The organism is Lentzea sp. NPDC055074 (genome assembly GCF_053608005.1).
On record NZ_JBSGUQ010000031.1, the window covers coordinates 1 to 83,913 of the forward strand.

Below are 83,913 nucleotides of genomic sequence, written 5' to 3' on the forward strand. Positions count from 1 at the left end.
CACCAAGAGCGGGCCACATGCAGGTAGGGGTGTCAACTCGACGAAAAGCGTGTCGAGTTGACACCCCTACCTGCATGCAGCAAGAGCTGTGGCGCGACTCGTGATGGGACCCCACCGCCCAGCTCTTATGGAAAGACTGCTCGCCTTCGGCATCGCGTGCGAGAGGGTGGCTCACCTTCGGCATCGCTTGGACTGACGGCTCGCCTTCGGCATTGCGTGTGGGCGACTCGCCCTTGGCGTTACGTGCGGGCGGCTCGGCTTCGGCGTCGCTGGACTGTCAGACCCGCTCTGTACGTTGGGTCGCGGGGGAGCTTCCGCTCGAGGGGACCCCTGCGCGAGCTTGCCTTCTCCTCCTCGCAGGGAGGAGCCCCCGGCGGGGGGACCGGGGGCTCCTGGTGGTGCGGCTTTTCGTCGTGGGTGGTGGCTAGATGTCGAGGGTCCACGAGTCGATGTGGCCCGTGTCCTGGCGGTAGAGGTCGCGGACCCGCAGCTGCCAGGTGCCGTTGGCGTCTTCCGAGGCCACGTTCAGCGCGTAGGTGGCGTTGAGGTCGTCAGCGCTGTCTGAGCCGTTGCTGACCTTCAGGACCTTCACGATGCCCGAGGGGGAGATCAGGGCCAGCTCCAGGTCGCCTCGGTAGGTGTGCTTGATGGCCACCTTCACGGAGGCGGTGGCGCTGGCCTTGCCGTTGCAGTCGGCGACGACGATTTCGGACTTGACCTCGCTGGCGTCCGGGATCGCCGTGTCGGTGTCGTTGGTGACTGCCGGGCACTGGCCCGGGGGGTTGCCGGGGGCGGTGCCGGTGATGTGGAGGAGCTTGTTCGGGGAGCCGGTTCCGGGGGTGGTGACAACGTCTGAGGTGGCGTTGTCGACGAGGGCGTCTCGGACCTGCTGCGGGGTTGCCGTCGGGCTGGAGCCCAGGTAGACCGCTGCCGCGCCTACCACGTGCGGGGTGGCCATCGAGGTGCCGCTGATGGTGTTGGTGGCCTCGTCGTTCGTCAGCCAGGCGCTGGTGATGTCCCGGCCCGGCGCGAAGATGTCCAGGCAGGTGCCCAGGTTCGAGAACGAGCTGCGGCTGTCGGTGCGGTCCGTGGAGCCCACGGTGATGGCTTCCGGGGTGCGGGCCGGCGAGGTGTTGCAGGCGTTGCCGCCGTTGTCGTTGCCCGCGGCCAGGCCGTAGGTGACGCCCGCGGCGATGGAGCGTGCGACTGCGTCGTCGACGGTCTGGTTGGCGCCGCCGCCCAGGGACATGTTGGCGACCGCCGGCTTGCGGGCCGGGTTGGCCTGCACGTCCGCGGTCACCCAGTCGATGCCCGCGATGACGCCCGCGAAGGTGCCCGAGCCCGAGCAGTTCAGGACTCGGACGGCGACCAGTTTGACGTCCTTCGCGACGCCGTACTTCGTGCCGCCCACGGTGCCCGCGACGTGGGTGCCGTGGCCGTTGCAGTCGTTGGCGTCGGCATCGTTGTCAACGGTGTCGGTGCCCGACACGGCGCGGCCGCCGAAGTCGGTGTGGGTGATGCGGATGCCGGTGTCGATGATGTACGCGGTGACGCCGGTGCCCTTGTTCGGGTAGGTGTAGCTGTTGTCCAGCGGGAGTGCTCGCTGGTCGATCCGGTCGAGGCCCCAGGACGGGGTCGGGGCCTGGGTGTCGGAGATGCGGACCTCGGCGTCCTGTTCGACGTAGGCGACTGCCGGGTCTGCTGCCAGGCGCTTCGCCTGGGATTCGGACATCTGTGCGGAGAAGCCGCGCAAAGCGGACTTGTAGGAGTGCTTCACCTTCGCGCCGTACTTAGCGCTGAGGTTGTCCACACTCGACGTGCTCATGTCCTTCAGCACGACGATGTAGTTGTCCTTGACCGCGTTGGACGCACCGAGGTTGCGAATCTCCCCCTCGGGCGCAGCGGTGGCGGAGACGGACGACAGGGCGAGCGCAGTGCCCGCCACCAGTCCGATTCCGGCCGCTCGTCTGGCCCACGATTCTCCCATAGCAGCAAGCTCCCTCGTCGCAGGGTTGTGCAGTGAGAATTTTCTTAGTGGTGCGGACTGAATGCGCACAAGACGGTCCACGACATTGCCATCGAATGCCGAATCAACAGATTTGCTGCGGCCTGTGAATTAGTTGGTTCCGCTGATCTCTTTACAAAACAATTGCGCCCCGAACGGTTGTCCGTTCGGGGCGCATGTTTCGCCTATTTCGTCCAGCGTCTCAATCGCCTCGGCGGACGGCTCCGAGGATCTGCTGTTCGGCGGGTGTGGTGTAGAGGCGCAGGTGCGCCCACATGTCCTGGCCCATGGCGATGACCTGGTCGTCCTTGAGTTGCGTCAGCTGCTGGAACATCTGCGGGCGCAGGCGCCACATCTGCCCTGCCAGCTGCGCCTGGCCCATCGGGAGGCGCTGCAGCAGCACCAGGTCCGCGTTGTTCGCCGTGGACGACGCCTGCGGGTGCAGGTACGGCAGCACGTACATCGTCGTCTGCCACGGAGCGCGCGGCGGGAACAGCTCCTGCGGGACGTGGCCGCCGTCGTGGATCACCAGCAGTGGCATGTCCTCGGTCGGCCTCGGGAGGTCGGCCGGGGACAGGCGGCGCAGCTGCACCAGTTGAGACGGACGGCCGTCCGGGCCCTGGCCCGCGGCGCGCACGACCGGCTGCCACGCCTGCGGGCGGCCCGTCGCGATGATGATCCACGCTCCGGTCGCCATGGCGCGCAACGCGATCTGCCGGGCCAGGTACAGGCCGCCGACGACGACCATGCGGGTCGGCGTCGGGCGCAGCACGGACACGGCGAGCGGCTCGCCCTTCGTGCCCTGGCCGAGCATCATGCCGCCGCGGTCACCGCTCGGGCTGACCAGGTCGAGCATGTTCGGCGACACCAGGAACTCCGGTGCCACCGCGCCACGGCCGCGCGAGTCGACCAGACGGGACGACGAGCTCATGCCACACCTCCCAGCGGCAGCGTCGCGGCGAGACCCGCGAGCTGCATGCCCCGCAACGGGGTCAGCGTGATGTCGAGCTTGTCACCCAGCTTCGAGAGCTGGTCCTCGGCCCTGTCGAGCTCGCTCGGCGTGCGGGCGCTCACCCGCACCAGGCCGCGCAGCGAGACCTGACCGTCCTCACGGGACGGCGAGATGGACATCGCGAGCGTGGACGAGAGAGCGCGCACACCGGTCAGCGAGTTCAGGTTGCCCTTGAGGCCCTTGGACGGCCAGCCGGTGATCGCGTAGCTCGCGTGGCCGACACCGCCCGCCGTGACGCCGGCCCACTTCTCCCGCAGCGACACGGGGCTCGTGTTGCCGACGGCGGAGGTGAGCTCGGCCGACGAGATGGCCGCGCGCAGCAGTTCGTCCGAGTCGAGCGGGCGGATCGTGACGCCGGCGGACTCCAGTGCGTTGCGGACGCGGGACAACGCTCCGATCAACGCCCGGTGCGCGCCGACGACGCCGCCGCCGCGCTCCCGGATCGCCTCGCCGCAGCGGCGCGGGTCCAGGCGGACCGTGATCCACGTGGTGCGGCGGGCCGCCGCGGGCAGCGGGCCGAGCACCTCCATGTACGAGCTGACGGCCGGCGAGTTCGGCGGAAGTGCCGCGCTGCCGGGGTAGCAGTGCCAGATCACGGTGATCGCGTCGAGCACCACGCCCCGGTCCTCGAGGCACGGTGTGAGCGCTCCCAGGGGCAGCGACGGGGCCGAGCCGACCGCGGAGATCAGCGGCGGCGTCGGGTCGACGAGCAGCACCGCGGTCCACACGCCGTCGTGCCACGACAGCGCGAGCGGACGGCGTTCGTGGTCGACGCCCTTCGCGATCACCAGGTCCGGGATCGCGAGGCGCAGCAACGCGACGCGCGGGTCCTCCGGGCCGAGCACCTGCAGCTCGTCGTCACCGGGCTTGGACTCGGTCGGCTCCTGGCGCTTCGCCGTGCGGCTGTGCGACCGGAAGTTGTAGCGCAGGCGGACGCCGATCCACTGGGTGAGCCAGCGGCCACGCGATCGGGTGAAGGCCAGGATCAGTGCGACGAGGAGCACACCACCGGCGATCGAGACGGAGACGACGTTCAGCGCGTCGCCCTGCTTGACGCCCATGATCGCCAGCACGAGGAGGGCGATGGCGAGACCGACCTCGATCGTGACTACGTTCGACACGGGCAAAGAGCCGAGGCTCACGCCCGCGGCTCTGCGACGGACACGCCCGACCGGACGCGGAGGCGCGGGTGCCTGCTGGCCAGGGCCCGCGGGTCCCTGCGGCGGCCGTGCCATCCCTGGGTTGGGCCGGGGCGGATGTGGAGTGGTCACGGACATCCGTTGTGGTCTCTTTCCCCTCGATGGTCGGTGGGCTTGGCGAACCGGCCCACGGAGCAACCTGCGTCCGGCTATCCTGCCGAACCGTACCGCGACTGGGAGAGCAGCGAGCCGAGAATGGCATCAACACCCACCACCAAGTCACAGGTCCAGGCCTACCAATTCGTCCTGCGGCGGATGCAGTCCGCTCTGGTCCGCAGAGACTCCGTGATGTTGCACGACCCCATGCGCAACCACTCGCGTGCGACAGCGGTGGGTGTCGTCCTGGGCGTTGTCGGTCTCATCGGCTTCCTCGTGGTCGGTCTTTTCAGCCCGGCGCCGAAGCTCGACGACCAGACCCAGATCGCCATCAGCAAGGAGACCGGCCAGGTCTACGTCGTCGACAACTCGCCCCGGCGGTTGATCCCGATGACGAACCTGGCGTCGGCCCGGCTGCTCTGGCTCTCGCGCAACAGCCCCGACGCGCAGCAGGGCCAGGGCGGTGGCGACGCACCAGCCGGTACGGCGGGCGCCCCGCAGGAGGCGGCCGGCGGCACCCCGAAGCTCGTGAGCGAGAAGGCCCTGGCGAACCTGCCGCGCGGCAGGCTCACCGGTCTGCCGGACGCCCCGGACGTGCTGCCGAAGGCGGATCTCCGCATCGACGCGCAGTGGTCGGTCTGCGACACCCTCCAGCTCGACAAGTTCCGCGAGGACCAGGCGGCGGAGAACCAGATCAAGACCTCCGTGATCGCGGGCGTCAGCGGTGGCAACGCGGAGCTGGGCGGCGAGGCGGTGCTGGTCCAGCAGCGCACCGGCGCCAAGAAGGCGTACCTGATCTACAAGACGCCGCAGAACCTGCGCGACATCTCGTCGTCGACGGTCCGCGCCGAGGTGGACCTGAAGAACGACAAGGTCGTCAACGCCCTCAAGCTGACGGGCAAGAAGCCCCGCGCGATCAGCACGGCGCTGCTCAACGCGATCCCCGAGGTCGCCCCGCTGGTCGCGCCGGTCATGCCGAACCAGGGCAAGCAGGCCACGTACGTCACCGAGACCAAGGTCAACATCGGTGAGGTCGTCCAGGTCGAGCGCCAGAACGGCTTCGAGTCCATGGTCGCGCTGGAGGACGGCTTCCAGACCGTCGACGAGACGGTCGGCGACCTGCTGCGCTACGCCTACTCGAACAACCGGGCCGCGATCAGGCTCTCGCCGAGCGCGATCTCGAACCACCGGGACCCGAAGAAGCCGCTCGAGCTCACCTCGTACCCGGAGAAGATCCCGACGACGCTGGAGCCCAACGCCAACAACGTCGTGCTGTGCCTGGGCTGGAAGGCGGAGAACTTCACCGCCGACAACAGGGCCGAGCACACGACGGTGACGATCGGTTCCTCGCTGCCGGGCCCGAAGGACATGACCCCGGCCGAGCTCGGTTCGGCGGGTGCGGGTGGCGAGATCATCGACCAGTTCCTGATGCTGCCGGGCAAGGCCGCCGTCGTGCGGGCGAGCCAGGGCAAGAACGACTTCGGGACCGGGCCGGTGCAGATCGTCACGGGCCGCGGTGTCCGCTACGGCGTCCCGGACGCCGCCACGGCGGGGGCGCTCGGTCTCGACGGGACGTTCCCGCCGGCGCCGAACCAGATCCTGAGCCTGCTGCCGATGGGTCCGCAGCTCAACAAGAACGAGGCGAACCGCAGCTACGACTCGATCCCGATCCCCGGCAAGGGCGCCATCAAGGATCCGCAGGCGGTTCAGCAGAAGTAGCGGAACCACTCCGGGTGCACCACCGTCGAAACCGGACGAAGCGCGGCGGGCACCATCCGCCGCGCGCAGCACCCGGAGTGTTCTAGGGGGACAGAGTCGTGGCCGGTCGTATCAGCGTCGATGCCGAGTGGTTGGAGAAGTGCGCCGACCGCATCGACGGGACGACGGATGACCTGAGGCGGGTGCGGGACGCCATGAAGGTGTCCCCGCTGCGCCCCCAGTCGTTCGGCGAGATCGGCAGGACCGTCGGCACCGCCCAGGGGTACGCGCGGGCCGCCGAGCTCCTCAACTCGCAGCTCGCCCGCGCCTGTGACGCGCTCGACGCGGCTTCGAAGGGCCTGCACGCCGTCGCCCTGCAGTACGGGCGGGACGACGACGAGAGCTTGCAGGCCATCAGGAAAGTCGAACGGCGGTAGGGGCTGTGGTGACCAAGGACGGCAAGCAGATCGCGGCCGAGGTCGGTCCCGAGCTCGACTACCTCTCGCGGGTCAGCCGCAAGCTCGGCGTCGTGGACCTGGTGCACGACTTCTTCGACCCGCTCGTGGGCGACTGGAACGACCTGCGCGAGGAAGCCGAACGCTGGCGCAAGGCCGCGAAGGTGACCGAAGCGGTCAACAAGCACGTCACCACGCCGCTGGGCGGGGTCGACGAGCGGTGGCAGGGCAAGGACGCCGAGGCGTTCCTCGACCACATGCGCAAGGTCGGTCTCGCGGGTGGCGACATGGCCGACGCGATGAACGCGATGGCGGACGCGCTGGAGGAGACCGCGGACGGCGTTCGCGTCATCGTGCAGGACATGGCGCACGTGCTCGCCGACGCCGCGGACTCGGTGTCCGGAACGGCCTCGCTGCCGCTCGACGGCGACCAGCGCGCGATCAGGCACATCGAGGAGCTCAAGGACCCGGTCCGCGAGCTGCACGAGTCCGCGCGGCAGGTGATGGAGGCGTTCCTGCGGCTGTGCGACGGGGTGTCCGGCGAGGCCGGCGGCTTCGAGGCCGTGCGGATGGAGCACAGGTACCCCGAGCAGAACTGGACCTACACCGCGCCCGCCAAGCCCGAGGCGACCACGCCCGAACCGGCCAGGGCTTCTGCCACGGCCGCGGCGGCCGCAGGTGCCTCGTCCGGCGGTGGCGGTGCGGTCGGCGGTGGGGGTGGCGGAGTCGGTGGTGGCGGCTCGGTCGGCGCTCCTGCCGCGGCGGCCGCGCAGCCGATGCAGTTCGGAGGCGCCACAGGCGTCGCTGAGCAGGTTCCGGTGGCGGAGCAGGGTGCTGGGGCCGGTCAGGCCGCCGCGGCCGCTGGTGGCCGTTCTGGGGCCCCTTCCGGTGGCGGCATGATGGGCGGCATGGGCATGGCGCCGATGATGGGCGCCATGGGCGGGCAGCAGGGCGGCGACAAGGAGCACAAGCCGCGGCAACGGCTCACCGGCTCGATCGACGACCTGCTCGGCAAACCCAAGAAGGCCGCGCCGAAGACGATCGGTGACGACGACTGACACCTTCCCGGACAACGGGAAAGGCCCCCACCGGTGAGATCCGGTGGGGGCCTTCTTCGTTCTGCGCCTGATGGTCCTTCTGCGACGCGGCGGAAACCGGCGTCGCGGTGAGCAGACCGCTAGGCGGGCTGCTTTCGCTTGCGGTTGAGCGAGTTGCGGACGAACAACGTCAGCGCCAGCAGCAGGCCACCGACACCGATCCCGCTCAGCGCCACGATGATCGGCGGCCAGTCGAGTCCCGGCGGCGGGCTGACGGACGTGGTCATCTCCCGCGGGTCCGCGGCCTTGAACCCGGCGGACTCGGCCGGCAGCACCGCGGTCAGCGCGGCGACCGGGTTGACCATGCCGAAGCCGGTCTTGTGGTCCTTGCCGGTCACGTTGCCGGGGTGCAGGGCCGTGGCCTTGAGGCGCTCCATCACCTGGCGCGCCTTGAGGTTCGGGAACCGCTCGCGCACCAGCGCCGTGATGCCCGCCACGTACGGGGACGCGAAGCTCGTGCCCTTGATGTCCAGCACGCCCTGCGCGGTGACGTTCGCGTTCGTCAGGCCGGTGCCCTTGGGGTCGACGGAGATGATCTCCTCACCCGGTGCGGCGATGCTGACCCACGGGCCCCAGACGCTGAACGACGAGACCTCGCCCGAGCGCGCGATCGAGCCCACCGACAGCACGTCGTCGGCGAACCACGCCGGCGACGAGACCGAGTTCACGTTGTTGGGGTCGAGGTTGCTGTTCTGGGCCGCGCAGCCGGTGCCCTGCTCGCTGAGGTTGCCGGCCGCCGTGACGATCACGGAGTCCTGGACGTCCACGGCGTACCTGATGGCGGCCTGCAGCTTCAGGTCGTCCGCGCTGAAACCCTTGGGGGCGCTGCAGTTCGTCAACGAGATGTTGATGACCTTGGCACCCTTGTTGGCCGCGCGGACGATGGCCTGCGCCAGCGTGCCGACCTTGCCGGCCGAGGCGCGCTTCTCCGGGTTCGCCGCGTTGCCCTTGAACTCGAAGCGGTCGCTGGTCTGGCGGATCGCCAGGATCGACGCCTCCGGTGCGGCGCCGATGAAGTCGCCCTCGGTCCTGGCCGCCGCGGCGACGCCGGCGACCTCGGTGCCGTGGCCGTCGCAGTCGTCGATGCCGTTCTGGTTGGAGACGTAGTCACCGCCACCCTCGACCCGGCCGCCGAAGCGCGGGTTGCGCGGGTCGACGCCGGTGTCGATGATCGCGATCTTGACGCCCTTGCCGGTGGCGAACTGGTGCGCCTGCTCCAGGTTCAGGTAGACCTGGGCGTAGGGCATCTGCTTGATCAGTTCGCTCTTGGTGTCGGACTCCACGCACCCCTTGGAGGTGCGCTCGTACGGCACGTCCGGCTTGCCCTCGTCCGCCGGCGGCTGGGTGCCCGGCGGGAGCGGCGGCGGGACCGAGTTCGGCCTCGCCGCCGCCGGCGTCGAGGACGGCTGAGCGGAGGCCTGTGGCAGCGTCCCCGTCAGCAGAAGCAGTCCGGCGGTCGCGGCCGCCGTGGTGCGCCTGATGCCGGTCCTCATAGCGTGATCAGACCTCGGAAGACCTGGTACATGTCCATGACCGCGAGAGCCAGCGGCAGCACGGAGGCGATCAGGATCGCCTCGATGATGTCGACGGTGCGGCGCAACGGCGGCGAGAACTTCTGGCCGGGGAAGACCACGCCGAGCACCAGCGCGAGCGCGCCCAGCACCAGCAGCGTGCCGAAGACGAACGCGATGCGGTCGAACGAGGTCGACGCGATCAGCCAGCCCAGCAGGATGCCCGCGCTGGCGAGCATGCCGGTCGACAGCAGCGCGATGGCCTGTGCCCCGTTCGCGTACGCCCGGCCGCGCATCATCAGCACGATCGCGACGATCACGCCGTAGATCGGGCCCCAGATGGTGTCGGCGGACGCGGCGACGATGGCGGCCAGGGCCGCGACGATGCCGGTGCCGATGATCATCCCCGTCAGGTACTCGTGTGCGACGGCCGTGCGGCGCTCGATGACCGCGTACTCCGGGAAGCCGCTGTCCTCCTTGAGGTCCTCGGCGTTCGTCGGCACGACGGGCGGCGGGATCTTGGCCAGCCGCAGCGTCAGGCTCGGCAGCATCGACAGCGCGGCGAGCGCCACGGCACCGGTCGCGGCGGCCACGCCGTACAGCGGGTGCTCGACGAACGTCGCGACGAGGAACGCCAGCGCCACGAGCGTGCCGCCGGTCGCCGCGGCGATGAACACCGTGATGCCCTGGCCGATCAGCAGGATGCCGCCCCACGCGAAGATCATCAACAGTGCTGAGGCGAGCAGCATCTTCGGGTTGAACCCGACGCCCGGCACGGCGTGGAAGCCCGCGACGAACGCCAGCGGCAGCGAGCCGCACGCGGCGATCAGCACACCCGTGGAGGACGCGCTGTACGCCCGCGAGATGGTCGCGCCGGCCGCCAGCATGGCGATCGCGCCGACACCACCGGCGATGGCGGCCGCGAGACCGCTGCCGGAACCACCCTGAGTGATCGGGCCGGACAGGAACAACGCCACCGCGGCCGCGATCAGCGCGATCGAGCCGGCCAGGTGACCGAACCGCTGCGCGGTCTCCTTGGTCCACGGCCGGAAGGAGTCCGGATCGGACTCCGCGATCGCGTCGACGACGTCGTCGTACAGCGGCGGCGGCGGATTCTCGTTGCGGCGTCGCAACTGCAGCAGCTCGCCGTCGACGACGCCGAGCGAGGCCAGCGTGCGCGCCGGGTCGAGCGGGTTGTCGCCGAGCTTGGCGAGGCACCACCCACCGTGTCGCACGCCACCGTCCGGAGTGGCCTCTCTCGCCATGTCCAGCAGCATGGGGAGGAGATCGGCCACCGCCACGTCGGCAGGCAGCGCGACGTCGATACGCGTTCGAGGTGCCACCACCGTGACACGGCTGAACACCGTCGTACCGGTCGCCACCAGGGCCCCCTAAGTCAGATCAGTGCTAACAAATCAACGGCTCGACCCTATTGGTCCACCTGGACGGTTGCCGAGCGGCCCTAGTATGGCGCCACCGACGTCTCTTGCACGTGTCGTTTGCAGAACACGTTCGACTGGGTTTTTTTCCGACCCACCTTCGTGACGCGCGCGGATGCGCAATAGTGTCGGTTGCTACTGGTGGCGTAACGAGTCGAAGAGGTGCCTGTCAGTTGAGCACGCTGCAGTTCAAGCGAACGGCACGCCTTGCTGCTCCCCGGCCTCCGGGCGGTGAGGTCCACCTCGAACCGCCACCCGAGGTCCCCCGGATCATCCCCGGCAACATCATGATGAAGGCGATGCCCGTCGTCATGATCGTGGCGTCCATGGGCATGATGGGCATGATGCTCGTCTTCATGCCGCGGCAGCCCGCGGCGATGATCATGCCGGGCATGATGATGATCTCGACCATCGGCATGATGGCGAGCGGCATGGGCTCGGGCAAGGGCCAGAAGAAAGCCGAGATGAACGAGGACCGCAAGGACTACCTGCGGTACCTCGGCCAGATGCGCGACCGCGCCCGCGAGGCCGCCGACGAACAGCGCGCCGAACGCGAGTGGGTGCACCCGGACCCGCAGATGCTGTGGTCGCTCGCCACCACCCGGCGCATGTGGGAACGTCGTCAGAACGACCCGGACTTCTGCCACCTGCGCGCGGGACGGGGCTCGCAGCGCCTCGCGACTCGTTTGGTGCCACCGCAGACAGGTCCCGTCGAGGAGCTCGAGCCGATCGCGACGCTGGCGCTGCGCCGTTTCGTGCGCGCCCACTCGCTCGTGCCGGACCTCCCGATCTCCATCGCACTGCGCGGTTTCGCCGCGGTCGGCCTGCTCGGTGAGATCGAGGACCGCCGCGACCTCGCGCGCGCCCTGCTCGCCCAGCTCGTCACGTTCCACGCCCCGGACGACCTGTTGATCGCGGTCGTCAGCGCGGGCCGCACCAAGCAGCTGTGGGAGTGGGCGAAGTGGCTGCCGCACGCGCAGCACCCCACCGACATCGACGGCATCGGCCAGCGCCGCATGATGGCGAACTCGCTCGCCGAGATCGAGGCGATGCTGGACGAGAACCTGCGCGACCGGCAGCGGTTCACCCGCAACGCCCCGCCGCCGCCCGACCAGCCGCACATCGTGATCGTCATCGACGACGGCGACATCAGCCGCGAGGAGATGATCATCCTCGAAGAGGGTCTGGTCGGCGTCACGCTGCTCGACCTGAGCGAGTGCCTGGGCAACCTGACGGCGCGGCGCGGCCTGCGCCTCGTCGTCGAGAACAACCAGCTGGGCGCCCGTTCCGCGAGCGGTGTCGAGTGGTTCGGCGCGCCGGACCGGCTCTCCGTCGTGGAGGCCGAGGCCCTCGCCCGCCGTCTCTCGCCCTACCGCATGGGCGCCGCCGGCGACGCCGGCGGCGACTCGGGTGAAGACCCGTTGGCGATGAGCAACAACCCGCCGCTGCTCGAGTTCATGGGCATCCCCGGCGACCCGATCACGTTCGACGTGCAGCAGGCGTGGCGGCCCCGGCCCAAGCGCGACCGCTACCGCATCCCGTTCGGCATCGGCGAGCACGGCCAGCAGGTCGAGCTCGACATCAAGGAAGCGGCGGAAGACGGCATGGGCCCGCACGGCCTGTGCATCGGCGCGACCGGTTCCGGCAAGTCGGAGTTCCTCCGCACCCTGGTGCTGGGCCTGCTCGCCTCGCACTCGTCGACGGCGCTCAACATGATCCTCGTCGACTTCAAGGGTGGTGCGACGTTCCTCGGCCTGGACAAGGCCCCGCACGTCGCCGCGACGATCACCAACCTCGCTGGCGACCTCAGCCTCGTCGACCGCATGAAGGACGCCATCGAGGGCGAGGTGTCCCGGCGTCAGGAGGTCCTGGCGAAGGGCAACTACAAGAACGTCTGGGACTACGAGAAGGCCCGTGAGAACGGCGCCCAGCTCGACCCGCTGCCCGCGCTCTTCATCTGCATCGACGAGTTCTCCGAGATGCTGACGGCGAAGCCGGACTTCATCGACATCTTCCTCCAGATCGGTCGTGTCGGCCGGTCGCTGCAGATGCACATGCTCCTCGCGTCGCAGCGACTGGAGGAGGGCAAGCTGCGCGGTCTGGACACGTTCCTCTCGTACCGGATCGGTCTGAAGACCTTCAACGCGGCGGAGTCCCGCGCGGCGATCGGTGTGCCGGACGCCTACGAGCTGCCGCCGATCCCGGGCTCGGGTTACCTGAGCGTGCAGGGCATGCCGCTGACCAGGTTCAAGGCGCTCTACGTCTCGGGCACCTACCGCCCGGCGGGCATGCAGTCCGTCGGTGAGTCGGTGGCCGTGCGCAGCGACAAGCGCCCGCGGTTCTTCGTGCCGGACTTCATCGAGATCCCGAAGGAGCCGGAGCGCCCCGTCGAGCCCGTCAAGGTGGCGGAGCCGGTCAAGGAGGACGCGAACGAGCCGACCCAGCTCGAGCTCGTCGTCAACCGGCTCGTCGGCCAGGGCCCGCCCGCGCACGAGGTGTGGCTGCCGCCGCTCAACGAGCCGGCGACGATGGACACGATGCTGCCGCCGCTCGACGTGACGCCGGACCGCGGTCTCACCTCGCCGGGCTACCCGGCGAACAGCACGCTGCAGATCCCGGTCGGCATCGTCGACAAGCCGTTCGAACAGCGTCGCGACCTGCTGTGGGCGGACTTCTCCGGTGCGGCGGGCCACGGCGCGATCGTCGGCGGTCCGCAGTCCGGCAAGTCGATGATGCTCAGGACGATCATCGCGTCGATGGCGCTCACCCACACGCCGGAGGAGGCGCAGTTCTACTGCATCGACCTCGGTGGTGGTTCGCTCGCCGCGATGGAGGACCTGCCGCACGTCGGTGGGTTCGCCGGCCGTCTCGACGTCGACAAGGTCCGCCGCATGGTGGCCGAGCTGCAGACGCTGATCTCGGAGCGCGAGCTCCGCTGGCGCGACCAGCGCATCGAGCTCCAGGAGTTCCGCAACCGCAAGCGGCGCGGTGAGATCAAGGACGACGCCTTCGGCGACGCGTTCCTGATCATCGACGGCTGGATGAACTTCCGCCAGGAGTTCGAGATGGTCGAGCCGCAGATCCAGGCGCTCGCCGCACAGGGTCTGTCGTACGGCGTGCACGTGATCATCGGCGCGAGCCGGTGGGCGGAGATCCGCCCCGCGATGAAGGACCTCCTCGGCACGCGCTTCGAGCTCCGCCTCGGTGACCCGAGCGAGTCCGAGGTCGACCGCAAGGTCGCCGTCAACGTGCCTCCGGGCCGTCCCGGTCGCGGCATCACGCTGGACGGTTCCACCGGGCGCAGGCTGCACTACCTCGTCGGTCTGCCGCGCATCGACACCTCGCAGGACGCGAGCACGGTCACCGCGGGTGTCGCGGACCTCGCCGCCAAGCTCACGCAGTCGTGGCAGGGCCCGCACGCCCCTCAGGTCCGGATGCTGCCCGACCTGCTCGACCACGCGCAGTTCATGCAGCACGTCCAGCAGACGTTCCCGAACCGCGGCCACCTGGTCCCGATCGGCGTCAACGAGGACGAGCTCGCTCCGGTCTACCTGGACTTCGACGCGGACCCGCACTTCATGGCGCTGGCCGACGGCGAGGCGGGCAAGACGAACATCCTGCGCACGATCGTCCGCGGCATCATGCAGAGCTACACCTCGTCCGAGGCGTTGATCCTGCTCGCGGACTACCGCCGCACGATGCTCGGGTTCATCGACACCGACCACCTGCTCAGCTACGCGGTGTCGGGCCCGCAGTTCACGCAGAACGTCCAGGAGGTGCGCGGGTCACTCGCCAACCGCATGCCCGGCCCGGACGTCACGCAGGAGCAGCTCAAGAACCGCTCCTGGTGGAAGGGCCCCGAGGTCTTCGTCATCGTCGACGACTACGACCTCGTCGCTCCGCAGGGTGCGCAGAACCCGGTCCAGCCGCTGGCGGAGTTCATCCCGCAGGCGAAGGACGTCGGTCTGCACGTCGTCGTGGTCCGCCGCATGGGTGGTGCGTCCCGCGCGATGTACGACCCGATCATGGGCAAGCTGAAGGAGATCTCGGCGCCGATCTTCGTCGGGTCCGGTTCGAAGGAGGAGGGCAACATCGTCGGCAACCTCAAGCCGTCGCCGCTGCCCCCCGGCCGGGGCACGCTGGTGACCCGCAAGCACGGTCAGCAGCGCATGCAGTTCGCCTGGATCCCGCCGGACTAGACAAGCGCTCGGAACGTCCCTCGTGGGTGGTCTCGCCGTGGTGGCGGGGCCACCCACGAGCCGTTTCGAGGGGCGTGAACGGCGAAAGGCCCGCGACCGAGGTCGCGGGCCTTGCTCGGGTAGCAGGGGTACTACCCGCCCCCCATCAGCCCGACCCGGAACCGGCGCGGTCAAGAGGGAGGCGACCGCTCCGGTTCCGGGTCCAGTTCTCCGAGCCATCCCCCAGGCTGACTCCTCCGAACCGGCTGAGGAGGACTCTGCCGCACGCCGCTCACATGTCGCTCACGCCTCGATGACACCTGCTGTCGCGCAGACGGAACAAGGCCCGCAGCCGAAGCTGCGGGCCTTCGCCGGACAGCAGGGGACTGTCCGGTTCCCCCCACGACCGGATCTCCACCCGGACCGCACCACTGGGGAGCGGCGGCCAGGAGGAGGACGGCGGGTGTGACACCCCCCAGAAATCAATGTCACTCTCGTCGTTCCGGCTGAGGACGACTCTGCCTGGTCGCGCTCACACATCGGTCACACCGAGTTCGAGCCCCGTGCCGGGACCTGCCGCGCCCCGGAAACTGATGAGCGGTGCTGGTGGCCCCCCAGGACTTCGCCACCAGCACCGCTGAGGAGAACTCTGCCCGAGGCCGCTCACACTTCGCTCACACTGCGGCCACAGCGCGTTTAGACTGTCGGTGAGCTGGGGGGATGTGTGCGAGCCGAATACCGCGTGCTGGGGCCGTTGGAGGTACTGCTCGACGGCGAACCGGTGGTGGTCCCCTCTGGACGGTGTCACCTGTTGCTGGCCGCGTTGTTGTTGCGGCCCAACCAGTTGGTGCCGGTGCACGAGCTGGTCGACCGGCTGTGGGACGGCTCGCCGCCGAACGTCGACCGCGCGCACAAGACGCTGCACATGGTCGTGCGACGGCTGCGGGTCGCGCTGGGTGAGGCGGACTGCGTGCAGACCCGGACCGGTGGTTACACCGCCGTGGTCGAACCCGACCAGGTGGACCTGCTGCGGTTCCGCGCCCTCGCGGGGTCGGGTGACTTCGGTGCGGCCGCGGCGTTGTGGCGAGGGCCGGTGCTCGGCAACGTCGTGTCGGACGTCCTGCACCGCGAGGACGTGCCGCGGCTGGTCGACGAGCGGCTCACGGTGCTCGAACGGCGCATCGACGCGGATCTGGACAGGGGCTTGTCCGGTGAGCTGGTGGCGGAACTGAGGTCGCTGGTCGCCGACCACCCGTTGCGCGAGCAGTTCTGGTCGCACCTGATGCTCGCGCTGTACCGGTCGGGCAACCAGGCCGAGGCGTTGAACGCGTACCAGGACCTGCGGGGCAGGCTCGCCGACGAGCTGGGCGTCGACCCCGGTCCCGCGCTGCAGGAGTTGCACCAGCGGATCCTGCGAGCCGAGGTGACACCCGGCAAGCGCGTCCGGGTGCCGCGTCAGCTCCCGCACGGTGTGCGGAAGTTCGTGGGCCGCGAGGACGAGCTCGGGGAGCTCGCCACGACGGCGGGCGTCACCGTCGTGCACGGCGTCGGTGGCGTCGGCAAGACCGCGCTGGCGTTGCAGTGGGCTCGCGACGTGCGTGAGAGCTACCCGGACGGCGACCTCTACGTGAACCTGCGCGGGTTCGATCCCGAGGTGCAGCCGGTCGATCCCGCCGCCGCGGCGGAGATGTTGCTGACCGGGCTCGGCGTGGACGAGGTCCCGGCCGGCGCGGACGCCCGGTTCGCGTTGCTGCGCACCACCCTGGTCGACCGGAGGTTGCTGCTCCTGCTCGACAACGCCGCGTCGGCGCGCCAGGTCCTCCCCCTCCTGCCCGCCGCCGCGGGGGTGCGGGTGCTGATCACCAGTCGCAACCAGCTCCGCGCGCTCGTCTCCCAGCACGACGCGACCGCGATCGGGCTGCAGGAGCTGGGGTTCGACGCGGCACGGTCGTTGCTCGCGGTCGTGCTCGGTGAACGGCGGCTCGACGCCGAACCGGAGGCCGCGCGCGAGATCGTCGAACGCTGTGCCGGACTGCCGTTGGCGCTGCGCGTGTTCGCCGAACGGGTGGCGCGCTTCCCCGAAGTGCCCCTGCGGGAGTTCGTGGCCGAGCTGCGCGACGAGCGGCTCGACGCGTTCAGCGACTTCTACGACGTGGACGTCCGTGCGGTGTTCTCGTGGTCGTACCGGGCGCTGGACGACGAGTCGGCACGTATGTTCCGGCTGTTGTCGGTGCACCCCGGTCAGAACTTCGACGTGAGCGCTGCCGCCGCGCTGGCCGGGGTGTCGGTGACGCAGGCCAGGCGTCTGCTGGAGCGACTGGTCGCCGATGCCCTCGTGCAGACGCCTTCCCCTGGGCGCTACAGCCTGCACGACCTGCTGCGCGCCTATGCGGCCGAGCTGTGCGGTGACGACGAGGCAGCCGCGCTGAGGATCACCGAGTGGTACGTCCACACGCTCGAGAACGCCGCTCTGGTGGAGAAACCGATCGCGCTGGTGCGGGCCGGTGAGATCACGTCGGGCGTGGTGCCGCGGGGGTTCGCCTCGCGGTTCGACGCGCTGGCGTGGGTGCGGGAGGACTGGGACAACCTCCACGTGGTCCTGCGCGAGGCCGTGGCACGCGGGTGGGAACGGCTCGCGCTGCTGATCCCGACGCACCTGGAGAGGTTCCTGGTCTACAACCAGCCGCGCTGGTCGGAGGCGACCGAGATGTTCGAGGCGGTCCAGACCTTCGGGACTGCCCGCGAGCAGGGGTTCCTGCTGCTGAAGCTGGCCAGTCACTACTCGAACCTCGGACGCCTGGACGACGCGCTGACCTGCTTCGAGGAGGGACTGCGGTTCGTCCGCGAGTCGGGGGAACGGACCGCGGAGGCGGCCGGCCTGATCAACTTGTCCGCGCACCAGGAGAAGGTCGGTCAGGTGGAGAAAGCCCTCGCGACCTCACGCCTGGCGGCCGAGGTGAGCGCCGAGATCGGGAACGGGTACCTGGAGAGCGCCGCGCTTTCCAACATCGCCTTCATGCTGAACCTGCTCGGCCGCTACGACGAGGCTCTCGTCGCGAACGACCGTGCCGTCGTCATCGCGACCGAGATCGACGCCGAGGACCAGCACGTGCTCGCGCGGCTGCACGCTGTGCGGGGCAAGGCGCTCACCGGACTCGGACGGCACGTCGAAGCCGTGGCCGTGCTCGAACCCGCTGCCAAGGTCCTGGCCGAGCTCGCCGACTCCGAGCACGAATCCGTGGCGCTGCGAGACCTGGGAGCCGCCCTGCTCGAGCTCGGCGAGCGTGCGAAGGCCGTCGTGGCCTGGGGACGTGCCGTGGATCTTCTGCGTCAGCTGGACGACGACCAGGCCGAGGCGCTCGCCGCCAGGCTGGCCGCACTGGAGTAGGCGGAACGACCCCTGGGGCGGACGTGGGTGGCGCGATGCGCTGAACTCGTCGGGGCGACCTTCGTCATCCGTGTCGTCCTGCCCAGTCGCATCGGGTAAGCATGTGCGCGGAAGAGGGGAAGGTGCATGAGCCTGCACGTCGCGGTCGACTTCGGCACGTCGAGCACCTGCGTGGCGATCTCCGCGCACGGGCGGGAGCCGCAGGTCGTCGTGTTCGACGGCCAGCCGCTGGTGCCGTCCGCCGTGTTCGCCGCCGCCGACGGCACGTTGTTCGTCGGTCAGGAGGCCGAACGCCAGGCAGCGGTCGACCCGGCGCGCTACGAGCCGCATCCGAAGCGTCGTGTCGACGAGGGGGAGTTGCTGCTCGGCAGCACTGTGCTGCCCGTTGTGGACGTTGTGCGCGCGGTGCTGGCACGAGCCGTGGGAGAAGCGCGGCGCGTTGGTGGCGGAGCGCCGGTCGACCTTCTCGTCCTCACCCACCCCGCTGACTGGGGCACGGTGCGCACGCGGGTTCTGCTGCAGGCGGCCCGTGGTCTCGGCCGCGAAGTGGTCCTGGTGCCCGAACCCGTCGCCGCCGCCGTCTTCCACTCCGCGAGCCACTCCGTTCCGGACGGTGCCGCGCTCGCCGTGCTCGACCTCGGCGGCGGCACGGTCGACGCGAGCGTGGTCGCGCGGGCCGGCAAGAGCTTCCGGGTGCTGTCGGCCAAGGGCGACCCGACCTTCGGCGGCGCGGACATCGACCAGGCGTTGCTCGAGCACGTCGGAGGGCTGGTCGGGGCCAAGGACCCCGAGGCGTGGCGGCAGCTCGTCGAGGGCCGGGAGATGAACGACCGGCGCAAGCGGCGGGTGCTGCGCCAGGACGTGCGCGGCGCCAAGGAGACGTTGTCCCGGCACGCCTACACCGACGTGCCGATGCCGCCGCCGTTCCCCGACGCCCACGTGACGCGGTCGGACCTGGAGCTGTTGATCGCCGCCCCGATCGGCAGGGCCGTCGCGCTCGCCGCCGGTGCCGTGCGTGACGCAGGTCTTGCTCCCCAGCAGCTCGCCGGGGTGTTCCTGGTCGGCGGGTCCAGCCGCATCCCGCTGGTCGCCCGCCTGGTGCACGAGCAGATCAGGGTGGTGCCGACGAGCATCGACCAGCCGGAGACGGTGGTGGCCCGCGGTGCGCTGCGGGCGGTCAGCCTCGACCCCGAGCGGACCGGTGGCGTGGCGAGGCAGGCGCAGCCGGTCGCCCCCTCGGGTGAGGTCACCCACAACCTGAGGGTCGGCGACGAGACCACCCGCAAGATCACCCGCCGGATCACGCCTCCGCAGCCGGGGCGGTTCCCGGCCTCGTTCCCCGCGACCCCGCCGGTGCCGCCCACCAAGAAGAGCAAGGCGCCGCTGTTCATCGCGATCGGCGTCGTGGTCGTGCTCGCGGCGGCCGGCGTGGGCGGCTGGTTCTGGCTGAAGAAGCCCGACGATCCGCGGCAACCCGCCCCGTCCGGCAGCCAGATCGCCGTCTACGACTACAGCTTCGCGCTGCCGGACGGCTGGGAGCAGACCGGCGGGGCCGCAAAAGACCGGCAGGTGCTTTTGCAACCGATAGCGCGTGCGAATTCCGATAGCAAACAACCGGAAGCGCGCATTGCTGTGCAGGAGCAAACTCTCGAGTACAACAGCGAGAGGGATCGCACTCGCGCGCTGAGTGAGTTGAAGAGCACATATGAGCAACGCAAGGAGAAAGGCGATCAGGTCGCCGAGTTCTCCGAAGACACCGCATTCGCGGGGAAGTCTGTTGTTCACTATCGCGAAGTGGTCGGGACGACCGGCGTCGAGTGGTACATCCAGTTCGCCGGGGAGCACCAGGTGAGCGTGGGATGCCAGTCGACGGAGGCCACGAACGCCCAGGTCCGCACCGCCTGCGAGCAGGTCGTCCGGTCGCTCGTCATCAAGTCCTAGCCGCAACGACAGGAGTCGCCGATGTCCGCCACCGAGGTCCTCGCCCGGTTCCGCGCCGAGGTCGGGGCAGCGGTCACCCGCGCCCGTCGCGCGTCGGGTGAGATCGGTGAACGCAATGCCAAGCTGCGGGAACGCACGCGTGACCTGGCGGAGCGCGCGCGGGAGCGCCGGCCGGAACCCGGCGGTCAGGCCACCCCCGCGGACGTCCGGGACGCCGCCACGGGGTTCCGCACCGAGCGCGGACTGCCTGTCGAGCAGGTGCCGGAACCGGTCGTCGCCGCTCCAGTTGAGACGAAGCCGGTCGCTCTCGGTTCCACGGCCGTCGCCGGTCCGAGTGGCCAGCTTCCCCGTGTGAGTGACGATGACGAGGACTTTTCGCAGTCGCGAATCCTCTATTGAAGCCTTCTCGCATCTGAGGCCCGTTTACTAGAGCAACTACTTGGAACCATCTCGGGACAGGATGGAACCGACATGGCAGGGTGCTCGTCGGAAGAGGCGTACAGAACAAGCGGTACGACCTGACGATCCAAACTAAGGGGAACTGCAATGGCTGGTGGCTTTGAGGCAACCACGGCAGAGATCGCGACTCTTGCCAAGGACGTGAACAACGCCAAGGCGGAGTTCGACGGCATCCTCCGTGGCGTCCAGTCGACGTGCGACACGCTGCGCGGCTCGTGGGAGGGCCCGGCGGCCGTGGCGTTCAACAGGCTGATGGAGCGCTTCCAGGAGAGCCAGTCCAAGCTGCAGCAGGCTCTCTCGGTCATCGGCGAGGGCCTCGCCGGCACCGCGCAGGACATGGACGCGCGTGAAGAGGAGCAGGGCTCGGGCCTGGGCAGCATCTCCAGCCGCCTCTGATCTTCCGGTTCTCTCCGGGTAATCACCTCTCCATCCGCAGACTTCTTCAGCACCTAAGGGGACCATAGAAATGATCAAGGTCAGTTTTCCCGAGCTCATGAACGCCTCGTCGCAGATCAGCAGTGCCGAGCGCAAGATCACCGGCGAGCTGGAGGCCCTCGAGGGTCGCGTCCGGTCCGTGCTCGCCGGCTACACGGGCGCCAGCTCCGAGGCGTACAACGCCGCCCAGGACGCCTGGGACAAGGCCGCCACCGACCTGGCGCAGGTGCTCTCCTCCATCGGTGTCGCCGTCCAGCAGGCCGCCGAGGCCTACCAGGCGGGCGAGCAGAAGAACGCCAACCGCTGGGGCTGAGCCCGGCAGTCAGTCGCAACACCTTCGCGAGCCCCGGAACCACGTGGTCCGGGGCTCGCGTATGTCCCAGGGCAGGCGCTTGGGGTGACCCGTTTTGGTCCCCGCGCCACCCATCCGGTATCTTCTGACGTTGTTGTGCGGTAGCTGGCGCCCGTGTGTGCCGCGTCTGTCTCGGAACCATCGCTTGGCAAGTCCAAGATCGGTCTGGGGCAACCGCCGCAGTGACCCCAGACGCAAGTGACGACGAGGTAGATCCGTGCGCACGTACAGCCCGAAGCCCGGTGAGGTGACCCGCACCTGGCACGTTATCGACGCCCAGGACGTGGTGCTCGGCCGGCTCGCCACCCAGGCCGCGACGCTGCTGCGCGGCAAGCACAAGCCGACGTATGCGCCTCACGTTGACACTGGTGACTTCGTGGTCATCATCAACGCGGACAAGGTCGCTCTGACCGGCGCGAAGCGCGACCAGGCGTTCCAGTACCGCCACTCCGGCTTCCCCGGTGGTCTGCGCAAGCAGTCCTTCGGCGAGGTCCTGGACACGCGTCCGGACCGCCTGGTGGAGAAGGCGATCAAGGGCATGCTGCCCAAGAACCGCCTTGGCCGTCAGATCGCGAACAAGCTCAAGGTCTACGCAGGCCCGAGCCACCCGCACGAGGCGCAGCAGCCGCAGGCCTTCGAGATCAAGAAGATCGCCCAGTGAGCGACGAGTACACCGAGGAAGTTCCTGTGACCACCCCTGAGAACGAGACCCCTGAGGTCGAGACCCCCGAGGTCGAGGCTGAGGTTGTCGAGGCCGAGGTCGTCGAGGCTCCCGAGGCCGAGGCCGACGAGGCCGAGGTCGTCGAGGAGACCTCCGCGCCGGTGGTCGCGCCCTCGCTGAACGGCGCCGCGCACCTCGCGCAGACTGTCGGCCGTCGCAAGGAGGCCGTCGTTCGCGTCCGCCTCGTGCCCGGCACCGGCAAGTTCACGCTGAACGGCAAGACCCTCGAGGCCTACTTCCCGAACAAGGTGCACCAGCAGCTCATCCGTGAGCCGCTCGTCACCACGGAGAAGCCCGAGACCTTCGACGTCATCGCGAACCTGCGTGGCGGCGGCATCACCGGCCAGGCCGGTGCGCTCCGTCTCGCCATCGCGCGTGCGCTGATCGCCGTCGACTCCGAGGACCGCCCGGTCCTGAAGAAGGCCGGCTTCCTCACCCGTGACCCGCGGGTCAAGGAGCGCAAGAAGTACGGTCTGAAGAAGGCCCGCAAGGCGCCTCAGTACTCCAAGCGTTGATGCTCCGCCGCGGGGCGAGCCGTGTCTGCGTTCGTCAGACGACTGCTCCTCCGCGGTGACTGCGGGACTTCCCGCGGCCCGAGTGTCATCCAGCTGTACCTGCGGGAGCAGCAGTTCATTCCGAACTGCTGCTCCCGCAGTGTTTTCCGGGTCTTTTCCCGCCGCCTTGCAGTGTCCACATCGGAGGTTCCATGGCTCGCCTGTTCGGCACCGACGGAGTCCGCGGTCTCGCCAACGCCGATCTCACGCCCGAGCTCGCGATGTCCGTCGCCGCCGCGGCGGCACGGGTGCTCGCCGAGCACGACCGTTCCCACCGGCCCGTCGCCGTCGTGGGCCGCGATCCCAGGGCGAGCAGCGAGATGCTCGACGCCGCCGTCACCGCCGGCCTCACCTCGGCCGGGGCGGACGTGCTGCGCGTCGGCGCCCTGCCCACGCCCGCCGTCGCGTACCTGGTCGCCGCGCTCGGCGCCGACATCGGCGTGATGATCTCCGCGTCGCACAACGCTATGCCGGACAACGGGATCAAGCTCTTCGCCGCCGGCGGCCACAAGCTGCCCGACTCGGTCGAGGACGAGATCGAACAGCACATGGGCGCCGGTTTCGACCGGCCGACCGGTGCCGCCATCGGTCGCGTGCGCGACATCGCCGACGCCGAGACCCAGTACGTCGAGCACCTGCTCAAGGTCACACCGCACCGCCTCGACGGCCTCAAGGTCGTGGTGGACTGCGCGAACGGTGCCGCGTCGGTGGCCGCACCGGACGCGTACCGCCGCGCCGGGGCCGAGGTGATCGCGATCAACGCGACCCCGGACGGCCTCAACATCAACGACGGCTGTGGTTCCACCCACATCGACGTCGTGGCCGCCGCGGTCCGCGAGCACGGTGCCGACCTCGGCATCGCGCACGACGGTGACGCCGACCGCTGCCTCGCGGTGGACGCGAACGGCGACCTGATCGACGGCGACCAGATCCTCGCGGTCCTCGCGATCGCGATGCGCGACGCGGGCGAGCTGTTCGAGGACACGCTCGTCGCCACCGTCATGAGCAACCTGGGCCTGCACATCGCCATGCGCGAGTCCAGGATCGAGCTGCGCACCACCGCCGTCGGCGACCGCTACGTGCTGCAGGACCTCAAGGCCGGCGGGTACTCCCTCGGCGGCGAGCAGTCGGGCCACGTCGTGCTGCCCGCGCACGCGACGACCGGCGACGGCCTGCTCACCGCGTTGCGCCTGATGGCCCGCATGGCCGAGACCGGCAAGTCGCTCGCCGACCTCGCCTCGGTGATGCGCCGCCTGCCGCAGGTCCTGATCAACGTGAAGGTCACCGACAAGGCGGCCGTGGCCAAGGCCTCGTCGGTCAGCGAGGCCGTCGCCGCCGTCGAGGCCGAGCTCGGCGACACCGGCCGCGTGCTGCTGCGCCCGTCCGGCACCGAGCAGCTCGTGCGGGTGATGGTCGAGGCCACGAGTCACGAACAGGCCGAGTCCGCCGCGCAGCGCCTGGCCGGTGTGGTTTCCTCGGTGCACTGAGGACCGATGGGGGCTGGGGAATGACCGTGCTGATGCTGCTCGTACTCCTGGTGTTGCTGGGAGGAGGGACAGCGGTCGTCATCGCCGTTGTCGTGACGTCGAAGCGCAGGCCCGTCGCCCAGCCCCCGTTCCCGCCCGGTCACGGCCATCCGCAGCAGCCGTACGGGCAGCAGTTCCCGCAGGGCCTTCCCCAGCAGCAGTACCCGCAGCAGGCCCCGCCCCCGCAGCAGCCGTACCCGTCCCAGGGGTACCCGCAGCAGCCTCCGCCCGGCTCGCCCCCGCCGTCGTCCGGCGGCTGGTGACCTGGGGCCACCCGATCCAGTGGTGATCATCGGCGTCTTGCGCCGAATGGCTGTTTACTAAGGCAACCGACATCGTCGAGCGCCGGTCACCGTGTGATCCGAGCTGGCACTGTATGGCGGAACCCGATGAGACCGAACTGCGTCAGATCGGGGACAAGGGGAGGCGAGCGGATGTCCGGGTACGGCGTTCAGATCGGCGATTTGACCAAGGCCGCGGGGACGTACGAGGCAGAGGGATCAGCCCTGATCCAGATGAAGGCCGCGGCCGTGCCGGGTGTGGGAGCCGGGCAGGTCGGCCGCAAGTTCCAGGGCGTCGCCGCCGAGTACAAGGCCTGCTTCGACCTCTTCGGCCAGGACTTGGAGAAGTTCGGCAAAGAGGCGTCCGGCATCGCCACCCGTCTGAAGGACGTCGCCAAGACGTACGAGTCGAACGAGGCGCAGACCTCGGGCCAGTTCAAGGGGTAACGAGTCGTGGCGGATCAGAACGAGATCAAGAAGCTCCTCGACGACCCGAACGTCACTCCGGAGACCAAGAAGCAACTCGTCCCCGCGCTCGCCGGTGCCGGCGCCTCGGAGGAGGACGTCGAGCGGTACGCGAAGGCCAACGGGGTCGACGTTCCGAGCGATCCCGGCGTCGGCAGCTACCTGCTCGGCGCGGCAGCCGCGGTTCCCACGGGCGGCCTGAGCCTGGGCTACGTCGCCGGCAAGGAAGCCAGCCGCTCCCAGTGGGAGAAGAAGGGCGGCGAAGCCGACAAGGTCCTCGAACAGGCCAAGGTGGAGCGCGAGCTCGGCTCCACCCAGAAGGTGCTGAACGAGCAGGGTGACGTTCCGAACAGCAACGTGCTGCTCGACGCCGGCGCCCCCGGGCTGCGGTTCTTCGCGACGTTCATCCCGCTCTACCCCAAGGCCGCGGCCGCGTGCGGGCACGGTGGTGCCGCGCCGAACCTCGAAGGCGACATCTACCGCAGGTACGACGAGGTCCGCGACATCGACTTCGCGAAGTTCCGCGAAGACGCCCACAAGCTCACCGAGAACGTGAAGAAGGCGGACGCGAGCGATAACGCGCTCGGTGCCGCCTGGAACGGGCTCGGTTCCTGGGAAGGCCCCGCCGCGAAGGCCGCGGGCGAGTACCGGACCAAGTTCGCCGGCGCCTCGAAGACGTTCGTGCAGCAGGCGGGCACGGCTCCCGGCGCGATCACGGCCGGCGTGACGAACATCCAGAAGCAGGTCAAGGAGTTCGCGCAGCAGATCCACGACCAGTACGCCGACAAGTGCGGCGGTATGACGGTCGAGGAGACGGAGCGGGCGATCCGCCAGGCGAACGGCGACATCTTCGAGAACGACGCGGGCATCCTCGACGGTCTCTCCGGCCTGCCGGGCTGGGTCGTCGGCGGTGTCGTGGGCGCTCTCACCGGCGGCATCCTGTCGGGTGTTCTCGCGGGCCTCGGCTGGGACTCGTGGGTCAGCAACCGGCGCGAAAGCATCATCAACGAGGCCAAGCAGAAGCTGAAGGCGTTCTGCGAGGAGTTCGACGGCAAGAAGAAGGCGTTCGACGGCTACTGCCAGGCCGTGCAGGCCGGTGTCGAGGCCGACTACAAGACGATGTTCGAGGCCATGAAGAACGCGTTCAAGGACACGTTCGGCCCGATCGGCGACCCGCCGGCGTTCTCCGACCAGGGCGGCGGCCGCCAGAACGTCGACAACGGTGGCGGTGGCGGCGGCAACAACGGCGGCGGCGGTGGCGGCAGCCCGAGCGGCGGCGGTGGCCCGAGCGGTGGCGGCGGTGGTGCGCCGGAGATCCCCAAGCCGGAGAACCCGCTCGACAAGGACGGCGACGGCAAGCCCGACGTTCCCGGTGACACCGACGGCGACGGCAAGCCCGACGACCTCGACGGTGACGGCAAACCCGACGAGCCGAAGCCCGAGGAGAAGCTCGAGACCGTCACGGTCACGGCCGGCGACAACACGATCAAGGTCACGGAGCCCGACTCGAACGGGCACGTGAAGATGACGATCGACACGCCCAAGGGCGAGCCGAAGACCTACGACCTGGACTTCAGCAAGAACCCCGAGGCCGCGAAGGCCCTGATGGGCCAGAACGGCACGCAGGCCATCACCAACATGGCCAACCAGCTCACGGCGTCGAGCCCGACGGCGAGCGCGGGTGCGCAGACGCCTGCCGCCGGTGGCTCCCCGGCACCCGGTGGCGGCGCGGCTCCGGCGGCCGGCCCGCTGGGGTCGGAGTCGAACCCGATCCCCGTCGAGGTCGGCGAGGACGGCAAGATCCACATCGAGCAGGACGGCGTCAACTTCACCGCCGAGGTCAACGCCGACACCGGTGAGATCAACCTGACCGCGGACAACGGCGACGGCACGCCGGACAAGATCGGCGTGAGCTTCGGCGAGGACGAGAACCCCGCCGCGCAGGGCCCGGGCTCCGAGTCCGGTTCCGGTGCGGGTGGCGGTTCCGACGGCGCCAGGCTGGAGGACGGCCTGCGCACGCCCGAGGCCGACTTCCCGCAGCCGGTCGAGGGCGGCGTCACGACGCTGCCGGCCGAGGCGGACTTCCAGCCGATGCCCGCCCCCGCGGGCGAGCAGGCCTGGAGTGCGCCGGGTGAGTCCGCGCCGAACGTGGCCGAGCGCTTCCAGGACTCGACGGCCCGCAGCTACATCGAGGACAACGGCATCATGCCGAGCGTCGGCGAGCCCCGGATCCCCGCGGAGAGCCCTCAGTTCGCGCAGGCCACGGACAGCACGACGACGTCCGGTGTCTCGTTCACCGGCGGCGCGGGCGGCGGCAGCGAGTCCGTGCTCGGCTCGAGCGCAGACAGCGCGTGGACCAGCCCGAACTCCGGTGACAGCAACGGCGGCGCGTTCAACACGAACGCCTCCGAGGCGGGCCAGCCGGGCTCGGCCAACCTGCCGACCATGCAGGACCCCACCGGCCAGTCGCCGAGCGGTGCGGCCTCCGGCGGCATGATGGGCGGCGGCGGCATGATGGGTGGCGGCGCTCCCGGAGCCGGTGGCCAGCAGGGCGGCGACTCCGAGCGCGGTGCCAGCCAGTGGCGCACCACGGGCACGTTGTTCGACGAGGACAACAACAACCCGTTGAGCGCCATGCAGACCACGCTGGGTGAAGACCGAGGAGAGGCCGCCAACCCATGGCGATGATCGGGGAAGTGGACCCGCGCGTGCAGGCGTTGTTCGACGAGAACATCGCCAGGACCCGCCGTGCCACCGCCGAGGTCTCGGCGGAGCTCAAGGCGAGCCAGGACAAGGTGGCCGCCGACATCGCGGCACGCGAGGAGAAGCACAAGCAGGACGTCGCGGCCGCGCAGCAGAGCGCGGAGAACCTCGTCAAGCAGGGCGAGAAGGCGCAGCAGCAACGCAAGCCGCAGTGGGACCGTCCCGAGCGCGGTGCGGGCGAGCTGGCGTTCGGCCCGGAGGAGGACGACGGCGGGTACGCACCCCAGCAGCAGGCGCCCGCGCCCGCTCCGGTGCCGCCGCCCCCGCCGCCACCACCGGTCGCGCCGCCTCCGCCGGTCCACCGGCGCCGTCCGGCACCCGTGGACGACGATGACGACCTGAGCGGCCAGACCTGGCTGTCCTGACTCGAAGACGAAGGCCCGCGTCCGTTGTGGACGCGGGCCTTTCGCTCGTCAGTGGAGCGATCAGCGCTTCAGCAGCGCTTCCCGCTGGAACACCAGGTTCGCGTTCTTCAGATCGGTGTCGAGCAGCTCGTCGTACGTCCGGTCGCCCGTCAGCACGCGCAGCATGAACGCCGTCACGAACGCGCGCCCGAGCTTCTGCGACGCCCGCTCGCCGCTGCCGTCGAGCATGAGCTCGCTCCAGTGCCGGCCCTCGGTGAACCCGAGGTGCGAGGCCTTGGGCAGCAGCCGCAGCTGCACGGGGCCGCCCCACGCCTGGGCGATCGCCTCGGCGTGGCCGACCGGCGGGGCGATGCGGTCCTCGCCCGCCGCGAGGTGCAGGCCGGGCGCGCGCACCTCCCGTGCCGCGTCCAGTGCGGACGGGCGCGTCTCCGTTGCGGCCAAAGTCACAACGGCCCGGACGCGGTCCGAGCCCGCTACCGCGAGCACCGCCGCGCCGCCGCCCATCGAGTGCCCGGCCAGCGCGAGCCGGGAGGGGTCGACGCTGATCTCACCGGTGCCGAGCCGCACGCCGGTGCTGATGTCCAAAGTGGTCTGGAGGTTCGCCGCGAGCACCCGTGCCGACAGCAGCGGGCCGCGCTCGACGGCCGGTGCCGCGGCGACCACGCCCCACGACGCCAGGTGCCGCAAAAGGCCGTGGTAGCGCCGTACGGGCTGCATCCAGCCGTGTCCGAACGCGACGGCGGGCAGACCCAGGCCGGACTGGGGCGTGAAGATCACGCCCGGCAGGCCGACGAGCGCGAGGTCACCGCGCAGCACGGGGTGCGGTCCGGGCCTGCTGAGCTGCTCGAGGGCCTGTTTCGCGGTCAGCGTGATCACGCGGCGAGCCATGGGTGAACCGTAGTCGATCCTGTCGCGCACACCACACCCGAGATTGGTCTACACCACTCGTGTCCCTGACCTGCGGTGACGTACCTCGCTCACTCATTAGGGTTAGGGGCGTGGTCTAGCTAGTCTGTTTCCCGTGTGCGGAATCGTGGGATACGTGGGTCACCAGTCGGCGCTCGACGTCGTGCTGGACGGGCTGAGGCGCCTCGAGTACCGGGGTTACGACTCGGCGGGCGTCGCGGTCGTGACAGGCGACGACCTCGCCGTCGAACGCAAGGCCGGACGGCTGCAGAACCTGGAGACGAGGCTCGACGAGGTGGGCCGCGACAACTTCGTGGGCACCGTCGGAATGGGCCACACCCGGTGGGCGACGCACGGCGCGCCGATCGACAAGAACTCGCACCCGCACCGCGACACGACGAACCGTGTCGCCGTGGTGCACAACGGCATCATCGAGAACTTCCTCGCGCTGCGCGCCGAGCTCGAGGGCCTCGGCGTCGAGATGGCGTCCGACACGGACACCGAGACGGTCGCGCACCTCGTGGCGTTCGCCTACGCCGAGGGCGACACGAAGGGTGACCTGCCTGCCAGCGTGCGCAAGGTCGCCCGCCGGCTCGAGGGCGCGTTCACGCTCGTGATCACGCACGCCGACGAGCCCGACCAGGTCGTCGCCGCGCGCCGCAACTCGCCGCTGGTCGTCGGTGTCGGCGAGAACGAGTACTTCGTCGCGAGCGACGTGGCCGCGTTCATCGCGCACACCAAGGAAGCCGTCGAGCTGGGGCAGGACCAGATGGTCGTGCTGAACCGCTCCGGCTACGAGGTCACCGACTTCGACGGCGAGCCCGCCGAGGCCAAGCCGTTCACGGTGAACTGGGACCTCAGCGCCGCCGAGAAGGGCGGCCACGAGTACTTCATGCTCAAGGAGATCGAGGAGCAGCCGGAGGCGCTGGCGAACACGCTGCGCGGCCACTTCACGAACGGCCGGATCGTCCTCGACGAGCAGCGCCTCTCCGACCAGGACCTGCGGGACGTCGACAAGGTCTTCGTCATCGCCTGCGGTTCGGCCTACCACTCCGGTCTCGTCGCGAAGTACGCGATCGAGCACTGGACCCGCCTGCCCGTCGAGGTCGAGCTGGCCTCCGAGTTCCGCTACCGCGACCCGGTGCTCGACCGCGACACGCTCGTCGTCGCCGTCTCGCAGTCCGGCGAGACCGCGGACACGCTGGAGGCCGTGCGCCACGCCCGTGCGCAGAAGGCCCGCGTCCTGGCGGTCTGCAACACCAACGGCGCGCAGATCCCGCGCGAGTCCGACGCCGTGCTCTACACGCACGCCGGTCCGGAGATCGGTGTCGCGTCGACGAAGGCGTTCCTCGCCCAGATCGCCGCGAACTACCTGGTGGGCCTGGCCCTCGCGCAGGCCCGCGGCACCAAGTACCCGGACGAGGTCGCCCGCGAGTTCCACGAGCTGGAGGCCATGCCCGAGGCCGTGCGGCGCGTGCTCGGCACCATCGACCAGGTCAAGGCGCTGGGCCGTGAGCTCGCGGACTCGAAGGCGGTGCTGTTCCTCGGCCGCCACGTCGGCTACCCCGTGGCCCTCGAAGGCGCGCTGAAGCTCAAGGAGCTCGCGTACATGCACGCCGAGGGCTTCGCGGCCGGCGAGCTGAAGCACGGCCCGATCGCGCTGATCGAGGAGGGCCTGCCGGTCGTCGTCGTCATGCCGTCGCCGAAGGGCCGTGCCGTCCTGCACTCGAAGCTGGTGTCGAACATCAGCGAGATCCAGGCCCGTGGCGCCCGCACGATCGTGATCGCGGAGGAGGGCGACGAGACGGTCCGTCCGTTCGCCGACCACCTGATCGAGATCCCGGCCGTCCCAACGCTGCTGCAGCCGCTCATCTCGACGATCCCGCTGCAGGTGCTCGCGGCCGAGATCGCGACCGCCCGCGGCTACGACGTCGACAAGCCTCGCAACCTGGCGAAGTCCGTTACCGTCGAGTGAGTGAGAGGCGTCTGGCACACCGAACGCGTCAAGTCCGCTGAAGAGGAGCTCATGGCGGTCGTCCCGCCGGGCTCGTTGATGCGCAAGGCCGCGTTCGGTGTGGCCACCCACGCCCTTCGTCTGCTGGCCGGACGTCGCCGCGTGACGTTGCTCGTGGGTGCGGGCAACAACGGCGGTGACGCCCTGTGGGCCGGCTACTTCCTGCGCCGCCGGGGGATCGCGGTGTCCGCGGTCCTGCTGGTGCCGGAGAAGGCGCACGCCGAAGGCCTCGCCGCGTTCCGCCGGGCGGGCGGCCGGATCGTCTCGTCGGTCGGCTCCCCGGACCTGGTGATCGACGGCATCGTCGGCCTCTCCGCACGCGGCCCGCTGCGTCCTGCCGCGGCGGAGCTGGTGGCTTCGGTGCGCGCGCCGATCCTCGCGGTGGACCTGCCGTCCGGCATCGACCCGGACACCGGCGAGACCTCCGGGCCGTTCGTGAAGGCCCACACCACCGTCACGTTCGGCTGCCTGAAGCCCGTGCACGCACTGGCCGACTGCGGCGACGTGCACCTGGTCGACATCGGCCTGCGTCCGTCCGAACCCGACTTCGTGCTGCTCGACCGCGCGGACGTCGAGTGGCCGGTGCCGGGCCCGTCCGACGACAAGTACACCCAGGGCGTCACGGGCGTGGCCGCCGGCAGCTCCACCTATCCCGGTGCCGCCGTGCTCTCCACGGGTGCCGCCGTCCTCGCGACCTCGGGCATGGTCCGCTACGCAGGCCCCGCCGCCGACGCCATCCGCGCCCGCTGGCCCGAGACCATCTGCACCGGTTCCATCACCGACGCGGGCCGCGTCCAGGCCTGGGTCGTCGGCCCCGGCATGGGCACGGGCCCGTCGTCCGCCGAGGTGCTGCGGTTCGTGCTGGACGCCGGCGTGCCCGTGATCGCCGACGCGGACGCCATCACGCTGCTCGCCTCCCAGTCGTCGCTGTGGGACTCCCGCGACCCCGACGCCGCCCTGGTGCTCACGCCGCACGACCGCGAGTTCGAACGCCTGGCGGGCCCGGTGGGCTCCGATCGCGTCGCGGCGGCCCGCAAGGCTGCCCGGCGCTTCAACGCCGTGGTGCTGCTGAAGGGGCACCGGACCGTGGTCGCGGCCCCGGACGGGCGGGCGCTGGTGAACTCGGCGACCTCGTCGTGGCCCGCGACGGCCGGGTCCGGGGACGTGTTGTCCGGCATCATCGGCGCGCTGCTGGCGAGCGGTCTGGACCCGTTCCTGGCAGCCGGGTACGCGGCGTACGCGCACGTGCTGGCGGCGGAGCTCGGGGCGTCCGGAGCGCCGTTGCCCGCTTCGGGCCTGATGGCGGCGATCCCGGACGCGATCCGCGCCATCCGGGGCCTCTAGACCGCGGAGAAGCCCGCGGCCAGCTCCCGCCTGCCCGTCAACGCCAGCAGCACGGCCTGCCCGCGTCCCGTGACCGCCGCGATGCGTGCGGCCAGCGCGGCCGCGTCGGCGACCGCGTCGACCGGAGGGGCGAACGGCACTCCCGCCGCGCCCGCGACGTCCAGGCCGTGCACGACCAGCTCGAACGTCCTGGTCGGCAGCCACCGGCGCAGCCGCATGCCCCCGGCCGCCGTGGTGATCAGCGCGTCCGGATCCGCCGCGGCCACGGCGTCGACGGCACGGGAGGCGAGCTCCCGCACCAGTCCGGGCTCCGCGCTCAGCCGTGCACCCCACTCTCGTGCGTCCACGGTCGACTGAGCGGACACGGCCTCGTAGAAGGCCGGGTCCACGGTCGTCGCCAGGGCGTAGTAGCCCTCCGCCGTCGGGACGGCCTCGGTCGCGGCGGGCTGGGCGAGGGCCTGGACGACGCCCGCCAGCCCGGCGGACACCGCGTGCCCGACCAGGTCGCCCAGCGTCCAGTCGCCGAGGCCCGCACCGGACAGGCCGGGCAGCGAGTCGACCAGGTCGGCGAACGCGTGCGCGGTGGTGATGAAGGTCTGCTCTGGTGCCATGCCCACAGCCTGGCGACGCGGGCTCCCCGGCGGTTCGCGCTTCTCGCTCGGCGAACAGCGGCTGCGAGTTGCGCCATAGTCCCCGCGGGCGGCTGACATGGCACGATGAACGGGTTATGGCCCGTTCAGAAGTTGTCGTCGACCTCGGCGCGCTGCGGCACAACGTCGCCCTGCTCGCCGGCCTCGCGCCGTCCTCCGAGACGATGGCCGTCGTCAAGGCGGACGGTTACGGTCACGGCGCGGTCCAGGTCGCCCGCGCCGCCCTCGAAGCCGGAGCGACCTGGCTCGGCTCGTGCAGCACGCAGGAAGCCCTCGCACTGCGCGCGGCGGGCATCCAGGCCCCGATCCTCGCCTGGCTCGACGCCCCGGACGAGGATCTGGCGGCCGGTCTCGCGGCCGACGTGGACATGTCCGTGGCCTCGCTCTCGGACCTGCGCCGCGTCGAGCAGGCGGCGGACGAGGCCGACGCGCGGCCGCGGCTCCACCTGAAGATCGACACCGGCCTGAGCCGCAACGGTTGCCAGCCGCACGACTGGCCCGCGCTCGTGGACGCCGCGAAGAAGCACGAGGTCGTGGCCGTCTGGTCGCACCTCGCGTCCGCCGACGAGATCGGCGACCCCTCGATCGACCTGCAGGCCAAGCGGTTCGACGACGCGTACGAGGTGGCGCGGGCGGCGGGTCTCGACCCGAAACGGCACATCGCGAACTCCGCGGCCCTGCTGACCAGGCCCGACCTGCACTTCGACCTCGTCAGGCCCGGCATCGCGATGTACGGGCTGAACCCGGTGCCGACGGACCACGACCTGAGGCCGGTCATGAGCTACCGGTCGCACGTGGCGCTCACGAAACGTATCCCCGCAGGTGAGTCCGTCTCCTACGGGATGACATGGACCGCGCAGAAGGACACGACGCTGGCACTGGTGCCTGCCGGATATGCGGACGGCGTTCCGAGAGCACTCTCCGGGCGGATGGAGGTGCTCCTGGAAGGGAAGCGCCGCCCGGTGGCCGGCCGTGTCTGCATGGACCAGATCGTCGTGGACTGCGGGGACGACGAGATCGCGGAGGGTGCCGAGGTCGTCCTGTTCGGCGACGGGAGCCGGGGGGAGCCGACGGCGACGGAGTGGGCGGAGCTGACCGGGACGATCGACTACGAGATCGTCTGCGGGATGTACCGGCCGCGAGTGCGGAGGATCTACACGTGAAGCCGGTGTGGAAGGTCGTCGGGTGGGTCGGTGGCGCGGTCGGCGCCGTCGTCGCCGGTGCGGCCGTGGCACAGACCGCGAAGGTCTCGCACGAGCGCAAGACCACGTCCGACAGCCTCGCCGACGAGCCGCTGGGCCGGCTCAGGCCCGACCGCGAGTCGACGGTGGCTGCGGAGGACGGCGTGCCGATCTCCGTCGAGGAGGTCGACCCCGCGGACGGCGGCGAACCGGACATCGCCGTGGTACTCGTGCACGGGTTCGCGCTGGACCGCCGCTGCTTCCACTTCCAGCGCCGCGACCTGGCCGAGCTGATCGACCCGCGCGTGCACCAGGTGCTCTACGACCAGCGCAGCCACGGCCGTTCCGGCCGGTCGACGCCCGAGCACAGCACGATCGACCAGCTCGCGCTCGACCTCGACTCGGTGATCCGCTCGGTCGTGCCCGAGGGCCCGCTGGTGCTCGTCGGTCACTCCATGGGCGGCATGACGATCATGGCGCTGGCCGAGAAGCACCCGGAGCTCTTCGAGGAACGGGTGCGCGGCGTCGCGTTGATCGGCACCGCGGCCGGAGCCGTCGGCGGTGCGGGACTGCCGAAGTCCGTGCTGTCGCGCTACAACCCGGTGACGCTCGGCGTCGGCCGGCTCGCCAGCGTGCAGCCGGGGCTGGTCGAGTGGGTGCGCAAGAGCGCGAAAAGCCTTACCTGGAGCGGCATCCGCATGGGGGCGTTCGGTGACCGCAAGGTCGCTCCGTCCCTCGTGGACCTGATGGAGCAGATGATCAACGGGACGACGGTGAAGGTGCTCACCGAGTTCCTGGAGACCCTCGGCACGCACGACCGCTACAAGGCGCTCGCCGGGCTGCGGCACTGCGAGGTGCTGATCCTGAGCGGGGACGCGGACAAGCTCACGCCGTTCTCGCACGCCGAGCGGATGGCCGAGGAGATGCCGCACGCCACCCTCGTGCGGGCCCCCGGTGCCGGGCACATGGTGATGATGGAGCAGGCTGATCTGGTCAACGACCACCTGGTCGCGCTCGTCGAACGCTGCGCGGCCGATCGCGGAGAGAGTCGGAAGAAGTGGTGGCGCCGAGCGTGAAGACCGTCGAACTGCCCCTGGTGGAGGACACCGAGGAGTTCGGCCGCAAGCTGGGTGAACTCGTGCGTGCGGGTGACCTGTTGCTGCTCGCCGGGCCTCTGGGCGCCGGCAAGACGGCGTTCGTGCGCGGACTGGCGCGCGGTATGGGCGTGCAGGGCCGCGTGTCCTCGCCGACGTTCGTCGTGGCCCGCGTGCACGAGCCGGCCGAGGGGCGGGACGTGCGGCTGGTGCACGTCGACGCGTACCGGCTCGGGGGTCACCTGGACGAGTTGGACGATCTCGACCTGGACACGGACTTGGTCGACGCCGTGGTCGCGGTCGAGTGGGGCGAGGGCGTCGCGGAACGCCTGAACGACGATCATCTGCTGATCCGCCTCGAACGCGGAATCGATGACGTTCGCACAGCTCAGCTGGTCCCGCACGGCAACTGGAGCTCGCGTCCCCTTCCTGTGTGACGTTTTCTGACGCATGGGGTGACGTCCATTAAGGACAGAGCGTGACAGGCCGATGAACGTCGCATGATCAAGAAGACGCTCTTCGCAACCGCAGTCATCGGTGGTGCCCTCCTGGCTGCCGCTGCCCCGGCGTCCGCCGGCGAGCACGACCGCTCCGGCGGCATCAGCGTTGCCGACAACCTCTGCGCCGCGCCGTGGCAGTGGAACGGCCCGGCCTCGCTGCTGCACGAGGGCCACGCCCCCGGCTACGCCGCGTGCAACGACAACCACGCCGCCGGTGGTCACGGCATCAGCGTGCTGAACAACGCCTGTGTCGCGCCGTGGCAGTGGAACGGCCCGCTCGAGATCTTCACGGTCGACCACTCGCCGTCGTACGTCGCCTGCAACGGCAACACGTCCGGCCGCTAGTTGTCCGGAACGTCGTGGGGGATGGCCGAACGAGCCCGTCGGCCATCCCCCACGACAGTCCTCTCGGGACAGATCGTGTGTGAGGGCCTTGCCCATCTCGTTGCGCGGCAAGGCTTGTAAGTAAGGCATCACCCGTGGCCGCTCGTGCGGCACTGTCGCGACGTGATCGCTCAGGGTTGATGGTTCCGGCGCTTCGCCCGCTGGAACCACCCCGGGCCACGATCCGTTCGCCCGCCGCTCTGGCAGAGCCCCGCGGTCACCCGGTTCAGCGAACCTGGACCGAGGTCGCACGAGTGCCACGAGGACGTGTCGGAACTGCGGGTTCCGACAGGTACTACCCTGGTCAACCGTGCTAGTGCTCGCCGTCGACACGGCCACCCCCGCAGTCACCGCCGGTGTGGTCGAACTCGCGCCCGACTCCCCGCCGCGCCTTCTCGCGAAGCGGGTGACGCTCAACGCCAAGGCGCACGGCGAGCTGCTCACCCCGCACATCAGCGACGCGCTGGCCGAAGCCGGCAAGACCTTCGCCGACCTCGACGCGATCGTCGTCGGTGCCGGTCCCGGGCCGTTCACCGGCCTGCGGGTGGGTCTCGCCACCGCCGCCGCGCTCGGCCAGGCGCTCAACCGCCCGGTCTACCCGGTCGCCACCACCGACGCCATCGCCAAGGACGCCGCCAGCGGCCACCCGCTGCTCGTCGCGACGGACGCGCGGCGCAAGGAGGTCTACTGGGCCGCCTACGACGCCGCCGGCCGCCGCACGGACGGCCCGCACGTCGAGCGTCCTCAGGACCTCGCCGAGAAGCTGCCGTCGATGGGCGTGCGCCAGGCGACCGGTGAGGGTGCCGAGATCTACGCCGACGTGCTCGGCCTCGAGACCCTCGGCGCCAAGCACCCGAGCCCGGAGGGCCTGGTCGCCGCCGCGGCCGCCGAGGTGCTCGCGAAGGCCCGCCCGGCCGCCCTCACCCCGCTCTACCTGCGCCGCCCCGACGCCGTCGAGCCCACCGGGCGCAAGAGGGTGACCAGGGCATGACCACCGGCACCGTCACGCTCGCGCCCCTGCAGCACGCCGACGTGCCCAGGTGCCACGAGATCGAGCTGGCGTTGTTCCCCGGTGACGACCCGTGGAGCGAGAACGCGTTCCACAGCGAGCTCGACAACGGCAACTACTACGTCGGCGCGTACGCGGACGGGGAGCTGATCGGCTACGCCGGGCTCGCCGCCAGTCCGTACGAGGCCAGCGTGCACACCATCGCCGTCATCGGGCACTGGCAGGGCAGGGGCGTCGGCAAGACGCTGCTGAAGGACCTGCTGGCCCGCGTCGACGAGATCGGCGTGCCGGTGTTCCTCGAGGTCCGCACGGACAACGAGCCCGCGATCGCGATGTACAAGGCGTACGGCTTCGAGCAACTCGGCCTGCGCCGCCGCTACTACCAGCCGTCGGGTGCCGACGCGTACACGATGGGAAGGCCAGCTCACAGTGTCTGATCGCTTGATTCTGGGCATCGAGAGCTCGTGCGACGAGACGGGCTTCGGCATCGTCCGCCTCGGTCCGGACGGCTCGCTCGAACTGCTCGCCGACGAGGTCGCCTCCAGCGTCGAGGAGCACGCCCGCTTCGGCGGCGTCGTGCCCGAGGTCGCCTCGCGCGCCCACCTCGAGGCGCTGGTCCCGACCATGCGCCGCGCGCTCGACACCGCGAAGGTCGAGCTCTCCCAGATCCACTCCATCGCCGTCACCGCCGGCCCCGGTCTGGCCGGCGCGCTGCTGGTCGGCGTGTCCGCCGCGAAGGCGTACGCGGCCGCGCTCGGCAAGCCGCTCTACGGCGTGAACCACCTCGCGGGCCACGTCGCCGCGGACACGCTGCAGCACGGCCCGTTGCCGCAGCGCTGCCTCGCGCTGCTGGTCTCCGGCGGCCACTCGCAGCTGCTGCTGATCGAGGGCGGCCTCGCGAACTCGATCACCGAGATCGGCTCCACCGTGGACGACGCCGCAGGTGAGGCGTACGACAAGGTCGCGCGGCTGCTCGACCTGCCGTACCCCGGCGGCCCGCCCATCGACAAGCTCGCCAAGCAGGGCAACGGGTGCGCCATCGCGTTCCCGCGCGGTCTCACGGGCCCGCGCGACGCGAAGTACGACTTCTCGTTCTCCGGCCTGAAGACCTCGGTCGCCCGCTGGGTCGAACGCGCCGAGCGCGCCGGCGAGGAGATCCCGCTGGCCGACGTCGCCGCGTCGTTCCAGGAGGCCGTCGCGGACGTGCTGACCGCCAAGGCCATCCGCGCCGCGAAGGACCTGGACGTCGGCACGCTGGTCATCTCCGGCGGCGTCGCGGCGAACTCGCGGCTGAGCGGCCTCGCGGCCGAGCGGTGTGCCGAGGCGGGCATAGAGCTGCGCGTGCCGCGGCCGAGGCTGTGCACGGACAACGGCGCCATGATCGCTGCTCTGGGCGCTCACCTGGTCGCGGCGGGCGCCAAGCCGTCCCCGATGGACCTCTCGACGACGCCCGGTCTGCCCGTCGGCACGGTGCAGATACTCTGACCGCCATCCTGGGCGGACCTGAATCTTGGAGTAAGCGGTGAGCGCTGAACCCATGCGCACGATCACGTACCTGTTCCCGATCTACAACGAGAGCGGGAACATCGATCTGCTGCACAAGACGGTCTCCGAGGTCGTGAAGCCGCTCGAGGACCGGTACCGCGTCAACTTCATCTACGTCAACGACGGCAGCCGCGACAACTCGCTGGACCTGCTCAACGCCGTCGCCGACGCGGACGACCGGGTCACCGTCATCGACCTGGCGCGCAACTTCGGTCACCAGCTCGCCGTCACCGCCGGGCTCGACCTCGCGGACGCCGACGCCGTGATCATCATGGACAGCGACATGCAGGACCCGCCCTCGGTCAGCCTCGAGCTGATCGAGAAGTGGGAGCAGGGCTTCGAGGTCGTCTACGCCCAGCGCCGCTCGCGCCAGGACACGGCGTTCAAGAAGGCGACCGCGCGGGCGTTCTACTGGTTCCTGCGCAAGGTCGCGGACATCGACATCCCGGAGAACACCGGCGACTTCCGCCTCATCGACCGCAAGGTCGTCGAGGAGCTGCGCAAGTTCCGCGAGCACAACAGGTTCCTGCGCGGTCTGGTGAGCTTCATCGGCTTCAAGCAGACCGCCGTGCAGTTCGACCGAGACAAGCGCCACGCGGGCGTCACCGGCTACCCGCTGCGCAAGATGCTGCGGTTCGCCGCGGACGGCATCGTCGGGTTCTCCGTCGCGCCGCTGAAGCTGATCTCGAAGGTCGGCTACTTCATCTCGTTCCTCGCGTTCCTCGGCATCTGCTACGTCGTCGGCGTGAAGCTGTTCCTGCCCGACACCGCCGTGCCCGGTTGGGCGTTCATCACCAGCGCCGTGTTCTTCCTCGGCGGCATCCAGCTCGTGATGCTCGGCGTGCTCGGCAGCTACATCGGCCGCATCTACACCGAGGTGCAGAACCGCCCGCTCTACAGCGTGGCGTCCGTGCGCACCGGCACGACGGTGCCGAACGACGCCAGGGCCCTCGCGCCGTGAAGAGGCTGCTGAGCGCCCAGCAACTGCGCTTCGCACTGGTCGGCATCGGCAACACCCTCGTCGACCTGGTCGGCTACACGGTGCTGTTCGCGCTCGGCACTCCGTTGGTGATCGCGAACCTGATCTCGACCACGACGGGCATGGCGCTCAGCTTCACGCTCAACCGCAGCTTCACGTTCCGTGCGGCCGGCGGGGGAGCGGTCCGCCAGATCGTGCTGTTCGTGCTGGTCACGGGCATCGGCCTGTGGGCGATCCAACCTCTGGTGATCATGCTGACCCGCGACGCGTTCGCCGGTCTGCCCGAGACCCTCGCCATCGCGGCGCCCAAGCTCGCGGGCATCTGCGTCGCACTCGTCTGGAACTACGTGCTCTACAGCAAGCTCGTGTTCCGCCCGGTAGACCCGGTTGAAGAGCCTGCAAAGGAACCCGTTCATGACTGACACCGCGATCCGCGAGCCGGAGGTCGTCGCCGAGGAGTCCCCGCGGCCCGTGCCCCGCTGGAAGACCGCGCTGACGGGCGACTTCGCGAAGGTCTTCCTGCTCGTCTTCGCCTGGCAGGTCTTCATGACCGTGCTCGGGCGGGTGCTCGAACCGCTGCTGCCGATCTTCGAGGGCACGCCGGTCTCGTCGCGCGCGGTCGACACGCTGCTGTCGCACACGCACCGCTGGGACGCCGAGAACTTCACCGGCATCGCCGAGGGCACCGCGTACCAGAACGTTCCGACCTCGCAGGCGTTCTACCCGGTCTTCCCGCTGTTCGTGTGGCTCGTGAAGATGCTGTTCCTGGGCAAGATCGGGACGCTGGTCGCCGGCATCATCGTGAACACGGTCGCCACGTGGCTCGGCGCGGTGGCGCTGCTCAAGGTCGCCAGGACCTTCCTGACCGGTGAGCGCGCGCCGTGGCTCGTCGTGATGCTGATGCTGACCTGGCCGTCGGCGTACTTCCTGCACGCGTTCTACAGCGAGGCCGTGTTCATCGCGCTCGGTTTCTGGGCGTACCTCTTCGCGCTGCGCAGGCAGTGGGTCTTCATGGGCCTGTGCCTGATGCCGCTGACGGGCGTGCGGATCACCGCCGTGCTGTTCGTGGGCCTGTGCTTCCTGGAGTTCTGGCGCAGCAAGGAGTGGAAGTTCCGCGGGCTGCTGTCGTGGCACCTGCTGTGGTTCCCGGCGAGCGCCGTGGGCTTCCTCGGTTTCGCGCTGTACCTGAAGATCCTGGTCGGTGACCCGCTCGGCATGACGTCGGCGTACGAGAAGGCCCCGGCCTGGTCGTACCACCAGTTCACGCCGAACATCTTCGGCACGCTCTGGAACGAGCTGCTGATGTCGGTCAACACCCTGACCAAGCCCGCCGACCTCGGCACGTGGAACCTCACGAACCACGTCGTGCCGCTCGCCGGCATGGTCCTGCTGATCGCGGGCTCGATCTACCTGCTGGCGCTCCGCCGGGGCGAGCTGGTGCCGGTGGCGCTGTTCGGTCTCGCGTCGACGGTGATGCTCACGCTGAACGGCAACCTGGTGTCCGTGCACCGCTACCTGCTGCCGTGCTTCGGCATCTACATCGCGCTGGTGCTGCTCGGGCAGCGCGTGGCCGCGTTGAAGCCCGCCGCGTACGTGGTGATGTACACGGGCCTGGTCGTCCAGACCCTGATGTACCTGATGTTCGTGTCGGGCAACTGGTCCGGCTGATCACAGCTTGTTGAGGCCCGGTTTTCCGTCCTCCACGACGAACGACGCTTTCGTGGAGACCGGGGAACCGGGCCTCGTCACGTAGTCGACGCCCCGGAAGTCCGTGCGCAGCTCATCGGGCGTGAACCTGGAGAGCGTGTAACCGCGGCGGTTGTTGAAGTACTTCACGTGCGGGTTCTCGCGCAGCCACAGCGGTGTCTCGGCGTACTCCTCCGACCCGTCGCCACCGGCCGTGATCGAGGTCGTGACGAGCTCGGTCGCGAGGGTCTTCGACGACGGGTCGTCCCAGCGCTCCTTCACCTCCGCACCCCACGCCGCGTGCACGTCCCCGGTCAGCACGATCGGGTTCCGCACGTCCGCGAACCCCGCCACGACCCGGTCGCGGTCCGCGACGTAGCCGTCCCACGCGTCCAGCAGGAACTTGTCGACCTCGCCGGGGATGTAGTCGTACTGCGAGAAGAACACCTGCTGCCCGAGCACGTCCCAGCGGGCCTGCGAGCCCCGGAAGCCGTCGAACAGCCACTCCTCCTGCGCGGCGCCGAGCATGGTGCGCTCGGGCTCGAGCCGTTCGGGACAGAGCTGCAGCCCGTCCCCGCAGGCCTGGTCCGTCCGGTACTGCCGGGTGTCGAGCATGTGGAACGTGGCGAGCCCTCCCCACCGGATCCGCCGGTACAGCCTTGATGACCTGCGCAAAGGCATGTTCTCGTAGTACGCCTGGATGGCCGCGGCCCGGCGCGCGAGGAAGTTCGGCTGCGGTGTGTCCGGCAGCAGCCCCGCCCAGTTGTTGTCGATCTCGTGGTCGTCCCAGATCACCGACCACGGCGCCACGGCGTGGGCCGCCTGCAGGTCGGGGTCGGTCTTGTACTGCGCCTGCCGCCGCCGGTAGCCCGCGAGCGTCACGGTGGTCGGGCCCTCGACGTGCCGGACGTTGCCGCTCGGGGCCACGTGGATGCCGCTCTCGTACTCGTACGTGTAGTCGCCGAGGTGCAGCACCAGGTCGGGTTCGTCCTCCGCGAGCCTGCGGTACGCCGTGAAGTAGCCGTGCTCGTACTGCGCGCACGAGGCGAAGGCCATCGTCAGCGGTACCTGCAGAACGTTCGGAGGAGGTGCCGTGCGCGTACGGCCCGTCCGCGAGAGGTGGTTGAGGGCCTTGAAGCGGTAGAAGTACTCGCGGCCCGCCTCCAGCCCGACGAGCTCGACGTGGACGCTGTGAGCCTCCTCGGGTCGAGCCGTGGTGGAGCCGCGTTGCACGGTTCGGGTGAACCGTTCGTCCTCGGCGACCTGCCAGAGCACCTCGACCGGACGGTTCGGCATGCCTCCGAGGCCGTCGTCGGCGAGGGGTTCGACGGCCAGCCGCGTCCACAGGACCACTCCGTCGGGTGCCGGGTCGCCCGAGGCCACACCGAGTGTGAAAGGGTCGCTCGGACGGGCCGACGCGCCGGCCGAGAAAGCTGTGACTCCTGCCACGCCTGCGAGCAGCAGCGTTCGGCGCGTCAACGGGGACATGCACTGAATACGGCTCCCGGAGGGTGATCGGTTCGGGGGGCTCGTTGAAGCCTTGGCACTCTCGTGGGTAGAGTGCCAATTGCACGGCACCAGCACCGCCCCGACCCCCGCGACGGCGGGGTGGCAGGAGCCGTTAAACAGACGAACCTGCCAACGACCCGTGGAGGTCATCCCGGTGAGCGTGAACATCAAGCCGCTTGAGGACAAGATCGTTGTCCAGGCCTCCGAGGCTGAGACGACGACCGCCTCCGGCCTCGTGATCCCGGACACCGCGAAGGAGAAGCCCCAGGAGGGCAAGGTCCTCGCGGTGGGCCCCGGCCGCATCGACGACAAGGGCAACCGCGTCCCGCTGGACGTGGCTGTCGGCGACGTCGTCATCTACTCGAAGTACGGCGGCACCGAGGTCAAGTACAACGGCGAGGAGTACTTGATCCTCTCCGCTCGCGACGTGCTGGCCGTCGTCAACTAGTCGACGCTCGGCTGTCATGCCTGACGCCCCGGCGCCCCATCCGGGGCTTCCGGGGCGTTTCGCTACTCAGAGAGGCTTCAAGTAATGCCCAAGCAGATCAGCTTCGACGAGGACGCTCGTCGGGCGCTCGAGCGCGGCGTCAACAAGCTCGCGGACACGGTCAAGGTCACCCTTGGCCCGCGCGGGCGCCACGTCGTGCTCGACAAGAAGTTCGGTGGCCCGACGGTCACGAACGACGGTGTGACCATCGCTCGTGAGATCGAGCTGGACGACCCGTTCGAGAACCTCGGCGCGCAGCTCGCCAAGTCGGTCGCCACCAAGACCAACGACGTCGCGGGTGACGGCACCACCACCGCCACCGTGCTGGCGCAGGCGCTGGTCAAGGAAGGCCTGCGCAACATCGCCGCGGGCGCCAACCCGACCGCGCTCGGCCGTGGCATCCAGGCCGCCGCCGACGCCGTCGTGGACGAGCTCCGCGGCAAGGCCACCCCGGTCAAGGGCCGCGAGAACATCGCGCAGGTCGGCACGGTCTCGTCGCGTGACGAGTCCATCGGCGCCCTGCTCGGCGAGGCCATCGAGCGCGTCGGCGAGGACGGTGTCATCACCGTCGAGGAGTCGTCCACGCTCGCGACCGAGCTGGTCATCACCGAGGGTGTGCAGTTCGACAAGGGTTACGTGTCGACGCACTTCTCGACCGACCTCGAGGCGCAGGAGGCCGTCTACGAAGACGTCCGCATCCTGCTGCACCGCGAGAAGATCTCGGCCCTGGCCGACGTCCTCCCGATCCTCGAGAAGGTCGCCGAGTCCGGCAAGCCGCTCCTGATCATCGCCGAGGACGTCGAGGGCGAGGCCCTGTCCACGCTGGTCGTCAACGCGGTGCGCAAGACCCTGAAGGTCGTCGCCGTGAAGGCGCCGTTCTTCGGTGACCGCCGCAAGGCGTTCCTGGACGACCTCGCGGTCGTCACCGGCGGCGAGGTGATCTCCTCGGAGATCGGCCTGAAGCTGTCCGAGACCACGCTCGACCAGCTGGGCTCCGCCCGCCGCGTCGTCGTGACCAAGGACGACACCACGATCGTCGACGGCGGCGGCACCAAGGCCGACATCGCCGGTCGCGCGGAGCAGCTGCGCCGCGAGATCGAGGCCACGGACTCCGACTGGGACCGCGAGAAGCTCCAGGAGCGCCTCGCGAAGCTCTCCGGCGGCATCGCCGTGATCAAGGTCGGCGCCGCCACCGAGACCGAGCTCAAGGAGCGCAAGCACCGCATCGAGGACGCGGTCGCCGCTACCAAGGCCGCGGTCGAGGAGGGCATCGTCCCCGGCGGTGGCTCCGCTCTCGTGCACGGCGCCAAGGTGCTCGACGGTGGCCTCGGCCTGTCGGGTGACGAGGCCACGGGTGTCGCGCTCGTCGCGAAGGCCCTGTCCGCGCCGCTGTTCTGGATCGCCGCGAACGCCGGCCTCGAAGGCGCCGTCGTGGTGAACAAGGTCCGCGAGGGCGAGTGGGGCTTCGGCATCAACGCCGCCAAGCTCGAGTTCGGTGACCTGCTGGAGCAGGGCATCATCGACCCGGTCAAGGTCACGCGTTCCGCCGTGGCGAACGCCGCCTCCATCGCGCGCATGGTGCTCACGACCGAGAGCGCCGTCGTCGAGAAGAAGGCGGACGAGGCTCCGGCCGCCGGTGGCCACGGCCACGGCCACGGGCACGGCCACTGAGTTGTCCGTTCCGCCTCTGGCGGGACGGCGAGCTCGCCGGGAAGCCGGCCGACCCGCTCGCGCCGAAATGGGCTCCGCCGATTTCGGCCCGAGCGGGTGACCGGACGACCGGCGCGCACTCGCGGCTGAGGTTCGAGGGTTGAGGTTCGAGCTCAAATAAACCGGGTCGGCACCATTCGTTTGGTGCCGACCCGGTTTTGTTGTTCAGACTATCGCCAATTGTCGTTTTCGTGCCTTGATGATGTGGTCGCGCTCCGATTCCGAGAGCCCGCCCCAGATTCCGTACGGTTCCTGCACTGCCAGCGCGTGTTTGCGGCACATCTCCAGCACCGGGCAGGCGAGGCAGACAGCCTTCGCGCGAGCTTCCCGGCGTGATCTCGCCGGCCCCCGTTCGCCGTCGGGGTGGAAGAAGAACGCGCTGTCCATGCCCCGGCACGAACCGCGCATCTGCCAGTCCCACAGATCTGCGTTGGGACCGGGGAGCCTTCGGGTGTCCGCCATCGAGACCGCCTCCGTGACGACTGCTCCATTCGGCTTAATGATGATCCACCGTAGAACCGCGTCAAAACTTGTTCAAGAGGCTGAAGACCCTTATCAACTGATGGGTGACGGCACGCGTGTTCGATCACTCACCGCCCGGAGTTGCCGCCCGGATGAGGTGAACGGAACATGGCTCTCGTGATGACACCGCAGGAGCACAGGTCTGCCGGGAGTCACACGAGTGAGCCCCTTCTCTCGGTGGCCGCGGTGGCCAGGCGACTCGGCGTGGCACCCGCCACCCTTCGCACCTGGGACCGCCGCTACGGACTGGGCCCGACCGGCCACACCGTGGGGCGGCACCGGAAATACGGGCCACCCGACGTGGCTCGCCTGGAATTGATGCAGCGCGCACTTCTGCGCGGCGCGTCCTCCGCCGAGGCGGCCCGTTTCGCGCTCGACTCGAAATCGTCGATGACACACGGAGTGGTCCCCGTCGCACCATCGGGTGGACGTGGCCTGAAAATGCCCGGAGCGTCTCGTTTGGCGCGCGGTCTGGGCCGTGCCGCCGTGGCGATGGACTCGATCGCGGTGCAGGAAATGCTCGCCGACTCGCTGACGTCCGACGGCGTGATCGCCACCTGGAACGAGGTCGTGCGCCCCGTCCTGACCGCCGTCGCCGCACGCTGGCAGCTCTCCGGCGCCGGCGTGGAGGTCGAGCACCTGCTGAACGAGTGCGTGCTCGCGGCGTTCGTGCGCGCCACACCGCTCGTGACGGCGGGACGGAACCATCGCCCCGTGCTGCTGGCGTGCATGCCGGAGGAGAGGCACAACCTCCCTCTCTACCCACTCGCCGCCGAGCTGGCCCACCGAGGAGTGGTCGTGCGGCAGCTGGGGGCGGCGCTGCCGATGGACGCCCTGGCCGCCGCCGTGCGCCGGACCGCGCCCTCCGCGGTGGTGCTGTGGGCGCAGCTGCCCCGGTACGCCGATCCGGGGGTGATCTCGGCGCTGCCGCGGACCCGGCAGCAGGTGCGGGTGTTCGTGGGAGGGCCGGGGTGGAGGCGCGGGGTGGTGACGTCGCCGGCCGAGAGGGTCGAGGACCTGGCGGCCGCGGTGGACGCGGTGGAGGCAGCGGTCACCTGACGCGCCTTGCGGCCAGCGCTCGCCCTCGGGTCCCACGAGCCCGCCTGCCCGCCCGCCTGCCGGCTGGCCCGCCTGCTGCTTGCTCCGCCTACCCGCCTGCCGGCTGGCCCGCCTGCTGCCTGCTCCGCCTACCCGCCTGCCCGTCTACCCACTGGCCGCTTATCCGCTGGCCGCCTTTCCGCTGGCCTCACCGCCTGCTGGTCTGCTGACTGGCCTCGTCGCCCGCCTGCCGCCTACCTGCCTGCCGCCTACCTGCCTGCCGCCTTCCCGCTGGTCGCCTGCCCGCTGGCCTCGCCGCCCGCTTGCCTGCTCGCCTCGCCTGCCTGCCCCCTGCCTCGCCACCCGCTCGCTGGCTCGCGCTCTCCCTCCACCCTCCCGCCCACCCGTACGCATGACTCCTGGCGGCACACTCCTCGCCGTGACCGAAGAAGACCTGCGCCGGGCCGCGTTCGGCGACTCACCCGACCTCCAGGTCTGGCCCGCGCTCTCAGCCCCCAGCTCCCGCACCCGCTGGCTCGCTGCAGTGGTCCTCGGCGGCCAGGGCCACTACGCCGCCGCGGCCACCGCGTTGGACGCGCTCCGTCACGACCCCGACCCGGTGATCGCGTCCCTCTCCCTCTCGACTCGCGCGTCGCACCACCGTCAGCTAGGGGCCCACCACCTGGCCCGCCCGCTGGACGGCGCGGCCCTCGCGCGGATCGAGCGGGCAGGCGCCACCGACCCTGACGGCGTCGACGCCGAGGGCGCCCGGACGGACGCCCTGCTCGGCCTCGCCGCCGATTCCCTCGGTGCTCAACGCCTGCACGAGGCCCGCAGGTTGCTCGCACGAGTTGAGACGCGGTCGTGGCGGAGTGAGGTCCGCAGGGGGTGGGTGACCGCGGAGGTGGAGCTCGCCTCCGGGAGCCCGGAGGCGGCCGTGGCGCCCGCCGAGCACGCGTACGACGTGGCGACGAGCAGAAAGGCGCTGCGGCACGAGCTCAAGTCGGCGCTCGTCCTGGGCACCTCGTTGGTCGTGTGGGGGACCGCCGACGGGCTGAATCGCGGGCTTGAACTAGTCGAGTGTGACCTAAATCACAGCGCCGAGAAGGGGCTTCAGCCGTTGATCTGGCCGAGCGCTCTCGTCCTGGCGGGCCACGTCCCCGCGGCGGGCGCGGTCGTCCTCGACCGGGCGACGGAGGCTCTGAGCTGCGTGTTGCGGAGAGCCGACGCCGTCAGCCGGCAGGTCGCTCTCGACTCCCCGTGGATACCGACCGGGCTGCTCCGTTCCGGGGAACCCCCGAACGCAGACCCTCAGGCGAACTTCTTGACGGATTAAGCACCGGATCGTGTCAAGGTTGGGCCGCCAGCGTCCGATAGGGGAGATGGAACGTCACTCGGCTGCAGGAAAGGAGTCCCCGTGACCACGGTCCTTATTTGCGACGACCGGCGCAGTGTGCGTGAGGGTCTCACCCGCGTGATGTCGGCTGTCCCAGGGGTCAGCCGCATCGACTGCGTAGCGCACGGTGACGAGTTGTTGGCTCGCTTTTCAAGGCAGCCGGTCGACGTCGTACTGGTGGGAACCCAGCGCGCCGTCCCGACCGGGGTTGAAGCAACCCGTCGGCTCGTCTCCGCGAACCCGCAGGCAAACGTCATCGTCTTCGGAGCACCCGACGACGCCGGGAGCATCGCCGCGGCGATCGCCGGCGGTGCCCGTGGCTACCTGAGGTGGGACGCGTCGCGTCCCGAGCTTGTGGCAGCCCTCGCGCACACGCTCGCCAGCACCTCGGTGCCGGCGCCTCGTCAGCCCTCCGACCCCGGTGTGCAGCTCACGGAGCGTGAGCTCCAGGTGCTGCGGGGCAAGAGCAACGGCCAGATCGGCCGCGAGCTCTACCTGTCGGAGGACACGGTGAAGACGCACGCACGTCGTCTCTTCCGCAAGCTCGGTGTTCGTGACCGCGCTCAGGCGGTCGCTCACGGCTTCCGGCGAGGCCTCGTCCAGTAGGTGGCTTTCGCCGCACCGGCCCCGTGTCCTCATATGCCGCATGTGGGGAAGCGGGGCCGGTGGCGTGAGACGGCTCACCCGTGCAAGTGGTGATCCTCCAGTCGCGCACATGGCCCAGCCCGGTGACGATGTCACCGGGCTGTGAGCTGTTGGGCGTGTCCGCTGTTCACGCGGGGTGTCCATACCCCACCTATGAACAGAACGCCTGAAGACCGGTACGGTGAAGCTGCTGCATCGGGTCGCTGTGAGTGACTCGTGCTGTTTCCTGTCGGTACGCCAACAAGTAACACCAGGGCTGTTGTCTGCGATGACCAACTTGGGGGACGGACTGGACGCCGAAGTGGGCGCGGCCGTCGACGGCGACCGCCAGGCGATCGAACGCCTGCTGGCCTCCATTCGTCCCTTGGTGGTGCGGTACTGCCGCGCCCGAGTTGGCAGGCAGGAGCGGAGCTTCGCTTCGGCGGACGATGTGGCCCAGGAGGTGTGTCTCGCGGTGCTCACGGCATTGCCCAGCTACCGCGACCAGGGTCGGCCCTTCCTCGCGTTCGTCTACGGGATCGCGGCGCACAAGGTCGCCGACGCACATCGGTCTGCCGCCAGGAACCGCTCGGAGCCCGTTCCCGAAGTCCCGGACGCGCCGGAGACCGAAGCTGGTCCGGAGCAGCGGGCCATGCAGGGCGAGCTCTCCGACCGGATGGCCGTGTTGTTGCGCGTCCTGCCGGAGAAGCAGCGGGAGATCCTGCTGTTGAGGGTGGTGGTCGGACTCTCCGCCGAGGAAACTGCCGAGGCGGTCGGTTCGACGCCGGGTGCGGTACGGGTGGCGCAACATCGTGCGCTGGCCCGCCTGCGCAAGTCGCTGGCAGCGGAGGAGGTGGTCTGAGTGGCCGACGAACACGGGAAGGACGACGAGGAAGTGCGCGGACAGGACGATAGAGCCCCGCACGAACCCGTCGCCGACGATCTTTCGGCGGTACAGGCCGATGACAGGCTGCTGGACGCGCTGGGGTCGGCGACTCCGGACGCGGCCGGCGCGTTGGGCGACGACGATCTGAACGCGTTGCTGCTCGCGTGGCGCAACGAGGTGGAGACGGAGCCGTTCGGCGAGCTCGTCGACACCGAGACCGCCATCGCCACGATCCAGGCTGCCCGCCCGCAGCCGGTGAGCAGGCACCGCTTCCTGATCCCGCTGGCGAGTGCCGCGGCGGTCCTGGCCATCGCCTTCACCGGCGTGAGCCTCGTCGCCCGCGACGCACAGCCCGGCGACGCGCTCTGGGGCCTCACGCGAGTGCTCTACTCGGAGCACGCGAAGTCGATCGAGGCCGCGGCCATCATCAACACCGACCTCGAGTCGGCCCGCCTCGCCCTGCGCGAGGGCAAGGTCAACGAGGCCCGGGAGAAGCTGAACAAGATCGGTGCCAGCCTCGAGTCCGTCTCGACGGCCGACGGCAAGCAGCAGCTCGAGGAGAAGCACAAGGAGCTCGAGAAGGAGCTCGACACGAACACCTCGGCGCCGCCGACCACGACGACGCCCCCGGTGACGACGCCGAGCCAGTCCTCGCAGCCCGCGACCTCGACGACCACGCCGTCGACGCAGCCGTCCACCACGACGCCGTCCACGCCGCCGTCGTCGGAGACGCCTCCGCCGCCCACCTCGGCCGGTGGCGAGGAGAACCCGCCGCCGCCTCCGCCGCCGGACCCCGGCACGGTGGAGAACCCCGGTTCGACCGGGACCGGGACGAACAGCGAGACCACCGGGCAGTCGACCGGCACCAACTGAGACGCACTGTGAACGGCCCCTGATCTTTCGAGGTCAGGGGCCGTTCACATGCTCAGGCGTTCACACGTCAGGTGGAATGTGACCGGGCCGGCGGACGAGTGCTGCATCTCACCCGTCCGCGGCAACCCGGGCGACGTCAGCGGGCCGACTCCGTGGCGGTCACACCGTCGGCGTAGCCGCGGCAGTATTCCCAGCTCACGTAGGCCCCGGGGTTCGGATCGAACGCCGGTTCGTGCGGGCGCATCCGTCCGTCGGCCAGCAGCTGTTCGAGTGAGGCTCGCAACAGTGCCCAGTCGTGGTAGTGCGGTTCCTGGCACTCGCCGCAGTCCACGACGATGCCTCTGACGCCGCGATGTTCGAGCAACGCTTGGTAGACGGCGAGGTCGCTCAGGTCGCTGACCAGCTCCGTCCGTTCGTCGTCGTCCATCGGGGGATGGTCGTGGTCGGGCTCGCCCAGAGAGAGTGCGGGGTCTTCTGGGTCGCCTGCGAAGGGGTCTGGTGGCAACGCGTCGTGCGGCACGACCCCGCACGGTACCCGCCGTACCCCCTCGGTCGTCCAGATACCATGGGGCGCACCGCCTCCGCCTGCGGAAACTGGACACGCAGGACCCCAAAAGGGCAGGCAGAGCGCAGACCGCACCACGGAAGGCATGTCACCCGCTATGACCAGCGAGCTCAACGCTGACGGAGTCCCGGGCAAGTTCGCCATGCTGGGACTGACCTTCGACGACGTGCTCCTGCTGCCTGCCGAGTCGGACGTCGTCCCGAGCGGCGTCGACACGAGCACCAGGATCTCGCGCAACATCACCCTCAAGATCCCGCTGGCCAGCGCCGCGATGGACACGGTCACCGAGGGCCGGATGGCGATCTCGATGGCGCGTCAGGGCGGCATCGGCGTGCTGCACCGCAACCTGAGCATCGAGGACCAGGCCCGTCAGGCCGAGACCGTGAAGCGGTCCGAGGCCGGCATGGTCACCGACCCGGTCACGTGTTCGCCCGAGGCCACGCTGGCCGAGGTGGACGCGCTGTGCGCCCGGTACCGCATCTCCGGCGTGCCGGTGACGGACGAGAACAACAAGCTCGTCGGCATCATCACGAACCGCGACATGCGCTTCGAGCTCGACCACTCCAAGCGGGTGATCGAGGTCATGACGAAGGGTCCGCTGGTCACGGCGCAGGTGGGCGTCTCCGCGGAGGCCGCGCTCGGCCTGCTGCGCCGCCACAAGGTCGAGAAGCTGCCGATCGTCGACGGCGACGGCAAGCTCAAGGGCCTGATCACGGTCAAGGACTTCGTCAAGACCGAGCAGTACCCGATGGCCACCAAGGACCCGGACGGCCGCCTGCTGTGCGCCGCCGCCGTCGGTGTCGGCGAGGACTCGTTCGTGCGCGCGATGACGCTCGCCGAGGCCGGGGTCGACGTGCTCATGGTCGACACGGCGCACGGCCACTCGCGCGGCGTGCTGGAGATGGTCGCCCGCATCAAGAAGGAGCTCGGCGACTCGGCGGACGTCGTCGGCGGCAACGTCGCGACGCGTGCCGGCGCCCAGGCCCTGGTCGACGCGGGTGCGGACGGCGTGAAGGTCGGTGTCGGTCCCGGCTCGATCTGCACCACGCGCGTCGTCGCCGGTGTCGGCGTGCCGCAGATCTCCGCGATCTACGAGGCGTCGCTGGCCTGCACCCCGGCCGGTGTGCCGGTGATCGGTGACGGCGGCATCCAGTACTCCGGCGACATCGCCAAGGCCATCGCGGCCGGCGCGTCCGCCGTGATGCTCGGATCGCTGCTCGCGGGCACCCAGGAGGCGCCCGGCGACCTGATCCTGGTCAACGGCAAGCAGTTCAAGACCTACCGCGGCATGGGCTCGCTGGCCGCCATGCAGTCCCGCGGCGAGAACAAGTCGTTCTCGAAGGACCGCTACTTCCAGGACGACGTCCTCAACGAGGACAAGCTCGTCCCCGAGGGCATCGAGGGCCGCACGCCGTTCCGCGGCCCGCTGTCGCAGGTCGTGCACCAGCTCAACGGCGGTCTCCGCGCGGCGATGGGGTACACGGGCTCCCACACGATCGCCGAGCTCCAGCAGCAGCAGCTCGTGCGCATCACGGCGGCGGGTCTGAAGGAGTCGCACCCGCACGACATCACGATGACCGTCGAGGCCCCGAACTACACCACCCGTTAGAGTCACTCGGCTGGTTTGCAGGTCCGTTCTAAAGCTCTGGAGAGGAACCACAGGTGCGCGATCTGGTCGAGATCGGCATGGGCCGGACCGCGAGGCGGGCCTACGAGCTGGACGACATCGAGATCATCCCGTCGCGTCGGACGAGGTCGTCGAAGGACGTCTCCACGACGTGGCAGATCGATGCCTACCGGTTCGACATCCCGTTGATCACCCACCCGACCGACGCCATCGTGTCGCCGGGCACGGCGGTCGCGGTCGGCGAGCTCGGCGGCCTCGGTGTGCTGAACGCCGAGGGCCTCTGGGCCCGGCACAGCGATGTGGACGAGGCGTTGTTCCGCCTGGTCCAGGCGACCGAGGACAGCGACGACCCGGCGGCGGCGGTCAAGGTGCTGCAGGAGCTGCACGCGGCCCCGTTGCAGATGGACCTGATCGCCGAGGCGATCAAGCAGATCCGCGAGTCGGGCGTCACCGTGGCGGTCCGCGTCAGCCCGCAGCGCGCCGCGGAGCTCACGCCGGACCTGCTGGCCGCGGGTGTCGAGATCCTGGTCGTGCAGGGCACGATCATCTCGGCCGAGCACGTGTCGCGTGGTGGCGAGCCGCTGAACCTGAAGTCGTTCATCGCGGACCTCGACATCCCGGTGATCGCCGGTGGCGTCGGTGACTACCGCACCGCCATGCACCTCATGCGCACCGGCGCGGCGGGCGTGATCGTCGGCTACGGCTACACGCCCGGCGTCACGACCACCGACTCGGTGCTGGGCATCGGCGTGCCGATGGCCACCGCGATCGCCGACGCCGCGGCCGCGCGCCGCGACTACCTCGACGAGACCGGCGGCCGCTACGTGCACGTCATCGCCGACGGCGGCGTCACGACCTCGGGCGACGTGGCGAAGTCCATCGCCTGCGGTGCCGACGCCGTGATGCTCGGCGAGCCGCTGGCCGCCGCGACCGAGGCACCGGGCCAGGGCCTGTACTGGACGGCGTCGTCCGCGCACCCGTCCGTGCCGCGCAGCCTCGTCGCCGAGGCGGTGGACCAGGAGCTCGACCTGCGCAAGCTGCTGTTCGGCCCGTCGGCCGACCCGCGCGGCGTGACGAACCTGTTCGGCGCGCTCAAGCGGGCCATGGCCAAGACCGGCTACTCCGACCTCAAGGAGTTCCAGAAGGTCGGCCTGACGATCCGCGGCTAGAGAACTGGCTGGTAGAGGGCGCGTTCCGATCGGGACGCGCCCTTCTGCTTTGCTGGATCTCGTGCCGCTCGTCGAGATCACTTACGCGTCCCACGTCTCTCGTGCAGTGCTGGAGAACCTCGCGGCGATGCTCCCGCACGCCGTCTCGCTGGCGGTGGAGTGCCCGGAGGAGCCCTACGACGGCGACCTCCAGCCCGGCGACGTGGACCTGCGCTTCCGCCCGCGCGGTCCGTTCGACTCGGCCGGCATGGATCTCGTGATCGAGGTGCGCTCGAAGTGGTTCGAGAGCCGCGCGGCGAACCGTCAAGATCGGGTGGACGGCCTGTGTGACGCCGTCGCCGAGGCCACGGGCCTCGCTGACGTGGGCGTTCACCTCAGCCTGCCGATGTCCGCATGGGCCCAAACCTGATCTTGCAACCGAACGGCTACCCCGCGCGTCCATGAGAGCGTGGAATTGGATGCCTTGTTCGGCGACGGCAAGAACAGTGATGTGGACACGATCGACCCGGACGCCGACGTCCAAGAGTTCGACGGTGCTCCCGAGGAGGACGAAGGTGTCGGGGGCATCGGCTGGAAGATGCTGACCCTGTTCGTCTGCGGCGGACTGGTGATCACCGGTCTGGCCGTGGCCTTCATGGTGTGGGTCATCGAGGGCCTGGTCCTCTGAGCACGTTCTGAACCGATAGGGGACTAGGCGTTACCGGAAGTAACGCCTACTCTCCGATCCATGGGTGAACTCGTCGGTAACTTCGATGTCGTCATCGTCGGCTCCGGGTTCGGCGGAAGCGTGGCCGCGCTCCGCCTGACCGAGAAGGGCTACCGCGTCGCCGTCCTGGAGGCGGGGCGCCGGTTCGCCGACGACGAGTTCGCCAAGACCAGCTGGGATCTCCGCAGGTACCTGTGGGCGCCGCAGCTCAAGTGCTTCGGCATCCAGCGCATCCACACCCTCCGCAACGTCATGGTGCTCGCCGGCGCGGGCGTCGGCGGTGGCAGCCTCGTCTACGCGAACACGCTGTACCGGCCCCTCAAGCCGTTCTACGAGGACCGCCAGTGGGCGCACATCACCGACTGGCAGGACGAGCTGGAGCCGTTCTACGACCAGGCGAGCCGGATGCTGGGCGTCGTCACGAACCCCACGACGACCCCGAGCGACGTCGTCATGCAGAAGGTCGCGAAGGACATGGGGGTCGAGGACAGCTACCACGCGACGCCCGTCGGCGTGTACTTCGGCGAGCCCGGCAAGCGCGCCGCGGACCCGTACTTCGGTGGTGCCGGGCCGGAACGCACCGGGTGCACCGAGTGCGGCAGCTGCATGTCGGGGTGCCGGGTCGGCGCCAAGAACACGCTGGTCAAGAACTACCTCTACCTCGCGGAGAAGCTCGGCGCCCAGGTCTTCCCGCTGACGACGGTCACGCGGCTCACCGAGTCCGGCGGCACCTGGACGATCGACACGAAGATGACCGGTGGCAGGGCGACCAGGTCCTTCACCGCAGGCCAGGTCGTGGTCGCCGCCGGCACGTGGGGCACGCAGCAGCTGCTGCACAAGGCGAGGGCGAGCACGCTGCCGAAGATCTCCGCCAAGCTCGGCGAGCTCACCCGCACCAACTCCGAGTCGATCATCGGTGCCGCGCGGTACACGGTCGACCCGAAGACCGACTTCACGCAGGGCGTCGCGATCACGAGCTCCATCCACCCCGACGAGATCACGCACATCGAGCCCGTCCGGTACGGCAAGGGCAGCAACGCCATGGGCATGCTGCAGACCCTCGCCACGGACGGCGCGCTGAGCACGCCGCGGTGGCTGCAGTTCGTCAAGCAGGCGGTCCGGCACCCGCTGCGCCTCCTGCGGCTCCTGAGCGTGCACCGCTGGAGCGAGCGGACCGTGATCCTGCTGGTCATGCAGAGCCTCGACAACTCGATCACCACGTTCCTCAAGCGCGGCAAGCTCACCAGCAAGCAGGGCCACGGCGAGCCGAACCCGGCGTTCATCCCGGCCGGGCACGAGGCGAACCTGCTCGCGGCCAAGCACATCGACGGCATGGCCGGCGGCACGTGGGGTGAGCTGTTCAACATCCCGCTGACCGCGCACTTCATCGGCGGCTGCGCGATCGCGGCGGACGAGACCCAGGGCGTGATCGACCCGTACCACCGGGTCTTCAACTACCCTGGACTGTCCGTTGTGGACGGTTCGGCGATCAGCGCGAACCTCGGCGTGAACCCGAGCCTCACCATCACCGCGCAGGCCGAACGCGCGTTCTCGCTGTGGCCGAACAAGGGCGAGCAGGACCAGCGGCCGAAGCAGCACCAACCGTACAAGCGGATCAACCCGACGAAGCCGAAGAACCCGGCGGTTCCCGATCAAGCTCCAGCCGCATTGCGGTTGCCGATCGTGAAGGCGTCCTGACACGGTGGAGGCATGGCCAAGAAGCCGTTCGCCTCCAGCGCCGACCTCGCCCCCAAGGACGAGGTCTTCGTCGAGCTCGCCGAGGGCGTCTACACCCTGACCGCCGAAGGTGACCCCAACGTCGCGGCCATCGAGGCCGAGGACTTCCTGATCTGCTTCGAGGCGCGGGCGACCCCCGCGGCGGCGCGCAGGTGGCTCGCACAGCTGCGCAAGCACACCAAGAAGCCGGTCCGGTATCTCGTGCTCAGCCACTACCACGCCGTGCGCACGCTCGGGGCCAGCGCGTTCGAGGCCCAGGAGATCGTCGCGCACGAGATGACGCGCGTGCTGATCGCCGAACGCGGGCAGCAGGACTGGGCCAGCGAGTTCGGGCGCATGCCGCGGCTCTTCGAGTCCCCGGAGGAGATCCCCGGCCTGACCTGGCCGACGCTGACGTTCTCCGACCGCATGACGATCCCGCTCGGTGACGAACGCGGTGACCTCGTGCTGCAGTTCCTCGGGCGCGGGCACACGGCGGGCGACATCGTGGCGTGGCTGCCGCAGCAACGCATCCTGTTCGCGGGTGACCTGGTCGAGTCGCAGGCCGCGCTCTACACCGGTGACGCGTTCCACGACGAGTGGGCGACGTCCACTTTGGACGAGATCGAGGACCTGGGCGCCGAGGTCCTGGTCGGCGGGCGCGGCAAGGTCGCCCGCGACCGCATCGAGGTCGAGGCCGCGATCAACCAGAGCAGGCACTTCCTCAACGAACTGCGCCGCACGGTCGGCGGCGTCCACGCCGAGGGCGGCACGCTCAAGCAGGCCTTCGAACTGGCGCACGGGACGCTCGTGGGCCGCTACGGGCGTTGGCCGATCTTCGAGCACTGCCTGCCGTTCGACGTGAAGCGGTACTGGGACGAGTGCGACGGCAAGGACTGGCCCGAGATCTGGACCGCCGAACGCGACCGCGCCGTCTGGGACGCCCTGCAGTGACGGTCCTGGTGGTCGGCGCCGGACCGGTGGGGCTCGCTTCGGCGTTGTTCCTCGCGAGGGCCGGCGTGCCGAGCATCGTGCTGGAGAAGGAACCGGAGCGCTCGCGGACGGGCAGCCGCTCGATCTGCGTGCAGCGCGACGTCCTGGAGATCCTCGAACGCGTCGGCGTCGGGCAGGCCGTCGCCGACGCGGGCGTCACCTGGTACACCGGCCGCACCTACCACCGCGACCGCGAGGTGGCGACCCTGACGTTCCCGCGGGCGTCGGGCTTCCCTCCGTTCGTGAACACGCCGCAGACCGTCGTCGAGCGGCTGCTGGAGGAACGGGTCCGCGCCGAACCGCTGATCGAGCTCCGCTACGGGCACGCCCTCGCCGGGCTGACGCAGGACGACGCGGGAGTGTCCACATCGGACGGAATCAGGGCCACCCACTGCATCGCGGCCGACGGAGCGCACTCCGCGGTGAGGCGGCTGCTGGGCATTCCGTTCGAAGGCTTCTCGTTCGACGACAGGTTCATCATCGCCGACGTCCGCGTCGACCTGGACTTCGAGACGCCCGAACGCCGCTTCTACTTCGACCCGCCGTGGAACCCCGGCCGCCAGGTCCTCCTGCACCCACAACCGAACGGCGTGTGGCGCATCGACTGGCAGGTCGCCGAGGACGTCCGGCTCACCGGCGCCCACATCCGCGCGATCGTCGGCGACCGGCCGTACGAGGTCGTCTGGCAGTCCACCTACCGCTTCCACCAGCGCCGGGCGAGAACCCTGCGCTCCCAACGGGTTCTGCTCGCCGGCGACGCCGCCCACGTGATGAGCCCGTTCGGTGCGCGAGGCCTGAACTCCGGCCTCTGCGACGCCGACAACGCGGCCTGGAAGATCGCCGCCGACCGCGCGGGCGAGGCAGGACCGCACCTGCTCGCCTCCTACGACACCGAACGCGGTGCCGCCGCCGACGAGAACCTCCGCGTCACCGGGGACACCATGCGGTTTCTCGTGCCGGGCACTCCCGAAGAACGAGCACACCGGCAGAGGGCGCTCGAAACCGGTGAGGGCATCGACTCGGGCAAGCTCTTCACGCCGTTCTCCTACGAGAGTTCGCCGCTCACGACGGACGGCGGCGAGCTGGTCCCGCGGTCGCGCACCGCAGGTCCGGGCTTCACGAGCCGGGACGGATGGCTGGTCAGGCCGGACGGGCACGTGGCCGCGCACCGTTGCGACGAACAGGTGAAACGCCGCGCGCTCGGCTGGTGAGGGCAACCCGGGGTGCGGCCCGGACGTGGTGTCCCCATGGGGGTAAACAGGCGAACTTTCTTGCAGGGAACCGCACTCACCGTCGCAAGCTTGGGGATGGGCACCGCGACGGCCGCAGCCGCCGACACCAACTGGGCGCGCCTGCGCAGGAGGCTGGGCGACCGGCTCGTGCTGCCGGGAGATCCGGCTTACGACGCTCTTCGCGTGCCGTGGAACATGCTCTACGCGAACCGCAGGCCGGCCGCGATCGCGAAGTGCGTCCGGCCGGAGGACGTGCAGGTGTGCCTCGAGTTCGCGTCGCACGAACGCATCCCGGTCGCCGCCCGCAGCGGCAAGCACAGCTACGCGGGCTACTCGTTGCCCGAGAACGGTCTGGTCGTCGACCTGGCAGCGATGGCGGCCGTGCAGGTCGGCGGCTCGCGGGCACGGGTCGGCGCCGGCGCACGGCTGCTGCCCGTCTACGAGGCCGTCGGCGCGGCGGGCCAGGCCCTGCCCGCGGGCACCTGTCAGACGGTCGGCATCGGCGGGCTCACGCTCGGGGGCGGCATCAGCGTGATCGGCCGCAAGTACGGCCTCACCAGCGACCACCTGGTCAGCGCCCGGATCGTCACGCCGGACGGCTGCCTGCGCACCGCGTCCGCACACTCCGAGCCCGACCTGTACTGGGCGTTGCGAGGCGGTGGCGGTGGCAACTTCGGCATCGTCACGGAGTTCACCTTCCGCACGGACCCCGCGCCGGACCTGACCTACTTCAACCTCCCCTACCCGGCCGGGGCGGCGGCGGACGTGTTCGACGCCTGGCAGGAGTGGATGGACGGGGCGCCGGACGAACTCTGGTCGGGCTGCACGGTCCAGGCGGACGCCGGTGCGGTCACGAACGTCGGTGGCGTGTACGTGGGGCCGAAGAAGAACCTGGTGCCACTGCTGAACAAGATGCCGGCCGTCGAGCGCACCGTGCTGGAGATGAGCTACCTGGAGACGATGCGCTACTACGCGGGCGGTCCGGGACCCGGCTCCCGGTTCGCCGCGTCGTCGCGCATGCTCCGCCGCCACCTGTCCGGTGACCACGTCGCGGGCCTGGTGCAGGAGCAGACCGACGGCGCCGTCCTGTTCGACTCCTTCGGCGGAGCGCTCGCGAGGGTCGCGCCGGACGCCACGGCGTTCCCGCACCGCGACGCGAAGGCCAGCGCCCAGATCTTCTTCGGCGCGGAGGGCAGGACGGAGGCCGAGGCGCGCCGGGCGGTCGCGACCGTGCGGGACGGGCTCGGCGCGGGCAACACCGGGTACGTGAACTACATCGACCCGGAGATGCCCGACTGGCCGACCGCCTACTACGGCCGCAACCTCGCGCGACTCAGGAAGGTAGCGCGACGCTACGACCCGGACCGCGTGCTGGCGTTCCCGCAGGGCCTATAGCTGGATCCCGGTGAGCACGGTGACGCGCTCCTCGGTGAAGTCCTCCATCGCCGACCGGACGCCCTCACGTCCGGTGCCCGACCCCTTCACGCCGCCGTACGGCATCTGGTCGGCGCGGTAGGACGGCACGTCGCCGATGATCACGCCACCGACCTCGAGCTCGGCCGCGGCCTCGAACGCCACCTGCACGTCCCGGGTGAACACCCCGGCCTGCAGCCCGTACTTGCTGTCGTTGGCCTGCGCGAACGCGTCCTCGACGCCGTCCGCGACGGACACCACGAGCACCGGCCCGAAGATCTCCTCGGTCCACACCTTGGCGGTCTTCGGCACGTCGGTGAGCACCGTCGGCTCGACCGTCGCCCCGCTCCTCTTGCCGCCCAGCAACACCGTCGCGCCGACGTCGGTGGCCATGTTGACCCACTCCTCGACGCGCCGTGCGTTGTCCTCGTCGATCAACGGCCCGACCTCGACCTCGGGGTCGTGCGGGTCGCCGGTCTTCAGCGCGCCGACGGTGGCCACGAGCTTGGGCACGAACTCCTCGGCCTTCGAGCGGTCGACGATCACCCGTTGCACGGCGATGCACGACTGCCCGGCCTGGTAGTTGCCGAAAGTCGCGATGCGCTGGGCCGCGTGGTCCAGATCCGTCCAATCAGGACAGATGATGGCGGCCGCGTTGGACCCCAGCTCCATCACGACGTGCTTGCGCGGCGCGGCTTCCATCAACGACCAGCCGACCTTCGTCGACCCGGTGAACGAGATGACCGGCAGCCGTTCGTCCTTGACCAGTGCGTCCATGTCCTTGCCCCGCACGGGAAGGATCGAGAACACGCCCTCGGGCAGGTCGGTCTCGGCCAGGATCTCGCCGAGCAGCAACGCCGACAGCGGCGTCGCCGAAGCGGGCTTCACGATCACCGGCGCACCCACCGCGAGCGCCGGCGCGACCTTGTGCGCCACCAGGTTCAGCGGGAAGTTGAACGGCGCCACGGCCAGCACGGGCCCGCGCGGCACGTGCCGGACGATCGCCATCCTCCCCACGCCACCGGCCTCGGTGTCGAGCCGTTGCAGCCCGCCGGTGAACCGCCGCGCCTCCTCGGCCGCGAAGCGGAACGTGTTGACGGCCCGCGCGACCTCGATCTCGGCCCACTTCAGCGGTTTGCCGTTCTCCGCGGTGATCGTCTCGGCGATCTCCTCGGCGCGTTCGGCCAGCGAGCGCGACACCTGCAGCAGCGCTTCGGCCCGCACGTGGGCGGGTGTTCGCCGGAACTCCTTCGCGACGGCCGCGGCCGCCGCCACCGCGCGTTCCACCTGGTCTCTGCCCGGCACTGCCACCGAGGCGACCTCGGTGCCGTCGAACGGGTGGAGAACCTCCAACGCCTGCTCGCCCTGCTCGGGGCGGCCGGCGACCCAGCACGGCCTGGGTTGCGGTGTGAACGCGTCCATGGGAGCCACGTTAAGCCCTACTGGCCTGCACGTACGTCTTGAGTTCCAAGTAATGATCGTCATGCCGTTCGGCCCGCTGGAGCACGAACGCCGGATGTGTCCGGATCGTGTGGATCATGTCGTCCAGACGGATCACCACGTGCTCGGCCACGTACTCGATCCCGTACGTCTCGCAGAACAGCCGTGTGCGCCGTTCGCGGTCGTCCGGCAGCGCCAGCACGAACTGGATCAGCGCCCAGCTCACGTCCCACCAGCGCGGACCCGGATGCGCGCTGTCCCAGTCGAAGACGCCCGTGGGGTGCCCGTCCTCGAACACGATGTTGTACGGCGCGAAGTCCCCGTGGAGCACCACCTCGACGGGCTCCCTCGCCGCGTGCTGCCACCCGTCCAGGCCGAACGCGGGACGAGACGTCTCGTCCCGCGGATCGCCCAGGAACGGAACGGTCGCGTCGTGCAGGCGCCGCAGCAGCAGCGCTGACTCGATCAAGGCCGTGTCACCGGAAGGGTGCACGTGGCCAACCTCACCCGGCAGGTAGCTGAGCAGTTCGTGCTCGTCGTCGAGCCCGAGCGGAACCGGCGCGATTCCCAGCGGTGCCAAGCGCCGCAACAACTCGTGCACGCGAGGAGCCCACGGCCCGGCCGGCCGCCGCACCGCGTCACCCACCCTGAACACCTGGTTCAGCCCGCCACCGGTCAGCAGTTGCTCGTCCACGCATGAGATCCTTGGCGGCGTGTCCGACACCAGCAACCGCCCTGTTCTCGTCGTCGACTTCGGCGCCCAGTACGCGCAGCTGATCGCCCGCCGCGTCCGCGAGGCCCAGGTCTACTCCGAGGTCGTCCCGCACACCGCGACGGTCAGCGAGATCCTCGACAAGAACCCGCTGGCCATCGTTCTGTCCGGTGGCCCGTCGAGCGTCTACGCGGAGAACGCCCCGCAGGTCGACCCGAAGCTGTTCGAGACCGGCGTCCCGGTCTTCGGCATCTGCTACGGCTTCCAGGCGATGGCGCGCGCACTTGGCGGCGCGGTTGAACAGACCGGCACCCGCGAGTACGGCCGCACGGACCTGAGCGTCCCGGCCGAGGGCGGCTCGCTGCACCAGGAACTGCCCACGAGCCACCCGGTGTGGATGAGCCACGGCGACGCCGTCACCAAGGCGCCCGAGGGCTTCACCGTCACCGCGACCAGCGAGGGCGCGCCGGTCGCCGCGTTCGAGGACACCGAGCGCCGCTTCGCCGGTGTGCAGTACCACCCCGAGGTGCACCACTCGCCGCACGGCCAGGAGGTGCTGCGCCGGTTCCTGCACGAGATCGCGGGCATCCGTCCGCAGTGGACGACGTCGTCCATCGTGGACGAGCAGGTGGCGCGCATCAGCGAGCAGATCGGTGACCGCAGGGCGATCTGCGCCCTGTCCGGCGGCGTCGACTCCGCGGTCGCGGCCGCGCTGGTCCAGCGCGCCATCGGCGACCGCCTCACCTGCGTCTTCGTCGACCACGGTCTGTTGCGCGCCGGTGAGCGCACCCAGGTCGAGCGCGACTACGTGGCTGCCACGGGCATCAACCTCATCACCGTCGACGCGCGCGAGCGGTTCCTGAACGCGCTGGCCGGCGTCACGGACCCGGAGGAGAAGCGCAAGATCATCGGACGCGAGTTCATCCGCGTGTTCGAGCAGGCCGAGCGCGACCTCAAGGCCGAGGGCGACTACGGCTTCCTGGTGCAGGGCACGCTCTACCCGGACGTCGTCGAGTCCGGTGGCGGCGCGGGCACCGCGAACATCAAGTCGCACCACAACGTCGGCGGCCTGCCGGACGACCTGCAGTTCGAGCTGGTCGAGCCGCTGCGCGCGCTGTTCAAGGACGAGGTCCGCCGCGTCGGCACCGAGCTCGGCCTGCCCGAGACGATCGTGCAGCGCCAGCCGTTCCCCGGCCCCGGCCTCGGCATCCGCATCATCGGCGAGGTCACCCAGGACCGCCTCGACACGCTGCGCCAGGCCGACGCCATCGCGCGCGAGGAGCTCACCGCAGCCGGGCTCGACCGTTCGATCTGGCAGTGCCCGGTCGTGCTGCTCGCGGACGTCCGCAGCGTCGGCGTCCAGGGCGACGGCCGCACCTACGGGCACCCGATCGTGCTGCGCCCGGTGTCGTCCGAGGACGCGATGACCGCGGACTGGACGCGCCTGCCGTACGAGGTGCTGGAGCGGATCTCGACCCGGATCACCAACGAGGTGGCGGAGGTCAACCGAGTGGTGCTGGACGTGACGTCCAAGCCGCCGGGCACCATCGAGTGGGAGTAGAGACGTGAGAAGGGCCCCGGTCACCAGACCGGGGCCCTTCGTCATCAGCGGGTCTTGCGTCTGAGCGAGTTCGTCAGCAGCACCAGGCCGACCACGATGGCCGTCCCCCCGAGCGCCCATCGGAAGTCGAGCCAGAACGACCCGTTGCTCAGCACGTAGGCCGCCGTCAGCCCGCCGCCGATCCCGAAGACCAGCGTGACGGGGTCGATCCGCCTGCGCATTCCCTGCTCAGCCACGGAGCACACTCACCTCTCCGACGCTCGACCGCACGTCGAGGTCGATCTTCAGGCCACCCTCGCCGTTCTCGCCGAGGTCGCGGCCGCTCACCTCGACGCTGCTGCCGTCCGCCTGCTTGCCCAGGCAGTCGAGGTCGCCGAGGGACGACGCCTCGCACCGGAACGTCACGTCCGCGTTCTTCGGCACCCGCACGACCGCCTCGCCGAGCTCGACCTCGATCGCGGTCTTCACCTCGCCGGAGTCCGGCAGGTCGCGCAGGTCCAGCTGCACGCTGCCGACGCTCGTCTCGTAGCGGTCCCGCACGTCGGTCACGGACTTCGGAGTCTCGTTGTAGTTGCTCAGACGGGTCGGGCTGCCGTCGAAGTCGATCGCGGTCATGCCGACCCCCACCACCGCCGCCGGGATCAGCAGCCAGATCAGGCCCCGGCCACCTCCGGCGAACGAGCCGACCAGCAGGCCCGCCGCGAGCACGGCGACGACCAGGCCGATCGTGTGCGCCACTGTGAACCACGGCACCCAGGCGCCGGCGATCGCGGAGGCGGCCACCACCAGGGTCGCCACGCCCGTCGTCATCAGGCCCACGCGCGGCTTGCGCTGGCGGGGTGCCGGCGGCTGCGCCTGCGGTGCCGGGGCGGGTTCGGGCAGGTCCCAGGCGAACGGGGCGGCACCCAGCGGGTCCCAGGCCGGCGCTCCCGGTGCCAGTGGCACCGCGGGCGCGGGGTCGGTGAGCGTCGCCGGCTGCAGGTGCCCGCGGTTCTTCTGCAGCAGGTAGATGCACGCGACCGTCGCGGCCAGCGTCACGAAGACCTGGAACCCGCTGTTCCCCCCGAAGGCGAACGCGAGCATCGGGAACATCAGGATGCCCAGCAGCACGGTCTGGCCCTGCGACATCGAGCTGGAACCCTTGTTGATCAAGGCCTCCAGCGGCGACACCGCGTCGCCCTCCTCCGGCAGCAGCAGCCAGCCCGCGAGGTACAGCGGGAGGCCCACACCGCCCGACAGCACGAGCGCCACGAACGCGATCCTGACGATCACCGGGTCGATCTGGTAGCGCAGGGCGATTCCGGTGGCGACGCCTCCGAGCTTGCGCCCTGCACGGGGCCGCACCGGACGGTGCGCCCAGAACTCTCTGAGCGTGTCCGCCACGCCCTGCATTGCCTTCTCAGTCCCGCTCACACCGACAAGGTTGCTCGAACACCCTCCCGGCCACATCAGGGACCAGCCCTGAATCACGGAACCGGGGACATCCCTGATGAACAACTCGCCACGACGTGTGACGATCGGTCGGTGAGTGCACGCATTGAGCCGATGCGCCGTCGACGCACCGGCCGGGTGGTCGCGGGTGTCGCGAGCGGACTGGCGGACCACCTGGGCGCGCCCGTCTTCTGGGTGCGCGCGGTTTTCGCCGTGTTCACGGCGTTCAGCGGGGTCGGGATCGTCGCCTACGCGTTGCTCTGGATGTTCGTCCCGCAGTCGGCGGTGGCGGAGCCGGAGACCGACGAGGACCGCAAGGAGTGGCAGCAGGCCGTCGGCCTCGCCGCTCTCGGCATCGGCGTCGCGGTGTTCACCGGCCTGCTCGGGGGAGCGTGGAGCGGGTGGATCACCGGGCCGATCGCGGTGGCGCTCATCGGCGCCGCCGTCGTGTGGCGCGAGGCCGACGAGGCGCAACGACGCCGGTGGAAGGACGGGGCGTTCGCGCAGGGCAAGGCGGGGATCGTGCGGACGGTGGCGGGCGGTGCGCTGGTCGTGGCGGGGGTCGCCGCGTTCCTCGTGGTGAACGACACCGTCCAGAACCTCTCGACCGTCTTCCTCTCCGTCATCGCCACGCTCGTCGGCGTCGCCGTGCTGACGGTGCCGCTGTGGATGCGCCTCGTGCGGGACCTCGACTCGGAACGCCGTGCGCGCATCCGCACCGAGGAACGCGCCGAGATCGCCGCCCACCTGCACGACTCGGTGCTGCAAACGCTTGCCCTGATCCAGAAGCAGTCCGAGTCGCCGCGCGAGGTCAAGCGCCTGGCCCGCAGCCAGGAACGCGAGCTGCGCGGCTGGCTCTACGGCCGTGAGGTGGGCGAGCAGCCGCACTCCATCAGCGTCGCGATCGCCCAGGTGTGCGCGGAGGTCGAGGACGGCTTCGCCATCGCCGTCTCGCAGGTCGTGGTCGGGGACTGCGAGCTGGAGGACGGCATGTTCGCTCTGGTCCAGGCGTCGAAGGAGGCGATGGTCAACGCGGCCAAGCACGCGGGGGTGGGCGAGGTCAGCGTGTACGCCGAGGTCGAGCCGGAGAAGGTGACGGTCTTCGTGCGCGACCGGGGCAAGGGTTTCGACCCCGACGCGGTGCCGGAGGACCGGCATGGCCTCGCGGGCAGCATCCGGGGGAGAATGACGAGGCACGGCGGGGAGGTGCGACTGCGCACGGCTCCGGGAGAGGGGACCGAGGTGCAGCTCGAGATGCCGAGGAAGCTGGAGGCCAGGACATGAGCGTCAGGGTGTTCCTGGTGGACGACCACGCGTTGTTCCGCGCGGGGGTGCGGGCCGAGCTCGACACCATCACCGAGGAGATCGAGGTGGTCGGCGAGGCCGGCAGCGTCGGTGAGGCGGTGGCGGGCATCGCGCACCACAAGCCGGACGTAGTGCTGCTCGACGTGCACATGCCCGACGGCGGCGGTGCCGAGGTGCTGCGGCAGATCCGCACCAAGATCCCCGAGGTCACGTTCCTCGCCCTGTCGGTCTCCGACGCGGCCGAGGACGTCATCAACGTCATCCGCGCCGGCGCGCGCGGGTACGTGACGAAGACGATCTCCAGCCAGGAGCTGGTCAAGGCCGTCGTGCGGGTCAGCGAGGGGGACGCGGTGTTCTCGCCGCGGCTCGCCGGGTTCGTGCTGGACGCGTTCGCGGACCGGCCGGGTGCCGCGCCGATCAGCGACCCCGAGCTCGACCTGCTGACGCCGCGCGAACGGGACGTGCTGCGGCTGCTCGCGCGCGGCTACGCGTACAAGGAGATCGCGTCCGAGCTGTTCATCAGCGTGAAGACGGTGGAGACGCACGTGTCGAGCGTCCTGCGCAAGACGCAGCTCTCCAACCGGTACGAGCTCTCCCGCTGGGCCACTGACCGCAGGCTGGTCTGAGGAATTTGATCAACAAGGTCGCCCGCGGTGCCACCGAGGTGCTGGCGCCGTGGGTCTGGGTGATCCTGCTGCCGTTCGGGGTGGCGTTCGCGACGGAAAGCGTCTGGAAGACGCTGCTGTGGGGGTCCGTGGTCGCCTTGACGGCGTCCGTCATCCCGATGGCCGTGATCGTGCGCGGGGCCAGGAAGGGCAAGTGGGACGGCCACCACGTGACCAACCGCGAGGGCCGGGTCGTCCCGCTCGTCACGGCGGGTGCGTCGCTGGCGGCCGGCACGGTGATCATGGTCCTGGGTGGCGCGCCGCGGAACATGCTCGCGCTGGCGGGAAGCATGTTCGCCTCGCTGATCGTCAGCATGGCGATCACGTTCGGGCTGAAGTGGAAGATCTCGCTGCACGCCGCCGTGGCGTGGGCCGCCGTCGTGACGCTGGCGGTCGTCTACGGGCCGTGGTGGCTGCTGCTCGCGCTGCCCGCCGTGTTCGTGGCGTGGTCCCGCGTCGAGCTCGGTGACCACACGACGGCGCAGGTCGTGGCCGGGTCCGTGATGGGCGTGGTCGTCGGCGGCGGCAGCTTCTGGCTGCTCAGCTGATCTGCGTGATGCTGGTGATCTTCATTTCGTTGTTCACGGCGGCCACCTCGGCCTCGTAGACGCCGGACTTCTGCTCGCCCAGGTCCGTCTGCAGCGCCAGGTTGAAGGTCACCACCCAGTTCGGGCCGTGCGACCGGACCGGCACTCGGGTCTCGGTGCACTGGACCGAGGTGTAGCCCTTCCAGCGCGCCACGTACTTCTCCTGCGGCTCGCTGGCCCGCTCGTAGAGGTTGTGCCACGCCACGTCGGGATGGGCGGGGAGCTGTTCGTAGTGCCCGAACACGAACCCGGACGCCTCCGCCGCGGTGAAGTAGCGGGGCTGCTGTTGCTGCTGGAAGTTGCCCTGGTTGACCGGAGTGCCGAGATCGCCGGTGCCGCCCCAGTACGCGGCGGCCGCGCCACCACCGATCCCCAGCAGCGCGATGACCCCCAGGATCACCAGGATCCGCTTGTTCGGCGGCTTGAGCCCGCGGTGCGGCACCGGGATCTGCAGCGGCTGCGAGGGCTGCGGCTCGGACGCCAGCAGGTCGGCGGCCTCCTGCGCGGTCGGCCGGTCCTTCGGGGACTGCGAGAGCAGGCGCAGGAGCAACGGCGTGAGCTCGCCCGCGTTCTTGGGATCGCGGACCTGCCCGCTGGCCGCGCGGTAGATGAGACCGAAGCTGTTGTCGCTCGGCCCGAAGACCGACTCGCCCTCGATCGCGGTGTAGATGGTGGCGCCGAGCGAGAACACGTCGGACGCCTCGTCGGGCTGCTCGCCGCGCGCCACCTCGGGTGCGAGGTAGGCGGGGGTGCCCGAGATCATGCCGGTGTCGGTCATCGTGCCGTCGCCGGTGGCCTTGGAGATGCCGAAGTCGGTGATCTTGACCGTGCCGTCGTGGCCGATCAGGACGTTGCCGGGCTTGATGTCGCGGTGGACGAGCCCCGCCGCGTGCGCCGCCGCCAGAGCCGAGGCGACCTTGGCCCCGATGCTCGCGGCCTGGGCCGGCTTGAGCGGCCCGCGCTCGGCGATCAGCGCCGAGAGGCTGTGCGACGCGAGGTACTCCATGACGATCCACGGCTCGTCGTGCTCCTCGTCGGACACGACGTCGAAGACCGCGATCGCGTGCTGGTGGTGCAGCCGCGCGGCGTTGCGCGCTTCCCGCATCGCCCGCTGGTGGTCACCTGTGACGAGCTGCTTGACCGCGACCTCGCGGGCCAGCACCTCGTCGCGTGCTCGCCAGACCACCCCCATCGCTCCGCTGCCGATGCGCTCCAGCAGCGTGTAGCGGCCCCCGATGGTTGTCACACCCTGAGACTAATCAATCGCGGAGAAGGGCATCCGGGGTTCCCCTCGTGCGGGGTGGCGCGGATCGCGGCGGGGTTTCGCAGCCGGTGGCGAAGCGGCTAGTTTTCAAGTACTTTGAAAGTATGTCCACTGTGTCAGGGACCAACTTCAGCGAACTGCTCAACAAGCCCAAGGACTCGGTGCGGAAGCTTCACGAGTCGCCCGCCCAGACCTTGCTCCTGCGCCGCCGCGGTGACGAGGAGGATCTCGTGCTGACCACGGCCAGCAGGGCTGAAGAAGTGCGAGAGGTCGTCTCGGTCACGACCACCCTTTTCGTCGCCTTGATGCAGCACCACGCCGAAGTTCGTGACCTGGTCACCGAGGTGATGCCCAAGGCGTTCCCGTGGGTTCGGTTCTTGCCACGAGAGGACATGCAGGCGTTCGTCGTCGAGCTCGTCGACACGCTCGAAGCCGCGAACTCCCTGGGCACTCCGGCTCCCGTGTCGCAGCTGATCGGTCAGTGGCGGCGTACCGCCGAGGTGCACGCTGATCCGAAGCTGGTCGCCATCCTGACCGGGGATCACGGCGAGGACTTCGGCGAAGTTCCCGCGCCTGGGGCTGCCGCGCAGTGAGTCCCAGGAAGAACGATCCGGTGGCTCCACCACCCGTCAACGGGGAGTGGGAGATCCGGTTCCGCACCAGCGAGTCCGTCAAGGGTTGGCAAGAACTGGAGAACAGGGCCGCCGCCAACCTGCGTCGGGCCTGGGACGCCATGCGCGCAGATCCTGGCCCGGCCGTGCAGACAAGTCGACATGAACGGCTGAAAGGTGTCCTGTCGACTGGCACCCACGGTGGGCGGCTCATGCCGCGCTGGCAGATCGAGGTCACCGGTGGAGACCGCGTCTGGTACCTGCTCGACGTGCAAAAGCGCGTGGTGTGGATCGACTACGCCGGTGCGCACCCCAAGGCGACCGAGTAGCGATCAAAGCGTTCGTGTCGAGCCGAGCTCCCCGGTGGGGACTCACGTCGGGAACCCGCTCAGCCTGGTGAGACGTGCCTTCGCCGCTGCCCACGACGTCGAGCACCGCGTTCGGTGGTCTCCGGTGACGAGCTGGTCGGCCACGCTGCCCCGCGTGCCGGCACCTCGCCCCGCGCCCGTACGACCACCCCGGTCGCCACCCAGGCGACTAGTCGATCGTCGAGACGAGCTTCTGCAGCTCCCGGTCGAAGTCGATCCACAGGTCCTCCTCGCCCGGCTGGACGACGTCGTAGGAGCTGTCCAGGAACTCCGCCACGTCCTCGGCGACGGCGCTGAGGATGGCGAACCCGGTCGGCGCGTTCAGCTCGACCAGGACGCGCTCCGGGTCGTCGGAGGCCGGGCGGACCAGGATGTCGCCCTCGCCGGACGGCGTCAGCAGGCCGTCGGCCAGCAGGTCGCGGGCGAACATCCACTCGACGCGGCCGGAGCCGGTGAAGAAGACGACGGCGACGGCGTAGGGGTCTTCCGGGTCGTAGACGAGTTCGGCCTCGACCGGCGCGGGCGCCGCGCCGGGTGCCAGGAGCTGAAAAGTCGTCCGGGTGGTGACCTTCAGGTTCTCGTTGTTCATGTCGATGTCCTTCCCAGGCTGGTCTCCATGTCCGCTCACAAAGAGGAGACGGCTATCCAGCTCGATAAGGACGCGATTCGTTTCGGAACCATCCTATTGGGGGAGACGTGCGTCTCACCCTTCAGCGTTTGACCAGGTCGCGCGTCTCGTTTGGTGAGACGGTCTGACCTGCCGCGACGGGCCTCCTGCGGGTCAGTGCGACGCCCAGGAGCACCACCAGCATCCCGGCCACGACCCTCGCGTTGAGTTGCTCCCCGAGGAAGATCGCTCCAAGGAGTACCGAGACGACCGGCAAGAGGTAACCGACGGTAGTCGCCGTCGTGGCGCCCTCGTCGGCGATGACGCGGTAGTTGAGGATGAACGCGACGCCGGTGCCGAACACGCCGAGGACGATCACGGCGACGACGCCGATCCAGTGCAGGTGCAGCGGCTGCAGGCCGCCGAACGGCGTGGCCAGGAGCAGCATCCCCATCGCGGTGGTCAGCTGCATGGCGGCGAGCTGCGTCGACGTGGCACCGGTGTTGACCAGGTAGCGGCCGGCGTAGGAGTAGCCGATGGCGTAGCTCGCGGCGCCGATGAGGCACAGCACGGCGCCCCAGCTCGCGATGCTGTTGGCCGACTGCCACGGCGCGAAGATCAGCAGGACGCCCGCGAAACCGAGCCCGAGGCCGAGCAGGCGCACCAGGTTGCTGATCTTCTCGCTGCCCAGCACGAGGCCGATGGCCAGCGCGAACAGCGGCGTCGTGGAGTTGAGCACCCCGGAGACACCCGAGTCGACGGTCTGGCCGCCGAACGCGAACAGCGTGAACGGGATCGCGCTGCCGAACAGGGCCACGAACAGCATGTGACCCCAGATCCTGCGATCACGGGGCAGCGTCATCTTCGCCAGTGCGAGCACGACGAACAGCACGAGCGCTCCGAAGAACGTCCGCACGAGCGAGATCTGCAGGGGCGCGAGACTCCCGAGCGCGAGCTTCATCCACAGAAAGCTGGATCCCCACAGCAGGGCGAGCACGCCCATCCTGATCAACGTTCCGCGTTGGTTCACACGTCAACCATGCGCCCGCGAACACGTGAAAACAATTTAATTGTTGTGCTCAACCTTTAAGCACCGCTGTAAGGTTGAGGCATGCTGGACGTGCGACGAATGCAGGTGCTCAGGGCCGTCGTGAGCACGGGTTCCATCACCGCGGCGGCGACGAACCTCGGCTACACCCCGTCCGCCATCTCGCAGCAGGTCGCGGGCCTGGAGAAGCAGGCAGGCCTGCCGCTGCTCGAACGCGTCGGCAGGGGCATCAGGCCCACCGCGGCGGGCCGCCTCCTCACCGAGCACGCCGCGCGCCTGGCGGAGCAGCTGGCCGAGGCCGAGAGCGCCCTCACGGCCCTGCGCAACGGCTGCGCGGGCACCCTGCGCGTCCGCTACTTCGCGACGGCCGGCGCCGCCCTCGTGCCGCCCGCGGTGGCGACGTTCCGCGCAGAACGCTCCGGCGTCGAGCTCGACCTGAAGCTGACCGAGCCGACCGACCCGTTCGTCGAGCTGGCGGCGGGCCGAGCGGACGTGGCGATCACCGTCCTCGAACAGGACGCTCCGGCCCCGGAGGGCATGGTCGCGCGCCACCTGCTCGCCGACCCGTTCTACGCAGTCCTGCCGCGAGGCCACGCCCTGGCCCGCAAGCGCGTGCTGGACCTGGGAGAGCTGGCCGACGAACCCTGGATCGACGCGGACTGCGGCGCCACCGGCCCGTGCGCCAGCCTCGTGCGCAACGCCTGCGCGGGTGCCGGGTTCTCGCCGAAGGTGGCCGTGGAAAGCGACGACTACGCGACCGCGCAGGGATTCGTGGCGGCCGGACTGGGAGTCACGATCATTCCCCGGCTCGGTCTGGGATTTGCGCACCCCGGCGTTGTTCTGCGGAAGGTGCGCAATCCCGAACCTGTCCGGCACATTCACGTCGTGTACCGCGAGGATGCCGCTTGGAACCCGGCCGTGCTGACTTTGGCCGAAGCCCTGGAGAAGGCCGCAAGGGCCTCCTGACCAGGGCTGTTCGATCAGTAGCCGCCCAGTGACTTGTCGCTGTGCAGGAGGAAGTTCGGGCTCTTCCACTCGAACGAGATACCGCGTCGTTCGGTGGTCTTGTCACCGTTCTTCTTCGTGTACTGGACGACGACCTCCCAGTAGAAGCCTTCCTTTTCGGAGGCTTCGACGACCTTGGCGTCCTTCACGCCTGACCAGAAGGTCTGGAATCCGCTCTGGCCGCCGGGGTAGGAGGCCTGGAAGTTGGCGTTGCCGAACTTCCAGGCGTCTTCCGGCGAGGTGGGCGCGGTGGCGAAGTACTCGTTCAGGAAGCCGCGCATGTCCTCAGGGGTCGGCTGGCTCGTCCACTGACCGGCCTTGCCCGCGGACTTCGGGGGCGTCGACTGCTTGGTCGGGTTGTTGTCCTGCGTCTGCTGGGTCGAGGTGTTCGAGCCCGCGTTGTTGTCGGTGCCGTTGTCCCCGCCGCTCGAGATCATGCTCGCGAACATGATGCCGATGACCGCCGCCGCCACGATGGCGAGCGCGGTGTAGACCGTCGACTTCTTGTTCTTCGAGACCGACGCCAGCGGAGAGGGCTTCGAGGGCCTGGGCCGCTGCGAGTACTGCGGCGCGGCGGCCGGACGGTGGTTCGACGGCCCCTGCTGCTGGGTGCGCGGCGGCGGTGGCGTGTGCATGTCCACGCGCGTCGCGTTGGGCGGCGGCGGAGGAGGTGCCTGCTGCTGCGGCGGCGTGAGGGCGCGCGTGGCGGCCTGCTGCTGTTGCACCGGGGCACCGCGCCACGACGGCGGGTGGGTCGGTGCGACGACCGCGGGCGTGAAGGCGGGGGCGGCCTGGCCGTTGGCGACGGCCGCGAGCGCGTCGCGGGCCTCGGCCATGGTCGGGCGGTCCTCCGGCTCGGCACGCAGCAGGCGCATCAGCAGCGCGGTCAGCGGGCCGGCGTTGCGCGGCGGGTTGACCTTGCCGGACGCGACCTTGTGCAGCAGCGCGATGGTGTTCTCGCTCAGACCGAAAGGCGGTTCGCCCTCGATCGCGGCGTAGAGCGTCGAGCCCAGCGAGAACACGTCCGACGGCGAACCCGGGTCGTAGCCCTTCGCCACCTCGGGTGCGAGGTAGGCGGGGGTGCCCGCGAGCATGCCCGTCGCGGTGACCGTGACGTCACCGGTCGCGCGGGAGATGCCGAAGTCGGTGATCTTCACCGTGCCGTCGTCGCCGAGCAGGATGTTGCCGGGCTTGATGTCGCGGTGCACGATGCCGGCGTTGTGCGCGGCGGCCAGCGCGGAGGCGACCTGCATGCCGATCGACGCCACGTCGCGCGGAGGCAGCGTGCCTCGTTCGGAGAGCACACCGGAGAGGCTCTTCGACGGCAGGTACTCCATGATCAGCCACGGCTGGCTGTCGTCCTCGGCCACGTCGTAGACGGCCACCGCGTGCGGGTGTTGCAGGCGCGCGGCGATGCGGCCCTCCCGCATGGCTCGTCTCTTGGCCTCGTCCGTGTCAGCTTCGGCCAGTCCGGGCTGCAGGAGCAGTTGCTTGACCGCGACGGTGCGGTGCAGGCGTTCGTCGTGTGCCGTCCAGACGACGCCCATGGCGCCGCTGCCGATCCGCTGGCTCAATCGGTAGCGACCAGCGACCAATCGGCCATCGTCGGTCACAGTTGCTCCCCGCTGTGCGGTCACTTGCTCTCAGTTCAACGGATGATCACACCTTCGGGTTCAGATCACCCATCGGTGCGGGTACCCACCTTACGAGATTTCTACGGCGTAACGACGCTTAGCCCGCCGGAGGCGGCACAGTCGTCGTTGTCACGACCGGCACTGACGACGACGGCTTCGGAGTAGTCGTCGTCGTGGTGGTCGTCGTTGTAGTGGTCGTCGTGGTGGTCGTGGTTGTGGTCGTTGTAGTGCTAGACGTCGTTTGCTGCGTTGTCGTTGCCTCGGGGGTGGTTGTGGTCACCTCGGGCAACGAAGTCGTCGGCTCCACCGTTTGCGAACTGCTCGCAGGCGGTGCCGACGGGGTCTCCTTTTCCTTGTTGAACACCCCGAGCGCGACCATCAGACCGCCGATGACCAGCAACAACGCCAGTACAACAGCAGCGATCACCAGCGGCCGGTTGTTCTCCGGCCCCCTCGCGGGAGCCATCGGCGGTGCGGTCCGCGGCGGCGACGTCCTGGGCACCGGCCGGACCACGCGGGTCCGCTCGGGTTCCACGATCGTCGTCGGGTCGGGTCCGTCGACCACGGCCAGGCCGCTGAACGACGGTGAACGGCCGTGCGCGACGGCGTTGAGCACCTCGCGCGCCTGGGCCATCGTCGGCCGGTCTTCCGGCTCGAAGTTCAACAGGTACAGCAGCGTGTCGGCCAGCGGGTGGTCGACCGTCGGCGGGTTGATCCGACCGGCCGCGACGGCGTGCAGAACACCGAGAGTGTTCTCGCTCACTCCATAGGGCGGCTCGCCCTCCATCGCGGCGAACAGCGTCGAACCGAGCGAGTAGACGTCCGAGGCCGGCGTCGGGTCCTGGCCCCGCGCGATCTCCGGAGCGAGGTACGCGGGCGTGCCGGCGATCAGGCCGGTCTTGGTGACCGTGATGTCGTCGGACGCGCGCGAGATGCCGAAGTCGGTGATCTTGACGACGCCGTTGTCGGCGATCAGCACGTTGCCGGGCTTCACGTCGCGGTGCACGATCCCCGCCGCGTGTGCCGCCGCGAGCGCCGCCGCGCACTGGCTGCCGATGCTGGCGACCTCGAGCGGGTCCATCGGCCCGCCCTCGGCCAGCGCGTCGGCGAGACTGTAGGACGGCAGGTACTCCATGACCAGGCACGGGACGCCGTCCTCCTCGACGACGTCGTACACGGCGATGGCGTTCGGGTGGTGCAGCTTCGCGGCGATGCGGCCCTCGCGCATGGCGCGCTGGATGGCCTCGTCCTGCTCGGCCTCGTCGAGGCCGGGGGCCAGCAGCAACTGCTTGATCGCGACCTCGCGGCCGAGGCGTTCGTCGTGGGCGCGCCAGACGATGCCCATCGCGCCGGAGCCGATGCGGTCGAGGAAGCGGTAGCGGTCGGCGATCAGACGGCCGTCCGAGGTGCCGGACGTCGTCACAAGCCCACCTCAGGGGTGCGCGGAGGCGTGACTGCGGCTGCGGCAGCAGGTCCCACGCTCGTGCTCCTCGTGCGGTAGTCGGCGGGTCGTCCGGAATGCCCGCACAGGGTACCTGCCGGGGGCGGCCGCTGAGCTACCTGTCGTGCGTCAGTTCGCCGGGGCGAAGAAGTCGAATCCGCCGACGGCGTCGCCCACGGTGTTCAGCACGGGGTCGAGGATGCCGAGGTCCACGCTCACGTCGACCGGGTTGGAGGTCGGGGGCAGCGGGGTCTCGGACTTCGGCGGCGTCGTGTTGCTGCTGCTGGGCGGGGTGGTGGACGAGCTCGGCGGCGGCGGAGGCGTCTCGCTCGACGGCGGCGTGCTCGGCGTGCTGGTCTCCGTGGGCGTCGACGGCGTGGTCGAGGTCTCGGAGGTGGGTTGCTGCGTCGGCTGCTGGGCCTGCGTCTGGGTCTGCTGCTGCGTCGGACGCTGCTGCTGGGTCTGGACGTACGGGGCGACGCGCGTGGTCGGGTCCGCCGACGTCGGCTCCGCCTGCTTCGTCTCGCTCGCATCGGACTGCTGCGTCTTGTTCGACGGCAGCTTCACGACGCCTTCGGTGCCGGCGCTGGCGCCACGGGCCTGGGCTCGCTCGTCGAACCGCACCTCGGCGAGCGGGCGCTCGTCCGGCGAGGACAGCCACGAGGAGGCGGCGAACGCGACGGAACCGCAGATGATGACGCCACCGCTGGCGGCGGCGGCCAGCTTGCCGACGGTGAAACCGCCGCGCTGGGTGTCGTCGGCGCGGCCCTCACGGCGCAGCAGCTCCGTGATGTGCAGCTCCTTCATGGGCTGCTTCTTCTTGCCGCCCGCGGCCTTGACCGGCTTGAACTTCACGGTCGGCTCGAACGACTCGGGGGTGATGTCGTCGGTGATCACCGGGATCTCCACGGTTTCCGCCTCACGGCGGGCGATCAGCTCGGCGACGGACAGCTGGCCGGTCGACTCAGCCGATCCGGTCAACCGCCGACGATGGTCCTCAATCGACACCGCTCGTTCACCCTTCCAAGTTCGCGTACGCGCACTGGCGGGAACATGGATACCGAATCGTGACCGGAGATGTAACCCCTATGGGGGAATTTTCACGGCCGGAACCCGGTTTTCGCGACGAGCGGTCACCGTTCGACTGCGAACGGCGAATCAGTTGGGTGCGACCTAACTCCTCGGCCTAGCTGCGCTGCGCCGAAAGGACTTCAGTCGCGACGATGCGCGGCTGGGTCGTGCTGGTCAGCCAGAAGAGCTGCTCGATGCGCAGCCAGCTGCCGTCGGTCTCCTGCATCGAGACGACCGCGAGCACCGAACCGTCCGGCCGCACCGAGGTCTGGTCGACGTTGACCGTCTTGATCTTTCCCCAGGACTGGACGAACTCGGCGGGGTTCGCCCCGACCAGGTCCGGTGTGAGCAGCTTGGCGGCCGCGCCCGGCTTGGTCGTGAGCAGCTCGTAGAACTTCTTCACCACGTCCACCTGCGGCAACGGGCCGATCGAGACCTCGGGCGTCGCCGTCTCGGGTGCTTGCACAGCCGCGGTCTCGAGCAGCAGCGCGGACGGCTGCGGCATCGGCATCACGGCGGTGGGGGTGGTCTGCAGCGGTGGGTGCTCGTGCGGCAGCTGGGCCGACAGGACGTCCGGGCGCAGCGCGCTCGACCCGGACAGCGCCACGGGCCGTTCGGAGATCGGGACGCCGACGTTCGCCGGACGCTTGCCCGCGAGGATCGCCGCGCCCGCGATGGACGAGACGAGCACGACCGCGCCGGTCAGCAGGCCCGCAACCCTGGCGACACGGCCCGTCCTCGTGCGACGGCGGCGGCCGGGCACGACCGGGATCACGGTCGTCGTCGCGGTCATGTTCTCGGTCGGGCCGAGCAGGGAGGTGACGAGAGCGTCGGTGGCGGCTTCCTCGTTCGAGAGGATGCGCATCGGAGCCGGCTGCTGCTTCATCAGCTCGGCAACGCTGATCGAGCCGGCGCGGGCGTGCCGCCGTCCTGTCGTCGCCGCGGGACGCTGCACTGCTCTGGCCCTCCGTACTGTCCGTGTTCAGCAGAAGACGTACCGTGGCCTCGCCTGAAGACGCCAGTTTCTTGGTGGACTTCACCCGTCCGTGGCGGTCAGCGGTGGCCTGGGATCGCTCGATGGTGCTACCTACTACGTTCGGTAGCTCCGGTCGTGACCTTTAGCCACTTCAGCCGCCGAGCTTCAACCGTTCACCGTTGATCAACGGCAGGTCCCCGAGCGTGAAGCTCAGCTCGCGCTTCTCGGTGCTGACCGAGCCGTCCTTCTTCGTCACCTGCAGCAGGCTCACGGTGAGGCCCTTGCCGGGGTCGACCACGATCTCCTTCACCTCGATCAGCGAGATGTCGGCGAGCCTGCCCTCGAGCAACGCGCCGGCGTTGGAGCGCACGGTGTCCGTGGTCATGGCGAGCGCCGTGTCGGCGTTCGTGGCCATCTCGCGGTAGAAGTGCTCGGTCTGCTCGGCGATCTTGCCGCCGTCGACGACGGGGGCCTGGGTGACCGGCAGGGTCGTGATGACGACCGGCGGGACCGTCCCGGGTGGCTGGGGATTCGTGGCGGACGCCTGCCCGCTCGTGCCCGCGACGCTGCTGGAGCCCGTGCCCGGCACGGGGACTCCCCGGCCGGTGTTCGCGGCGGACGGCGGAGAGGCGCTGGTGGCCGACGGACTCGTGCCGCCCGTCTGCAGCGCGCCGATCGTCGGCACGTCCGAGGGGTAGCCGGGCAGCCCGACCGTCTCGACCGCGCCGCCACCGCCGACCAGCTTGGCCGCGGCGACGCTCAGGCCGATCAGCACGAGCACAGACGAGACGACGGCGAACCAGGCCGCGCGCTTCCAGGTGCGCGGCGGCGTGACCGAGGCGGGCACCAGCCCGATGTTGAACTTGCGCAGGCCGTCGGTGTCCTGCAGCGGGTCGATCTGGCGGCGGCGGGGCAGCGGGATGCGGTCGCCCCCGACGACGGGCCGCGGATCCAGCGGCTGTGGCCCGTCGTCCAGACGATGTTTGCCCGGCAGTTCGTCCATCCCGACACCCCTCTGCGACGCAATCAGGGTAGGGCCGTCTGGAGGTACCGAAGCAACCAAAAGGGGGTGTTCAGGACGAGTGACACTCTTTTGTGTGAAGTTCCTACCGCGGCGGGAGTTGTGCTTGACCGCTGTTCAACTGCTTGCGCGTGTTCTGCACGCCGTTGAGCGCGGCCAGGCCGCTGCCTCCCGCGATCAGCGCGCCGATCACGTCGGCGGCCAGGGTGTCGCCGCTGGTGATCAGCAGACCGATCAGCGCGCCGGCGGTCGTGATGATGGCGGTCTTCCAGCGGCTGCGGACGAACTGCGAGACGGGCGCCCCGGAGAGGCCCTTCTTGTTCGCGGCCGAGCCGAGCGCGCCCAGGTAAGCGTCGTGCGCCAAGGCGGCGAGCAGGCCGGCGATGGCGATCAGTGCAGCGATGAGGCCCATGCCTCCAGTGTGCCCCCAGAATTTTTCGGTGGACCATCCGTGATCGCCCTGATATCCGATTCGGGTGGACATGTTCTGGCACGACGACTGCCTCGAGCACGACGCCGGTGAGGGCCTGTGGGAGCTGCCGGGCTCCTGGCCGTGGCTGGACGTCGCCGAGCCGCACCCGGAGACGGCGGCGCGCCTGCGCACGTTCCGGCACGCGCTGACGCACGGTCCGGTGGCCTCACACCTGAAGTGGCACGAGGGGCGGCATGCGTCCGTCGACGAGCTTCTGCGCGTGCACACGGCGGGGTACCTCGACTCGTTGCGCGTGTCGGAGCGTGTGGCGCTGGAGGTCAACACGGTCGTAGGGCCGGAGACTTGGCGTGCGGCCTCTGCGGCGGCGGGCACGGCGTTGGCGGCGCTGGAAAGTGGCGCACCGATCGCTTATGCGCTCGTGCGGCCACCAGGGCACCACGCGCAGCCGGACATGGCGGACGGCTACTGCTTCGTGAACAACGCGGCGCTGGTGGCGGAAACCGCGCGACGCCAAGGGATGCGCGTCGCGGTGCTGGACTGGGACGTGCACCACGGCAACGGCACGCAGGAGGTCTTCTACGACCGGCCGGACGTGCTGACGATCTCGGTGCACATGAGGCACGGCTCGTGGGGTACGAACCACCCGCAGACGGGCGCGCCATCAGAAGTGGGCGCCAACGGCAGGAACGTGAACATCGAGCTGTCACTCGGTGCGGGTGACACGACGTACATGCGCGCGCTCGACGAGATCGCTTTCCCGCTGCTGCGCGACTTCGCGCCGGACCTGCTGGTGTGCGCGTCCGGGTTCGACGGCTCGGCGTTCGACCCCAACGGGCGTCACAACCTCACGGCGGACGGGTACCGCGAGATCGGGCGGCGGGTGGCGTCGTTCGGGACGCGGGCCGTGCTCACCCAGGAGGGCGGCTACCTGCGCGGGTACTCGGCGCTGTGCCTGCACGCGCTCGTGGAGGGCCTGCTGGGGCTGCCGGAGCCGTTGGTCGAGGACCCGCTGGCCTACGTGCCGGACGACTCCCAGCTCGCGGACGTGGACCTCGCCCGCGTTCGTGCCGCCCTGGAGCCTTTTTGGCCCGGCGTGCTGTGACGCCGGGCCCGTCTTCCCCTGCTACCTGCCGAGCGGGCCGCGACCCATCTTGAGCAGGATCATCGCGAGGTCCTTGCCCTCCGGGCCGAGGGGCTTGTAGCGGGTGAGCACGTCGATCTCGCGGTTGTGCACGATCTTGGTGCCGCCGGCCGCCATCCGGGCCGCGCCGATGATCTTGGATACCTCGACGCGCCGTTGCACGAGGCGAAGGATCTCCGCGTCGAGGTGGTCGATCTCCTCGCGCAGGGCGTTGATGTCGGGTTCGGTGGTGGTGTCCATCATTGGTGACCTCTCGAGAACTTCGAGTCCTGGCCCGGAAGCGACGAAGCCCCGGGGTCCGAGGACTCCGGGGCTTCGTGGTGGCTTTTCAGCGCTAGACGACCACGGGAGCCGGAGTCCGGGTCCCGTAGAAAAACTCGAAGAACGTCGCGCGCATGGATGCAGTGTCGCACAGAACTCCCCGCAGCCGCCAAGCCCGCGCGGTGAGCGGGCTCACCAGGTGGGACATCAGCCCGAGATTCCCTCTTCTGATGGAGACGCAGACGACCTATGGTCTGCGGGTACTCGTTCCAAGACCTGGGGGTCCCATGAAGTACGTGCTCGGGATGACGGCTGCCCTGACGCTGTCTCTCGCGGTCGCTCCGCCCGCTTCCGCGGAACCTGATTTCGCCACCGTCGCGCTCACGAAGGTCTCCGGCTGGTCCGGCCCCGGCACCACCTGGGTCACCAGAGGCGGGACCAACGGCCGGCAGAAGTTCGACCTCGTCGTCACCAACGTCGCGGGCCACGACGAGCAGGGCCTGTCCGTCTTCATCTCGTTCCCGATCGACCGCCTGGAGGTCACCGGCTACGAGGGCGACGGCTGGGACTGCTGGGACGTCGCCGACGGTCCCGGCGCCGAGGGCGTCGAGTGCACGCAGGATCACCTGATCGTGCACGAGGAGGCGTGGCCGACCCTGACGGTCGAGACCAGGGCAGGCTCGATCCACACGCAGGACAGCATCGACGTGTACGCCGAGGCAGGCGGCCACGACGCGGTGCACGCGGGTCAGTCGTTCTTGATCGACACCAGCACCTGATAGATCCCGCTCATCGAACACATGGTCGGGCGGTACCGGATTTGTCGGTGCCGCCCGGTACCGTGGATGAACGATGAGCGCCTTGTTCGACTTGCCCTCAAGTCCCCCCGTTTCCCGCGCGGGCCACCTGCTCGACGACCTGAACCCCGCGCAGCGCCGTGCCGTGGAGCACGCCGGCTCACCGCTGCTCGTGGTGGCGGGCGCCGGCTCCGGCAAGACGCGCGTCCTCACCCGGCGGATCGCGTACCTGCTCGCGGAACGTGACGTGCACCCCGGCGAGATCATGGCCATCACGTTCACGAACAAGGCCGCCGCCGAGATGAAGGAGCGCGTAGCCGACATGGTGGGCGCGCGCGCCCGCTCGATGTGGGTGTCGACGTTCCACTCGATGTGCGTCCGCGTGATGCGCAGGGACGCGAAGACCCTCGGCATGTCGTCGAACTTCTCGATCTACGACAGCGACGACTCGCGCCGCCTCATCACCCTCGTCGCCAGAGATCTCGACCTCGACCCGAAGAAGTACGCGGCCCGCACCCTCGCCGTGCACATCTCGAACCTCAAGAACGAGCTCATCGACCCGGAGACCGCGGCGGCCCAGGCCACGAACGACCTGGAGCGCCGGGTGGCCGAGGTCTACGCCGTCTACCAGCGCCGCCTCGGCGAGTCGAACTCGCTCGACTTCGACGACCTGATCATGAGGACCGTCGAGCTCCTGCAACGCTTCCCGGACGTGGCCGAGCACTACCGCCGCCGCTTCCGCCACGTGATGGTCGACGAGTACCAGGACACGAACCACGCGCAGTACACCCTCGTCCGCGAGCTCGTGGGCAAGGCGGGCGGCGAGATCCCCCCGGCCGAGCTGTGCGTGGTGGGCGACGCGGACCAGTCGATCTACGCCTTCCGCGGCGCCACGATCCGCAACATCGTGGAGTTCGAGCGCGACTACCCGGACGCCACCACGATCCTGCTGGAGCAGAACTACCGCTCCACCCAGAACATCCTGACCGCGGCGAACGCGGTGATCTCCCGCAACCCGAACCGCCGCGACAAGTCGCTGTGGTCCGACCTCGGCGAGGGCGAGAAGATCGTCGGCTACGTCGCCGACAACGAACACGACGAAGCCGCGTTCGTGGCGAACGAGATCGACCACCTCGTCGACAGCGGCGAGGTCAACAACTCCGAGATCGCCGTCTTCTACCGCACCAACAACCAGTCGCGCGTCTTCGAAGAGATCTTCATCCGCCTGGGCCTCCCGTACAGGGTCGTGGGCGGCGTCCGCTTCTACGAGCGCAGGGAGGTGCGGGACGCCCTCGCCTACCTCCGCACCCTGGCGAACCCGGACGACACGGTCTCGCTGCGCAGGATCCTCAACGTCCCCAAGCGAGGCATCGGCGACAGGGCGGAAGCCTGCGTCTCGGCCTACGCGGAACGCGAACGAATCAGCTTCGCCGCAGCCCTCCGCGAAGCGGTGAACGACCGGGTCCCGCTCCTGAACCCCCGCTCCCGCAACGCGATCGCGGGCTTCGTGGAGATGATGGACCAGCTGGGCGAGATGGTCGCCCGCGAGGACGACGTGGCCGACATCCTGGAAGCAGTCCTGGAGAAGACCGGCTACCGCACCGAACTGGAAGCCAGCGAGGACCCCCAGGACCACACGAGGGTGGAGAACCTCAACGAGCTGGTCACCGTGGCCAGGGAGTTCACCGAACTGGAGCTCCCCGAAGGCGCGGACCCGGTCCCGTCCCTCCCGGCATTCCTGGAACGAGTCTCGCTGGTGGCGGACGCGGACTCGATCCCCGACGCGGAGTCGGACGGCGTGGTCACCCTGATGACCATCCACACGGCCAAGGGCCTCGAATACCCGGTCGTCTTCAGCACGGGCTGGGAAGACGGCGTCTTCCCGCACATGCGAGCACTGGGCGACCCAGCAGAGCTGGCGGAAGAACGCCGCCTCGCCTACGTGGGCATAACGAGGGCCCAGCGCCGCCTCTACCTCTCCAGGGCCCTGGTGCGTTCAGCCTGGGGCCAGCCTTCGGCAAACCCGGCCTCGCGCTTCCTGGGAGAGATCCCCCAGGACCTGCTGGACTGGCGCCGGGTAGAACCGTCCCGCTCAGGCCCGGCAGCAGCCACGACCTGGGGCCGCTCAGCCTCAGGCGGCATAGCCTCCCGAGGCCTGACCCGCCCGGCCCCGGGCAAGACGGGCTGGAAGGACGCCCCGGCGATGAAGCTGGACGTGGGCGACCGAGTGACCCACGACAAGTACGGCCTGGGCCGAGTGGTGGCAGTGGACGGCGCGGGCCTGCGGGCGACAGCGACGATCGACTTCGGCGGGGCAGGAACAGTCCGCCTGATGCTGATCGGCAGCGTCCCGATGACCAAGCTCTAACCGGCCCACCCCCGAACAACTCGCCCCTCGCCTCGCCACACCACGACAGCCGCGCTCTACTCGACTCGATGCCGAAGGCGAGCCACCGGAGCGCAACCGAGGCATGCCCATCGTCTGCGACGCCGAAGGCAAGCTGCCTGAGCGCAGTAAGGCCATGCGATGCCGAAGGCGAGCTGTCTGACCGCAGACAAGAGCAACACCCAAGCATCCGCGATGCCGAAGGCGAGCCTTCAGAGCACAAGCCCAGAGCAACGCCCGACCAACCGCGATGCCGAAGGCGAGCCGTCCTTACCAAGAGGGCCTGGGTGGGGTGGCTTCGTCACGAGTCGTGCCACAGCTCTTGCTGCATGCCTGTGGGGGTGTCAACTCGACACGCTCTTCGTCGAGTTGACACCCCCACACGGAAGTTTGGCGCTCCTTGGGCGGGACGGGGGGAAGACACACCCCCACCCGCACCCACCCATGCAA

At 69.8% G+C, this 83,913-nt stretch carries 77 protein-coding genes; 53 read left to right on the top strand and 24 right to left on the bottom strand.

Features of this window, described 5'->3' with window-relative positions:
• Nucleotides 1–424: 424 nt before the first annotated feature.
• The 3 genes from ACWF7A_RS41835 to eccE form a co-directional block, all read right to left on the bottom strand.
• Nucleotides 425–1,987 (bottom strand): S8 family peptidase, encoded by a 1,563-nt coding sequence (locus ACWF7A_RS41835; RefSeq protein WP_452256013.1) that lies wholly within the window; start codon nt 1,985–1,987, stop codon nt 425–427.
• A 220-nt stretch (nt 1,988–2,207) separates the two neighbouring features.
• The gene (locus ACWF7A_RS41840; RefSeq protein WP_452256014.1) at nt 2,208–2,936 is read right to left on the bottom strand and encodes a hypothetical protein; all 729 of its coding nucleotides are present in this window, start codon (nt 2,934–2,936) and stop codon (nt 2,208–2,210) included.
• The gene (gene eccE / locus ACWF7A_RS41845; protein WP_452256015.1) at nt 2,933–4,138 is read right to left on the bottom strand and encodes a type VII secretion protein EccE; all 1,206 of its coding nucleotides are present in this window, start codon (nt 4,136–4,138) and stop codon (nt 2,933–2,935) included. The genes ACWF7A_RS41840 and eccE overlap by 4 nt, the downstream gene beginning before the upstream one ends.
• A gap of 273 nt (nt 4,139–4,411) precedes the next feature.
• Here eccE and eccB point away from each other — a divergent pair, with 273 nt between their 5' ends.
• The 3 genes from eccB to ACWF7A_RS41860 all read left to right on the top strand — a co-directional run bounded on the left by eccB (nt 4,412) and on the right by ACWF7A_RS41860 (nt 7,523).
• The gene (gene eccB, locus ACWF7A_RS41850; RefSeq protein ID WP_452256016.1) at nt 4,412–6,031 is read left to right on the top strand and encodes a type VII secretion protein EccB; all 1,620 of its coding nucleotides are present in this window, start codon (nt 4,412–4,414) and stop codon (nt 6,029–6,031) included.
• A gap of 98 nt (nt 6,032–6,129) precedes the next feature.
• On the top strand, nt 6,130–6,447 hold the full coding sequence (locus ACWF7A_RS41855; protein WP_452256017.1) for a hypothetical protein: 318 nt from the start codon (nt 6,130–6,132) through the stop codon (nt 6,445–6,447).
• Nucleotides 6,448–6,455: 8 nt separating this feature from the next.
• Nucleotides 6,456–7,523 (top strand): WXG100 family type VII secretion target, encoded by a 1,068-nt coding sequence (locus ACWF7A_RS41860; RefSeq protein ID WP_452256018.1) that lies wholly within the window; start codon nt 6,456–6,458, stop codon nt 7,521–7,523.
• A 119-nt stretch (nt 7,524–7,642) separates the two neighbouring features.
• Here the strand turns inward: ACWF7A_RS41860 and mycP are convergent, their stop codons facing one another.
• Together mycP and eccD are read right to left on the bottom strand one after the other, a co-directional pair.
• Complete coding sequence (gene mycP, locus ACWF7A_RS41865; protein WP_452256019.1) at nt 7,643–9,055, bottom strand: type VII secretion-associated serine protease mycosin; 1,413 nt, start codon at nt 9,053–9,055, stop codon at nt 7,643–7,645.
• Nucleotides 9,052–10,455 carry a type VII secretion integral membrane protein EccD gene (gene eccD / locus ACWF7A_RS41870; protein WP_452256020.1) on the bottom strand — a complete coding sequence of 468 codons (1,404 nt, stop codon included), beginning with the start codon at nt 10,453–10,455 and terminating at the stop codon, nt 9,052–9,054. The genes mycP and eccD overlap by 4 nt, the downstream gene beginning before the upstream one ends.
• A 230-nt stretch (nt 10,456–10,685) precedes the next feature.
• On the opposite strand from eccD, the gene eccCa reads away from it, so the two are divergent.
• The 13 genes from eccCa (at nt 10,686) to ACWF7A_RS41935 (ending at nt 27,940) form a co-directional block, all read left to right on the top strand.
• Nucleotides 10,686–14,711, top strand: a complete 4,026-nt coding sequence (gene eccCa / locus ACWF7A_RS41875; protein WP_452256021.1) for a type VII secretion protein EccCa — start codon at nt 10,686–10,688, stop codon at nt 14,709–14,711.
• A 703-nt stretch (nt 14,712–15,414) separates the two neighbouring features.
• The gene (locus ACWF7A_RS41880) at nt 15,415–18,078 is read left to right on the top strand and encodes a BTAD domain-containing putative transcriptional regulator (protein ID WP_452256022.1); all 2,664 of its coding nucleotides are present in this window, start codon (nt 15,415–15,417) and stop codon (nt 18,076–18,078) included.
• Between the two features lie 126 nt (nt 18,079–18,204).
• On the top strand, nt 18,205–20,019 hold the full coding sequence (locus ACWF7A_RS41885; RefSeq protein WP_452256023.1) for a type VII secretion-associated protein: 1,815 nt from the start codon (nt 18,205–18,207) through the stop codon (nt 20,017–20,019).
• A 21-nt stretch (nt 20,020–20,040) separates the two neighbouring features.
• A complete protein-coding gene (locus tag ACWF7A_RS41890) occupies nt 20,041–20,418 on the top strand; it encodes a hypothetical protein (protein WP_452256024.1) in 378 nt (125 codons plus the stop codon).
• A 147-nt stretch (nt 20,419–20,565) separates the two neighbouring features.
• Complete coding sequence (locus tag ACWF7A_RS41895) at nt 20,566–20,874, top strand: WXG100 family type VII secretion target (RefSeq protein WP_452256025.1); 309 nt, start codon at nt 20,566–20,568, stop codon at nt 20,872–20,874.
• Between the two features lie 70 nt (nt 20,875–20,944).
• Nucleotides 20,945–21,226, top strand: coding sequence for a WXG100 family type VII secretion target (locus ACWF7A_RS41900; RefSeq protein WP_452256026.1), 282 nt, complete (start codon nt 20,945–20,947; stop codon nt 21,224–21,226).
• Between the two features lie 256 nt (nt 21,227–21,482).
• Entirely contained in the window at nt 21,483–21,926 is a 444-nt protein-coding gene (rplM, locus tag ACWF7A_RS41905; RefSeq protein ID WP_189160352.1) for a 50S ribosomal protein L13, read from the top strand.
• 26 nt (nt 21,927–21,952) lie between these two features.
• Nucleotides 21,953–22,501: a 30S ribosomal protein S9 gene (rpsI, locus tag ACWF7A_RS41910; RefSeq protein ID WP_452256027.1), complete on the top strand. Its 549-nt coding sequence runs from the start codon at nt 21,953–21,955 to the stop codon at nt 22,499–22,501.
• 191 nt (nt 22,502–22,692) lie between these two features.
• Nucleotides 22,693–24,027 carry a phosphoglucosamine mutase gene (gene glmM, locus ACWF7A_RS41915; RefSeq protein ID WP_452256028.1) on the top strand — a complete coding sequence of 445 codons (1,335 nt, stop codon included), beginning with the start codon at nt 22,693–22,695 and terminating at the stop codon, nt 24,025–24,027.
• Nucleotides 24,028–24,047: 20 nt separating this feature from the next.
• Nucleotides 24,048–24,329 carry a hypothetical protein gene (locus tag ACWF7A_RS41920; RefSeq protein WP_452256029.1) on the top strand — a complete coding sequence of 94 codons (282 nt, stop codon included), beginning with the start codon at nt 24,048–24,050 and terminating at the stop codon, nt 24,327–24,329.
• A 171-nt stretch (nt 24,330–24,500) separates the two neighbouring features.
• A complete protein-coding gene (locus ACWF7A_RS41925) occupies nt 24,501–24,794 on the top strand; it encodes a hypothetical protein (protein WP_452256030.1) in 294 nt (97 codons plus the stop codon).
• A 6-nt stretch (nt 24,795–24,800) separates the two neighbouring features.
• A complete protein-coding gene (locus ACWF7A_RS41930; protein ID WP_452256031.1) occupies nt 24,801–27,500 on the top strand; it encodes a hypothetical protein in 2,700 nt (899 codons plus the stop codon).
• Entirely contained in the window at nt 27,491–27,940 is a 450-nt protein-coding gene (locus tag ACWF7A_RS41935) for a hypothetical protein (protein WP_452256032.1), read from the top strand. The genes ACWF7A_RS41930 and ACWF7A_RS41935 overlap by 10 nt, the downstream gene beginning before the upstream one ends.
• Nucleotides 27,941–28,000: 60 nt before the next feature.
• On the opposite strand, the gene ACWF7A_RS41940 is transcribed toward ACWF7A_RS41935, so the two are convergent.
• On the bottom strand, nt 28,001–28,828 hold the full coding sequence (locus tag ACWF7A_RS41940) for a dienelactone hydrolase family protein (protein WP_452256033.1): 828 nt from the start codon (nt 28,826–28,828) through the stop codon (nt 28,001–28,003).
• A gap of 133 nt (nt 28,829–28,961) precedes the next feature.
• Here ACWF7A_RS41940 and glmS point away from each other — a divergent pair, with 133 nt between their 5' ends.
• Both glmS and ACWF7A_RS41950 read left to right on the top strand, forming a co-directional pair.
• Nucleotides 28,962–30,821, top strand: a complete 1,860-nt coding sequence (glmS, locus tag ACWF7A_RS41945; RefSeq protein WP_452256034.1) for a glutamine--fructose-6-phosphate transaminase (isomerizing) — start codon at nt 28,962–28,964, stop codon at nt 30,819–30,821.
• Nucleotides 30,822–32,204 (top strand): NAD(P)H-hydrate dehydratase, encoded by a 1,383-nt coding sequence (locus ACWF7A_RS41950; protein ID WP_452256035.1) that lies wholly within the window; start codon nt 30,822–30,824, stop codon nt 32,202–32,204.
• On the opposite strand, the gene ACWF7A_RS41955 is transcribed toward ACWF7A_RS41950, so the two are convergent.
• Entirely contained in the window at nt 32,201–32,815 is a 615-nt protein-coding gene (locus ACWF7A_RS41955) for a maleylpyruvate isomerase N-terminal domain-containing protein (protein ID WP_452256036.1), read from the bottom strand. The two genes, ACWF7A_RS41950 and ACWF7A_RS41955, sit on opposite strands and share 4 nt — an antisense overlap.
• A 116-nt stretch (nt 32,816–32,931) precedes the next feature.
• Between ACWF7A_RS41955 and alr the strand changes: the two genes are divergently transcribed.
• From alr to ACWF7A_RS42005, 10 genes are all read left to right on the top strand, one after another.
• Nucleotides 32,932–34,017 carry an alanine racemase gene (alr, locus tag ACWF7A_RS41960; RefSeq protein WP_452256037.1) on the top strand — a complete coding sequence of 362 codons (1,086 nt, stop codon included), beginning with the start codon at nt 32,932–32,934 and terminating at the stop codon, nt 34,015–34,017.
• Nucleotides 34,014–35,111 (top strand): alpha/beta fold hydrolase, encoded by a 1,098-nt coding sequence (locus tag ACWF7A_RS41965; protein WP_452256038.1) that lies wholly within the window; start codon nt 34,014–34,016, stop codon nt 35,109–35,111. Before alr ends, ACWF7A_RS41965 begins: the two co-directional genes overlap by 4 nt.
• Nucleotides 35,108–35,566 carry a tRNA (adenosine(37)-N6)-threonylcarbamoyltransferase complex ATPase subunit type 1 TsaE gene (gene tsaE / locus ACWF7A_RS41970; RefSeq protein WP_452256039.1) on the top strand — a complete coding sequence of 153 codons (459 nt, stop codon included), beginning with the start codon at nt 35,108–35,110 and terminating at the stop codon, nt 35,564–35,566. The genes ACWF7A_RS41965 and tsaE overlap by 4 nt, the downstream gene beginning before the upstream one ends.
• A 63-nt stretch (nt 35,567–35,629) precedes the next feature.
• Entirely contained in the window at nt 35,630–35,974 is a 345-nt protein-coding gene (locus ACWF7A_RS41975; RefSeq protein ID WP_452256040.1) for a hypothetical protein, read from the top strand.
• Nucleotides 35,975–36,323: 349 nt separating this feature from the next.
• A complete protein-coding gene (gene tsaB / locus ACWF7A_RS41980; RefSeq protein WP_452256041.1) occupies nt 36,324–37,004 on the top strand; it encodes a tRNA (adenosine(37)-N6)-threonylcarbamoyltransferase complex dimerization subunit type 1 TsaB in 681 nt (226 codons plus the stop codon).
• On the top strand, nt 37,001–37,459 hold the full coding sequence (gene rimI, locus ACWF7A_RS41985) for a ribosomal protein S18-alanine N-acetyltransferase (protein ID WP_452256042.1): 459 nt from the start codon (nt 37,001–37,003) through the stop codon (nt 37,457–37,459). Before tsaB ends, rimI begins: the two co-directional genes overlap by 4 nt.
• Nucleotides 37,452–38,507, top strand: coding sequence for a tRNA (adenosine(37)-N6)-threonylcarbamoyltransferase complex transferase subunit TsaD (gene tsaD / locus ACWF7A_RS41990; RefSeq protein ID WP_030478357.1), 1,056 nt, complete (start codon nt 37,452–37,454; stop codon nt 38,505–38,507). The genes rimI and tsaD overlap by 8 nt, the downstream gene beginning before the upstream one ends.
• A gap of 37 nt (nt 38,508–38,544) precedes the next feature.
• Nucleotides 38,545–39,528, top strand: a complete 984-nt coding sequence (locus ACWF7A_RS41995; RefSeq protein ID WP_452256043.1) for a glycosyltransferase family 2 protein — start codon at nt 38,545–38,547, stop codon at nt 39,526–39,528.
• Nucleotides 39,525–39,968: a GtrA family protein gene (locus tag ACWF7A_RS42000; RefSeq protein WP_452256044.1), complete on the top strand. Its 444-nt coding sequence runs from the start codon at nt 39,525–39,527 to the stop codon at nt 39,966–39,968. The genes ACWF7A_RS41995 and ACWF7A_RS42000 overlap by 4 nt, the downstream gene beginning before the upstream one ends.
• A complete protein-coding gene (locus ACWF7A_RS42005) occupies nt 39,961–41,214 on the top strand; it encodes a mannosyltransferase family protein (RefSeq protein WP_452256045.1) in 1,254 nt (417 codons plus the stop codon). The genes ACWF7A_RS42000 and ACWF7A_RS42005 overlap by 8 nt, the downstream gene beginning before the upstream one ends.
• On the opposite strand, the gene ACWF7A_RS42010 is transcribed toward ACWF7A_RS42005, so the two are convergent.
• Complete coding sequence (locus ACWF7A_RS42010) at nt 41,215–42,720, bottom strand: alkaline phosphatase D family protein (RefSeq protein ID WP_452256046.1); 1,506 nt, start codon at nt 42,718–42,720, stop codon at nt 41,215–41,217. It abuts the gene before it with no gap.
• 175 nt (nt 42,721–42,895) lie between these two features.
• On the opposite strand from ACWF7A_RS42010, the gene groES reads away from it, so the two are divergent.
• On the top strand, nt 42,896–43,189 hold the full coding sequence (gene groES, locus ACWF7A_RS42015; protein ID WP_030478362.1) for a co-chaperone GroES: 294 nt from the start codon (nt 42,896–42,898) through the stop codon (nt 43,187–43,189).
• Nucleotides 43,190–43,273: 84 nt separating this feature from the next.
• The gene (gene groL / locus ACWF7A_RS42020; RefSeq protein ID WP_452256047.1) at nt 43,274–44,899 is read left to right on the top strand and encodes a chaperonin GroEL; all 1,626 of its coding nucleotides are present in this window, start codon (nt 43,274–43,276) and stop codon (nt 44,897–44,899) included.
• Nucleotides 44,900–45,103: 204 nt separating this feature from the next.
• On the opposite strand, the gene ACWF7A_RS42025 is transcribed toward groL, so the two are convergent.
• Nucleotides 45,104–45,400, bottom strand: a complete 297-nt coding sequence (locus tag ACWF7A_RS42025) for a WhiB family transcriptional regulator (RefSeq protein ID WP_112262300.1) — start codon at nt 45,398–45,400, stop codon at nt 45,104–45,106.
• 180 nt (nt 45,401–45,580) lie between these two features.
• Between ACWF7A_RS42025 and ACWF7A_RS42030 the strand changes: the two genes are divergently transcribed.
• The 5 genes from ACWF7A_RS42030 to ACWF7A_RS42050 all read left to right on the top strand — a co-directional run bounded on the left by ACWF7A_RS42030 (nt 45,581) and on the right by ACWF7A_RS42050 (nt 50,277).
• Nucleotides 45,581–46,519, top strand: coding sequence for a MerR family transcriptional regulator (locus tag ACWF7A_RS42030; RefSeq protein WP_452256078.1), 939 nt, complete (start codon nt 45,581–45,583; stop codon nt 46,517–46,519).
• Nucleotides 46,520–46,937: 418 nt separating this feature from the next.
• Nucleotides 46,938–47,834: a hypothetical protein gene (locus ACWF7A_RS42035; protein ID WP_452256048.1), complete on the top strand. Its 897-nt coding sequence runs from the start codon at nt 46,938–46,940 to the stop codon at nt 47,832–47,834.
• An 81-nt stretch (nt 47,835–47,915) separates the two neighbouring features.
• Complete coding sequence (locus ACWF7A_RS42040) at nt 47,916–48,500, top strand: response regulator transcription factor (protein WP_452256049.1); 585 nt, start codon at nt 47,916–47,918, stop codon at nt 48,498–48,500.
• 307 nt (nt 48,501–48,807) lie between these two features.
• Nucleotides 48,808–49,380 carry a sigma-70 family RNA polymerase sigma factor gene (locus ACWF7A_RS42045; RefSeq protein WP_030471987.1) on the top strand — a complete coding sequence of 191 codons (573 nt, stop codon included), beginning with the start codon at nt 48,808–48,810 and terminating at the stop codon, nt 49,378–49,380.
• Nucleotides 49,381–50,277: an anti-sigma-D factor RsdA gene (locus ACWF7A_RS42050; protein ID WP_452256050.1), complete on the top strand. Its 897-nt coding sequence runs from the start codon at nt 49,381–49,383 to the stop codon at nt 50,275–50,277.
• Between the two features lie 136 nt (nt 50,278–50,413).
• Here ACWF7A_RS42050 and ACWF7A_RS42055 read toward each other — a convergent pair whose 3' ends face one another.
• On the bottom strand, nt 50,414–50,797 hold the full coding sequence (locus ACWF7A_RS42055) for a DUF5319 domain-containing protein (protein ID WP_382436340.1): 384 nt from the start codon (nt 50,795–50,797) through the stop codon (nt 50,414–50,416).
• Between the two features lie 142 nt (nt 50,798–50,939).
• Between ACWF7A_RS42055 and guaB the strand changes: the two genes are divergently transcribed.
• From guaB to ACWF7A_RS42095, 8 genes are all read left to right on the top strand, one after another.
• Nucleotides 50,940–52,451, top strand: a complete 1,512-nt coding sequence (gene guaB, locus ACWF7A_RS42060) for an IMP dehydrogenase (protein ID WP_452256079.1) — start codon at nt 50,940–50,942, stop codon at nt 52,449–52,451.
• A gap of 53 nt (nt 52,452–52,504) precedes the next feature.
• Nucleotides 52,505–53,638 carry a GuaB3 family IMP dehydrogenase-related protein gene (locus ACWF7A_RS42065; RefSeq protein WP_452256051.1) on the top strand — a complete coding sequence of 378 codons (1,134 nt, stop codon included), beginning with the start codon at nt 52,505–52,507 and terminating at the stop codon, nt 53,636–53,638.
• A gap of 49 nt (nt 53,639–53,687) precedes the next feature.
• Nucleotides 53,688–54,047 (top strand): hypothetical protein, encoded by a 360-nt coding sequence (locus tag ACWF7A_RS42070; RefSeq protein WP_452256052.1) that lies wholly within the window; start codon nt 53,688–53,690, stop codon nt 54,045–54,047.
• Nucleotides 54,048–54,086: 39 nt separating this feature from the next.
• Complete coding sequence (locus ACWF7A_RS42075) at nt 54,087–54,305, top strand: hypothetical protein (RefSeq protein ID WP_452256053.1); 219 nt, start codon at nt 54,087–54,089, stop codon at nt 54,303–54,305.
• A gap of 60 nt (nt 54,306–54,365) precedes the next feature.
• Nucleotides 54,366–56,042, top strand: a complete 1,677-nt coding sequence (locus ACWF7A_RS42080; protein WP_452256054.1) for an FAD-dependent oxidoreductase — start codon at nt 54,366–54,368, stop codon at nt 56,040–56,042.
• Nucleotides 56,043–56,054: 12 nt separating this feature from the next.
• Nucleotides 56,055–57,014: an MBL fold metallo-hydrolase gene (locus ACWF7A_RS42085; RefSeq protein WP_452256055.1), complete on the top strand. Its 960-nt coding sequence runs from the start codon at nt 56,055–56,057 to the stop codon at nt 57,012–57,014.
• Nucleotides 57,011–58,264, top strand: a complete 1,254-nt coding sequence (locus tag ACWF7A_RS42090; RefSeq protein ID WP_452256056.1) for an FAD-dependent monooxygenase — start codon at nt 57,011–57,013, stop codon at nt 58,262–58,264. Before ACWF7A_RS42085 ends, ACWF7A_RS42090 begins: the two co-directional genes overlap by 4 nt.
• Before the next feature lie 96 nt (nt 58,265–58,360).
• Complete coding sequence (locus ACWF7A_RS42095; protein WP_452256080.1) at nt 58,361–59,680, top strand: FAD-binding oxidoreductase; 1,320 nt, start codon at nt 58,361–58,363, stop codon at nt 59,678–59,680.
• Here the strand turns inward: ACWF7A_RS42095 and ACWF7A_RS42100 are convergent.
• Together ACWF7A_RS42100 and ACWF7A_RS42105 are read right to left on the bottom strand one after the other, a co-directional pair.
• Nucleotides 59,675–61,120 carry an aldehyde dehydrogenase family protein gene (locus ACWF7A_RS42100; protein WP_452256057.1) on the bottom strand — a complete coding sequence of 482 codons (1,446 nt, stop codon included), beginning with the start codon at nt 61,118–61,120 and terminating at the stop codon, nt 59,675–59,677. The two genes, ACWF7A_RS42095 and ACWF7A_RS42100, sit on opposite strands and share 6 nt — an antisense overlap.
• A 10-nt stretch (nt 61,121–61,130) precedes the next feature.
• Entirely contained in the window at nt 61,131–61,832 is a 702-nt protein-coding gene (locus tag ACWF7A_RS42105; RefSeq protein WP_452256058.1) for an aminoglycoside phosphotransferase family protein, read from the bottom strand.
• 19 nt (nt 61,833–61,851) lie between these two features.
• Between ACWF7A_RS42105 and guaA the strand changes: the two genes are divergently transcribed.
• The gene (gene guaA, locus ACWF7A_RS42110) at nt 61,852–63,411 is read left to right on the top strand and encodes a glutamine-hydrolyzing GMP synthase (protein ID WP_452256059.1); all 1,560 of its coding nucleotides are present in this window, start codon (nt 61,852–61,854) and stop codon (nt 63,409–63,411) included.
• Nucleotides 63,412–63,455: 44 nt separating this feature from the next.
• Here the strand turns inward: guaA and ACWF7A_RS42115 are convergent, their stop codons facing one another.
• Both ACWF7A_RS42115 and ACWF7A_RS42120 read right to left on the bottom strand, forming a co-directional pair.
• Nucleotides 63,456–63,647, bottom strand: a complete 192-nt coding sequence (locus ACWF7A_RS42115) for a hypothetical protein (RefSeq protein WP_452256060.1) — start codon at nt 63,645–63,647, stop codon at nt 63,456–63,458.
• Entirely contained in the window at nt 63,640–64,824 is a 1,185-nt protein-coding gene (locus ACWF7A_RS42120) for a PspC domain-containing protein (RefSeq protein ID WP_452256061.1), read from the bottom strand. Before ACWF7A_RS42120 ends, ACWF7A_RS42115 begins: the two co-directional genes overlap by 8 nt.
• A 132-nt stretch (nt 64,825–64,956) precedes the next feature.
• Between ACWF7A_RS42120 and ACWF7A_RS42125 the strand changes: the two genes are divergently transcribed.
• The 3 genes from ACWF7A_RS42125 to ACWF7A_RS42135 are packed head-to-tail and all read left to right on the top strand — an operon-like array spanning nt 64,957 to nt 67,360.
• On the top strand, nt 64,957–66,126 hold the full coding sequence (locus ACWF7A_RS42125) for a PspC domain-containing protein (protein WP_452256081.1): 1,170 nt from the start codon (nt 64,957–64,959) through the stop codon (nt 66,124–66,126).
• Entirely contained in the window at nt 66,123–66,773 is a 651-nt protein-coding gene (locus ACWF7A_RS42130) for a response regulator (protein WP_452256062.1), read from the top strand. The genes ACWF7A_RS42125 and ACWF7A_RS42130 overlap by 4 nt, the downstream gene beginning before the upstream one ends.
• 5 nt (nt 66,774–66,778) lie before the next feature.
• Nucleotides 66,779–67,360: a phosphatase PAP2 family protein gene (locus tag ACWF7A_RS42135; protein WP_452256063.1), complete on the top strand. Its 582-nt coding sequence runs from the start codon at nt 66,779–66,781 to the stop codon at nt 67,358–67,360.
• Here ACWF7A_RS42135 and ACWF7A_RS42140 read toward each other — a convergent pair.
• Entirely contained in the window at nt 67,353–68,645 is a 1,293-nt protein-coding gene (locus tag ACWF7A_RS42140) for a serine/threonine-protein kinase (RefSeq protein ID WP_452256064.1), read from the bottom strand. The genes ACWF7A_RS42135 and ACWF7A_RS42140 overlap by 8 nt on opposite strands.
• 122 nt (nt 68,646–68,767) lie before the next feature.
• Between ACWF7A_RS42140 and ACWF7A_RS42145 the strand changes: the two genes are divergently transcribed.
• On the top strand, nt 68,768–69,256 hold the full coding sequence (locus ACWF7A_RS42145) for a hypothetical protein (RefSeq protein ID WP_452256065.1): 489 nt from the start codon (nt 68,768–68,770) through the stop codon (nt 69,254–69,256).
• Nucleotides 69,257–69,276: 20 nt separating this feature from the next.
• Nucleotides 69,277–69,603: a hypothetical protein gene (locus ACWF7A_RS42150; RefSeq protein ID WP_452256066.1), complete on the top strand. Its 327-nt coding sequence runs from the start codon at nt 69,277–69,279 to the stop codon at nt 69,601–69,603.
• A gap of 208 nt (nt 69,604–69,811) precedes the next feature.
• Here the strand turns inward: ACWF7A_RS42150 and ACWF7A_RS42155 are convergent, their stop codons facing one another.
• Nucleotides 69,812–70,231: an SsgA family sporulation/cell division regulator gene (locus ACWF7A_RS42155; RefSeq protein ID WP_382445559.1), complete on the bottom strand. Its 420-nt coding sequence runs from the start codon at nt 70,229–70,231 to the stop codon at nt 69,812–69,814.
• A 121-nt stretch (nt 70,232–70,352) separates the two neighbouring features.
• On the bottom strand, nt 70,353–71,279 hold the full coding sequence (locus ACWF7A_RS42160; RefSeq protein ID WP_452256067.1) for a DMT family transporter: 927 nt from the start codon (nt 71,277–71,279) through the stop codon (nt 70,353–70,355).
• A gap of 81 nt (nt 71,280–71,360) precedes the next feature.
• Between ACWF7A_RS42160 and ACWF7A_RS42165 the strand changes: the two genes are divergently transcribed.
• Nucleotides 71,361–72,263 carry a LysR family transcriptional regulator gene (locus ACWF7A_RS42165; protein ID WP_452256068.1) on the top strand — a complete coding sequence of 301 codons (903 nt, stop codon included), beginning with the start codon at nt 71,361–71,363 and terminating at the stop codon, nt 72,261–72,263.
• Nucleotides 72,264–72,277: 14 nt separating this feature from the next.
• On the opposite strand, the gene ACWF7A_RS42170 is transcribed toward ACWF7A_RS42165, so the two are convergent.
• From ACWF7A_RS42170 to ACWF7A_RS42195, 6 genes are all read right to left on the bottom strand, one after another.
• Nucleotides 72,278–73,915, bottom strand: coding sequence for a protein kinase domain-containing protein (locus tag ACWF7A_RS42170; RefSeq protein WP_452256069.1), 1,638 nt, complete (start codon nt 73,913–73,915; stop codon nt 72,278–72,280).
• A gap of 118 nt (nt 73,916–74,033) precedes the next feature.
• Entirely contained in the window at nt 74,034–75,359 is a 1,326-nt protein-coding gene (locus ACWF7A_RS42175) for a serine/threonine-protein kinase (protein WP_452256070.1), read from the bottom strand.
• Nucleotides 75,360–75,506: 147 nt separating this feature from the next.
• Nucleotides 75,507–76,358, bottom strand: coding sequence for a hypothetical protein (locus ACWF7A_RS42180; protein ID WP_452256071.1), 852 nt, complete (start codon nt 76,356–76,358; stop codon nt 75,507–75,509).
• A 205-nt stretch (nt 76,359–76,563) separates the two neighbouring features.
• Nucleotides 76,564–77,403, bottom strand: coding sequence for a hypothetical protein (locus ACWF7A_RS42185; RefSeq protein WP_452256072.1), 840 nt, complete (start codon nt 77,401–77,403; stop codon nt 76,564–76,566).
• A 172-nt stretch (nt 77,404–77,575) separates the two neighbouring features.
• Nucleotides 77,576–78,427, bottom strand: a complete 852-nt coding sequence (locus ACWF7A_RS42190) for a hypothetical protein (RefSeq protein ID WP_452256073.1) — start codon at nt 78,425–78,427, stop codon at nt 77,576–77,578.
• Between the two features lie 103 nt (nt 78,428–78,530).
• Nucleotides 78,531–78,857, bottom strand: coding sequence for a hypothetical protein (locus tag ACWF7A_RS42195; RefSeq protein ID WP_452256074.1), 327 nt, complete (start codon nt 78,855–78,857; stop codon nt 78,531–78,533).
• Nucleotides 78,858–78,927: 70 nt separating this feature from the next.
• Between ACWF7A_RS42195 and ACWF7A_RS42200 the strand changes: the two genes are divergently transcribed.
• Nucleotides 78,928–79,980, top strand: coding sequence for a histone deacetylase (locus tag ACWF7A_RS42200; protein WP_452256082.1), 1,053 nt, complete (start codon nt 78,928–78,930; stop codon nt 79,978–79,980).
• A gap of 21 nt (nt 79,981–80,001) precedes the next feature.
• Here ACWF7A_RS42200 and ACWF7A_RS42205 read toward each other — a convergent pair whose 3' ends face one another.
• Entirely contained in the window at nt 80,002–80,262 is a 261-nt protein-coding gene (locus ACWF7A_RS42205) for a chorismate mutase (protein ID WP_452256075.1), read from the bottom strand.
• A 305-nt stretch (nt 80,263–80,567) separates the two neighbouring features.
• Here ACWF7A_RS42205 and ACWF7A_RS42210 point away from each other — a divergent pair, with 305 nt between their 5' ends.
• Both ACWF7A_RS42210 and pcrA read left to right on the top strand, forming a co-directional pair.
• Nucleotides 80,568–81,059 carry a hypothetical protein gene (locus ACWF7A_RS42210; protein WP_452256076.1) on the top strand — a complete coding sequence of 164 codons (492 nt, stop codon included), beginning with the start codon at nt 80,568–80,570 and terminating at the stop codon, nt 81,057–81,059.
• Between the two features lie 73 nt (nt 81,060–81,132).
• On the top strand, nt 81,133–83,445 hold the full coding sequence (pcrA, locus tag ACWF7A_RS42215) for a DNA helicase PcrA (RefSeq protein ID WP_452256077.1): 2,313 nt from the start codon (nt 81,133–81,135) through the stop codon (nt 83,443–83,445).
• The last annotated feature ends 468 nt before the right edge of the window (nt 83,446–83,913 follow it).

Coding starts and splice junctions, on each gene's coding strand:
- ACWF7A_RS42155 (WP_382445559.1), bottom strand. CDS start 70,231: ATGAACAACGAGAACCTGAAGGTCACCACCCGGACGACTTTTCAGCTC.
- ACWF7A_RS41840 (WP_452256014.1), bottom strand. CDS start 2,936: ATGAGCTCGTCGTCCCGTCTGGTCGACTCGCGCGGCCGTGGCGCGGTG.
- ACWF7A_RS41935 (WP_452256032.1), top strand. CDS start 27,491: ATGGCGATGATCGGGGAAGTGGACCCGCGCGTGCAGGCGTTGTTCGAC.
- mycP (WP_452256019.1), bottom strand. CDS start 9,055: ATGAGGACCGGCATCAGGCGCACCACGGCGGCCGCGACCGCCGGACTG.
- ACWF7A_RS41920 (WP_452256029.1), top strand. CDS start 24,048: ATGACCGTGCTGATGCTGCTCGTACTCCTGGTGTTGCTGGGAGGAGGG.
- ACWF7A_RS42200 (WP_452256082.1), top strand. CDS start 78,928: ATGTTCTGGCACGACGACTGCCTCGAGCACGACGCCGGTGAGGGCCTG.
- ACWF7A_RS41890 (WP_452256024.1), top strand. CDS start 20,041: ATGTCCGCCACCGAGGTCCTCGCCCGGTTCCGCGCCGAGGTCGGGGCA.
- ACWF7A_RS42010 (WP_452256046.1), bottom strand. CDS start 42,720: ATGTCCCCGTTGACGCGCCGAACGCTGCTGCTCGCAGGCGTGGCAGGA.
- guaB (WP_452256079.1), top strand. CDS start 50,940: ATGACCAGCGAGCTCAACGCTGACGGAGTCCCGGGCAAGTTCGCCATG.
- ACWF7A_RS41885 (WP_452256023.1), top strand. CDS start 18,205: ATGAGCCTGCACGTCGCGGTCGACTTCGGCACGTCGAGCACCTGCGTG.
- ACWF7A_RS42145 (WP_452256065.1), top strand. CDS start 68,768: ATGTCCACTGTGTCAGGGACCAACTTCAGCGAACTGCTCAACAAGCCC.
- ACWF7A_RS42165 (WP_452256068.1), top strand. CDS start 71,361: ATGCTGGACGTGCGACGAATGCAGGTGCTCAGGGCCGTCGTGAGCACG.
- ACWF7A_RS42095 (WP_452256080.1), top strand. CDS start 58,361: ATGGGCACCGCGACGGCCGCAGCCGCCGACACCAACTGGGCGCGCCTG.
- pcrA (WP_452256077.1), top strand. CDS start 81,133: ATGAGCGCCTTGTTCGACTTGCCCTCAAGTCCCCCCGTTTCCCGCGCG.
- ACWF7A_RS42025 (WP_112262300.1), bottom strand. CDS start 45,400: ATGGCGGACACCCGAAGGCTCCCCGGTCCCAACGCAGATCTGTGGGAC.
- ACWF7A_RS42205 (WP_452256075.1), bottom strand. CDS start 80,262: ATGATGGACACCACCACCGAACCCGACATCAACGCCCTGCGCGAGGAG.
- eccB (WP_452256016.1), top strand. CDS start 4,412: ATGGCATCAACACCCACCACCAAGTCACAGGTCCAGGCCTACCAATTC.
- alr (WP_452256037.1), top strand. CDS start 32,932: ATGGCCCGTTCAGAAGTTGTCGTCGACCTCGGCGCGCTGCGGCACAAC.
- ACWF7A_RS41895 (WP_452256025.1), top strand. CDS start 20,566: ATGGCTGGTGGCTTTGAGGCAACCACGGCAGAGATCGCGACTCTTGCC.
- ACWF7A_RS42080 (WP_452256054.1), top strand. CDS start 54,366: ATGGGTGAACTCGTCGGTAACTTCGATGTCGTCATCGTCGGCTCCGGG.
- ACWF7A_RS42045 (WP_030471987.1), top strand. CDS start 48,808: ATGACCAACTTGGGGGACGGACTGGACGCCGAAGTGGGCGCGGCCGTC.
- rimI (WP_452256042.1), top strand. CDS start 37,001: ATGACCACCGGCACCGTCACGCTCGCGCCCCTGCAGCACGCCGACGTG.
- ACWF7A_RS42130 (WP_452256062.1), top strand. CDS start 66,123: ATGAGCGTCAGGGTGTTCCTGGTGGACGACCACGCGTTGTTCCGCGCG.
- ACWF7A_RS41975 (WP_452256040.1), top strand. CDS start 35,630: ATGATCAAGAAGACGCTCTTCGCAACCGCAGTCATCGGTGGTGCCCTC.
- ACWF7A_RS42190 (WP_452256073.1), bottom strand. CDS start 78,427: ATGGACGAACTGCCGGGCAAACATCGTCTGGACGACGGGCCACAGCCG.
- ACWF7A_RS42005 (WP_452256045.1), top strand. CDS start 39,961: ATGACTGACACCGCGATCCGCGAGCCGGAGGTCGTCGCCGAGGAGTCC.
- ACWF7A_RS42100 (WP_452256057.1), bottom strand. CDS start 61,120: ATGGACGCGTTCACACCGCAACCCAGGCCGTGCTGGGTCGCCGGCCGC.
- ACWF7A_RS41925 (WP_452256030.1), top strand. CDS start 24,501: ATGTCCGGGTACGGCGTTCAGATCGGCGATTTGACCAAGGCCGCGGGG.
- ACWF7A_RS42125 (WP_452256081.1), top strand. CDS start 64,957: ATGCGCCGTCGACGCACCGGCCGGGTGGTCGCGGGTGTCGCGAGCGGA.
- ACWF7A_RS41940 (WP_452256033.1), bottom strand. CDS start 28,828: ATGGCTCGCCGCGTGATCACGCTGACCGCGAAACAGGCCCTCGAGCAG.
- glmM (WP_452256028.1), top strand. CDS start 22,693: ATGGCTCGCCTGTTCGGCACCGACGGAGTCCGCGGTCTCGCCAACGCC.
- ACWF7A_RS41955 (WP_452256036.1), bottom strand. CDS start 32,815: ATGGCACCAGAGCAGACCTTCATCACCACCGCGCACGCGTTCGCCGAC.
- ACWF7A_RS42030 (WP_452256078.1), top strand. CDS start 45,581: ATGACACCGCAGGAGCACAGGTCTGCCGGGAGTCACACGAGTGAGCCC.
- ACWF7A_RS42085 (WP_452256055.1), top strand. CDS start 56,055: ATGGCCAAGAAGCCGTTCGCCTCCAGCGCCGACCTCGCCCCCAAGGAC.
- ACWF7A_RS42195 (WP_452256074.1), bottom strand. CDS start 78,857: ATGGGCCTCATCGCTGCACTGATCGCCATCGCCGGCCTGCTCGCCGCC.
- ACWF7A_RS41835 (WP_452256013.1), bottom strand. CDS start 1,987: ATGGGAGAATCGTGGGCCAGACGAGCGGCCGGAATCGGACTGGTGGCG.
- ACWF7A_RS42210 (WP_452256076.1), top strand. CDS start 80,568: ATGAAGTACGTGCTCGGGATGACGGCTGCCCTGACGCTGTCTCTCGCG.
- groL (WP_452256047.1), top strand. CDS start 43,274: ATGCCCAAGCAGATCAGCTTCGACGAGGACGCTCGTCGGGCGCTCGAG.
- ACWF7A_RS41900 (WP_452256026.1), top strand. CDS start 20,945: ATGATCAAGGTCAGTTTTCCCGAGCTCATGAACGCCTCGTCGCAGATC.